90 protein-coding genes, 1 tRNA gene, 6 rRNA genes, 1 other RNA gene, 3 riboswitches and 1 other annotated feature (2 of these 102 cut by a window edge) are annotated in these 115343 nt (G+C 36.1%); of the genes, 18 read left to right on the top strand and 80 right to left on the bottom strand.

Annotated elements, in window-relative coordinates; genetic code table 11:
• The 13 genes from OL234_RS08360 to thmT all read right to left on the bottom strand — a co-directional run.
• Positions 1 to 848 carry the 5' portion of a YfcC family protein gene (locus OL234_RS08360; protein WP_275468780.1) on the bottom strand. Its footprint begins 598 nt before the window's first position, so the window shows 848 of its 1446 coding nt (coding positions 1–848); the start codon lies at positions 846 to 848; the stop codon falls past the left edge of the window.
• A gap of 71 nt (positions 849 to 919) precedes the next feature.
• Positions 920 to 1627 (bottom strand): Crp/Fnr family transcriptional regulator, encoded by a 708-nt coding sequence (locus OL234_RS08365; RefSeq protein WP_275468781.1) that lies wholly within the window; start codon positions 1625 to 1627, stop codon positions 920 to 922.
• A 48-nt stretch (positions 1628 to 1675) separates the two neighbouring features.
• Positions 1676 to 2614 (bottom strand): carbamate kinase, encoded by a 939-nt coding sequence (arcC, locus tag OL234_RS08370; RefSeq protein WP_437184440.1) that lies wholly within the window; start codon positions 2612 to 2614, stop codon positions 1676 to 1678.
• An 89-nt stretch (positions 2615 to 2703) separates the two neighbouring features.
• The gene (argF, locus tag OL234_RS08375; RefSeq protein WP_275468783.1) at positions 2704 to 3723 is read right to left on the bottom strand and encodes an ornithine carbamoyltransferase; all 1020 of its coding nucleotides are present in this window, start codon (positions 3721 to 3723) and stop codon (positions 2704 to 2706) included.
• A gap of 116 nt (positions 3724 to 3839) precedes the next feature.
• Complete coding sequence (gene arcA / locus OL234_RS08380) at positions 3840 to 5066, bottom strand: arginine deiminase (RefSeq protein WP_275468784.1); 1227 nt, start codon at positions 5064 to 5066, stop codon at positions 3840 to 3842.
• Positions 5067 to 5383: 317 nt separating this feature from the next.
• Positions 5384 to 6565, bottom strand: coding sequence for a cation:proton antiporter (locus tag OL234_RS08385; protein ID WP_275468785.1), 1182 nt, complete (start codon positions 6563 to 6565; stop codon positions 5384 to 5386).
• A 50-nt stretch (positions 6566 to 6615) separates the two neighbouring features.
• Positions 6616 to 6664: a sequence feature (sodium ion sensor (DUF1646 type); this cis-regulatory element may regulate processes involved in with the transportation of sodium ions), on the bottom strand.
• Between the two features lie 128 nt (positions 6665 to 6792).
• A complete protein-coding gene (locus tag OL234_RS08390) occupies positions 6793 to 7530 on the bottom strand; it encodes a rhomboid family intramembrane serine protease (protein WP_275468786.1) in 738 nt (245 codons plus the stop codon).
• Position 7531: 1 nt separating this feature from the next.
• Positions 7532 to 8098, bottom strand: a complete 567-nt coding sequence (locus tag OL234_RS08395) for a 5-formyltetrahydrofolate cyclo-ligase (protein WP_275468787.1) — start codon at positions 8096 to 8098, stop codon at positions 7532 to 7534.
• Between the two features lie 176 nt (positions 8099 to 8274).
• Positions 8275 to 8472, bottom strand: coding sequence for an ATP synthase F0 subunit C (atpE, locus tag OL234_RS08400; protein ID WP_275468788.1), 198 nt, complete (start codon positions 8470 to 8472; stop codon positions 8275 to 8277).
• Positions 8473 to 8991: 519 nt separating this feature from the next.
• Positions 8992 to 9141, bottom strand: coding sequence for a 50S ribosomal protein L33 (gene rpmG / locus OL234_RS08405; protein ID WP_023606847.1), 150 nt, complete (start codon positions 9139 to 9141; stop codon positions 8992 to 8994).
• Positions 9142 to 9275: 134 nt separating this feature from the next.
• Complete coding sequence (locus tag OL234_RS08410) at positions 9276 to 11495, bottom strand: penicillin-binding transpeptidase domain-containing protein (RefSeq protein ID WP_275468789.1); 2220 nt, start codon at positions 11493 to 11495, stop codon at positions 9276 to 9278.
• 314 nt (positions 11496 to 11809) lie between these two features.
• Positions 11810 to 13759 (bottom strand): threonine--tRNA ligase, encoded by a 1950-nt coding sequence (gene thrS, locus OL234_RS08415; RefSeq protein ID WP_275468790.1) that lies wholly within the window; start codon positions 13757 to 13759, stop codon positions 11810 to 11812.
• A 403-nt stretch (positions 13760 to 14162) separates the two neighbouring features.
• Positions 14163 to 14351 (bottom strand): 2-hydroxymuconate tautomerase, encoded by a 189-nt coding sequence (thmT, locus tag OL234_RS08420; RefSeq protein WP_275468791.1) that lies wholly within the window; start codon positions 14349 to 14351, stop codon positions 14163 to 14165.
• Positions 14352 to 14532: 181 nt separating this feature from the next.
• On the opposite strand from thmT, the gene OL234_RS08425 reads away from it, so the two are divergent.
• Both OL234_RS08425 and OL234_RS08430 read left to right on the top strand, forming a co-directional pair.
• Positions 14533 to 15108 carry a YdcF family protein gene (locus tag OL234_RS08425; RefSeq protein WP_275468792.1) on the top strand — a complete coding sequence of 192 codons (576 nt, stop codon included), beginning with the start codon at positions 14533 to 14535 and terminating at the stop codon, positions 15106 to 15108.
• A gap of 155 nt (positions 15109 to 15263) precedes the next feature.
• Positions 15264 to 15860, top strand: a complete 597-nt coding sequence (locus OL234_RS08430) for a nitroreductase family protein (protein WP_275468793.1) — start codon at positions 15264 to 15266, stop codon at positions 15858 to 15860.
• 28 nt (positions 15861 to 15888) lie between these two features.
• Here the strand turns inward: OL234_RS08430 and OL234_RS08435 are convergent, their stop codons facing one another.
• From OL234_RS08435 to OL234_RS08445, 3 genes are all read right to left on the bottom strand, one after another.
• Positions 15889 to 16065 (bottom strand): hypothetical protein, encoded by a 177-nt coding sequence (locus OL234_RS08435; protein WP_275468794.1) that lies wholly within the window; start codon positions 16063 to 16065, stop codon positions 15889 to 15891.
• 15 nt (positions 16066 to 16080) lie between these two features.
• Positions 16081 to 16758 (bottom strand): NAD(P)H-dependent oxidoreductase, encoded by a 678-nt coding sequence (locus tag OL234_RS08440; RefSeq protein ID WP_275468795.1) that lies wholly within the window; start codon positions 16756 to 16758, stop codon positions 16081 to 16083.
• Positions 16759 to 16827: 69 nt separating this feature from the next.
• On the bottom strand, positions 16828 to 17361 hold the full coding sequence (locus OL234_RS08445; RefSeq protein ID WP_275468796.1) for a TetR/AcrR family transcriptional regulator: 534 nt from the start codon (positions 17359 to 17361) through the stop codon (positions 16828 to 16830).
• 113 nt (positions 17362 to 17474) lie between these two features.
• On the opposite strand from OL234_RS08445, the gene OL234_RS08450 reads away from it, so the two are divergent.
• Positions 17475 to 18002: a dihydrofolate reductase family protein gene (locus OL234_RS08450; RefSeq protein ID WP_275468797.1), complete on the top strand. Its 528-nt coding sequence runs from the start codon at positions 17475 to 17477 to the stop codon at positions 18000 to 18002.
• 31 nt (positions 18003 to 18033) lie between these two features.
• Here OL234_RS08450 and OL234_RS08455 read toward each other — a convergent pair whose 3' ends face one another.
• Together OL234_RS08455 and gdhA are read right to left on the bottom strand one after the other, a co-directional pair.
• A complete protein-coding gene (locus OL234_RS08455; protein WP_275468798.1) occupies positions 18034 to 19380 on the bottom strand; it encodes a glucose-6-phosphate isomerase in 1347 nt (448 codons plus the stop codon).
• 146 nt (positions 19381 to 19526) lie between these two features.
• Positions 19527 to 20876: an NADP-specific glutamate dehydrogenase gene (gene gdhA, locus OL234_RS08460; protein WP_275468799.1), complete on the bottom strand. Its 1350-nt coding sequence runs from the start codon at positions 20874 to 20876 to the stop codon at positions 19527 to 19529.
• A gap of 176 nt (positions 20877 to 21052) precedes the next feature.
• Here gdhA and OL234_RS08465 point away from each other — a divergent pair, with 176 nt between their 5' ends.
• Together OL234_RS08465 and OL234_RS08470 are read left to right on the top strand one after the other, a co-directional pair.
• A complete protein-coding gene (locus OL234_RS08465; protein WP_275468800.1) occupies positions 21053 to 22321 on the top strand; it encodes a BaiN/RdsA family NAD(P)/FAD-dependent oxidoreductase in 1269 nt (422 codons plus the stop codon).
• A gap of 116 nt (positions 22322 to 22437) precedes the next feature.
• Positions 22438 to 22977 carry a hypothetical protein gene (locus tag OL234_RS08470; RefSeq protein WP_275468801.1) on the top strand — a complete coding sequence of 180 codons (540 nt, stop codon included), beginning with the start codon at positions 22438 to 22440 and terminating at the stop codon, positions 22975 to 22977.
• 36 nt (positions 22978 to 23013) lie between these two features.
• Here the strand turns inward: OL234_RS08470 and ybaK are convergent, their stop codons facing one another.
• Genes ybaK through OL234_RS08485 form a run of 3 tightly spaced genes read right to left on the bottom strand, consistent with a single transcriptional unit; the run spans position 23014 to position 25547 of the window.
• Entirely contained in the window at positions 23014 to 23511 is a 498-nt protein-coding gene (gene ybaK / locus OL234_RS08475) for a Cys-tRNA(Pro) deacylase (protein ID WP_275468802.1), read from the bottom strand.
• Positions 23483 to 24310, bottom strand: a complete 828-nt coding sequence (gene aroD, locus OL234_RS08480; protein ID WP_275468803.1) for a type I 3-dehydroquinate dehydratase — start codon at positions 24308 to 24310, stop codon at positions 23483 to 23485. The genes ybaK and aroD overlap by 29 nt, the downstream gene beginning before the upstream one ends.
• A 22-nt stretch (positions 24311 to 24332) precedes the next feature.
• A complete protein-coding gene (locus tag OL234_RS08485) occupies positions 24333 to 25547 on the bottom strand; it encodes a class I SAM-dependent rRNA methyltransferase (RefSeq protein ID WP_302471689.1) in 1215 nt (404 codons plus the stop codon).
• Between the two features lie 218 nt (positions 25548 to 25765).
• Between OL234_RS08485 and OL234_RS08490 the strand changes: the two genes are divergently transcribed.
• The 3 genes from OL234_RS08490 (at position 25766) to OL234_RS08500 (ending at position 29332) form a co-directional block, all read left to right on the top strand.
• Positions 25766 to 27976, top strand: coding sequence for an LTA synthase family protein (locus OL234_RS08490; RefSeq protein ID WP_437184423.1), 2211 nt, complete (start codon positions 25766 to 25768; stop codon positions 27974 to 27976).
• Between the two features lie 259 nt (positions 27977 to 28235).
• On the top strand, positions 28236 to 28856 hold the full coding sequence (locus OL234_RS08495; RefSeq protein WP_275468804.1) for an FtsX-like permease family protein: 621 nt from the start codon (positions 28236 to 28238) through the stop codon (positions 28854 to 28856).
• Between the two features lie 14 nt (positions 28857 to 28870).
• On the top strand, positions 28871 to 29332 hold the full coding sequence (locus OL234_RS08500; RefSeq protein ID WP_275468805.1) for a hypothetical protein: 462 nt from the start codon (positions 28871 to 28873) through the stop codon (positions 29330 to 29332).
• Positions 29333 to 29363: 31 nt separating this feature from the next.
• Here OL234_RS08500 and rlmD read toward each other — a convergent pair whose 3' ends face one another.
• From rlmD to OL234_RS08590, 18 genes are all read right to left on the bottom strand, one after another.
• On the bottom strand, positions 29364 to 30734 hold the full coding sequence (rlmD, locus tag OL234_RS08505) for a 23S rRNA (uracil(1939)-C(5))-methyltransferase RlmD (protein WP_275468806.1): 1371 nt from the start codon (positions 30732 to 30734) through the stop codon (positions 29364 to 29366).
• Positions 30735 to 30861: 127 nt separating this feature from the next.
• Entirely contained in the window at positions 30862 to 31884 is a 1023-nt protein-coding gene (locus OL234_RS08510) for a diacylglycerol kinase (protein ID WP_275468807.1), read from the bottom strand.
• 84 nt (positions 31885 to 31968) lie between these two features.
• Complete coding sequence (gatB, locus tag OL234_RS08515; RefSeq protein WP_275468808.1) at positions 31969 to 33399, bottom strand: Asp-tRNA(Asn)/Glu-tRNA(Gln) amidotransferase subunit GatB; 1431 nt, start codon at positions 33397 to 33399, stop codon at positions 31969 to 31971.
• The gene (gene gatA / locus OL234_RS08520; RefSeq protein ID WP_275468809.1) at positions 33399 to 34865 is read right to left on the bottom strand and encodes an Asp-tRNA(Asn)/Glu-tRNA(Gln) amidotransferase subunit GatA; all 1467 of its coding nucleotides are present in this window, start codon (positions 34863 to 34865) and stop codon (positions 33399 to 33401) included. The genes gatB and gatA overlap by 1 nt, the downstream gene beginning before the upstream one ends.
• Positions 34865 to 35170: an Asp-tRNA(Asn)/Glu-tRNA(Gln) amidotransferase subunit GatC gene (gatC, locus tag OL234_RS08525; protein ID WP_275468810.1), complete on the bottom strand. Its 306-nt coding sequence runs from the start codon at positions 35168 to 35170 to the stop codon at positions 34865 to 34867. The genes gatA and gatC overlap by 1 nt, the downstream gene beginning before the upstream one ends.
• Before the next feature lie 82 nt (positions 35171 to 35252).
• A complete protein-coding gene (locus tag OL234_RS08530; protein ID WP_275468811.1) occupies positions 35253 to 36341 on the bottom strand; it encodes a CamS family sex pheromone protein in 1089 nt (362 codons plus the stop codon).
• Entirely contained in the window at positions 36331 to 38355 is a 2025-nt protein-coding gene (gene ligA / locus OL234_RS08535) for an NAD-dependent DNA ligase LigA (RefSeq protein WP_275468812.1), read from the bottom strand. The genes OL234_RS08530 and ligA overlap by 11 nt, the downstream gene beginning before the upstream one ends.
• Positions 38356 to 38373: 18 nt before the next feature.
• The gene (gene pcrA / locus OL234_RS08540; RefSeq protein ID WP_275468813.1) at positions 38374 to 40626 is read right to left on the bottom strand and encodes a DNA helicase PcrA; all 2253 of its coding nucleotides are present in this window, start codon (positions 40624 to 40626) and stop codon (positions 38374 to 38376) included.
• Positions 40627 to 40831: 205 nt separating this feature from the next.
• Positions 40832 to 41032, bottom strand: coding sequence for a cold-shock protein (locus OL234_RS08545; protein ID WP_275468814.1), 201 nt, complete (start codon positions 41030 to 41032; stop codon positions 40832 to 40834).
• A 207-nt stretch (positions 41033 to 41239) separates the two neighbouring features.
• On the bottom strand, positions 41240 to 42022 hold the full coding sequence (locus tag OL234_RS08550) for an ABC transporter ATP-binding protein (protein ID WP_275468815.1): 783 nt from the start codon (positions 42020 to 42022) through the stop codon (positions 41240 to 41242).
• Positions 42022 to 43083, bottom strand: coding sequence for a FecCD family ABC transporter permease (locus OL234_RS08555; protein WP_275468816.1), 1062 nt, complete (start codon positions 43081 to 43083; stop codon positions 42022 to 42024). Before OL234_RS08555 ends, OL234_RS08550 begins: the two co-directional genes overlap by 1 nt.
• Position 43084: 1 nt before the next feature.
• Positions 43085 to 44086 carry an ABC transporter substrate-binding protein gene (locus tag OL234_RS08560; protein ID WP_275468817.1) on the bottom strand — a complete coding sequence of 334 codons (1002 nt, stop codon included), beginning with the start codon at positions 44084 to 44086 and terminating at the stop codon, positions 43085 to 43087.
• 5 nt (positions 44087 to 44091) lie between these two features.
• Positions 44092 to 45042: a methyltransferase domain-containing protein gene (locus OL234_RS08565; RefSeq protein WP_275468818.1), complete on the bottom strand. Its 951-nt coding sequence runs from the start codon at positions 45040 to 45042 to the stop codon at positions 44092 to 44094.
• A 124-nt stretch (positions 45043 to 45166) separates the two neighbouring features.
• A riboswitch (cobalamin riboswitch) is annotated at positions 45167 to 45337 on the bottom strand.
• A 229-nt stretch (positions 45338 to 45566) separates the two neighbouring features.
• Complete coding sequence (gene typA / locus OL234_RS08570; RefSeq protein WP_275468819.1) at positions 45567 to 47405, bottom strand: translational GTPase TypA; 1839 nt, start codon at positions 47403 to 47405, stop codon at positions 45567 to 45569.
• A 157-nt stretch (positions 47406 to 47562) separates the two neighbouring features.
• Positions 47563 to 48324 carry an inositol monophosphatase family protein gene (locus OL234_RS08575; RefSeq protein WP_275468820.1) on the bottom strand — a complete coding sequence of 254 codons (762 nt, stop codon included), beginning with the start codon at positions 48322 to 48324 and terminating at the stop codon, positions 47563 to 47565.
• A gap of 1 nt (position 48325) precedes the next feature.
• Positions 48326 to 48607: a UPF0223 family protein gene (locus OL234_RS08580; RefSeq protein ID WP_275468821.1), complete on the bottom strand. Its 282-nt coding sequence runs from the start codon at positions 48605 to 48607 to the stop codon at positions 48326 to 48328.
• Positions 48608 to 48740: 133 nt separating this feature from the next.
• Positions 48741 to 50219 carry an ATP-binding protein gene (locus OL234_RS08585; protein WP_275468822.1) on the bottom strand — a complete coding sequence of 493 codons (1479 nt, stop codon included), beginning with the start codon at positions 50217 to 50219 and terminating at the stop codon, positions 48741 to 48743.
• Complete coding sequence (locus tag OL234_RS08590) at positions 50219 to 50938, bottom strand: winged helix-turn-helix domain-containing protein (RefSeq protein WP_275468823.1); 720 nt, start codon at positions 50936 to 50938, stop codon at positions 50219 to 50221. Before OL234_RS08590 ends, OL234_RS08585 begins: the two co-directional genes overlap by 1 nt.
• Positions 50939 to 51193: 255 nt before the next feature.
• Between OL234_RS08590 and OL234_RS08595 the strand changes: the two genes are divergently transcribed.
• Together OL234_RS08595 and ssrA are read left to right on the top strand one after the other, a co-directional pair.
• A complete protein-coding gene (locus tag OL234_RS08595) occupies positions 51194 to 51970 on the top strand; it encodes a Cof-type HAD-IIB family hydrolase (RefSeq protein WP_275468824.1) in 777 nt (258 codons plus the stop codon).
• Positions 51971 to 52085: 115 nt separating this feature from the next.
• Positions 52086 to 52449, top strand: a transfer-messenger RNA (tmRNA) gene (gene ssrA, locus OL234_RS08600).
• Positions 52450 to 52566: 117 nt separating this feature from the next.
• Here ssrA and OL234_RS08605 read toward each other — a convergent pair.
• Positions 52567 to 53850, bottom strand: a complete 1284-nt coding sequence (locus OL234_RS08605) for a hypothetical protein (RefSeq protein ID WP_275468825.1) — start codon at positions 53848 to 53850, stop codon at positions 52567 to 52569.
• A 183-nt stretch (positions 53851 to 54033) separates the two neighbouring features.
• Here OL234_RS08605 and OL234_RS08610 point away from each other — a divergent pair, with 183 nt between their 5' ends.
• Positions 54034 to 55170, top strand: a complete 1137-nt coding sequence (locus OL234_RS08610; RefSeq protein ID WP_275468826.1) for a GTP pyrophosphokinase — start codon at positions 54034 to 54036, stop codon at positions 55168 to 55170.
• Between the two features lie 141 nt (positions 55171 to 55311).
• Positions 55312 to 56775 (top strand): DUF3114 domain-containing protein, encoded by a 1464-nt coding sequence (locus OL234_RS08615; RefSeq protein WP_275468827.1) that lies wholly within the window; start codon positions 55312 to 55314, stop codon positions 56773 to 56775.
• 34 nt (positions 56776 to 56809) lie between these two features.
• On the opposite strand, the gene OL234_RS08620 is transcribed toward OL234_RS08615, so the two are convergent.
• Entirely contained in the window at positions 56810 to 58144 is a 1335-nt protein-coding gene (locus tag OL234_RS08620) for a M20 family metallopeptidase (RefSeq protein WP_275468828.1), read from the bottom strand.
• Positions 58145 to 58749: 605 nt separating this feature from the next.
• Between OL234_RS08620 and OL234_RS08625 the strand changes: the two genes are divergently transcribed.
• Positions 58750 to 59127, top strand: coding sequence for a helix-turn-helix domain-containing protein (locus tag OL234_RS08625; protein WP_275468829.1), 378 nt, complete (start codon positions 58750 to 58752; stop codon positions 59125 to 59127).
• 36 nt (positions 59128 to 59163) lie between these two features.
• Here OL234_RS08625 and pcp read toward each other — a convergent pair whose 3' ends face one another.
• The 7 genes from pcp to OL234_RS08660 all read right to left on the bottom strand — a co-directional run bounded on the left by pcp (position 59164) and on the right by OL234_RS08660 (position 69001).
• Entirely contained in the window at positions 59164 to 59814 is a 651-nt protein-coding gene (gene pcp / locus OL234_RS08630) for a pyroglutamyl-peptidase I (protein WP_275468830.1), read from the bottom strand.
• 86 nt (positions 59815 to 59900) lie between these two features.
• The gene (locus tag OL234_RS08635; RefSeq protein WP_275468831.1) at positions 59901 to 61376 is read right to left on the bottom strand and encodes a DEAD/DEAH box helicase; all 1476 of its coding nucleotides are present in this window, start codon (positions 61374 to 61376) and stop codon (positions 59901 to 59903) included.
• 71 nt (positions 61377 to 61447) lie between these two features.
• The gene (locus OL234_RS08640) at positions 61448 to 63316 is read right to left on the bottom strand and encodes a leucine-rich repeat domain-containing protein (protein ID WP_275468832.1); all 1869 of its coding nucleotides are present in this window, start codon (positions 63314 to 63316) and stop codon (positions 61448 to 61450) included.
• A gap of 226 nt (positions 63317 to 63542) precedes the next feature.
• Positions 63543 to 63658 (bottom strand): 5S ribosomal RNA (gene rrf, locus OL234_RS08645).
• 91 nt (positions 63659 to 63749) lie between these two features.
• Positions 63750 to 66662: ribosomal RNA gene (locus OL234_RS08650) — 23S ribosomal RNA — on the bottom strand.
• A 262-nt stretch (positions 66663 to 66924) separates the two neighbouring features.
• Positions 66925 to 68481 (bottom strand): 16S ribosomal RNA (locus OL234_RS08655).
• Positions 68482 to 68818: 337 nt separating this feature from the next.
• Positions 68819 to 69001, bottom strand: coding sequence for a hypothetical protein (locus OL234_RS08660; protein WP_275468833.1), 183 nt, complete (start codon positions 68999 to 69001; stop codon positions 68819 to 68821).
• Positions 69002 to 69289: 288 nt separating this feature from the next.
• Between OL234_RS08660 and OL234_RS08665 the strand changes: the two genes are divergently transcribed.
• The gene (locus OL234_RS08665) at positions 69290 to 69547 is read left to right on the top strand and encodes a transposase (RefSeq protein WP_437184449.1); all 258 of its coding nucleotides are present in this window, start codon (positions 69290 to 69292) and stop codon (positions 69545 to 69547) included.
• Positions 69548 to 69644: 97 nt separating this feature from the next.
• On the opposite strand, the gene OL234_RS08670 is transcribed toward OL234_RS08665, so the two are convergent.
• From OL234_RS08670 to OL234_RS08715, 10 genes are all read right to left on the bottom strand, one after another.
• Positions 69645 to 69718 (bottom strand) — tRNA-Asn (locus OL234_RS08670).
• A 47-nt stretch (positions 69719 to 69765) separates the two neighbouring features.
• Positions 69766 to 69881 (bottom strand): 5S ribosomal RNA (gene rrf, locus OL234_RS08675).
• A 91-nt stretch (positions 69882 to 69972) separates the two neighbouring features.
• Positions 69973 to 72885, bottom strand: a 23S ribosomal RNA gene (locus OL234_RS08680).
• Between the two features lie 262 nt (positions 72886 to 73147).
• A 16S ribosomal RNA gene (locus tag OL234_RS08685) occupies positions 73148 to 74704 on the bottom strand.
• Together the 16S, 23S and 5S rRNA genes with 1 tRNA gene alongside form the textbook arrangement of a ribosomal RNA operon.
• Positions 74705 to 75151: 447 nt before the next feature.
• Positions 75152 to 75997, bottom strand: a complete 846-nt coding sequence (locus OL234_RS08690; protein ID WP_275468835.1) for a TIGR03943 family putative permease subunit — start codon at positions 75995 to 75997, stop codon at positions 75152 to 75154.
• Between the two features lie 12 nt (positions 75998 to 76009).
• On the bottom strand, positions 76010 to 76921 hold the full coding sequence (locus tag OL234_RS08695; protein WP_275468836.1) for a permease: 912 nt from the start codon (positions 76919 to 76921) through the stop codon (positions 76010 to 76012).
• 147 nt (positions 76922 to 77068) lie between these two features.
• Positions 77069 to 78613, bottom strand: a complete 1545-nt coding sequence (locus OL234_RS08700) for an AMP-binding protein (protein ID WP_275468837.1) — start codon at positions 78611 to 78613, stop codon at positions 77069 to 77071.
• Between the two features lie 174 nt (positions 78614 to 78787).
• Positions 78788 to 79582 carry a hypothetical protein gene (locus OL234_RS08705; RefSeq protein ID WP_275468838.1) on the bottom strand — a complete coding sequence of 265 codons (795 nt, stop codon included), beginning with the start codon at positions 79580 to 79582 and terminating at the stop codon, positions 78788 to 78790.
• Complete coding sequence (locus OL234_RS08710) at positions 79583 to 79906, bottom strand: PadR family transcriptional regulator (protein ID WP_275468839.1); 324 nt, start codon at positions 79904 to 79906, stop codon at positions 79583 to 79585.
• A 136-nt stretch (positions 79907 to 80042) separates the two neighbouring features.
• A complete protein-coding gene (locus tag OL234_RS08715) occupies positions 80043 to 80525 on the bottom strand; it encodes a nucleoside 2-deoxyribosyltransferase (protein ID WP_275468840.1) in 483 nt (160 codons plus the stop codon).
• A 182-nt stretch (positions 80526 to 80707) separates the two neighbouring features.
• On the opposite strand from OL234_RS08715, the gene OL234_RS08720 reads away from it, so the two are divergent.
• The gene (locus OL234_RS08720; RefSeq protein WP_275468841.1) at positions 80708 to 81682 is read left to right on the top strand and encodes an ornithine cyclodeaminase family protein; all 975 of its coding nucleotides are present in this window, start codon (positions 80708 to 80710) and stop codon (positions 81680 to 81682) included.
• 33 nt (positions 81683 to 81715) lie between these two features.
• Here the strand turns inward: OL234_RS08720 and OL234_RS08725 are convergent, their stop codons facing one another.
• The 7 genes from OL234_RS08725 to ald form a co-directional block, all read right to left on the bottom strand.
• Positions 81716 to 82090: a PqqD family protein gene (locus OL234_RS08725; RefSeq protein WP_275468842.1), complete on the bottom strand. Its 375-nt coding sequence runs from the start codon at positions 82088 to 82090 to the stop codon at positions 81716 to 81718.
• A gap of 5 nt (positions 82091 to 82095) precedes the next feature.
• Complete coding sequence (locus OL234_RS08730; RefSeq protein WP_275468843.1) at positions 82096 to 84027, bottom strand: OPT family oligopeptide transporter; 1932 nt, start codon at positions 84025 to 84027, stop codon at positions 82096 to 82098.
• A 129-nt stretch (positions 84028 to 84156) separates the two neighbouring features.
• A complete protein-coding gene (pepV, locus tag OL234_RS08735; protein ID WP_275468844.1) occupies positions 84157 to 85560 on the bottom strand; it encodes a dipeptidase PepV in 1404 nt (467 codons plus the stop codon).
• A 965-nt stretch (positions 85561 to 86525) separates the two neighbouring features.
• Positions 86526 to 87281 (bottom strand): DeoR/GlpR family DNA-binding transcription regulator, encoded by a 756-nt coding sequence (locus OL234_RS08740; protein ID WP_275468845.1) that lies wholly within the window; start codon positions 87279 to 87281, stop codon positions 86526 to 86528.
• Positions 87282 to 87392: 111 nt separating this feature from the next.
• Positions 87393 to 88832, bottom strand: a complete 1440-nt coding sequence (locus OL234_RS08745; RefSeq protein ID WP_275468846.1) for an amino acid permease — start codon at positions 88830 to 88832, stop codon at positions 87393 to 87395.
• A 100-nt stretch (positions 88833 to 88932) separates the two neighbouring features.
• A riboswitch (Lysine riboswitch) is annotated at positions 88933 to 89110 on the bottom strand.
• A 244-nt stretch (positions 89111 to 89354) separates the two neighbouring features.
• A complete protein-coding gene (gene tdcB / locus OL234_RS08750; RefSeq protein ID WP_275468847.1) occupies positions 89355 to 90359 on the bottom strand; it encodes a bifunctional threonine ammonia-lyase/L-serine ammonia-lyase TdcB in 1005 nt (334 codons plus the stop codon).
• Positions 90352 to 91467 (bottom strand): alanine dehydrogenase, encoded by a 1116-nt coding sequence (gene ald, locus OL234_RS08755; RefSeq protein WP_275470142.1) that lies wholly within the window; start codon positions 91465 to 91467, stop codon positions 90352 to 90354. Before ald ends, tdcB begins: the two co-directional genes overlap by 8 nt.
• A 494-nt stretch (positions 91468 to 91961) precedes the next feature.
• Here ald and OL234_RS08760 point away from each other — a divergent pair, with 494 nt between their 5' ends.
• Positions 91962 to 93011, top strand: coding sequence for a 2,3-butanediol dehydrogenase (locus OL234_RS08760; protein WP_275468848.1), 1050 nt, complete (start codon positions 91962 to 91964; stop codon positions 93009 to 93011).
• A gap of 32 nt (positions 93012 to 93043) precedes the next feature.
• Here the strand turns inward: OL234_RS08760 and OL234_RS08765 are convergent, their stop codons facing one another.
• The 3 genes from OL234_RS08765 to OL234_RS08775 all read right to left on the bottom strand — a co-directional run bounded on the left by OL234_RS08765 (position 93044) and on the right by OL234_RS08775 (position 95931).
• Positions 93044 to 94348: a nucleobase:cation symporter-2 family protein gene (locus OL234_RS08765; RefSeq protein WP_275468849.1), complete on the bottom strand. Its 1305-nt coding sequence runs from the start codon at positions 94346 to 94348 to the stop codon at positions 93044 to 93046.
• Positions 94341 to 94931, bottom strand: a complete 591-nt coding sequence (locus tag OL234_RS08770) for a xanthine phosphoribosyltransferase (protein WP_275468850.1) — start codon at positions 94929 to 94931, stop codon at positions 94341 to 94343. Before OL234_RS08770 ends, OL234_RS08765 begins: the two co-directional genes overlap by 8 nt.
• Before the next feature lie 124 nt (positions 94932 to 95055).
• Positions 95056 to 95153, bottom strand: a riboswitch (purine riboswitch).
• Between the two features lie 103 nt (positions 95154 to 95256).
• The gene (locus OL234_RS08775) at positions 95257 to 95931 is read right to left on the bottom strand and encodes a beta/alpha barrel domain-containing protein (RefSeq protein WP_275468851.1); all 675 of its coding nucleotides are present in this window, start codon (positions 95929 to 95931) and stop codon (positions 95257 to 95259) included.
• Between the two features lie 282 nt (positions 95932 to 96213).
• Between OL234_RS08775 and OL234_RS08780 the strand changes: the two genes are divergently transcribed.
• Positions 96214 to 97158: a helix-turn-helix transcriptional regulator gene (locus OL234_RS08780; protein WP_275468852.1), complete on the top strand. Its 945-nt coding sequence runs from the start codon at positions 96214 to 96216 to the stop codon at positions 97156 to 97158.
• A gap of 29 nt (positions 97159 to 97187) precedes the next feature.
• On the opposite strand, the gene OL234_RS08785 is transcribed toward OL234_RS08780, so the two are convergent.
• From OL234_RS08785 to OL234_RS08795, 3 genes are all read right to left on the bottom strand, one after another.
• Entirely contained in the window at positions 97188 to 99725 is a 2538-nt protein-coding gene (locus OL234_RS08785; RefSeq protein ID WP_275468853.1) for an amidase family protein, read from the bottom strand.
• A gap of 244 nt (positions 99726 to 99969) precedes the next feature.
• Positions 99970 to 100164: a hypothetical protein gene (locus OL234_RS08790; protein ID WP_275468854.1), complete on the bottom strand. Its 195-nt coding sequence runs from the start codon at positions 100162 to 100164 to the stop codon at positions 99970 to 99972.
• Positions 100165 to 100244: 80 nt separating this feature from the next.
• The gene (locus tag OL234_RS08795) at positions 100245 to 101975 is read right to left on the bottom strand and encodes a choline/carnitine O-acyltransferase (RefSeq protein WP_275468855.1); all 1731 of its coding nucleotides are present in this window, start codon (positions 101973 to 101975) and stop codon (positions 100245 to 100247) included.
• A 285-nt stretch (positions 101976 to 102260) separates the two neighbouring features.
• On the opposite strand from OL234_RS08795, the gene OL234_RS11040 reads away from it, so the two are divergent.
• Complete coding sequence (locus tag OL234_RS11040; RefSeq protein ID WP_302471690.1) at positions 102261 to 103865, top strand: DNA/RNA non-specific endonuclease; 1605 nt, start codon at positions 102261 to 102263, stop codon at positions 103863 to 103865.
• Between the two features lie 35 nt (positions 103866 to 103900).
• Here the strand turns inward: OL234_RS11040 and OL234_RS08805 are convergent, their stop codons facing one another.
• The 9 genes from OL234_RS08805 to OL234_RS08845 form a co-directional block, all read right to left on the bottom strand.
• Positions 103901 to 105226, bottom strand: a complete 1326-nt coding sequence (locus tag OL234_RS08805) for a 6-phospho-alpha-glucosidase (RefSeq protein WP_275468856.1) — start codon at positions 105224 to 105226, stop codon at positions 103901 to 103903.
• A gap of 20 nt (positions 105227 to 105246) precedes the next feature.
• Positions 105247 to 106827: a PTS transporter subunit EIIC gene (locus OL234_RS08810; protein WP_275468857.1), complete on the bottom strand. Its 1581-nt coding sequence runs from the start codon at positions 106825 to 106827 to the stop codon at positions 105247 to 105249.
• A gap of 188 nt (positions 106828 to 107015) precedes the next feature.
• Positions 107016 to 107756, bottom strand: a complete 741-nt coding sequence (locus OL234_RS08815) for a MurR/RpiR family transcriptional regulator (protein ID WP_275468858.1) — start codon at positions 107754 to 107756, stop codon at positions 107016 to 107018.
• Between the two features lie 239 nt (positions 107757 to 107995).
• Positions 107996 to 109744: an ABC transporter ATP-binding protein gene (locus tag OL234_RS08820; RefSeq protein WP_275468859.1), complete on the bottom strand. Its 1749-nt coding sequence runs from the start codon at positions 109742 to 109744 to the stop codon at positions 107996 to 107998.
• 135 nt (positions 109745 to 109879) lie between these two features.
• Positions 109880 to 111328: a glycoside hydrolase family 1 protein gene (locus tag OL234_RS08825; RefSeq protein ID WP_275468860.1), complete on the bottom strand. Its 1449-nt coding sequence runs from the start codon at positions 111326 to 111328 to the stop codon at positions 109880 to 109882.
• Positions 111329 to 111361: 33 nt separating this feature from the next.
• Positions 111362 to 113239 (bottom strand): beta-glucoside-specific PTS transporter subunit IIABC, encoded by a 1878-nt coding sequence (locus tag OL234_RS08830; protein ID WP_275468861.1) that lies wholly within the window; start codon positions 113237 to 113239, stop codon positions 111362 to 111364.
• A gap of 34 nt (positions 113240 to 113273) precedes the next feature.
• Entirely contained in the window at positions 113274 to 114116 is an 843-nt protein-coding gene (licT, locus tag OL234_RS08835) for a BglG family transcription antiterminator LicT (RefSeq protein WP_275468862.1), read from the bottom strand.
• A gap of 250 nt (positions 114117 to 114366) precedes the next feature.
• Entirely contained in the window at positions 114367 to 115299 is a 933-nt protein-coding gene (locus tag OL234_RS08840; protein ID WP_275468863.1) for an alpha/beta fold hydrolase, read from the bottom strand.
• Between the two features lie 14 nt (positions 115300 to 115313).
• A protein-coding gene (locus tag OL234_RS08845) for an alpha/beta fold hydrolase (RefSeq protein WP_275468864.1) crosses the window boundary here: on the bottom strand, positions 115314 to 115343 show its 3' end. 885 nt of this gene lie beyond the right edge of the window; 30 of the gene's 915 nt are visible here — the last part of the coding sequence; the start codon falls outside the window, past its right edge; it ends in the stop codon at positions 115314 to 115316.

A 115343-nucleotide genomic window follows, 5' to 3' on the forward strand; every position in this document is an offset into this window, starting at 1 on the left:
GAGAAGATTGTGACATTAAATGAATCCCAAGGGATTAGAGACGTCACCATCACGATGAAACAAATCGCAAAAACGCTTAGGATAATTTTATGTTTTTTAGTAAATTCTAAACTAGCATTTTCGTCTTTACCAAATGTGTCCATCATATCTTGTTGCTCTTGGAGTGACAAGATAGTCGAACCTTTGTCAGCTTTAACTTTCTTAGCATAACGCATGACATAGAAAATACAAAAGGCAGTTGTTGTAAACCATAGACACATGCCGCCTAATAGAATGATTCCGGTATTCGGTTGGATATCAATTCCTTTTAAGGCATCCATCGCAACCCCTGTTGCAAATGGGTTAACCGTCGAACCTATAACCCCAGCACCGGAACCTAGTAGAATAGTCCCGACAGATACGATCGTATCAAAGCCTGCGGCAACCATTGTGGCAGTGATTAATAAATAAAAAGGTAATGTTTCTTCTGACATACCATATGTTGAGCCACCAATTGAAAATAGCACCATTAGGATTGGAATAATGATAAGCTCATTTCCTTTTAGTTTTTTTACAACATTTTTAATCCCAGCTTCTAAGGCACCAGTCATTGTAACAATATTTAAAAAGCCACCTAAAACTAAAATAAAGACACAGATATCAATTGCATCACGGAAACCATTAAATGGTGACATGACAATATCAGATATTTTAGCACCAATAACATGATCCACAGTTTCAGTTCCACCTGCTGGAACAGTTGGGGTAAACGTCTTTCCTGATACAATCCATGTCACAATACCTAAAGCAATAATAATAATAAATAAAATGCTAAATGAGGATAGAGTTTTCTTTTCTTTTTTCATCATGTTTGGTAGTATATTCTCTTTAGAATATACGCTTCCTTTCTATCAAAAGTCAACGACTACCTATTCTGATACTAAAAGTCACAACTAAAATCCAAATCGAAAAAAGCCAAGTCATGATAGGTTAAATACTTATGTTTGTAACTGATTTTCTTTTCATCTACTAATTTTTTAATAACATGACTCGTTGTTTCCCTTGTAGCGCCACTGCTTCTAGAAATATCATTTAATAAAATGGGATAGGGTACTTCCACCTCACCATAATAATTTTTCTCACCTAAACGTACCATTAATAGCGCTAAACTATATCTAATGCGATCAGCTGCCGAAGAAGTGACACAACATTGGATTTTTAGTATATGTTGTTTCAATATCTCAGATAGTGTTGTGATTAAATACATCATTTCGTCATTATTCTGTTTCGCAACCTTTTCAAAGACTTCCGTTGGAAAATAATACACTTCGATATCGGTTAAAGCCTGCACGGTATAATCATAAGCATAGTCAGAAAATAAACCAACATAAGGAAAGAATGCTTCCTGTTTATGAAAATTCAAATAAAAATAATCACCTGAAGGATCAATTCTTTCACATTTAACAGCTCCCTCTACAAGATGATATAGCCGGTTGCGCTTGTCACCACAGTCAAATAATACTTGCCCTTTTTTATAGGTTCGCTTATAAAAATGTTGAGATAACTCATAAAATTCTGAATCAGTTAAATTTTTGAATTCTGGTTGTTTTCTTACTTTTTCAAGTTCTGTATTATTTTTGTCTACCATGTAATCTTCCCCAAGTCTTTTTATGTCTTATATAGTAGTTGCTACTAATTAATCTGCAACAATCACAGTTCCTACTTCTTTTTTACCAAAATCAGCTAAGCACTCTAGTGATGTAATGATCGCTTTACCTTTTGGTTTATTTTCTAAGAATGTTAAAACAGCTTCTACCTTAGGTAACATACTCCCTGCAGCAAAATGGCCAGCCTCTTTATATTCTTTTAACTCACTTACTGTGATGGTTTCCAATTTTTGTTCATCTGCTGTACCATAATTAATTGCGACATTATCAACACCTGTTAAGATGATGAATAAGTCAGCTTCCACTAATTCTGCTAATTTTTCTGAGGCAAAATCCTTATCGATAACAGCTTCTACACCTGTCATACTCGGTGCAACAACTGGAATTCCTCCACCACCTGCTGATATTGTGATTATATCATTATCTAACAACGTATTTATAGTTTTGTGTCCGATAATATCGATAGGTTTCGGACTTGCTACAACTTTTCGCCAACCTCGTCCAGCATCCTCTTTAAATGTTACTTCTGATTTAGCCATTTCTTCTTTAGCTTGATCTTCAGTTAAGAATGGACCAATTGGTTTTGTTGGATTTTTAAAGGCCGGATCATTTTGATCAACCACTACTTCTGTTACTAATGTTGCGACTTCTTTTTCTATCCCTGTTGCTTTAAGTTCTCTTACTAAAGCATTTTCTAACCAATAACCAATACTACCTTGCGTCATAGCAACACATGAATCTAGCGGCATTGCTGGATTTTTTTCACTATCAGCTGCTTGCTGTTGTAATAATAAATTACCAACTTGTGGACCGTTACCATGAGAAATAGTTAATTTATGGCCCCCTTCAATTAAGTTTACCATATATTTTGCTGTTGTTTGTAAGGCTTTTTGTTGTGCTTCTGCACTTGCATCATCAGATAAAATGGCATTGCCACCTAATGCTAAAACGATTTTATTTGACATAATTTATTCCCCATCTCCATTTTTTTAATAAAAAAGCAGCACCCTAGCTATGTAGCGATGCTGCTTCTTTGACAAACGATATTTAACTATTCCTAAACTCTAGGAATAAATAAATTGCCTAGGGTTGCAGCCATAATTGCTTTGATTGAATGCATTCTGTTTTCTGCTTCTTCAAAATGACGGCCATATTTACTTCTAAAGACTTCATCTGTAATTTCCATTTCGCTAATACCGAATTTTTCTTCTACCATTTTACCGTATTCAGTTTCTGTATCATGGAAGGCTGGTAAACAGTGTAAGACAATCAAGTCTCCATCCATATTGCCTGTTTTTTCTAACATATCCATATTAATTTGGTAAGGTTTTAATAAATTAACACGTTCTTCAAATTTATCTTCTTCACCCATTGATACCCACACATCTGTATATAATACGTTAGCATCAGCAACACCTTTGGCAACATCATCTGTAATCATTAATTGACTACCAGATACTTTTGCAAATTCCTCAGCGTATTCGATAACTTCTGCTGTTGGGAATAATTCAGTTGGCGCACAGATACGTACGTTAACTCCTAAAATAGCACCTGTTACTAATAAACTGTTGGCCATATTGTTACGACCATCTCCAACGTATACTAAGTTAATTCCTTCTAAACGACCAAAGTTTTCTTTTACTGTCATAAAGTCAGCGATCATTTGCGTTGGGTGCCATTCATCTGTTAAACCGTTCCATACTGGCACGCCTGAATGTTCTGCTAAACCTTCAACAACTTCTTGGCTAAAGCCACGGAATTCAATCCCATCAAACATACTACCTAACACTTTAGCTGTATCTTCAACAGATTCTTTTTTACCTAATTGGATGTCATTTTTACCTAAAAATTCTGGGTGAGCCCCCAAGTCAATTGATGCTGTTGTAAAAGCTGAACGAGTTCTTGTTGATGTTTTTTCAAATAATAGCGCAATATTTTTTCCTTCTAAATAATGATGTGGAATGCCACGTTTTTTAAGATCTTTCACATGAATAGAGAAATCGATTAAATATTCTAATTCTTCTCTACTGAAGTCTTTTTCTGCTAATAAGCTACGTCCTTGAAATACTGATGTCATCTTGCTCTCTCCTCTTAATTGACTCTACTGTGGTCTTTACCACAGTAGAGAATTTTCTTTTTAGTTGTGTCATTTTTATTTATAAATAATATAATGGCATATCTTGATAGTCTAACTTAGATATCTTCACGAACTAATGGCATACTCATGCAACGAGGGCCGCCACGACCACGAACTAATTCACTACCTGGAATATAGTTTAATTTAACACCCGCTTCTTCTAATTTTTTATTAGTAATTGGGTTACGATCATAAACAACTACCTCACCTGGAGCGATTGTTAAGGTATTTGACCCATCATTCCATTGTTCACGAGCTGCTGCTGTTAAGTTGTTACCACCACAACGGATTAATTGAACATTATTAATTCCTAAATATTTATTTAAAATATTTTCTAATGTTTCATGTTCTTCTTTAATATCAAGTTCACCATTTTCGCCTTGAGAAATTGAATAAACAGTTAAGTCTCCTTCAATTTCTGGATGGATAGTAAATTTATCATAGTCAACCATCGTAAAGACTGTATCTAAATGCATAAATTTACGTTCGCTACCGATATCAAATGCTAATACACGTTTGAAACCTAAGTTTTTATCGAAAATATTTTTAGCAAGTTTTTCAATAGAAGCGGCATCCGTTCTTTGAGAAATACCTACAGCTAATAAATCTTTAGAAAGGATTAATTCATCTCCACCTTCAATACGTGTTGTTTCTGTACGGTCGTATACCAATGGTACATCTGCATCTTTAAATCTTGGGTGATATTTAAAGATATATTTACCATATAGTGTTTCACGTCTTCTTGTAACTGAATACATTTTATTTAATGATACCCCATGTCCCATTGTAGCAAATGGATCACGTGTGAAATATAAGTTTGGCATTGGATCAATCGCAAATGGATAATCTGATTCAATCATATCAGCTAAACCTTTGTTTTTTAATTCAGGTAATTCAACTTTTTGAATTCCAGCCATTGTTTTGTCAATTAACTCACGCATATCTGTCATGCTAGATAACATATCATGAATTAATGCTTTTAATTCAGTTCCACGAATATTCGCTTCATCTAAATACTCTTCAATAAATGCTGCTTTGACTTCTGGATCAGCAATTGCCTCAGCTGCCAAATCTTCTAAATAAAGGACTTCAATCTCTTTGTCTCTTAACAGTTGTGCAAACCGATCATGTTCGACCTGTGCTTGTTCTAGAAATGGAATATCATCAAATAATAGCTCATCTAAGTAATCTGGCATTAAATTTTCTAGTTCTTTACCTGGTCGATGTAATAACACCGTTTTCAATTTTCCAATCTCTGATGTAATATGAATTGGTTTGTTCATTTGTAAAGCCTCCCTTTAGTCATTTATGTTACACCCATAGATTACCAAATCTTCTAAAGTTTACTGTGAGGTTTTTAGCATCCTGTTTGCCCAATTTTTCACATTATTCAAATAGTTTGTATAAAGTTTCATCTTTTTTTTTCTTACTCGATAGTAAGCGCTTTCTGTTTTTATAGATATTCTACTTTTTTTACGAATATTCATCATTTTTTTGCATATTTTTTTTAAATAAAAGTAAAATTAACAAAAATAGCTTACAAAATGTTTGTTTTATAACAAATAAAAAAGCCTATGACTAACATAGGCTTTCCATTTAATTAGCCTTTTACAGCTAACTCTTTGTCTCCACGTTCAATGAAGAATTTAATTAGTAAGGGTGATACTAATGTTGCAATAATAATTGCAACCACAATAGCTGAATAAATACTACCTGTTACTAGATCTAAAGATTTCCCCATCTGTACAATGATTAGCGCCATTTCACCACGTGAAACCATTCCTGCTCCAACTAACCAAGCATTATTTTTATTAATATGTGAGGCTCTAGCACTAATATAACCGCCGACCAACTTAGAAATAACTGCAGCTAATGATAATAGTACGATAAACATGGCATGTTCTTTAAAGGCTGAAAACCTAATATCCAGACCAATTGACACGAAAAATACTGGAATAAATAAAGCATAACCAATCGTAACTACTTTATTTTCAATACGTTCTTTTGAACTATGATTAGATAAAATCAGACCCATAAAGAAAGCCCCAATTACATCACTCATACCTAATACTTCTGATAAAACAGCAAAAGTAAAACATAAAACTAAGGCAATGGATGTTTCTCCTTCTGTTGCAACAATTCTTTTAGTCCATTTCAACAGTGGTTTTACCATATATTTTGCAAATACATAAGTTAACCCAAAGAATAATAATTTTTTACCTAAAAGATCCCAAAAGAAAGCGCCATTCAAGGCAAAATCACCTTCCATATTGATAAATGTTGCAAAAATACTCACCAACAAGACTACTACAATATCATCCACTACTGCTGCCCCTAAAATAATTGAACCTTCTTCAGAATCGAGACGGCGATAATCTCTCAAAACTTGGACTGAAATACTAACAGAGGTTGCACTAAAGACAATTCCTAAGAATAAAGAGCTTAGCCAAGATAAATTAAAGAGTGATCCAACAATCGCACATAAAATTAAAGGAAAAATAATTCCTGTTACGGCAACTGATACTGAGGGTTTCATATATTTTTTCAGCAAGCCTAAATCACTTTCAAGTCCTGCTAAGAACATTAATAAAATGACTCCTATCTGTGAAAACATATGAATTAAATCTGTTGGCTGAACGATACTCAACATTGCAGGCCCTAAGATAATCCCTACTAATAATTCTCCTATTACAGCTGGTATTCCGATTAAATTACAAAGATGTCCAGCCAATTTCGTCCCTATTAAGATTGCAATCAACGCAATCAATAATTCTTCTAACATACATTCATTCCTTTCAAAAGACAAAAAAATAGACCACTACACTTTCCTCTTTCTTCCCGCCCTTTGAAGAAAAAACCTTGAAAGCATAATTGCCCAACCGATAATGATATCTATTTGCCTTATTCAATTTTATAACTTCATTATGACATAAAAATCAGAAGAACTCAAAGTTTAAGCCTTTATACAGTATAAAAACAACAGTCATTTTCAAAATGACTGTTGCTCGTCTAATAATATTGACGATAAACATAAATAAAACACATCAGAATAAAAAAGAAGAATGCAATAACTGCCCTGATAGTTCGATGAATATCTTGATTTTCTTTTGCGAATTCACTACCTTTTAATGCAGGTATCGTGACAATAAAACCCAATAAAAATCCGCCAATTGCGCCACCCACATGCCCCCACATATCAATTTGACTACTAAATAAATTAAAAATCAGATTAACTAGGATCAGGGTTCCCATTTGTTTTGCCATAAAGCGAATAGCTGGTTGGTGACGATACACACGACCATAGGCTACAAAAAAAGCAAATAGACCAAATAGCGCGGTACTAGCACCTGCTGAAATCGAATTTGGTTGACTCATTGCTAAACTTAAAAGATTCCCTGTCAGACCCGATAATAGATAAATTACTAAAAAGCGAGTATGACCAATTAAGGCTTCCAGTTGGCTTCCTAAAAAATATAAAGTCACTGAATTGACTAAAAGGTGCATTAGTCCTATATGAACAAAGATTGGTGACAGTAATCGCCAATACTCGTGATGAACCATCACCAGTTCCTTGTTTAAAGCGCCAAATTCAATTAAAATACCTGATACATAAGATCCATCAAATCCAGCCCCTATTTGCCACCCTTTTATTAACATGCCTAAGAACACTAAAAATTGGACTGCTAACAATCCCCATACTATCCAGGGTTGGTTCTTTAATGATCCCTTAACTTTCAAACTCTCCATACTATTCTCCTAACTCTATTCTATTATCTGTTACTAAAAATAACTTATCTACTGGCTTATCATAGCTTTCAGGTACCCAGTCTTTAATAAGCTGTTCAGGTAAAATCAAACTACACGATCTCCCCGGATAGCGTTCAAGGTATCGATCATAAAATCCTCCACCAAAACCTATTCGATAACCCTCACTATTAAAAGCAACCCCTGGTACTATGAGCAGATCTATCTCACTCGGCTCTAAGAGGTTACTTGAAGTAGGTTCTAACACACCAAATTTCGTCCTAACAAACTGAGTATCTTCTTTGATTTCAAAAAAATCCATCTGTCCATCTGAAAAAGTCTTCGGAACAGCTACGCGTTTTTTAGCATCTCTCGCCGTTGCAATAATTTCCTGAGTATCAAGCTCTAACGGCATACTGATAGTTACACCAATCACTTGTGAATCTTGCCATTCAATAGATTGATATAGTTTCTTTTTTAGAATAGACTCTAAGGCTATTTTTCTTAACGGATTATTTGCTAATCCTTTCAATTTTGTCAAAGATTCTTTTCGCTTTTCCTTTTTTAGCATGGTACAACCACCTTTGAACCATAATAAGATTACTTTTCCATTATACCTCATAGCATGCTATTAAACAGCTTATTTGCTGTATAAAATTCGTATGACTTTACTCTAACTAATCACTTAATAAATAAAAAGTCAGCATAACCAGTATGCTGACTTTTTATTTATTAAATGATTAGCTACTACATAATCATAAATGAGATCACAATTGAAATAATGGCTAACGCTTCAGCCAGTCCAATACCAATAAACATCAAACTTTTAATTTCTTTTGTTCGCTCAGGTTGACGTGAAATATTATTCATTGCGGCTGCCACAATCAAACCATCACCAATTCCTGCTCCTAAAGCCGCTAAACCTGCTGCAATTCCTGCTCCCATTGTTTAACCTCCTCTCTTATAAATTTCTAATGAGACATTAAAAACTAAAATATAATATGTTAATCTCAATACCCATCGCAAGATATCGTTATTATTAACATATGAATAATAACAACAAATTATTAAAATTCTTATAATTATATAAGTTTTTTTATTTGTTTTATGATCGTTTTACGAACAACTTTTTGCCTATTCCTCGATTTATTTGTGAATCCTGTAATTTTTTTATGATCTGAAAAAAAAAGACTAGAATCGTGTCAAATTAATCATGCATTTTTTTGTTAAACAGTCCTAAATCACTTTTTTTCCAACCTATTATGATTCTTATGCTATCACAAAATAAATAACATATGTATTTGACAAACTTTATATACATCTATCACCTAAAAAGTCGAAAATTATGTTTTATTCTATTCTGCTTAACTATTAATTTTAACAGCCTGATTAATTTTTTATTTTTATAAAAAAAACGTGCCAAAACCTTTATTAATAAGGTTTCTAGCACATCTTTGTAAGTTATTATTTTGTTTCGCGGTGTAAAGTAACTTTACGCTCACGTGGACAATATTTTTTAACTTCTAAACGATCAGGATTGTTACGTTTGTTTTTGTTTGATAAATAGTTACGTTCTTTACATTCTGTACATTCTAAAGTGATATGAACTCGCATGTTATTCCCTCCAAGCAATTATATGTGTATGAGGTTTTACCTCACTTGCCATATAATATCATTTTTTTTGGGGAATTTCTACCCTTTAGATCAATTTTGTTAAGTAGTTCTACTTTACAAAACTGACCTCAAGGTTAGTTTTGCTCTTGTGACTCTGATTCCTCTTCAGCTGGTTCTCCTTCATTATCGGAATCAGCTTTCTCATCATCATCATCACCTTGATTCCCTTCTTCATAGAAATCATAATAAGCGTCTAATATTTGAGCGGTAATAAACGAATTTTCATGACCCTGATCATCTGAAATATGAGGTAAAACAACTGAAACGGTCACTTTTGGATCATCTGATGGGGCATAAGCTATCATCGTACTGTTGTACAGCTCAATTGGATTTTCTTTATCATCTGGATTATCTCGTGGTACTTCGGCAGTACCTGTCTTAGCAGAAGCAACATATTTAGTTCCAGCCATCCAATGTCCTGAACCATTCGCATTTACTACTTGATACATCCCCTCATGAATAATATCATATTGTTCTTGCGTACCTATTTGAGCTAAGACCCGTGGTTCAATTTTCTTAACTAAATCACCACTACCATCTTCACCATTATTCTCATAAATACCTTCCACAATATGGGGCGCTAGTTTTTTACCATTATTAGCAATGGTATTGACATATTGAGTCAACTGCATTGGCGTGTACGTATCAAAGTTCCCATAAGATAAATCAAGTAAGTTACCCATTCGACCATTGATCATAGTCCCATCATTTTCATAATGATTTTTAGGGGACAAACCATAACTTTCACCGGCAATATCAATTCCAGTTGGCGCTCCTAAACCAAAATCTTGGTAAGTTTTTCTTAGAATATCAAATACTTCTGTGTGATCGCCTAAGACCATATTAGGTACGTAATCAATCCCCATCATTTTAAACGCAATCTTCATCATATAAACGTTTGAAGATTCACGTAAAGCATCCACTGCTGTCATTGGTCGTGGTCCGAAGGTAAAGACTGATTTTTTAACTGGGTCACCTTGCAACTCGATAAATTCATCCACTAAGGTCTCATTCCCTGAAATAACACCACTTTGATAGCCTGCCATAATGGTTGCCGGTTTAACAATAGAACCGGGAGTGAAAGCTTTATTGATTGTACCTAGAGTATCGGTCTTTAATTTTTTCTCATCATGATCCAACTCAAGTCCCGCCATTGCTTTAATTGCTCCAGTCTTTGGATCACTAACAACAGCATACGCACCTTCTGAATAAACTGTTTTCCCTTGAGAAATCATCGCTTCATAATTTTCACGTAAAATCTCTTCAACTTTTTGTTGGAATTTCATATCAACCGTTAATTTTAAGTTTTTCCCTTTTTCACCTGGATAAACTTGTTTTTCACTCTTAATTTTATTTGTCTGACTATCCATCACAATCTTAGATTGCGCCTTAGTCCCTTTAAGTACTGTTTCATATTGTTTTTCTAAATTGCTCAATCCAACACGGTCATTTCGTGAATAACCATTTGCAACATACTTGTCACTCATCTCTTGTGGTAGACCATTCTTTTCAGAAGACACTGTTCCTAAAATACTATTCATAAAATCATTTTGTGGATACTCGCGATCCCAATCCATTCCCGTTGATAAACCTGGTAAACTTGATCGACTTTCACCAACACTTGCAACTTCTTCCATTGTCACATCTTTATTCTTAATTGTGACAGGTGCCATTGTATAAGCTCCACTGATTTTTTTAAATATAGCAATCGCCTTTAATTCGCTATCATCAAAATCAATCTCACTTTTTTTGACTTTTGTCACAGTATTTTGATACACAATATCAGGTTCTAGTGCTTCACCTTTAGCATTGACTGTTTCATTTTTTTTCAAACGTTCTTGAGCTTTTTCCAAATTAGGTTTATCCGCTAACCAATAATCTTTTTTATCACGTTCAGTAATATTCTCAACTGGTACATCAATTAATTTGGCTATTTTTTGAGACACCTCTTTTGTTTCAGCAGAACTCATAGATTTTTTCTTAGTATATATAATCGCTTGCTCTGCTTTATTCCCAACTAAAACATTATCCTTCGCATCATAGATGGACCCACGTGGGGCATTCTCTTTTAAGACAAGTTGTTGAGACCATTTTATTTTACTATTAAAAAAGCTCCCATTTGCAATTTGTAAATAAGCCAATTGTACCAACAAGGCTACAAACAGAGCAAAAACAATGAAAAATAAAAAATTCAAACGAAATGGAATTTCACTTGTATGATTTGTCTCATTTGTAGGTTGTTTTTTTGATTTCTTTAGTAACTCTTTATATTTCTCTAGTTGTTTCTTTATCATCCAGCATACCCTTCCAATCAGGTTTTTTAAACCATATTTCTATTACTACTATTTTACCTAACTTTTGAGTCGATAAAAAGCCTTTGTTCAAAAATTTAAAAACATTTTAAACAAAAGTTAGAAACTTTCTTATGAAGTATCTCATTTATTAAACATTTAGGCAATCCATTTGAACAAAGAATCGCTGGTTTTTTAGTAAAATCAACTAAATAAAACAGATAAGTCTTTGTAAAAAAATATCCTACGATTTTTTTACAAAATAACTTATCTGTTTTAGTCCTAACTAGTATAAAATAACACGAATAACGTTATTATTATTTTTGTGGACGACTGTATGACGCTACTTCATTTGTCACTACTGCTACATATTCTTCGAGAGTCATTGAGACTGTTTCTTTGCTACCATAACGGCGAACATTCACTTCTCCTGCTTCAACTTCTTTATCCCCTACAACTAATTGATATGGGATTTTTTGTGTTTGTGAGGCACGGATCTTATAACCCATTTTTTCGTTACGTTCATCTACTTCAAAACGTAAACCTAATTTTTCCAATTGTCCCTTAATCTCAAAAGCATAGTCCATATGATGATCATTACTTACAGGAATAATTGTTCCTTGAACAGGCGCTAACCAAGTTGGGAAAGCTCCTTTATACACTTCAGTCAAGTAAGCAACAAAACGTTCCATCGTTGAGACGATACCACGGTGAATAACTACTGGACGATGATTATTTTCACCATCTTCACCCACATATGTTAAATCAAAACGTTGTGGTAATAAGAAGTCCAGTTGAATTGTTGATAATGTTTCTTCAATTCCCATTGCTGTTTTAACTTGAACATCTAGTTTAGGTCCATAAAAGGCTGCTTCACCTTCTGCTTCAACATACTCTAAGCCCATTTCATCAACAGCTTCTTTAAGCATTTTTTGAGCTTTTTCCCACATCTCGTCATCATCAAAATATTTTTCAGTATTTTCTGGATCACGATAACTTAAACGGAATTTATAATCTGTAATATTAAAATCTTCGTAAACAGCTACCATTAATTCTAAGGTACGTTTAAACTCATCTTTAATTTGATCTGGTCGGACAAATGTATGCCCATCATTTAAAGTCATTTCCCGAACACGTTGTAATCCTGATAACGCACCACTCTTTTCATAACGATGCATCATACCAAGTTCAGCAATACGGATCGGAAGTTCACGGTAACTATGAACCTCATTCTTATAAACCATCATGTGGTGTGGACAGTTCATAGGACGCAACACTAACATTTCCCCATCACCCATATCCATTGGTGGGAACATATCTTCATGATAGTGATCCCAATGTCCTGACGTCTTATAGAATTCTACGTTGGCCATAATAGGTGTGTAAACATGTTGATAACCTAAGCTAATTTCTTTATCAGTGATATAACGATCAATTGTTCGACGAATTGTAGCGCCATTTGGCAACCAGAATGGTAAGCCCAAACCAACATCGGCATTAGTCATAAATAGACCTAACTCTTTACCTAATTTACGGTGATCACGCTCTTTCATTTCCTCACGGAATTTAAGATAATCTTTTAAATCCTTTTTATCAAAAAAGGCTGTTCCATAAATACGTTGCATCATTTTATTATCAGAATTTCCTCTCCAATAAGCCCCAGCTACTGATAAGAGTTTGAAAACTTGGATACGACCTGTTGATGGCACATGAACTCCACGGCATAAATCAACAAAATCACCTTGATCGTAAACCGTAATTTGTTCATCTTCAGGTAAATCTGTAATTAGTTCTACTTTATAAGGATCTTCTTTAAATAATTCCAAAGCTTCTGCTTTAGTCACTTCTTTTCTGACGATTGGGTTGTTTTCTTTAACAATCTTCATCATTTCTTCTTCAATTTTTGGTAGGTCTTCTTCTGAAATTGGATTTTCACCATTATCAGTATCATAATAGAAACCATTTTCAATAGCTGGTCCTACGCCAAAATGAATTGATGGGTATAAGCGACGAACTGCGTTCGCCATCAAATGTGCTGACGAATGACGTAAAATTTGTAAGGCATCTTCATGATCTGCTGTAATAATTTCAATTTCTCCATCTATTTCCAAGGGACGAATTAAGTCAACTAACTCACCATTAAATTTACCTGCTAATGCTTTTTTTGCTAAACTTTTACTAATACTTTCAGCCACATCTTTTGTTGAAATACCTGCCTCAAATTCTTTGATGGCACCATCTGGAAATGTAATTTTGATTTCTGACATATTATTTCCTCCTAATTTAACTTATCTTTATTTTTTGAAGATCTTCAAAAAGCCACGACCAGCCAAATAAAAAAAGTCCTAATACTTTGTTATTCAACAAAGTATTAGGACGACATTATCGTGGTTCCACCTAAAATTCAGTGTTACTTATAGTAACTACATTACCATAAATAACCCTCTTCAATACGCGATAACGGAGCGACCGACTTAGTTTCGGACTAAATTCTTGAAAGTGGTCAATCATTGGGCTTATCTGGGAAAATTTCAGACTAGTTTTCCCTCTCTGATAGATAGCAAAACAATGAAAGGTGTCTTTCTCATTGATCTTCAAATATATAACTTCATTTAACCATGAAATTACTATTTTAGCAAGCATTAACCACCTAGTAATTCTGTTTAAATATTAATCTTGAAAAGCTAAACTCTTTCCTGCTAAACCATAATTTTCTTTTTTCATATCATTGACAATAATGCTAACATTTTCACGCTTAGCACCAGTTGTTTTAACAATTGCCTCAGTAATTTCTTTTATCATGGCTGCTTTTTGTTCAGGTGTTCGACCTTCCATTAATTGGACAGTTACAATTGGCATCTTGATTCCTCCTTATAATAAAGTTAAACTTATTATAAGTGAAAGTTCAAATTGACGACATAGTTTTTTCATAATTAATCTGAATATTGTGTATTTTTTAACAAAATTACTCAAATAATAACTATTTCATCATACTTTAACTAACTTTAATAAGTAAACTATTAATCAAAGGAGTGAGTCTATGAAAAAAAGAACAAAACTATTATTATCAGTAGCAATTATTGGACTAATTTATTCAGGGGTAACGGTTAGTTTAATCAATCGTTCACACCATGATTTAACATATAAAAATGCCGATTCTTTAATTATTTTAAATACCACTCACGAAGAAACTATTGGTAACAAAAAAAGTTTATTAACTGAGCAACTTGATACATCTATCACCTATCTTAAAAACAATCCCAAAACACAAGTTATTTCTTGTGGTGGGAAAAAAACTTCCAACAGTTCTATTACAGAAGCTCAGGCTATCAAAAATTATCTCACCGATCATGGTATTTCACCTGATCGTATTAAGCTAGAAGATAATGCAACTGGTAAAATGGAAAATCTTATGAATGCGAAGTATCACTATGACTTAGGAAAAACCGTCATTGCTGCAAATGATTTTCAAATGTATCGAACCAAACTACTAGCTAATCGAATTGGTATTAAACCCGTTAGTGGTCTAAGTGCCCCTTCTACCAGTCAGCCCACTTTTAAAAAATATACCTCTGAGGTTGTAACACTTGGCTATAGTGTTATTTTTGATTGGTAAGTCTTAAAAACTCGTTTTATTGCTAATCTTATATATATTCTAAAACTAATTTTTTGTAAGCATTACTCTTTACTTATTTTTAGTAAGGTAATATACTAAGTAATGTAATCAAGTCACTTACTTAAACTAAAAAATAAAAGGAGTTTTAAATTATTATGACAACCTACATTTCACAACTCAAAAAAAGACGTTCAATCTACCATATTGGAACAAATGTTAACTTAAACGAAGAGGAATTAGAAACATTAATACAATCCGCTATTAAAGAAAGTCCCTCAGCATTCAATGCACAATCATCTCGTGCAGTCATCCTCTTTGGTGAGGCCCATACTAAATTATGGAACCTAGTTGAAAAAAATTTAAAACCTGTAACACCTACTGAAGCCTTTCCTAATACTCAAACTAAATTAGCTAGCTTTGCAGCTGGAAAGGGTACTATTTTATTTTTTGAAGATGTCGATGTTACAACCGCTCTTCAACAACAATTTGCTTTATACGCAGATAATTTTCCTTTGTGGGCTGAACAATCTACAGGTATCGCGCAACATTCTGTTTGGACAGCGCTAGCTGAACAACAGATAGGTGCGACTATCCAACACTATAATCCATTAATTGACTTAGATGTTCAAAAAGAATGGGACTTACCAACTAACTGGCGCTTAACTGGTCAAATGCCTTTTGGCTCAATCGAGACTCCTGCTGGTGAAAAAGAATATATGGCAGATAATCTTCGTTTCCGTACCTATAAATAAAAAAACCGTCCCTTAAAGGGACGGTTTTTTAACGCCATTGACGTGGACTCCACAACGTACCATCTAATTCGCCTTCCATTTTCTCTTGACGAAAAGCTTGTTCTTTCACCAAATCTAGAGTAGCTACTAGCAACGCTTTTTGCTTATAATCATTGCTTTGTGTTAATAGTAAACTTAATTCTTTTTCTAACCATTGTTTTTCCACTCTTATCACCTTCTTTTAAAATTCATCAAGTGTTTGTTTTAAATCCTCTAACAAATCAGCTTTTTCACCAACTGTCTCTATGATACTTTCTAACCTAGTAACTAGTTCTCCTGATTTTAAATGGGTCTGACTCTTAGATAATTCATGCAATAACCATTCTGTTCGTTTGGATAAACTTGTATCAGAATCTCCTGTAATATAGTAAAGGTAATCAACTAAACAACGCTGTTTATCTTTCTCAGATAAGTACATAAATTGATGAATACTAAATATCGGCAAATAGCGCATTTCAAAATGATTGGCCACCGCTTGATAAGGTCTCATTAATTCGTCTAAGGTAAAGCCAACTTTACCACCTGCTAAATAGTCTATTTGCCGAACTCCTACGGTTGTCACAATACCAAATTCCTTATCTTTTAATAAATTAGAACCAGTAAATTCAGTCAAGACCTGATCTTGCCATTCTTTCAATAAGGCCGGGGAACTGTACCAATACAAAGGAAATTGAAAAATCAGGCGGTCATGCTCTCTTACTAACTGACACTCACTTACTTTATCAATCTTTCCTTCTGGATACGCTCTTTCTAAATGTCTGATTGTTACTTCTTCCCGATTATCTAATCCTGCCAAAAAAAATTGTTGACTAGTTGACTCTGCTATATTTGGATGGGAAATAATGATTAATGTTTTCATGATATTACTCCTCCTACTCAAAACTTGAACTATTATCTCGATTATAACGGATGAGACATTTCTCGCCCATTAATTAGCTTCACACGGGAGTAAATGTCCGACTAAAAGTAGGTAGAAATGATCAAGTTCTGACATTTGATACTTTTTATCTTCTTGCCACCGACTAATAACAAAAATAGTTTCCACCAACTGACGCGCAATCAACTCATATTCTAGAGAAACTGCTAATTTATCGCTATTATTTATCAAATATCTTTTACCATCATGAATCATTCTTTCTTTGGCACAGTTAGTAATCAATAGCGTTCCTTCTATATCGTACTTCTGTGCCTCAATTAAATTTATCAAGGATGACTTTTGGTAAAAACTATCTGATAGCGTAAAAGGTGATTTAAATCGGTCGGCAGCTGTAATTTTAAAATAATCTTTTAATAATAAATCTAACCCATACTCAAATAACTGTTGTTTGTCTTGAAAATGATAATAGAAGCTTGTATGATGAATCCCTAATTTTTGGCATATCCCTCTAACACTGATTTCTTTATATTTATTACCTGTGATTAACAAGTCGTAAAAACCTTGCCAAATCAAGTTTTTTGACATACTGTTTCGCCCTCATTTCTCCACCGACACACGTATGAGATTGTCGGATGCTATTGCTCCATTTTTTTATTATACTTAACTTAACAACAATTAGAAAGAAAGAAGGAATGAAGTTGAGACGTATTAAATTATTTATTGCAATGAGCTTAGACGGTTATATAGCCGATGAGGATGGAAATATTAATTTTTTAAATAACTTACCTCAAGCTGAACCAGATCATACTTACGAAAATTTCATAAAAGAAATCGATACCGTGATTTTAGGGAGTACAACCTATCTTCAAATTATCAATGAGCTGTCTCCTAATGATTATCCTTATAAAAACATGACCTCTTATGTCTTAACCAGTCAAAAAAATCTCTTAGCTAAGGAAAAAGTAACCTTTATCAATCAAGAGGTGACCAGCTTAATTTCAGAATTGAAAGAGCAAGAAGGCGATGATATTTGGTTAGTCGGTGGGAGTAGTATCATCAATCCTTTAATTACAGCAGACTTAATTGATGACTACTATATTAGTATTGCGCCTGTATTATTAGGGGAAGGAATCTCATTATTTACTGAAAAAAAACAGCTAACCAACTTACATCTAGTCAGACAAGTGACACTCAATAGCATGATTCACACTCACTATCAAAAATAAAAAAACTGTCCCTAATTGAGGACAGTTTTTTTTATAAACGAGCTTCTAATTCTTTTTGTAACTCTTCAAAACCTGGTTTACCTAGTAGAGCAAACATATTTTTCTTATACGCTTCTACACCTGGTTGATCAAAAGGATTTACACCATTTAAATAACCAGATATTCCTACTGCTATTTCAAAGAAATACATCAAATAACCTAGGGTATAAGCATCCGTTTGCGGAATTGTTAATACAAAATTTGGTACATCCCCATCTGTATGAGCCAGCAACGTTCCTTCAAATGCTTTGGTATTAACAAAATCAATATCCTTACCTTGCAAATAACCTAAACCATCTAAATCTTTCGCCATCTCAGGAATAGCTAGTTCATGACGCGCTTTATCTACTTTAATCACCGTTTCAAAAATATTACGACGGCCTTCTTGAATATATTGACCTAATGAATGTAAATCAGTTGAGAAATTGGCACTTGATGGATAAATACCTTTTTGATCTTTCCCTTCAGACTCACCAAACAATTGTTTCCACCACTCTGAGAAATATTGTAAACTTGGTTCATAATTGATTAATAATTCTGTCACTTTACCTTTACGGTATAAAATATTTCTTAGGGCAGCATATTGATACGCTGCATTTTCCTCTAATTTATCACTGCTATAAGCAAGTCGTGCGTCAGCAGCCCCTTGCATTAAACCATCAATATCAGCACCACTTGCTGCAATCGGTAAAAGTCCAACTGCTGTTAATACTGAAAATCTTCCACCCACATCATCTGGAATAACAAACGTTTCCCAATCTTGTGCGTCTGCTTCAACTTTCACTGCACCACGCGCTTTATCTGTTGTGGCATAGATGCGTTTATTAGCTTCTTCTTGGCCATATTTCTTAACTAATAATTCCTTGAAAATACGGAATGCGATAGCTGGTTCTGTCGTTGTACCTGATTTTGAAATAACATTCACAGAAAAGTCACGATCCCCAATAACTTGAATCAAATCAGCTAAATAAGATGAACTGATACTATTTCCTGCAAAGAAAATTTGCGGTGCTTTGCGTTCAGACTTATCTAGTAAGTTATAAAATGAATGGTTTAAGAAATCTAATGCTGCTTTAGCTCCTAAATACGAGCCACCTATACCAATAACAACTAACACTTCTGAATCAGATTGAATTTTTTCTGCTGCCTTTTTGATACGTGTAAATTCATCTTTATCATAATTAGCTGGTAAATCAATCCAGCCCAAGAAATCACTTCCAGCACCTGTTCCCTCACGTAACTCATTGTGAGCAGCAGTTACTTGACTTTGCATATAGCCTAACTCTTGTTCACCAATAAATGAACTTACTTTAGAATAATCAAATTGAATATGTGACATGTTGTTGCCTCCTTCAAGTTTTTCAAAAAATATGCATTTAGCACTCTCTACTTTACGTTTTTTCTTGAATGATTTCAAGTAAACTACACTAAAATATGAAAATTTGTGCAATTATTCTCAAAATTCCTCGAGTTGTAAAAATACATCTATACCAATCCTTGGCTAACCATTGCGTCAGCTACTTTTGCAAAACCTGCAATATTAGCACCTGATAGCAAATCATCTTTTTGAGCATAACGCGCAGCTGTATCACGGCATGTTTCATAGATCTGTTTCATAATATCATTTAGTTCATTATCCACTTTTTCAAACGTCCATGGGACGCGTTGAGAATTTTGTGCCATCTCCAAAGCTGAAACAGCCACTCCACCTGCATTAGCAGCTTTACCTGGACAATAAATAATTTGATTTTCTTCGTACACAACAACAGCCTCTAAGTCACTTGGCATATTTGCCCCTTCGGCTACGATTTTAACGCCAGATTTAACTAAAGCTTTAGCTAATTCTTGATTAATTTCATTTTGTGTCGCACATGGTAACGCAATATCGTACTCTCCTTCATAAGACCAAACGGACTCACCTGGAATATAAGTTGCTGTAGGTTTAGAAATTATATAAGCTGACAAACGTTCACGTTTAACTTCTTTGATTTCTTTTAGCAATGCCACATCAATCCCGTCCGGATCAATAAGATAACCGCTAGAATCTGAACAACTTATCACCTTAGCACCTAAAGCTTGGGCTTTTTGAATGGCATAGATTGCTACATTTCCACTACCTGATACCATAACACGTTTTTCTGAAAATGAATCGCCCTTATCTTGTAGAAGATGCTTTACAAAATAAACAACACCGTAACCTGTTGCTTCTGTTCTAGCTAAGCTTCCCCAATATGTAAGCGGCTTACCAGTTAGGACACCGCCTTGATGACCATTTAAACGTTTATATTGACCAAATAAATAACCAATTTCACGTCCACCTACTCCAATGTCACCAGCAGGTACATCCATACTTGGACCAATATACTTTTGCAATTCAGTCATTAAACTTTGACAAAAACGCATGATTTCTGCGTCTGATTTTCCTTTAGGATCGAAATCACTTCCACCTTTTCCGCCTCCAATTGGCAAACCAGTTAAACTATTTTTAAATATTTGTTCAAATGATAAAAATTTCATGACACTTTCATTTACGGTTGGATGAAAACGCATGCCTCCTTTATAAGGACCAATAGCAGAGTTGTACTGAACTCGGAAGCCTCGATTCACTTGCCAGTTTCCATTATCATCTTGCCATGGAATTCTAAATTGAATCAAGCGTTCAGGTTCCAATAACAATTCTAAAACATTGCTTGCAATTAATTCCGGGTGCTTGTCTAAGTATGGGGCAATGGTTGGTAAAAATTCATGAATAGCTTGTAAAAATTCAGATTGACCAGGATTTTTACTCTCCAGTTTTTCTGTTAGCTTCGCTAAGTAATCAGTCGTTTGTGTCATTATGTTACCTCCAAGTTTTTATGGTTTTAAGTATAGCCGATTTTTTTTCAAAAAAAAAGAATTATCTCATTTAACTTTTTTATATTTTAATTTTTTGCCTAGTACGTCACAAATAACTTTTCATTTCCTTCATTATAGGGATATGGTAAACTATTTGGGAAATGGAGGTCATCACGATGACAAAAGATGTAATTGTAATAGGTGCCGGTACTAGTGGAATGATGGCGGCAATCTCTGCTGCTGAAAATGGTGCACGGACCTTACTTATTGAAAAAAATAAAAAAGTAGGAAAAAAACTACTATTAACTGGTGGTGGACGCTGTAACGTCACTAACAATCGACCAGCTGAGGATATTATTCAACATATCCCAGGTAATGGCAAATTTTTATATAGCGCTTTCTCTCAATTTGATAACCAACATATTATGGCTTTTTTTGAAGAGAATGGCGTTTCTTTAAAAGAAGAAGATCACGGTCGAATGTTTCCTGTAACAGACCGTTCAAAATCAATCGTTGATTGTCTGCACAATAAGATGCTAGAACTCGGGGTAGAAGTACTAACACAAGAAAGTGTCAAACGTTTATTAATTGAAGACACACGTGTTGTAGGGGTTCAGTTAGAATCTGGTCAACGCTATGTCGCGCCTTGCGTCATTGTATCAACTGGGGGGAAAACCTATCAACATACCGGATCCACTGGGGATGGCTACCGTTTTGCTAAAAAAGCTGGGCATACCGTTACTCATCTCTTCCCAACAGAATCACCTTTATTATCTAATGAACACTTTGTCTCTAAAAAGACACTGCAAGGATTAGCCTTACAAGATGTCACCTTGAGCGTTTTAAATCAAAAAGGAAAAGCTATTGTGAGTCATGAAATGGATTTATTATTCACTCATTTTGGCATCTCTGGACCAGCCGCTTTACGTTGTAGCATGTTTGTCAACCAAGAGCTAGAAAAATACAAAGATGTGCCAGTGTCACTTGATGCCTTGCCTCACCTGTCTCATGATGAAATTTTACAAGATATGCAAAAACGTCGACAAGAACATGAACAAAAATCAGTGAAGAATGCTTTGAAGAATTTATTACCTGAACGTTACCTAGACTATCTTTTACAAAAAGCTGGGATTGACCACAGTCTTCCAATCAAACAACTAGAGGACAAAGATCGAACTATTTTTATTAATCTCATCAAAGATTTCCGATTTACAGTGAATGGCACTTGGCCCGTCGAAAAATCTTTTGTAACAGGTGGTGGGATTTCACTAAAAGAAGTACAACCAAAATCACTTGAAAGTAAATTGGTCGACGGTTTATTCTTTACAGGAGAAGTTTTAGATGTTAATGGGTATACGGGCGGTTATAATATTACAGCTGCCTTTGTAACCGGACACGTCGCAGGAAAACATGCTGCTGAAATTTCCAGCTATTATAATTATTAAAAAGCGTTGATTAAACTTTGTAAGCCCCATCATTTTAAGCTATAATAGTCTTATAATAGAAGTAAATTTTATCTTTATTATTGAATTATTGACACTTACTTATAGGAGGGCTTTAGATGTTCAAACAAAAAAAGATTTACAAAACACTAGAAAATAGAAATTTCACCCCTGACAGTCTGTTATCAGAATTAGAAGAGATGAAAAAATACGATTTTGATAATGTTTCTTACACAGGCTTAAATTTAAATTTAGATATGCTGATGACACAACACATTCGCGATGAAAAATTTCAATTAATTGAAGTCCAAAATGGTTTAGCTAAAAAACCTTATACTACTTGGCAAAATGATTTAACGTTAGCTATCAATGTTTTCAATCATTTTATTGATTACACAAAGGAACACTTCAATACTTACTTAGCAGAAGCAAAAATCTATCAAGAAGAAACTGGGCATAGTCAAAGTTCTAGTGAGTTCAAAAATTATTTTGAACAAGGGAATGGCATGTATTTCCATGATGTGTTACATAGTGTTTTTGACATCTCACGTCGCTTAGATTTATCAATTGAAGATTTTGAAGAATCTCTTACTAGTGATGGTGAAGACTTAAATAATTATCCTTTACCTGAAAAACGCGCCTTCGAAGGCAAACGCTAAAAAAACTCTCCTAAAAGTACTTTTAGGAGAGTTTTTTTAGTTGGTCGTTAACGTTAAATCAGTAAAAGTTGCTCTAACAAGCTCACCTATTGATTTAGCAGAAACACTCATCTGTAGACCACGTTTACCGGCGGAAAGATGAATTTGATCATAATGAAGTGCGGTTTCATCGATATAAGTTGGATATAATTTCTTCATTCCAACTGGTGAACAGCCTCCACGAATATAGCCTGTTGTTGCTTCTAATTCTTTGAGAGGTAACATTTCTATTTTTTTGTTCCCACTACTTTTAGCAAGCTTCTTCAAATCAAGTTCACTATCTCCCGGAATAACTGCCACAACCGGACCAGTCTTATTACCAATAGTGACCAGCGTCTTAAACAACTCTCTAGGAGACTCCCCTAGATAATTAGCAACAGATATAGCATCTGCATGCTCTCCTTCTATAATTGGAAACTCACGCTCACTATATGCTATTTTTTTTTGCTCCAATAACCTAATGGCGTTAGTTTTTTGAATTTTTTTCTTCGCCATTATCTTCACTTCCTTGTTCTGCTAATTTTATTTTGGCTAAACTAAATAACCAATGTACTTCTTCAAATTTTAATTGCCCTGGAGCTGATACCTTAGAAAAACTAGTAAACGTTAAGTAAGAGCCGGTTATGCCCCCCACTAAACGACTAATCTTGCCTAATTCGCCCATCGCAATTGCAATTATTTTTATTTGACCTAGACATTGAAGTGTTTGCTGATTCCAATGTAATAAACGCCAGACATCTTCTTCAAACTCTGGCATCACTGCAATTTTTATCACATCAGGATTTATCTTCATAAAATCCAAAACTAACTTTTCTAAATAACTATTGGAAGGCGTTTCTAAAAAGTTATGATAGGAGGCAATAATTTGACAGTGTTGTTTGTTTGCTTCGACCAATACCTCATTAAACCACTCTAAAGGTCGTTTTGCCTCAATGTCTAACCAATCAACTAGCCCCGTCTTTAATAATCCAAGATAAGTCTGACGGTAACACTCCTTGCTTACACGAACACTACCACCTTCAAGATGGGTCCTAAGGGTGACTAATAGTTCTTTTTCAGCTAATATGACACGAATTTTTTGGAATAATCTTAATAATTCTTCTATGTCCATTTCGTTAACCACATAATCTAAGCGCCACTCCACCATGTCTACATCTGACTCTGCCATCTCTCGAGCTATCCTCAAAATTAAAGTTGGGTCCTTTTCAATAAGAGAGACACAAATTTTAGGAAACAATACGTTTTTATTTCTATTTTTTTGATCGGTCAGTTGCCCTAATGAAGACTGTGTCATCTATTTTTCATCCTTCCACGTATTAAAAGACTTGGTAGATCAAAACTTTTAAATAATTGCCTTCTTTAAACTTAGATGTTACGGCAAAATCAATTGGCAATCGATGGGTTTCAAGTCGTTTAAATCGACGGCCTTTTTGTTTCAGTGCACCTTCAACCATCGTCACATATTTATCAAAACTAACGTTAGCTGCATTTGTAGATGCAATTAATAACCCCTCTTCTGTTAGTAAGTCACTAACCTCTGCTACTAGGTCACCATAATTTTTTGCCACAGAGAATGTCCGTTTTTTATTACGTGCAAAACTAGGTGGGTCTAAGATAATCATATCAAAGTTAAACCCTTTGCGTCTAGCGTAATTAAAGTACTCAAATACATCCATGACAACGATTTTATTATTTTCAAGTGACAAGCCATTAACTTCAAACATTTCTTGCGTTTTTGGTAAACTTCTCTTTGCTAAGTCTACACTAACCGTTTCTGTAGCGCCGCCCATCGCAGCTGCTACAGAAAAAGCACCTGTATAGCTAAAGGTATTTAACACTTTTTTACCTAAGGCTAACCCATCTACTAATTTTCCTCTCACATCCTTTTGGTCTAAGAAAATACCTGTCATCATTCCCTCGTTTAGATAGGTAGCGTAAGAAATACCATTTTCTAAAACGAGTAAGGGCTCGGGTGCTTCCTGTCCAAAAATAATTTGCGATTCTGGCAGTCCTTTTTGCTCAAATCTAATTTTTTCATAGGCACCTTTTACAAAGTTGGCAACTTCTTGAAAAGCTAAAACCAAAAGGTCACGTTGTTTATAAATACTTTGGTTGTACCATGAAAAAACAGCAAACTCATCATATAAATCAATAGTCAAACCACCTAAACCGTCTCCCTCACCATTAAATAGACGATAGGCTGTAGTTAAATCATTATTTTTCAATGATTTTCTTTTAGCAAAAGCTTCTGTAAATAACTCGACAAAAAAGCAGTGATCTAAAATCTTAGTAGCATTATGGCTAACAACCCAACCCGCTCCTTTATTTTGTTCTCCTAAATAACCAGTCCCTAAATAATCATTTTTAGGCGAGACAAAAGTCACCCACTCACCAATGTTGGTAATGTCGCTGGCCTGTTGTAAATCTTCTTTCTGAATTAAGGGATACCCTTGTTGAATTTTTGAACTATTTTTAGCTGTCAATTTAATTTTCTTCATTATTATTCCCATTTCTAATAAAATTTTCTTCATACTTTTTTCGTATGATAGTGATGGTTCTATCTTACCATATTTCGTTGTCTTCGATAATAAGCACGTCTCATCTCCTTAAAGAAAACTATTGAAAAAAATATGAAAATTGACATTTCACTACTATTATTGGTAAAATAGAGGTTAAAGCATTGCTTAAAAATAAAATAAAATTCTTATACTAATACTATCAATTTTAATCATGAAAGGAAGTTATTTACTTGAAAAAATCTTATTATCCTAATTGGCTGAACACACGTCTGGGATTCTTCTCGCTGCTAGTTGTTCTCTTTTGGATAAAATCTATCTTTGCTTATCTAGTAGACTTCAATTTGGGAATTGAGAATAGTTTCCAATACTTTATACTATTTATCAACCCTTTTGCCACAACTATTTTTTTATTTGCAATTGCCTTGTATATAAAAAATCCTAAGATAGCTTATATTGTTCAACTCATCATTTACACACTGACAACTGCCTTATTAGTGGCTAATGTCATGTATTACCGGGAATTCACTGACTTTATTACTATTAACACGATGCTTGGTGCCGGGAAAGTTGCTAGCGGACTAGGAGAAAGTACCCTAAGATTATTTAGACCTTATGATTTTATTTACATTCTAGATATCTTTATTTTAATCGGGCTACTTGCTACTAAGAAAATAAAAATACAAGCAAAACCCGTACGTGCTCGTTTTGCTTTAGCGCTAACTACTTGTTCTATTTTCTTATTTTTAGGAAACTTATCCTTAGCTGAAACCAGTCGTCCTGAATTACTAAAAAGAACTTTTTCACGTGATCATATTGTAAAATATCTAGGTATCAATGTTTTTACTGCTTATGATGGCTTTCAAACTTATAAAGCTAACCAAACGCGGGCTCAAGCAAGTGAAAATGATGTCGTAACAATTGAAAACTATGTTAACCAACACCAAGTAAAACCGAATAAAGAGATGTTTGGTATTGCCAAAGGACGTAATGTCATTTATATCCACTTAGAAAGTCTTCAACAATTTATGATTGATTATAAATTGAAAGATGAAAATGGGGTAGAACATGAAGTCACGCCTTTCCTAAATAAACTCTATCATGGCCAAGACACATTTAGTTTTGAAAACTTCTTCCATCAAGTAAAATCAGGTAAAACAAGTGATGCGGAAACCTTGTTGGAAAACTCGTTCTTTGGTTTGAATCAGGGGCCTTTATTTACACAATTAGGTGATAAAAATACTTTCCAAGCAGCTCCTGCCATTTTAAAACAAGAAGCAGGCTATACTAGCTCAGTCTTCCACGGAAATACTGGAACATTTTGGAATCGTAACGAAACTTATAAACACTTAGGATACAATTATTTCTTTGATGCTAGCTATTACGATGTCAATGAAAATAATTCTTTCCAATATGGCTTACATGACAAGCCTTTCTTTAATCAATCTGTACAATATTTAGAACATTTACAACAACCTTTCTATACAAAAATGATTGCTGTATCCAACCACTATCCTTATTCAGAATTTAAAGGGGATGAAGCTGGATTCCCTATTCCAAACACGAAAGATACAACAATTAATGGGTATTTTGCAACAGCTAACTACCTTGATAAATCTGTTGAAGAATTTTTCAATTATTTAAAAGCCAGTGGGATTTATGATAACTCAATGATTGTCTTATATGGCGATCACTATGGCATATCAGACTCACGAAATCCTGATCTTGCTGAATTGGTTGGGAAAACCTCAGCGGACTGGAATGATTTTGACAATGCTCAGATGCAACGTGTCCCACTAATGTTCCATATTCCTGGCCGCAATGATGGTAGTATTCAATCAACTTATGGTGGACAAGTTGATGTTTTACCGACACTACTTAGTCTATTAGGTATCGACAATTCAAAATATTTATTGTTAGGACAAGATTTGTTCTCTAAAGATCACGAACAACTTGTTGCTTTCCGTAATGGAAGTTATGTCGCTCCGGACTACACTTCCGTGCATGATAAAGTTTATGACAATAAAACAGAAGAACGGGTAACTGAACCAACTGAAGAAATTAAAGCCAAACTAGATACTTACCGTGATAAAGTTAAAGAACAGTTAAGTATCTCAGATAGTTTGACCAATGGTGATCTCCTTCGTTACTATAACAAAGGATTAAAAAAAGAAGTTGTGCCGACTGATTATAATTATAAAGGTCAATTAGAGCAACTCGAGGCGATTGAAAAAGATAAAGGTAAAAAATCTACAAGTATCTTTAGCCAACATGGTAATAAATCCACAACTGATCTATATGAAACTAAGACATATAAAGAGTACCATCCAGAAGCGGTTGACAATTCAACACCTGATGAAAAGGTCCCGGTTGAAGAAAAAGAGACTGAAACAGTCCCTGATGAAAATCTACCTGCTCAAGAAGAGATTCAGACACAAGAATAAAAAAAGCAACGTTACGTTAGTAACGTTGCTTTTTCTTTTGACTAAAGATAGCCAGTTTATCTGATTTTTTTCATATATTTTTCACAACTCCACATTATACTAAGATTACTGAGGTGATTATTAAATGAACTCCTTTAAAATTGCATATTCAAGTCTACGTTATTATCGTAAATATAATGCTTTATACTGTCTACTTCTTTCTTGTGCACTCATTCTTTTCAGTGGAATACTCACATTAATTGAGGTACAGCAGTTTAATATGAAACAAATTAATCAAAGATTACAGTTAGCTGATCAAGATAAAGGGTTGCAAACAGTTACCCTTCTCCAACAAATAGATCAACAGCTCACTGCCAACTATCAATTGATAGTGACACTTATACTCCTAGTAGTTGTCACTATCTTTACTATTTTAACTAGTGTCTTTTTTTATCATCGACGTTATGAGCTGGCAACACTACTCAACATCGGCGTAAAAAAACTAACCATTCTAGGACAATTTCTTATAGAATATTGTGTCACGCTGAGTATTTGTTTACTAGCGATTAGTACCTTATTTTTCTTGACTCATACACCTGTCAAAAATAAATTAGTCCACATTAACCAAGTGGCTTTTTCCAAACAGTTGCCAAATGAACTGACACTACCTACTAGCCCTGAAAATCCTAGTATATCGGAATTGACTGAGGAAGACGATAATTATTTACTACCTTTTAACGCCGCTTCCTTTTCTGCCATTGATACAGAAAATACTGTCTGCACTCTCTTTAGTCCCAAACTGGCAATTGCTAAAGCAACTTCCTTAGTCATACTTAGTAGTCTTATTCCTTTAATAATCTGTGGCTATCTTTCTCTCATTATTATTAAAAATACTAACTGATCGGAGGCTCTTTTATGGATGGACAACCAATCTGGGAGACTTATTTTAGAAAGGGAGACACGGTTACTATACTAAGGTGCTCACTATTACATCAAACTGATTTTGATTCTTTACTGAAAGAACCTGATACTTTTTATATTGGAAAAAAGACTTGCCTACTCCCATTTTTAACAATCCGTGACAATTTAATGATTGGCTTACCAAAAGAAAAACAGGCAGCTTCTCTAGCTGAAATAAAGAAGTTACAACATTTTTTTAAACTCCCTAATACAATCAAAAGTCAACATCCTGACGTCTTGTCGCCTGAACAGCTCTTTTTAATTCATCTCATTCGTTCATTAATTTTAGATAATCGTCTTATTATTGTCAATTGTGTTGAGTTAAAGTTACCACGTTTTTTTGTTTCAGCACTACAGCCTGCTTTAGAGCTATTAGCAGAACAACATCCCTTTAAACTAATCTTTTTAATAAAATAAAAAGAAGCTAACAAATTGTTAGCTTCTTTTTTTATTTCACTTTGACTAACTCAACAACTGCTTCCACATGTGGTGTTTGTGGGAACATATCAACTGGTTGAACTTGTCTCACTTCATAGCCTGACTCAGCAAATAACTGACAGTCACGTGCTAAACTTGCTGGATTACATGATACATAAATAACCTTTTTAGGTGCCATTTCAACAGCTGTTTTAATAAAACTTTCTGCCAAGCCTTTGCGTGGTGGATCGACGATTAAAACATCCGCTTGAACACCTTTTTCTAACCAAGTAGGCATAATATATTCTGCTTTACCAATTTCAAACGTTACATTTGATAAACCATTCATTTTAGCATTGATCTTAGCATCTGAAATCGCATCAGGATTAATTTCTAATCCATAGACATGTTTCACTTTATCCGCTAATGACAAACCAATTGTTCCGATACCACAGTAAGCATCAATAACTGTATCACTTGAACGTAACCCTGCAAATTCGATTGCTTTGCGATACAAAGTCTCCGCTTGAACTGAGTTTACTTGGTAAAATGACTGAGCCGAAATACGATATTCTTTTCCTAATAATTCATCTGTAATATAATTTTGACCAAATAATGTTTTATTTGTTTTACCTAAAATCACATTAGTAGCATCTGGATTGATGTTTTGAACAATTGACACAACTTCTGGTAATTGTTGATGAATTTCTTGAACCATTTTCTCGTAGTTAAATAATTTAGGTGTACGAGTAACTAGAACAATCATCATTTGTTTTGAATAGTGACCACGGCGCACAATAATATGACGTAAATTCCCATTATTTTCAGCTTCAATATAAGCTTTTACTCCATATTTTTCTAATACATCACGAACAACAATAATCGCTTCGTCAATTTTTTCATCTTGAATATAATAATTTTCCAATGGTACCAAATCGTGGCTATTTTTACGGAAGAAACCTGTTGACAATTGACCTTCAACTTTACGAACTGGAACTTGTGCTTTATTACGATAAGCCAAAGGATTTTCCATACCTAAAATCGGGTGAATTTTAACTTCTGGCATTTTAGCAATACGTTGAAACACATTTTTTACTTGTTGCTCTTTAAAAGCTAATTGTGCCTCATAGGTCATATGATGAAGAGGCGCAATACCTGTACGAATCAAGGTTTCATTAACATCAGAAACGCGATCCTTGCTCTCGGTTACTAACGTCACAACTTTAGCAAATCCAAATTTTTTACCTACTTTTAACACAAGAACTTCTGCTTGTTCGCCTGGTAAAGTATTTTCAATAAATAATGGGTAGCCATCAACTTTGGCAACCCCTAACCCTTCATGGGATAAATCTATAATGTCCACTGTTAGTGTTTCATTTTTTGTTACTGGTAAGTTTGTCATATCATTTCTCTTTTCTTTTATCAGATTTGTTAATCATACGCTACTAGCGATAGGTTTGTCTAGTCATTCAACATTATTTTTGCTAACCCCTGCATCTTAAACTAGTTCTTTAATACGCACATATTGCTTAGGAAATTTTCCCGTCACCATTTATATCTTCTTCGGTTAAACTTTCAACTTCCTTTACAAAAGCATCTGACATTTCTAATTCTTCTGGACTAGTTCCCATCACTGCTTTATCAGAAATCTCATCTAGGTTGGCATACATTTCAATATGTTGATGTAAGTTAGTAAAGGTCATAGGAGCATCTCCTCCGTATTCACCATCTAAATTAATCATCATTTTAACGCCTTCATCCAATGTTTCAGCCTCTAATTTGGTTGTTTTGGTATAGAGAATCCGCTTATCGTCAATATGTTTTCCTCCATGCATCATTAAGGCTACTAAATGTAAAATCTCTACAATATTGGCTGTTTTAACAACAATTAAAGAAAAATTACCATCATCTAATTGGGCGTTGGGCGCTATTTTTTCAAATCCTCCAACCGAGTTAGTTAGACCTAAAAAAAACATCGAGGCTTTGCCGACATACTCACCATCATCATATTTCAAACGCATATTGATTGGTTTAACTCTTGGTAACATTTCGGCACCTTTTATTAAATAAGCCAGATAGCCAAACACACTTTTTAATTGTGAGGGAACCTCATAGGTTAACTCTGTCAAGTAACCCCCTGCTCCAATATTCATAAAATACGTATCATTGGCTTGTCCAATATCCATATGAACTGTTTGATTTTTTAAAATAACTTTTGCTGCTTCCACAATATTATCACGAGGAACTTTTAACGCTCGCGCATAATCATTGGTGGTACCTCCTGGTAAAATTGCCATTTTAGGACGATTTTCTAAGGGTGCAATACCATTAATAACTTGATTAATCGTCCCATCTCCTCCAGCAGCAACAATTAATTCAAAACCATCAAGAGCGGCACGGCGTGCTTCATTTTGTGCGGAATTCGGATCAGGTGTGGTGGCATAGGCACTCGCTTCATAACCAGCACTTTCTAAAATATTTAAAACATCTGGTAAATTTTTTTTCATCAATTCTTTACCTGAGGTTGGGTTATAAATTACTCTTGCTCTCATAGAACATGACTCCTTATCTTTTCTACCCTGGATGCTAAAAAGAGAGCGACATCACTCGCTCTTTTTAGCACACTTCTTATTTCTTTAACGCTTACTCAATTCTTCTTGTAACAATTTATTAACAACACCTGGATTTGCTTGACCTTTAGTAGCTTTCATAATTTGACCTACTAAGAAGCCAACAGCTCGATCCTTACCATTTTTAAAGTCTTCAATTGATTGCTCATTTTTACTTAAAATATCATTGATGATTGGTAATAATTGCGTAGGATCTGATAACTGTATCAAACCTTTTGCTTCAACAACATCACGAGCATTGCCGCCATTTTCAATTAATTCTTTAAAAACTTTTTTTGCAATTTTTGAACTAATCGTCCCATCAGCAATCAAATTAATCATACCTGCTAAGTTTTGAGGCGTTAATTTTGTTTCATGCAACTCTACTTGTTTACTATTTAGATGAGCTGATACTTCACCCATTAACCAGTTTGAGGCTTGTTTAGCATCTGCCCCTTCAGTCAAGGTTTGTTCGAAGAAATCTGACATTTCTTTTGATAAAGTCAAAACCATCGCATCGTATTCTGGTAAACCTAATTCGGTTGTGTAACGAGCACGGCGAGCGTCAGGTAATTCAGGTAAACTAGCACGGACTTCTGAAATCCACTCATCTGAAATTTCTAAAACTGGTAGATCTGGTTCTGGGAAGTAACGATAATCACTCGCCCCTTCCTTGACACGCATCAAAATAGTTTCACCTGTTGCATCATCATAGCGACGCGTTTCTTGCATAATTTGACCACCAGACATTAAAACTTTAGCTTGGCGTTTTTCTTCAAAAATTAAGCCTTTACGGACATAGTTTAGTGAGTTTAAATTTTTCAATTCTGCTTTTGTTCCAAATGCTTCTTGACCATAAGGGCGTAGTGAGATATTGGCATCACAACGCATAGAACCTTCTTCCATCTTCACATCACTTACTCCTGAGAACTGGATGATTGAACGAATCGCATCTAAATAAGCATAAGCTTCCTCAGGAGAACGCATATCAGCTTCTGAGACAATTTCAATTAAAGGTGTTCCTTGACGGTTTAAATCAACATATGAATAACCATCTGTTCCATGAATATTTTTCCCGGCATCTTCTTCTAAATGAACTCGTTCAATTCGAATTCTTTTTGTTTGACCCTCGACTTCAATATCAATCCAACCATCATAACCAATCGGTTGATCATCTTGAGAGATTTGATAAGCTTTTGGATTATCTGGATAGAAATAATTTTTCCGATCAAAATGTGAGTGTTGAGAAATTTTACAATTCAGCGCCATTGCTGCACGCATACCGTATTCAATTGCTGTTTTATTTGCAACCGGTAAGACACCTGGATAGCTCCAGTCAATCACATTTGTATTAGTATTTTGTTCCGCACCAAAATGAGCAGGAGTTGGTGAAAATATTTTAGAATTGGTTTTTAATTCGACATGGACTTCCAAGCCAATAACTGTTTCAAAGTTCATTAGTTGCTCCCTCCTAGAATGGTTGGTAATTTTTTATGATGGTCTGTTGCTGTTTCAAAAGCTTGAGCAGCACGATACATCGTACGTTCATCAAAAGCTTTCCCAATAATTTGTAGACCTACTGGCATCTCATCTGAGAAACCACATGGAATTGACATTCCTGGTAAGCCAGCTAAATTGACTGGGATAGTTAAAATATCGCCCATGTACATAGTGATTGGGTCTGTAATATTTTCCCCTAAACCATATGCTATTGTTGGTGTCGTTGGCGCAATAATTAAATCATACTCTTCAAAGACTTTATCAAAATCATTTTTTATCAATGTTCTAACTTGTCCTGCTTTACGGAAGTAAGCATCATAAAAGCCCGCACTTAATGAGAAAGTACCTAACATAATACGACGTTTTACTTCTGAACCAAATCCTTCAGAACGAGAATTGACATAAATATCTTCTAAATCTTTCACATTTTCAGAACGGTAGCCATAACGGATTCCATCAAAGCGTTGTAAGTTTGATGATGCTTCCGATGAGGCAACAATATAATAAACTTCTACACCATATTTAGAGTGTGGTAAGCTAACTTCTTCAACGACAGCCCCTAATTCTTTATACTTATTAATAGCTTCTTCAACAGCTTTACGAACTCCTGGTGCAATTCCTTCACCCATGTATTCTTTAGGGACTGCAATACGCATTCCTTTTACGCCATCATTAATCCCTTCAGTGAAATTAGGAACTTCTAATTGAGCACTTGTGCTATCTTTTTTATCCCAACCACTAATTGCTTCTAGTAAAATAGCATTGTCTTCCACATTACGAGTCATTGGACCAATTTGATCTAAGCTTGATGAAAAAGCAATTAGACCATAACGAGAAATACGACCATATGTTGGCTTCATTCCAACTATTCCATTAAAAGCGGCTGGTTGGCGAATACTCCCACCTGTATCACTACCTAATGAGGCTACTACTTGACCAGATGCTACAGCTGCAGCTGAACCACCTGACGAGCCACCAGGTACCTTTGTTTGATTCCAAGCATTTTTGGTTTTCTTAAAATAAGATGTTTCAGTACTTCCACCCATGGCAAACTCATCCATGTTTAACTTTCCGACTGGAATCATTTCGGCATCGTATAGCTTTTCCATAACAGTAGCATCATAGATTGGATCAAAATTATAGAGCATTTTGCTCGCTGCTGTTGTTAACAAATTTTTAGTTACAATATTATCTTTAATACCGATCGGAATTCCAGCTAGACTACCTGCTTCAATTCCATTCTCATCTATTTTAGCAGCTTGGGCTAACGCTTTTTCTTCATTTAAGGTAATAAACGCATCAATTGTTGGTTCTGTTTCTTTAATGCGCTCAAACGTTGCTTTGGTTAAATCAAGAGCTGTAATTTCTTTTTTCCCTAATAGTTCTTGCAATTCTTTTAAACTTTTACTGTATAATTCTGTCATTATGCTCCTGCCTCCCCATTATCTAACATCGCCGGAACTTTAATATAGCCATCCCCAGAAGTTGGGACATTGCGCATTAATAAGTCACGATCCGTCCCCTCCACTGCTACATCTTCTCGCATCACATTAATATCATGAATCACATTAGTCGTAACAGCTACACCTGTTGTATCTACCTCACCTAGACGTTCTACCATTGTGATAATTTCACTTAATTTATCCGTTAATCCTACGACTTCTTCTTCTGAAAAGGATAATTTTGATAGTTTTGCTACATGTTTAACTTGTTCTTGATTAATTGACATCCTCTTTCATCTCTCCTTTATCTTTAGTACATTTGTTAATTTATTAAGTTACTCTCTTAGGGAATTATGGTGCTAGCCGATTTTAATCAAAGGCATGGGCATTAAATTCATCAGAATTTAACGCTTTAGTAATAGTCCCTTTCGTTCCTTCAAGAGTATTAATTTGAATTTCCAATTCAGCTGGTAAATTAAAGACTGATTGAGCGGTTTTCCCAACAAACTGAGTAAAGTTAAATAATTCAGTTTCACCAAAATACTTCGTTTCAATTTTAATTGTCAACTTCTGTAACTCATCATCACGATAGCAAGCAACAGCTGACATCCCACTATTATTTGGAAAGAAATCATCCACACTATTTTTAAAATCACCATACTTATTGACTAAACCATCTTTACTAGCGATTGAATCATCTTCTGTCCCTGGAATAAGTGCCACATACTCTTCACTAATATCTGACCATTCGCCCAATTTATCGCCTTTTTCACTTGTAGCTTTTGCAAAATAATCGCCACCAGCAATATCACTGGCTTTAGCTTGTTTAAATAAACCAATCGTTACAGGGATTTTTTCCATTCCTTTATAGCTCCGTAGACGCTCTAAGACACCTTGGGCTATTCTTTTCCCTTCATTGACAATTGTTTCATCATCAATATTTTTAGTTTCACCATCCGTTTTAGTCTCACTATTTAGAGCAATACCTAAACTGATACCTGCCAAACGCTCTTTTTTCTTGTCCCAAAAATCTTGTTCTAAGACTTGCTCAAAAATAATTGGCCCCTCGCCTGGATTTAACCCATTGGGAGCCTCTTCACTGTGTTGTGTTAGCATAGCAATAATATCTTCACGCTTTAAGATTTGACCTTCTTGGAATAAATAGTTATCTACTGGATAGCTATCTTTAGATAATTCTACTAGACCATTTTCTAAATTTGAAGCATTATACGGACTACTCAGCACACTGGCTGTCAAGCCCCGAACAGCGTTAGGTTTGTATTTACCATCAACTAATACAGCCTGATAAGATTGACGGTCAATACGCCCCGTTGTGTCAACTTTGCCTGAATCTGATTCACTGGGATCAACATGTGAGGTCCCTTTTTCTAATTTGCCACAACCAGCTAATAAAGCCATACTAGCTACTGCTAGAGTAATTAATTTTTTATTTATCATTTACTAAACTCCCTTCAATCGCAACGATCATCTCTTTTTCATTCCATACTGTCACGCCTAGCTCTTGAGCTTTAAGTAACTTGCTACCTGCCTCGTCACCTGCTACAACGATGTCAGTCTTCTTAGAAACACTCCCAGTTACTTTGCCACCTAAGGCTTCTATCTTACTTTTAGCTTCAGTTCGCTTATAGTGGTGTAGTGTGCCAGTCAGCACAATTGTTTTCCCCATAAAAATAGAGTCAACCATTGATAAATCAGTTGCTGTAAGGCCTTTATAAGTTAAATTAACACCATTTTTTCTTAATTCTTCAATCAACAAATGAACTTCTTTATTATCAAAATACGTAACGACACTATCAGCAATAGTCCCACCTAACGAATTAATACCAATTATTTCTTCATATTTAGCCGACATCAACCCATCCATTGTTTGATAGTGAGCGGCTAAAATTTGAGCAGCTTTAGCACCGACATGACGGATACCTAAACCAAAGACTAATTTTTCTAAAGAATTTTCCTTGCTGTTTTGAATAGCTTGTAACAAATTATTAGCTGATTTTTCTTTGACCTTATCTAAACTTAAAAAATCCGTTTCTGTTAACGTATATAAATCAGCAACATCTTTAACAAGCCCACGATCATAGAGCTGTTCTAAAACACGAGGTCCTAACCCATCAATATTCATTGCTTGGCGTGACACAAAATGACTCAACCCTTCTTTAATTTGAGCTGGACACATTGGATTAATACAACGTAGTGCCACTTCTTCGTCAAGATGAACTAACTCACTTTCACAAATTGGACAGTAAGTAGGCGCCTTGTAAGGTTGACTATCAGCTGACCGTTTACTTAGTACTACTCGTGACACTTCAGGAATAATATCGCCTGCTTTATGAATCATGACCGTATCATTTAAACGAATATCACGTTCACGAATCAAGTCAATATTATGCAGACTCGCACGCCCAACAACAGTCCCAGCAACTTTAACCGGGGTCATAATGGCTGTAGGTGTAATCACACCCGTTCTACCAATTGTCCATTCAATATCATTAATGACCGTTTCAGCTTCTTCAGCTGGAAATTTATAAGCAATTGCCCAACGAGGTGCTTTAACGGTATAGCCTATTTCTTCTTGTTGATCAAAGTCATTCACTTTAATCACAATCCCGTCTATTTCATAAGCTAAAGTTGGTCGTTTTTCTTGAAACTCTTGAACATAGGCCCAAACTTCTTCAATTGTCTGACAGAGACGCCGTTCATGATTTGTCACTAATCCCAAGTCATCTAAAGCGTCTAACGCCTCGGCTTGAGTCTCTGCTTCTAACTCACCTAACTCAGCTACTGAATATAGAAAAGTGCTTAATTGACGTTCTGCTACGACGCTTGAATCTAACTGACGCAAACTTCCTGCTGCCGCATTACGTGGATTAGCAAAAATCGCCTGCCCGTTTGCTTCCCTTGCTTCATTTAGTTGTGCAAAAGAAGTCTTTGGCATGTAGCACTCTCCTCTAACTTCTAATGAAACAGTTTGTGATAGGCTCTTTGGAATTGACTTTATCATTTTGAGATTAGCCGTAATGTCTTCGCCTGTTTTCCCGTCACCACGAGTCGCGCCTTGAACAAATTTTCCATTAACATATTTTAAAGAAACCGCTAAGCCATCGATTTTCAATTCACACATATAGCTAAGATTGCCATGTACTTGTTTTTTTATCCGAGCATCAAAGGCCTTTAAATCCTCTTCGTTAAAAGCATTTCCAAGACTCAACATTGGCAAATCATGACTAACTTTAGTGAATCCCTGACTCACTGTCCCCCCAACTTTTTGGGTAATTGATTCAGCTGTGACTAACTCTGGAAATTCAGCTTCTAAGGCAACTAATTCTTGATAAAGTTCATCATAAACGTGATCCTCTACCTCAGGTTGATCAGCCACATAATAAGCTTGAGCTAAATGATTTAGTTCTGAACGTAATGCCTTGATACGCTGTTGTGCGTTTATTTTTTTCAACTATCTTTCCTCCTGCAACTAAATCTTTTCAATTGGGGCAAAGGCAGCTAATAATCGTTTGATACCTTGGCCATTAAAGGCAATATCTAATTCCGTTTCCTTGCCTGAGCCACCGACTTTTACAACAGTTCCCGCTCCCCACATCTTATGTTTTACTTTATCACCAGGTTGCCAGCCAGCGGATTCTCCCCCTGTTTCAACCTTTGCACTAACTTTTTTCTGAGTTGGTTGAACATAGCCTGTCTTACGGTAATTATTAGACATACTTGCACCTGTCTGTGTTGATGTTCGCTGTTGAACCGCGCTAGCTGAACCAACAGGTTCCAATAAAGTCTGATTAATCTCTTCAATAAAACGCGAAGGACGATTATATTTTGTCTGGCCATACAACATTCTTGAAAAAGCATTCGAAATAACTAATTTTTCTTCAGCACGTGTGATCCCAACATAAGCTAATCGACGTTCTTCTTCCATATCACTGGCTTCATCACTTTGGCGGATTAAGGGGAATATCCCCTCTTCCATTCCTAGTAAGAAAACGATTGGGAACTCTAATCCTTTAGCGGCATGTAAGGTCATAAGCGTGACTTGTGCGCCTTCTTCCTCTAAAGAATCAATATCCGATACAAGCGCTAAATCATTTAAAAATTGCGTCAATTTATCTATTGGGTCATCCTCTTCAGTTACCGTTTCAGCAAATTGTTTATCAAAAGCCTGGGTAACAGATAAAAACTCTTCCAAATTTTCTAACCTATTTTGGGCCTCAATCGTATCTTGTCGCTTAAGATCATCTTCGTAACCAGTTCGTTCCAATACTTCTTTTACTAAATCAGTCACTGATAAAAATGGTATCATCTGTTGCAGATCTTGGATCATTTCACCAAATTGAGCAAGCTCCTTGCTTGCCTTACCAGATATGTTAGCAAGCTCTACATTTATAGCCGCTTCTAATAAAGACCAGTCATGCAAGACTGAAAATTGACGTAATTTTTCTAAAGAAGTATTCCCGATACCTCGTTTAGGTTCGTTGACAATTCTTGCCATACTTAGAGAGTCACTTGGATTAGCAATCAAATTAAGATAAGCTAAGATATCCCGGATTTCTTTACGTTCATAGAATTTATGACCACCGACCATCTTATAGGGAATATTCGCTTTCAGTAACATCTCTTCCATAACTCGTGATTGTGCATTTGTTCGATACAACACTGCAAAATCGCCAAAGCTTTTTTTAGACTCCTGCATTTCCTTCTGAATAACAGATACGATATAACGCGTTTCGTCTCGTTCTGTTTCACCCCGATAATAACTAATTTTTTCCCCAGCATCATTATCTGTCCACAAGCGTTTTTCTTTACGTAGTTGATTATTTTGAATAACATGATTGGCTGCAGCTAAAATTGTTTTAGTTGAACGATAATTTTGTTCCAATAAAACAACCTTAGCATCTGGATAATCTTTTTCAAAATCTAAAATATTTTGCATATCGGCACCACGCCAACCATAAATACTTTGGTCAGCATCCCCAACGACACATAAATTTTTAAAACGAGCTGATAATAAATTAACTAATGTATATTGGGCATGGTTAGTATCTTGATATTCGTCTACATGAATATATTGAAATTTTTGTTGATAATATTCTAAGGTTTCAGGTGATTCTTTAAATAAACGAATCGTTAGCATGATTAAATCATCAAAATCTAGACATTGATTTTTACGAAGTTCTTTTTGATAATGTTTGTAACACTTCGCTGCTACCTGCTCATAAAAATTGCCTTGTTCAGCCTCATATTGTTCAGGTGTTTTTAATTCATTTTTAGCATTACTTACAGAACCTAGAATTTTCCTAGGATCATGCTGTTTTGGATCTAAATTTAATTCTTTTACAACTCGCTTCATTAGCGTCAGTTGTTCTGAACTATCAATGATAGTAAAATTGCTATTATAGCCAATCTTATCAATATCACGGCGTAACATCCTCACACACATTGAGTGGAAGGTTGACACCCACACATCTTCGCCACCGAATTCTAAAAGACTAGTTACTCGTTCTTTCATTTCACGAGCAGCTTTATTAGTAAAGGTAATCGCTAGAATATTCCATGGATTGACGTTCTTTTCAGTAATTAAATACGCAATACGATGCGTTAAAACACGTGTCTTCCCACTTCCTGCTCCTGCCATAATTAAAAGCGGTCCATCCGTCTTCAATACCGCCTCTTTTTGTTTTGGATTCATCCCATTCAGTAAGGAATTTGTAGTTGTCATGACTAATTTCCCCTCTTCACTAGTCACTAGTCACTAATTGTGTGAAAAGTCAGACTAGTAACATTATTTCAATCTTTTCTATTATAGCAAATTTTGGGCAAAACTTCTTTAAAAAAAAGGCGAATCTCTTGAATTAATCCAAAAAGAAAAGCACCTTATTCTATGAATAAGATGCTGTAAGTAATTATTTAGGTTTAAGATAATCTTAAAGTTTTGTTACTTCTGCTGCTTGAGGACCTCTATCGCCTTCAACAACTGTAAATTCAACTTCTTGACCTTCTTCTAATGATTTGAATCCGTCACCTTGAATCGCTGAAAAGTGTACGAATACGTCATCTTGGCCATCGATTTCGATGAATCCAAAACCTTTTTCATTGTTAAACCATTTCACTTTACCTTGTTCCATTAAATAGAACCTCCATTAATCTTTACTTATAATCATGTTTCTGAAAATCTGTAAGCTCCAACCAACAATCTGTTACCTAAGCAAATTTCTTCTTCAAAACCATCATTACATCTATCATTATACTGTACTAGAAACATAACTGCAATGCCTATTTAACCGTTTTCTTAATTTTCAAATTTCTAGTCGGTTTTACTTTTAATTACTCATCTATTGTAGTGTTATATTATCTACTTCTTCTAATAGATAAACAATTTGCAACTGTTCTCTAATCTGGCAAACATCGACGGACACATCAAATATAGTCTTAATATTGTCTACAGTAAAAACACTATCTGGTTTGCCTGATGTTATCAAACGCCCCGATTTTAAGGCATAAATATAATCGCAATAATTTGCCGCCAAGTTCAAATCATGAATCACTGCTATCACAGTTAGCGGTAAACGTCTGACTAGATTCATAAACGAAATTTGATTCGCCACATCAAGGTGATTGGTAGGCTCATCTAAAATTAGACAATCAGCTTCTTGGGCTAAGGCACGTGCCAATAACACCCGTTGCTTTTCACCACCTGATAAACGGGAAAATTTTTTATCTGCATAACCCTCTAATAACACATTTTTTAAAGCACCCATTGCAATCCTTGCATCGTCTTCTGTTTCACTTTGCCACCACTCTTTATGCGGCTCACGTCCCATTAAAACCATCTCAAGAACCGTAAAATCAAACTGCATATCATTTACTTGAGAAACAACTGCATTTTCTTTCGCAATGTCCCGAACACGCCATTCCTGTAACTCTTTACCATTAAAGTAAATTGTTCCCTCTTTATATGGAAGCGACTTACACATCGCTTTCAAAAGCGTACTTTTACCGCTTCCATTCGCCCCAACTATCCCGACAAATTGTCCTTTAGAAACAGTTAAGTTAATGTCTGTTAAGATTTTTTTTTTGTCAATCGATACATTAAGTTCCTTGACATTATAGATCACTACCCTCGCCTCCTTAAAGCGTTTTGAATCACTAAGTATAAGAAGAACGGTCCACCTACACTAGAAACTATAATTCCAATTGGAATTTCTGAACCGGGTATAATTAATCTTGCTAACACATCTGACCACAATAAAAATAACGCACCTACTAATAAACTAACCGGTAACATTTTTCGATGATTAGCACCTACCAATAGGCGTGCAATATGCGGAATAACTAAACCGACAAAACCGATAATCCCACAACTATAGACAACAAAACCGATTAATAAAGCGACTATCACAATATAAAGAATACGATATAGTTGTAAATTTCTACCCAAATTACTGGCCGTCTCGTCTCCAACTACCATCAAATTAAGGATACGCGCCTGAATAATAAACAAGACCATCGCAAGTGTTACTAAAGGAAATAACAACTTAATATTTTCCCAATTTGCACCTGACAGACTTCCCATTAACCAAAAATTCAAGGTCTGCATTCCTTCACGATTTTTAGACATAAATACAATAAAGCTTGAGGCCGCCGAACAAATGGCACTAATAGCAACTCCCACCAATAACAACTGAGCAATATCAGTTCTACGACCAATATTCCCAATAAATAAGACTAAAAATGATGAAATGAGTGCCCCAATAAAAGCTGACATCCCAACAAAATTAGAACCAAATGTTGTACCAACTCCTAGCATAATCGCTAAAGTAGCACCTAATGAAGCTCCAGACGAAATCCCTAAAATATAAGGATCAGCTAAAGGATTTTTGACTAGGGCCTGCATAACTGTCCCAGCTAGTGCTAGAGAGGCACCTACCAGCATTGCTAAAATCACTCTAGGCAAACGAATCAGCCACACAATATCAATATGGCTCACATCAACATTTCCACTTAAGTCACTTGTTCCTGATAGTTTATGCCAAATAATTTGATACACATCACGCCAGTCAATTCCAACAGAGCCTAAAGTAACAGAATAGATAGCAGACAAAACTAAAATTATAATTAAGATTAACAAAACCAAACTAAAGCTTAATCTCGAATACCATTTTTTTCGAACTGTCATTCTACTCGTTTCCTAAATCCGGATAAAGTCCTTGCGATATTGTTTTAATCCCATCTAGTGTACGAATTCCCGTTGCATATACTTCACTTAAAACAACTGGTTCAACACGTTTATTTTTAATTGCAGCTAAGCTTGCTAAACTGGTATCATCCATAATAGATTTTTCTGCTTGTTCACGTTCAATATTTTCACCGTAATAAACTGAGAAAATGACATCTGGGTTTAATTTTATTAAATCTTCTTTCCCAATACTTTGTTCATCAGCTGCGACTAGTTCAGCTCCTAATTGTGAGGCCATATCGCCACCAATTGTATCTTTACCATACACACGGTACATTCCATCTTTTGAGACTTCCACAATAATGGCTTTAACTGGTTTTGTCCCTTCTACTGCTTTTTTAGCTTTTTTAATTTCATCTTTCATCTCTTTGACAATCGCTTCTGCTTTTGGTTCAACTTTAAAGATTTTCCCAATATTTAAAATATCATCGTATTCATTTTGAAGAGTATCTGGTTTGACAGCACCACTATTTTGCATCATATATGTATTTGTACCACGGTCAATCCAATCAGTTACTTCACCTAATTTTTCTGGACCGAAATATGAATACCAACTATAAATTAAATCAGGTTTCAATCCCATCACTTCTTCTTTTGAAGGGGCTTCATCATAATACTTTATTTTTTCAAAAGCTTTTTCAAATTCAGGTTTAACATCACTATCTAATTGTGAAGCTGCCACAACTTTATCTTCTAATCCTAACGCCAACATAATTTCTAAAGGACTTTGATAAACAGTAACCACACGTTCTGGCACTTTTTCAAAGGTTAGATCAATTTTATCTTTTGCATAATTATAATTACTAACTGTAACAACTTCTGTTTTTGTATCTTTAGATGTCTCCTGAGTTGCTTCCTTGGTTCCTGTACTCCCACAACCTGCCATTAAGACTAAGGTTGCTGCTGCCATCACTAAGCTTGTACTGAATTTTTTTAATGTCATTTGTTTTACCTCTTCTTTTTTAATCGCAGAAAAAGACTGCGTTGATTTTGATTACTTGAGGGTAAAGGATAACCACCATCTACCCAAGTTTTACTTTCCGATGTTACAACGACGCCAGTTTTTGGAAGCTCCCTTGCTTCAAGCAATTCATAGTCATCTTTTGTGAGATACTCAATATCGCGTTGAAAAACTAACGCCAAATCACGTTCTTGACGATAACGCTCTACAAAGCGCCCATTACAATACTCATCAAACATTGATGTATAATGGATAGTTTGGTCGAACAAATTAACTTGGCCACTGTTACTGTAATACAGTGTCCTTTCAGGTGTTAACATTTTCCGACGATTATACTGCCATGTGTGTTCAATTGGAATAGCAAGTTCTAACCACATATGTCCACCCTTATTTAAAAACTTTGATGCTTGAGTCAAAACTGCAGTTAAGCTTTGTTGCTGCACTAGCTCTTGAAAAGTAGTATCACTAAAATAAACCAACTCATAAGTGACTGGTGACTCATAATTAAAATAATTCTCGACAACTGTCTTACAATTGTCCCTTTGACTCCATCCTTGTTTCACTAAATACATCATCATTTCTTCACTTTCATCTAAAGCCGTTACTTGATAATTAGCTTTTACCAGCGCCTGAGTTACTCGACCTGTTCCGCTTCCTACTTCCAAAATATTATGACCAGCTAGCGAGCAAATTTCTTGTAACTCTTGCTCATAAAAACTAAAATTATATTTACCACAAATATAAGAATAAGACTGAGCTTCTAAGTCACGATACACTTGCTGCATCTTGACATAGCGTTTTGGACTATTCATCCAACAGGCACTGCAAAGAGACCCTTTTAAATCATTCAAAGAGGTTCCTTTGACAATGCCATTTTTACTATCCCCTTCTCGCTCACTGTACAGAAACTTGCAACGGCGACAACTATAGTCTGACACTTTCATACCTCCTTTCTTTTTATACGACAAATAAGACATCCCTAATTAAGGAATGCCTTGTAGATTTCTGAACAATCACCATTGACCACTCTTAGCTACAAGACAATTTTCCCGATCCAATTGTCGAATGTTTCACATAAGAATAAGTATCCTGGCTTCACTTCATCCTACTCTCTCGTCTTCCCTAAAAGTGACTTTGTGAGATTTCGTCCGTGTTACAGTAGAAAGGGACTGCTGAGGATTTACACCTCATTCCTTCTTCTTGTGCTCGCTATTCCTTGTAAGTATACCGAAAGCCTTTTCTTTTATCAAGTCTATTAGTTAAAAAAATCACTAAGGTGACTTCAGCATAGCTTCTTGTTTTATTAAATGAGTTAATATTTTTAGAAATCTTATTTTTATTCTGCTTTCTAAGTAGAGAGATTCAGTTATTTATTTTATTAACTTAGAATCATTCACAAAAAAAAAGACTGCCTCTCTATTTAAAAGGGCAGTCTTTTTTTATTTTAGTAACAGGTATGAAATTAATCAGCTTTTTTGTTTTTCTTTTGAGCTTTTTCACGTTCTGCTTTATTTAAGATTTGTTTACGTAAACGAATGTTTTCAGGCGTTACTTCACAATACTCATCATCATTCAAGAATTCTAATGATTCTTCTAAAGACATCTCTTTAGGTTTTTTAATCACGTTAGTTTGGTCTTTATTAGCTGAGCGGACGTTTGTTTGTTGCTTAGCTTTTGTGATATTAACTGTTAAGTCATTTTCACGTGAGTTTTCCCCAATAACCATACCTTCGTATACTTCAGTTGTTGGCTCAACAAAGACTGTTCCACGCTCTTCAATACTCATGATTGAATACGTTGTCGCTTTACCAGTGTCAATTGAAACTAAGGCTCCGTTACGACGGCCACCAATTGTTCCTTGTATCATTGGTAAGTATTGATCGAAGGTATGATGCATAATACCGTAACCACGAGTCATTGACATGAATTCAGTTGTATATCCGATTAAACCACGTGCTGGAGCTAAGAAAATCAAACGAATTTGACCGTTACCAGTATGGATCATATCTTGCATTTCACCTTTACGTTGGCTTAATGATTCGATAATTGAACCCATATATTCTTCTGGTGTATCAATTTGAACACGTTCAAACGGTTCACATTTTACACCATCAAATTCTTTAACGATAACTTGTGGACGAGATACTTGTAACTCGAATCCTTCACGACGCATGTTTTCAATTAAGATTGATAAATGTAATTCACCACGACCTGAAACTGTCCAAGCATCTGGTGAATCTGTATTTTCAACTTTTAATGACACATCTGTTTGTAATTGACTTACTAAACGTTCTTCAATTTTACGAGACGTTACATATTTACCTTCACGTCCAGCAAATGGTGAATTGTTTACTAAGAATGTCATTTGTAAAGTAGGTTCATCAATATGTAAAATTGGTAAAGCATCTTGGTGGTCAACTGGCGTAACTGTTTCCCCAACGAAGATATCTTCCATACCAGAAACAGCGATTAAATCGCCAGCTTTAGCTTCTTGAATTTCAACACGGTCTAAACCAAAGAAACCAAAGATTTTAGTAACACGGAAGTTTTTAGCTGTTCCATCTAATTTCATAAGAGATACGCTATCTCCTACTTTGATTGTTCCACGGAAAACACGGCCAATCCCGATACGTCCAACATAATCATTGTAATCTAATAATGATACTTGGAATTGTAATGGCTCATCGCTATTATCAATCGGTGCTGGGATGTGATCTAAAATCGTTTCAAATACAGGATTCATTGTTTCCTCTTGATCAGCTGGATTATCTGATAAGCTTGATGTTCCATTTAAAGCTGATGCATAAATAACTGGGAAATCTAATTGGTCGTCATCTGCTCCTAATTCGATAAGTAATTCTAATACTTCATCCACAACTTCTGCAGGACGCGCTGAAGGTTTATCAATTTTATTAACTAACACGATTGGTGTTAATTTTTGCTCTAACGCTTTTTTAAGTACAAAACGTGTTTGAGGCATTGTTCCTTCATAGGCATCAACTACTAAGATAACACCATCAACCATTTTCATGATACGTTCCACTTCTCCACCGAAATCGGCATGTCCTGGTGTATCTAGGATATTGATTTGTTTGTCTTTATATTTGATAGCTGTATTTTTAGCTAAAATTGTAATACCACGTTCTTTTTCAATATCATTTGAATCCATTGCGCGCTCATCTAATGATGTGTGCCCATCTAATGTTTGAGATTGTTTTAACATCTCATCAACTACTGTTGTTTTACCATGATCGACGTGGGCGATGATGGCAACGTTACGAATATCTTCTCTTAATTTCACTTTTATATTCTCCTCACTATTTCTAAAACATCTGTTGCATGTTTAAATCTGTTCATTCTAAATTACTCGACTGTTCATTATAACAAAAAAAGCAAGTGAAAAACAACAAAAATTTTTCAGAAAAAACAGACTTTTAAAAATTTAATTATTTTTTAATCTATTTTACCGTTATTTTTTCTGCAACTATCGGGGTTGATCCAATAATTGGCACTTTTTTAGTTAAATCTAAACTTTCACCATTTAAGGTTTGGAGAGATAAACCTAAGCACTCAAAAATGACTTTTGCGGGTGCATAATCCCACGGTTGTAAATAACTTACATATGCCTGATGATGCCCTTTAACGACTTCTTTAAAAGCAATACCCGCACATCCCAACATTCTAACAGCAAGAGCTTCCATGGCTAGTTCTTGCATGCCAAAATGATTGTTTAAAAAAATTGATGTGTTAATATTAATCAAACCTTCTTCCAAAGGCTTATTAGGCACTTCAATAATTTCTTTCTCATTTAAATAAACACCTAATTCTTTGCTTCCCCATAATAATTCATCTGTCATAATTTCATAAATAAAACCTAATTGTCCTACTCCATCTTCATAAACAGCTAACATGGTACAAAAATTTTCTTGCTGTTTAATAAAGTTAAGAGTACCATCAATCGGGTCAATGACCCACACTCTGTTTTTGAAATCAGTCACCTGATCACCTAGGCCTTCTTCACCTAAAATTTGATCATTGGGATAGTTATCACGTATTTTTTTTATAAAAAAAGCTTCTATCTCCTGATCGACATTTGTCACTAAGTCTGACCGATTCTCTTTTTCAGCAACTTCAAGGGGCATTGCCAATTTAGCTTTGATGACTTCTGAAGCTTCATAAATCCAACCTTTTATCTCCTCAACCATCTCACGTTGTACCATCTTAAGCCCCCTTCATTTTCAACAACTTATCTGGTGCTTTCTTAGCAGATTGTAATGCATGATACAGTGAATATCCTGACACACCTTCGAACTCCCTACCGAGCTGGCGCTCTTCTCCAATGCTTTTAATCACTTGTTTAAATTGGCGGTGAGTTTCTAAAAAATCACTTGCCGGTATTCCCTGTTCATAAGCCGCTTCAACTGCTTGCCACATATCCATGACAATAACCATCTCTTCTGGCTTCCAATCGATGTCTAATGGATAACTATAATTTTCTTCCACATAATCACCTTTTACTTTATATTTTATTTTAAGTGTATCAAAAAAAAAGAACTTCGTATAGGGAATGAACTTCTTAAATAGAATTTATAAAAAAGAAGAAACCCACTACAAAGCGAGTTTCTTATCTTTAAATTTAGGACTCATTTTGGGTTAGAGCTGTTTCTTGCTCATGTTTAGGTAACTCTTTATCAGGAAAAACTATTTTAAACGTTGTCCCAACTCCCTTTTCACTCATTACCTCAATATGACCTTTATGGAGTTTGACAAGTTGATGCACGATTGCTAGACCTAAACCTGACTCGCCATACTTAGTATTTTTACGTGACGGGTCAACTTTATAGTAACGCTCCCAAATATTTTTTACCTCATCCTGACTCATACCAATTCCTGTATCACTAATTTCAACGATTGTCTCTAAATAACTTTTTGTAAGACTCAATTCAATTTTACCATCTGTTGTAAACTGAATCGCATTCTGAGTAATATTAACAATCACTTGGACAAAACGATCATAATCAGCATAGACCATCACTGCGTCGGTAGTGAGTAAACATAACGTATTTCCTGAGGCTTCTGCTTTCCCTTGTAATTGCTGGACGATTTGGGACAAGGCTTCGGTCCCGTTAAAAGTTTGTTTGACCATTTTAATTTGATTGCTACGAATTTTTTCATAATCAAGATTTTCATTGACTAGACGTATCAAACGTGTTGTTTCATTTCGCATCAACTTGATACACTTCTCCTCTTGATCCTTTGGAATAGCATTATAAGCAATTCCTTCAAGTAAGCCATTAATAGTCGTGAGTGGCGTTCTCATCTCGTGAGCAGCATCTGCCATGAATTGCCGCCGTCGATTTTCTTGGCGCTCAATTTCCTCATTAGACTCTTTCAGCGCTTCCGCCATTCGATTAAAATCTTGAGCCAACTCATCAAGTTCATCATTGCCTTTTATTTCAAGATCAACATCAAAATTACCTTCCGCTATTTGTCTAGTAGCTTTTTTCATACGATTGATCCGATTCACTTGAAATCTAGCAATACCATAACTGAAGAATAATGCAATTACACTTGATATTAGAAAACCTTTAAATAAGTTTTCAATTAAAGCCTTCATACTCTGTTCCATATATTTAATTGGCTGTAAGACAGCTATTGCTCCATAAAATTTCGTCTCATGACCATTACTAATATACAAAGGTTTTAAAATCATCGCAGCTAATTCTTTCCGATGACTCCCAACAGGTGCTTCCAAAGTTGTTCTAACAGCCGTACCATCACCTTTTTGAACATTTTTCCAAGATTCGTCACTAATAAAACTTGGGCTGCTTCCTTCCACTTCATCTGGGTGCTGAACCACTTTTTGAGCATCGATATACATAAACACAACTTGTTGATGTTGTAAAGCTACCTCTGTCAAACGAATATTCGATAACAGTTCCCCCGGCTCATCCATACTATTCTCACGAATTGAATCTGCATATCCTTCCATTTGTTGATAGGTTGTTGTCATCATCGTTTGTCTTGTAAATTGTGTAAAAGATACGCCTACTATAATCAAGATGGTTAAAATAATCGCCCAGAAAGCAATCATCTGTTGAAACAGGTATTTCATTAAACTATGACTCCAGAATCATCAAATTTATAACCTACGCCCCAAACAGTCTGAATCACTTGTGGGCCAACTTTTTCAATTTTTTGGCGCAATTTTTTAATATGTGCATCAACTGTTCGTTCATCACCGAAATACTGATAATCCCAAACCATTTCCAATAACTGCTCTCTAGAAAAAACTTGACGTGGTTTTTTAGCCAAAGTGTATAATAAATCAAACTCTTTTGGGGTCAAGCCTGCTATTAACTGGTCTGATAAATAAGCCTCTCTTGTTTTAGTATTCATTTTAAAGTGCTCTGTCATCACATCAAAGCCCGTTTCACTATCTGCTAATACAAGATTCGCTTCCGCTAACTCTGCTCGGCGGTGAAGCGCCTTAATTCTAGCAATTAGAGTCAATGGGCTAAATGGTTTGGTAACATAATCATCGGCTCCCATTTCTAGACCAATGACTTGATCACTTTCTGAGTCACGTGCTGTCAACATAATAATCGGTACAGTATTGGACACTTTGCGAATTTCACGACAAACAGCAACCCCGTCCATCGTTGGTAAGTTTAAATCAAGTGTTATCATATCCCACTCATTTGGACTAGCTAAAAAAGTCTCCAAACCTTCTTTGCCATCGTATTTAAACGTTGCCTCCCATTTTTCATTTAAGAAGAACATCTGCATCATTTCGGATACCGATTCATTATCTTCAATCATCAGTACTCTCATACCTAAAACCCCTTTTCTCTACATTCTTTACCTCATTATACTACAATTAGTTACACTGATGACAACTTTGCTTTTTTATTCTAAAATCATTCACTTTATTCATCATTCATTCATATTTACGACCCTTTAGGTGAATCCTTCCCACTAAAATTCACACATTTCTAGCCTTAATAGATGATTTTTGTTACACTCTTAAGTATCACTTGGTTACTTAGGTATCTTCTTAAGGACCGATCTTAAAGGAGTTTTTTTACTATGACAACAGTTAATGGATTAGCATTTTTTGATTTAGATGGTACGCTTTTAGATGGCAACTCACAAATCACGCCAGAAATTAGCGCAGCAATGAAAGCGTTACAAGACAATAAGATTATTCCAGTTATTGCAACCGGTCGAACTAATTTGGAAGTAACTGATTTTGCAGAAAAAACTGGTATCAACTCATTCATTACAATGAATGGGCAACATGTTTTATTTGAAGGCGAGATTGTTTATAGTCAAATTATTCCGAAAGATGTTTGTCGACGTTTGCATCATAAAACACAAGAATTAAATCATGAAATTGGTTACTATACGCCAGAATCAATTCGTGTCTCAGCACATACTCCTATGGTAAAAAAAGCTTATGACTTCATTAATTCACCCCTACCAAGACTTGATTCTACGTTTTATGAAGAAAATAACGTTAATATGTTTTTAGCATTTTGCGAAGAAGATGATACCTTATATCATGAAGCATTTCCGGAGCTAACTTTCTTTAGAAATGGTCCCCATGCTATTGATATTATTAGCAAAGGCGGTTCTAAAGGAAACGGCGTGCGTGAACTAGTGAAAGCATTGAATTTGGAAGGCGTACCGACTTATGGTTTTGGTGATGGGACTAATGACATCGATCTCCTAAAAGCTTGTGATAACCGAATTGCTATGGGAAATGCTATTCCTGCCTTGAAAGAACTTGCGACCTATATTACTGCTAAAAATACAGAAGGTGGCATTGTTCAAGCTTTGCGTCATTTTAATTTAATCGATTAGCCCAAGTAGAATCAAAGAACCAGTTACTGATAGCTTGTTCTTTGATTTTTTTTTTAGGTATGTTATACTACTTTTAGTAAAGTTTATTTCCGACACACCCTTATTATTTTATTAAGGGGGCGTTACGGATTCGACAGGTTCAGTTCGAGCTTGGATTGCGTTCCGTAGGTTACGTCTACGTAAAAACGTTACAGTTAAATATAACTGCTAAAAACGAAAACACTTTCGCTTTAGCTGCGTAAAACCAGCGGGTGAAGATCCTTCCGGCATCACCCATGTGCTCGGGTAAGGGTCTCAAATTAAGTGGGATACGCTAAATGTTTCCGTCTGGAATGTTTAGAAGAGATCATCAGACTAGCGAAGAAGTATGTTTGTTTTATGTCAGAACTCTAAGCGAAACTTCAAACATAAAACTATGAGCGTAGATATTTAAGTGCCGATGTGCTTGGACGCGGGTTCGACTCCCGCCGCCTCCATTATTGGAGTAAAAACAATCAGTTAAAACTGATTGTTTTTTATTTTACTTATTTCTCTAGCAATAGTTATCTTTATTTAAACCAAAAAGACTCGCTATAGCTAACTATAGCGAGTCTTTTTTATCTTTCGATGGCATCAATAACCGTCACGCCATCAGCTTTCTTAGAATCTAACTCAAATTCTTTTGAGTCTGATGTTGTTTCTGTAATAATATAATAAAATTCTTCTGCCTCTTCATCACTTAAATCATCTATAGTCAAATAACCACTATACAATTTATCTGATAATTTTTCATTAAGCAACGTATCATTAAAGGATATTAGCCCGGTCTTTTGGATTGCTTCTGGTTTTAACTGCCCTTTTTCATCATAATCTTCTGGAATAGAAGATAATTGATTATAGTCTGTAAAAAGAATCTCCTCATTACGCACAATTTTACCTGATTTGTTTAATTCAACCGTAATTTCAGGTTTTTGCCAGTCTACAGTCTGGTACTCTTTTTCTTTTGACAAGTAGTCAACTATATTTTCTAATTCCTTAATTTCTGCTTGATTTAGCTCTGTCTCCCCATTTTCTAACTGGTTCTCTTCCTGTTCCTCTTTTAATTCCTTAATTTGATTAGTCAAATCATTGACCATTAAATCTTTAGAACGTTCAAATTGAGCTTTATTCGACTTTTCTAATTCTGAGACAAGTTCATCAGCCGTTTTATTTTCTAACTTTTTCAAAGTAGAACCGGTTCCTGCCGTATCATAAACTTTTATTTTGCCATTCTTTGAAATCATCACTTGTTCGATAATATTATCAGCATTAATACTTGCCTTATCTTTAGTATAGCCAATAAACCAGACACGTTCTTTTTCATTTTTTAATTGTTGTTGAATCGTATTAGCTTCTTTCGCTTCTTTCTCAATTTTTTTACGTTTTTTCTTATCTTGCGCCACTACTTTTTCTTTTTCAGCTTTTTCTACTTTTTCAGCTGGAGCTTTTGGGTCTTGATTTTTTTTCTTCGGCAAGTCTTTCTTTCCACCTATTCGCTTAGACTTTTCTTTTTCCTCACCTTTAATTTCTTTAGTTTTTTTAACATTACCGCTCTCTTCTACCTTACTTTCCTGTTTATCTTTCGGTTTTTCTCGTTGTCTGGCTTCTTTTTCAGCTTTTAATTTTTTAATCAGTTGACGATCTTTGATACGTTTAGCTTCTTCTTGCTCTTTTTTTGAAACTTCTGATAGACTTTCTTTTTTATCGCTATCGTTGGTCACTTTTTTAGCTTTCTTTTCCTCTTTTACCACCGTTTTTTTATCACTATTTGATGCTGAATCAGACGGTCTAGGATCTGGCTTACAACCTGTTAAAGCCAAGCTAGCTAGTATTAGTACACTTACTATTTTAATTTTTTTCATTTTGACACTCCTTTATATCGCAACAGTTCTTACCAAAATAGTATCATTCTCTTTCTCAAAAAACTACTATTTAACACCCTTTTTTAACTATTTAGCTATTGTCAGTTCTAACTTTTACCTTTATGATACATTAGTAAGTACTCTAATACTTAACATAATAACCTGAATATAGGATGGAAAATAATGCTAACAAAACATTCTGCTACATCTCACTATAAAGAACTCCTATTGTCGCAATACGATGATAACAAACCATTGTATGACCAATTTACAACTACTGTTCGCTCAATCATTCGCTCGCTAGTCGAGTCTGAATCGATTGCTACTCACACAATTGATACACGTATTAAAGAGCGTGATAGCCTGGATAAAAAAATCGAAAAAAAAGATAAATATACGGATATTTCTGAAATTACAGATATTTGTGGTTTGCGCATCGTAACTTATTATTCAGACGATGTTGATAAAATAGCTGCACTAATCAATCATGAATTTGAAGTTGACCATCAAAATTCTATCGACAAACGAGCTATTATGGAGCCCGATCGTTTTGGTTACCTTTCTTTACACTATGTTGTCAGCTTAAGCGACAACCGCTTGGAGTTACCTGAAAATCAAAAATTTGAGCAATTAAAAATTGAAATTCAAATTAGAACTATTTTACAACATACCTGGGCTGAAATCGAACATGACCTCGGTTATAAAAGCAAAAGTGAAATCCCCAAAAATATTCGTCGTAATTTTTCTCGCCTAGCTGGTTTATTTGAAATTGCAGATGATGAATTTTTAAATATTCGTAACAATTTAACCCGCTATGAAGAAAAAGTCAGTCATAATTTAGAGGATGACACACCGCTACAAGAAATTGATATTGACTCTATTACCTTAAAATTATTTATTATGAAAGATCCAGATTATCGTCAGCTACTCACACAATTAAAAGAAAATTTCTTACAAAAAGGACTTAACTTAGATTTTTATACCAAAAATTCATTAAACCCTAAAATAATTTCAATTTTTGATACGATTGGCATTGATACAATTGAGGAACTTAAACAATTATTGCAAAAAAGCCAACATTTTTGTGAGGAAATGATGTTAGATGTCGCTATAAATAACCCTAAACAAACTGCTTATACTTATGCTAAAGGCACGCCGTTACTCTATGCTGGATACTATTATATGATTTTACACAATTATTCAGAAAAAAAAATAATGACCATTCTCTCCGATTCAGACATCACACCTCGGAAGGAATTAGATCCCTCTTTTTATGAACATGTCACACGACTCTATCATAAAATAAAGGATCCCCTTTAAAAGAGTCGGTACTTACCGCTCTTTTTTTATCTTACTATTCTCAATAAAGGAGCTGATTAGTATATGGTACCCACTATTCTTACAAAAAAAAAGTTGAATAAAGCCTTTATTAACCAACTCTGTTACCATGAAATACAAGTTATGACACAATATAAACACAGCCTTTTACTCAAAACTGATGCTACTTCTAGTGCCATACTTATTAAAGTCGAAATTTGTAACGGATTCATTTTAGCTTTTGAACAACTCATACTCGGTCACTATTACTATACCCAAAACAAACAGCTATTTAGAGTCTTGCCCTTACAGCATAAATTACAACAACTGCTAACATTATCACAAGCCTTTAAGCCACATGAAATCAAAAAAACTAAGCCGTTACTTTTTACTAGTATTAAGCAAATCCTGATCCAGATATTTACCCGAGTCAGTAAAAGACCGAACGTCTTTTTTTTCAATCAGTCGCAATATGAGCCTCTTAAACAACTAGATACATTAATTAACTTACTACAAAAAATTATAAAAAAACAAGACGTTGATATTGAAGACCTAGCATGCTTTACCAACTCTCTAAACATGCTGACTAAACTTCACCTCTGGCAAACTTGGTCAATACGTTACGCACCTCCTTATCCTCAAAAGTTATCTATCCGTACTAAAAGACGAATAGAAGGTTTAGCGCCAACGATCTTTAATACGCTTTATTTTGACTATTGCTGGGATAATACGGCCATTACTACTTTTTTTTCTCATTTATATTTTCAACTTAATTCACAATCTAAACAATCGGTCGATGTTCTTATTTTCAAACTCTTGTTGCATGATACTCAATTAGTTGGCTCAACACTTTATACAAAAATGTTTCGAACGAGTCGACTCACATCCTTAGAAAAGACAGAATTAGTATTAACGCAATTAGGCGCAGAACTGGATTCGTTCGACTTCCTACAATTGACCGGTTGTCATAGTCTCGATCCTAAGATGGCGCCACACAGTGATTTTATTGAACTTTATTGCTACTGTGTGCGGGATGCTTATAAAAAGCAAGAATTAGAAAATTCCCAAATTCATCAATTAAGAATGTATTTCGACAAACAAAACATCAATTATATCAGAACACAATTTCCTAGGAACACTGATGAAGCATCTCTAGAAGCTTATAGAAAAGCGCCCTATCCTTTAGGTCTCGGTAAGAAGAAACTTTTGCGTGAGCCTGCTAGGTTTCATAATAAATACCCAAAAAATTGCGACTATAACTCTTACCAAGCTTCTTACTTACACCGAAAAAGATTAACCCCTAACTTTCACTCAGAATTTATCTTAAATCAACATGGGATGTTTGTTAGCCAGTGGAATGTCCTTAAACAACTTTCCCCTAAAGAAATCATCAGTAATCCTCAAAATTATCAGTTTACTGACGACTTTAAACGAGAATTATTAAATGGGGAGTCACTTAATTATGCCACTAAAAATAATCAAGAGCATCGTCGTCTAGATAGTGAGCCACCTATAAAATATGATCATTTCATTCGTAAACTTTGCAAAAAAGGTTGGAAAAGTCCCTCACTTGTCGACTATGACTTCAATAAAGTAGATAAAAAATAAACACGCCCATAATAAATGAGGGCGTGTTTATTTTTTATTTACCACACAAACGATAAATCGCTTCGGCGTAAATTTCTAAGGTTTGATACATTTCATCTAACTGCCAAGTTTCATTCGCTTGATGCATCGTATCCACTGTATTTTCAAACATAGCGCCAAATGCTACGCAATTGTCCATTGTTCTAGCAAAGGTAGCGCCTCCTGAAATCATCGGCTCACGCATATCACCAGTAACATCACGATAGGCACCTAGTAATGTCTTAACTAACTCTGAATCAACTGGAACATACAATGACGCTAAGAAGTCATGTTCCTCGTATTTAAATCCATATTCTTTGGCAAGTTCTTGAAGCTTGTCTTCAACTTGTTCTTTCTCAAAGGTAACGGGAATACGAATATCAATGCCAATTTTTGTTTCCTGATCATTAATCTCAACAGTTGCTACGTTAAATGTTAGGTTGCCTGAAGCCTCATCCTTAAACTCGCCTATAGCACTAATTCCTTTGGCATCCTCTTTAATTAACTTGCCTAATAAGTCAATTCCTTGATGGTCATAATGATTAACCATGGCTTCAGCTAGCCGTGTATTAGCATTGATCCCTTCGGGAGCATCTTTAGAATGGATGGCTTTCCCTTTGACATGGAGTGCTCCTGATACCTCTTCAAAAGAGTAGCCTAATTTTTGTAAGTCAGATGCTATCTCTTCGGCTTTATTCCCACGATAAATAGCCGTATCTGGTACAACATTTAGGGCTGCCCCACCTGAGACTTCGAACTCAGCTGAACCTTCTCCAGTCAAATAAACTTGTAATAGTCCTTTTTCTGCATAAATAACAGGGAAATTCGCATCAGGAGCAATTCCCATAGATACACCTTGTTCTTTTTCATGATACTTTTCCATACAACGCCATAAGTTTTCTTCGTCCGTCCCAAAAATAAAACGAATTTTCTTATCAAATTCTACCCCAGCATCTTTAAGTGCTTTAACTGCATATAAGGCCGCCACTGTTGGGCCTTTATCATCTTGAACACCACGCCCAACTAAAGCTTCTCCTTTTAGTGTTGCTTCAAAAGCAGGGCTATTCCAAAAACTTAGGTCTCCAGCTGGGACTACATCTAAATGACATAAAACTCCAAAAACTTCCTCGCCTTCACCTAGTTCTGCATAACCATAATAACCTTCTGGGTCAATAAAAGTTGAAAAGCCTTCTTCTTCAAAGATTGTTAAGCATTCTTTTAAACTATTTAAAATATCTTGACCAAAAGGCGCTCCTGGTACAGCATCTTGTAAATAAGATGGAACCTTCACTAACCGTTGTAACGTACTAATTGCACCTTTCTTATGTTCCTCTGTAATAAATTTTTTCATCCTTCTCCAACACCTTTCGATTTTCAGCTTTAACTACACTACAACAAAACTAATCATTGATTAACTCAACTAATAATACTATTATCCGTAACTATCATACCACTTTTTAATTTCTCTGCAAAATTAGAGCTATTTAAAAAGTCTAAAGTAACCTCTACCACAACAAAGAAAACCCTTACATTTTATAACTATAGAATAGCACGCTATCTAATTTATTGGTAGTAAAAAAATAAATTTGGGTATATATAACTGATTCAACCTAAAAAGGAAAGTCGATGTAACCAAAGCTTCAGAACCTCCGCTTAGATAATCGACTTCCTAACCATATTGATCTTACCATACCAAGAATTATTAGATAACAATTTTTTTGACGAGATAATCTCATCTCTCAGCGCTCCAATTGTAAATAATAAATCTCTATGATATTATAAGCATGTTAATGAAAGCAAATTGCCAATTTAGCTAGTCGAAAATCGTCGGCCAAGACTTTTCATTTGATGACAAATACTTACACATCCTGCTTACAATTTGAGTATAGTTGCTTTTTATCCTAAAGTCAATTGTTTTCGGGATTATTTTCCTAATACGAACAGGAAGGTGATTTAATGGAAATTTATTCAAAAATCAAACAATTGGTTGATCAAAAACAAGGTTGCAGTATTTCTAAACTGGAAAAGGAACTGGGTTTTGGAAGTGGTACTATACGCAAATGGCAAAAACAAATGCCCTCAATTGATAAAGTCTACAAAGTGTCACAATATTTTAACGTCCCTATTGGTACTTTTGTTGATGAAGATGAAGGGGATCCCTCAGTTTTAAACAGTGATATCATTACGTACAAGTTTAATGAACGGATGGCCTCACTTGATTTAAATGAACAAGATCGCCAATACTTGCTAGATGAGTTTATTTCGTATATTGATTTCAAAGCACAATTTTTAGAAAATAGACAAGACGATCATAAAAGAAAAATAAAAACTTAGGATTAATTTCCTAAGTTTTTTTCTTTTTATTTATAATTAATGCTCGCTTCCGCCTAACAAAATTTCGCCAGATTTTTCTCCTTTTAATTCAATCAATCTTTCTAAACCTACTACTAGGGCTTGACTCATATCATGATTACTCATCGAAGGAACATCCCTTTTTTCATCTACTTGTTGGTGATTGTAAGGAACATGAATAAAGCCGGCTTTCATCTGGTTGTATTGTTTATCTATTAAATAATGAACATCATACATTATTTGATTGCAAACAAAAGTTCCGGCTGTATTAGAAATACCAACTAAATAACCAGCTTGACTCATTTTTAAAGCCATTTCTTTAAGAGGTAACGTTGAAAAATAAGCAGGTGCCCCATCAGCTCTAATGGGTTCATCAATGGGCTGATTGCCTTCATTATCCGGTATTCGAGCATCTGCAATATTAATCGCAACACGTTCCAATGAGAGACCTGCTCTCCCACCAGCTTGACCAAGATTGAGAACAATATCAGGATGTTCTGACTCTATAGTTTGGTAGAGTACTTCCGTAGCTTTTCCAAAAACAGTAGGTAACTCTAATTTGATAATAGATGCTCCTGATAAACTTTCTGGTACTAATTTAACTGCTTCCCAAGAGGGATTGCAGGACTCATTGCCAAAAGGTTTGAAGCCAGTTAATAAAATTTTCATTTATCATTCTCCTCTAACTACTTAAGATTCCTATACTGTACCATAGGGCTTCATAAATAGACACTAAAAAACAGCTAGTCAGAAGACTAACTGTTTTTTATATCCTTCTCATAATTACTTTCATTTGCTTTACTAACTCGACGCGTTCTGCCTTTAACTGGAACATGTTGTAAAGATTTTAAAACGTGTTCGCCCTTACCATTTAATATTTCAACAAAAGTAGAAACATCAGCAATGCTAATGACGCCAATATCTTCTCCAGTCATCCCATCAATACTACACAGAGCTCCAACAACATCTCCTGCACGCATCTTAGTTTTCTTACCAGCATTAATATGTAACTTCATAATCTCGTCTTTAAAAACTAATTCTTTTGTTTTCTTTAATTTAGGTGCACGTTCTTGTTTTGCAGTAAATGATGACATTTTATCCATCACTAACTTTTCTTTAGGTGCTTTTAACTCGGTTAATTGTTGTTCTTGATTTTCCGAAATAGAATCAAAACGGCGATCATCAAATTCATTTACAAAAGAGATTGCTTTCCCTAATTTTTCAAAACGAGCGGTTCTACCAATCCGGTGTGTGTAGTTTTCATTACTATTCGGTAAGTCAAAATTAATTACCATATCTACATCGGCAATATCTAACCCTCTTGCAGCTACATCGGTTGCAACTAAATAACGAAAATAACCTTGTTTATATTCTTTAATAATTCTAGTTCGATCACGCTGTTCCATACCACCATGTAGCATTTCAGGTTTTGCGCCTAAAGCGGTTAAACTCTCTGCTACTTCCTCAACAGCCAACTTAGTATTACAAAAAACAATACAGGTTGTTGGATTATCCACTACCACAACGTCTAGTAGTAATTGAACTTTTTCCTCTTCTTTTATTCGATAAAAATATTGTGCGATACGGTCTTGTACCTTATTTTCAACTTGAACTTCAATAAACTGTGGGGCTACTAAATATTCCTCTACTAAGTGTTTAATTGCAGGCGGCATAGTAGCTGAAAAAAGAGCTTTTGTTGCACTACTAGGTACGTGATCTAAGACTTTTTCTATTTGTTCAATAAATCCCATATCTAGCATTTCATCGGCTTCATCAATAACTAGCGTTTCGATTTTACTTAAATCAACTGTGCCACGTTCTAAGTGATCTAATAGTCTACCTGGTGTTGCTACCACAATGTGCGTCCGTTGCTTTAGTTGACGCTCTTGAGCAGCAAAAGGACTACGGCCAAAAACAGCTTCCACTTTCAAACGTTTAAATCTTCCAATATGAAATAAATCATTTTGGATTTGTAAGGCCAACTCCCTTGTTGGGGTTAAAACTAATGCTTGCGGAGCGCGCTCTTCCCACTCAATACTCTCACATAACGGAATCCCAAAAGCAGCTGTTTTTCCACTACCAGTTTGTGATTTTACAATAATATCTTTTTTTGCAAGTAAAAATGGAATGGCTTCAGACTGTACCTGAGTAGGTTTTTCGTAGCCTAATAAACTAATAGCCCTGCAAATATCACTACTAATTTTTAATTCTGAAAATTGATTCTTTGTCATTTTTGTTTCTCCTCTGAAGTTTTGTCTTGATTACTTTGTCTTTAAAACTGTTAAAGCTATCCTTAAATCTATTAATCAACTACGATTACTTTAGAGTCAACTGAGTTACTATCTTTTATATCATTACCTGTGATAATAATTTTTTTTAATTTAGGCGCTAATGACATATCACTAATTGATGATAAAGTATTAAAACTAATGTCTAAACTTTCTAAATTAGGGAAAGAACTTAAATCTGGTATGCGATCTAATTTATCTTCCACTAGTTTTAAATTTTTAATTTCAGGCATACATGCCAAAACATCACTTACCTTAATCTTATCAATATGACTGCGGCTAATTTCCAAGTCTGTCACATGCGATTTTTTAGTTACTTTATGCTGATTAAAATTCTCAATATAAGAATCTGTAATTGATAATTTTTTTAAACCATTCACTGCTAAAATACTTTCTAATTTTCCATCGTATAAACGACTTGCCCTAATGTTTAATTCTTCTAAATCAGGATTACTATCGTTTGCTAACCACTTATTTATCTTTAAATCTGTCACTGTCAATTTTTTTAAATTAGGAAAATTTTTAATTAAATCATCGTTATTATCTCCCTGACCTTCAACTACTAAATTATTGACTGTCTTACTATCTAATTCATTGAGTGGTTGTGATAAGGTAAGATTAGTTAAAAATTCTAACTTTTTCAACAATGGTAACTCAATCTCCTCACTGTTTCCAGAAATATTCAAATTTAAATCAACGAGATTAGAAATCGTTTCAATAAAGCTAATATCTTTGACACTATCTCCTAAAGTTAACTCCAATGATGATAACGTATCACTATCTTTTAAAACATCAAAATTTTTAACTTTTTTTGTATGTAGAGAAACGTGTGTCAACATTGGCATGTTATTGATAAAATCAATATCATCTAAATGATTGTCGGTAATATTTAGCGTCGTTAATTTAGGCATTTTATATAAAAAAGTATAATCATGACCTTTTGGATGTTTTATCTGTAGCTTTTTTAATGGTTTAACATCTTTTAACCAGCTTAAGTCAGTAATTTGTGCCGAGTCAATCATAATATCCGTAGTATTAATTTCTGAAAAATCAATTTTGCCCTCTAACTTTTCAGAAATATAGCGAATATCTAAAAATTTCAATTGAGGAAATTCTTTTAACCCTTCATTATCACTCTTACTAATTAAGTGTAAACCTAGGCCTAATATTTCATCAGGATTATCAAATATGGTCGTAACATCGGCTACTGTCTGATTTAAACTCCCAACATAAAACTTTAAATTTTTTAAACCATGGAAAGGTTTATCTTTACTACTAGCTTCTATTTCAGAAGAATTGGCTAAGTCTAAGGATTCTAAATTAGGAAACAATTGAAATTCCTCTTCCTTGATCTTATCTGAAGAGTGTATAACCACATCATTGCTAGTTTTTATATAAGAATTAGGTGATTCTTTGTTACCATTTAATGAATAAGAAAACAACCAGCCATCATCTTGGTAACTTACTTTTAAAAATTTAATATCTCTGATATCATAAAATGGTTCTAACTCTGAGAATCTTTTCGTAAATAACTTCATAGGTTGAGTAATCGGATTTTTAATTATTGAACTATCCTCTACCATATCCCCAATTTCATTCAACAATTTATTATCTAACGTTTTTTTTAATGTCGGTGACTGATTAAATTCATTAACTGCAAAAAAAATAGTGCCAATCAATAAGAAACATGCTCCAGTTATAACCATTAATCGTTGACTGCTTGACATTATTTTTGCTTTTTCAGGCATTGCAACATAGTTAATTTCTTGCAATTTAGTATCAATAATTTTGTATTGTTGACCACATTTTGTACATGTGTAGACATCTGTATTTAAAGTTAATTTATTTTGACATAATTTACACTTTTTTTTAGTACGCCACATTACTCATGACCCTTTCTAAAAAATAATAACTGCTAGTTATTATTTTATCCCGTTATCCTTACTTTCAATCTTAAATATCCATCTAAATTAATTATATCCTTCTTTAAAATTAATACAATAACACTTTTTAGACAGTTTTTATTATATTTCATATCTTGGCGTAAAACTTAAATAAAAAAAGACAAAAAAAATAAACTCACTTGAGTTTAGTCTTAATAATATCTAAGCGTGGCGACGTCCTACTCTCACAGGGGGAAACCCCCAACTACCATCGGCGCTAAGAAGCTTAACTTCTGTGTTCGGCATGGGAACAGGTGTATCCTTCTTGCCATCATCGCCACACTCTTAGATATCTATTAAATTGAGTAATTGCTCACTCAAAACTGGATGTTAAAGCTTAATCAAAACATTCCTTGATCCTACGTTTAAATTCTTGGTTAAGTCCTCGACCGATTAGTACTAGTCCGCTCCATACATCACTGTACTTCCACTTCTAGCCTATCTACCTGATCGTCTCTCAGGGGTCTTACTTTCCGAAGAAATGGGAAATCTCATCTTGAGGGGGGCTTCACGCTTAGATGCTTTCAGCGTTTATCCCGTCCACACGTAGCTACCCAGCAATGCCCTTGGCAGAACAACTGGTACACCAGCGGTGTGTCCATCCCGGTCCTCTCGTACTAAGGACAGCTCCTCTCAAATTTCCTACGCCCGCGACGGATAGGGACCGAACTGTCTCACGACGTTCTGAACCCAGCTCGCGTGCCGCTTTAATGGGCGAACAGCCCAACCCTTGGGACCGACTACAGCCCCAGGATGCGACGAGCCGACATCGAGGTGCCAAACCTCCCCGTCGATGTGGACTCTTGGGGGAGATAAGCCTGTTATCCCCAGGGTAGCTTTTATCCGTTGAGCGATGGCCCTTCCATGCGGAACCACCGGATCACTAAGTCCGTCTTTCGACCCTGCTCGACTTGTAGGTCTCGCAGTCAAGCTCCCTTATGCCTTTGCACTCTGCGAATGATTTCCAACCATTCTGAGGGAACCTTTGAGCGCCTCCGTTACTCTTTAGGAGGCGACCGCCCCAGTCAAACTGCCCATCTGACACTGTCTCCCGCCACGATAAGTGGCGCGGGTTAGAATGGTCATAACACAAGGGTAGTATCCCACCAACGCCTCCTTCGATACTAGCGTACCGAGCTCTACGGCTCCTACCTATCCTGTACATGTGTCACAAACATTCAATATCAAACTACAGTAAAGCTCCATGGGGTCTTTCCGTCCTGTCGCGGGTAACCTGCATCTTCACAGGTACTAAAATTTCACCGAGTCTCTCGTTGAGACAGTGCCCAAATCGTTACGCCTTTCGTGCGGGTCGGAACTTACCCGACAAGGAATTTCGCTACCTTAGGACCGTTATAGTTACGGCCGCCGTTTACTGGGGCTTCAATTCTGAGCTTCGCATAAAGCTAACCCATCCTCTTAACCTTCCAGCACCGGGCAGGCGTCAGCCCCTATACGTCATCTTTCGATTTTGCAGAGACCTGTGTTTTTGATAAACAGTCGCTTGGGCCTATTCACTGCGGCTGGTCCGGAGACCAGCACCCCTTCTCCCGAAGTTACGGGGTCATTTTGCCGAGTTCCTTAACGAGAGTTCGCTCGCTCACCTTAGGCTACTCGCCTCGACTACCTGTGTCGGTTTGCGGTACGGGCAGTTGTATTCTAACTAGAAGCTTTTCTTGGCAGTGTGACATCAGAAACTTCGGTACTTTATTTCCCTCCCCATCACAACTTGTCCTTGAAGACGTAAGCATTTTACTCACATCAAGACTTGTTGCTTGGCCACACACTTCCAGTCGTGTGGATTTCTTAGCCTACTGCGTCCCTCCATTGGTCAAACAAATACTACTGGTACAGGAATATCAACCTGTTGTCCATCGCCTACGCCTATCGGCCTCGGCTTAGGTCCCGACTAACCCTGGGAGGACGAGCCTTCCCCAGGAAACCTTAGTCATACGGTGGACAGGATTCTCACCTGTCTTTCGCTACTCATACCGGCATTCTCACTTCTAAGCGCTCCAGTAGTCCTCACGATCTACCTTCGACGCCCTTAGAACGCTCTCCTACCAATGTACAAAAGTACATTCCACAGCTTCGGTAATATGTTTAGCCCCGGTACATTTTCGGCGCAGGGTCACTCGACTAGTGAGCTATTACGCACTCTTTAAATGGTGGCTGCTTCTAAGCCAACATCCTAGTTGTCTGTGCAACCCCACATCCTTTTCCACTTAACATATATTTTGGGACCTTAGCTGGTGGTCTGGGCTGTTTCCCTTTCGACTACGGATCTTATCACTCGCAGTCTGACTCCCGGATATGAATGGATGGCATTCGGAGTTTATCTGAATTCGGTAACCCGAGATGGGCCCCTAGTCCAAACAGTGGCTCTACCTCCATCATTCTTAATCCGAGGCTAGCCCTAAAGCTATTTCGGAGAGAACCAGCTATCTCCAAGTTCGATTGGAATTTCTCCGCTACCCACAGCTCATCCCCGCACTTTTCAACGTACGTGGGTTCGGTCCTCCAGTGCGTTTTACCGCACCTTCAACCTGGCCATGGGTAGATCACATGGTTTCGGGTCTACGACAACATACTCAAGCGCCCTGTTCAGACTCGCTTTCGCTACGGCTCCGACTCTTCATCTTAACCTCGCATGCTATCGTAACTCGCCGGTTCATTCTACAAAAGGCACGCCATCACCCATTAACGGGCTTTGACTTGTTGTAGGCACACGGTTTCAGGATCTATTTCACTCCCCTCCCGGGGTGCTTTTCACCTTTCCCTCACGGTACTGGTTCACTATCGGTCACTAGAGAGTATTTAGCCTTGCGGGATGGTCCCCGCGGATTCCGACGGAATTTCTCGTGTTCCGCCGTACTCAGGATACTCATAGGTGTGTGATCAATTTCGCCTACGGGGCTTTTACCCACTACGGCTGACCTTTCCAGGTCGATTCGACTATCCATCACAACTACCATATTTGAGTCCTACAACCCCAAGAAGCAAGCTTCTTGGTTTGGGCTCTTACCGTTTCGCTCGCCGCTACTAAGGTAATCGAATTTTCTTTCTCTTCCTGCAGGTACTTAGATGTTTCAGTTCTCTGCGTCTCACCTCATATACCTATGTATTCAGTATATGATGACAGCCTATGACAGCTGCCGGGTTTCCCCATTCGGAAATCTCTGGATCATAGCTTACTTACAGCTCCCCAAAGCATATCGGAGTTAGTCCCGTCCTTCATCGTCTTCTAGTGCCAAGGCATCCACCGTGCGCCCTTATTAACTTAACCTAATTTACTAACATTAATGTTAGATTTTTGATTTCCACATGTAGCGATACATGCTCCATCAATCCTTTAAACAGCGTTTTGAACTTTGTTTAAAAACTCTTATGAATAGTACTAATGTACTTATCATCAACGCGGTGTTCTCGGTTTGTTTTGATTAATTATATCTTTAACTATCCAGTTTTCAATGAACAATAAGTTTGAGAGTAGACCTCTCAAAACTGAACAAAGTGACTTACCTGTAGGATTCCGTTATATTCCTTAGAAAGGAGGTGATCCAGCCGCACCTTCCGATACGGCTACCTTGTTACGACTTCACCCCAATCATCTATCCCACCTTAGGCGGCTGGCTCCAAAAGGTTACCTCACCGACTTCGGGTGTTACAAACTCTCGTGGTGTGACGGGCGGTGTGTACAAGGCCCGGGAACGTATTCACCGCGGCGTTCTGATCCGCGATTACTAGCGATTCCGGCTTCATGTAGGCGAGTTGCAGCCTACAATCCGAACTGAGAATGGCTTTAAGAGATTAGCTTGGCCTCGCGACATTGCGACTCGTTGTACCATCCATTGTAGCACGTGTGTAGCCCAGGTCATAAGGGGCATGATGATTTGACGTCATCCCCACCTTCCTCCGGTTTATCACCGGCAGTCTCGCTAGAGTGCCCAACTTAATGATGGCAACTAACAATAGGGGTTGCGCTCGTTGCGGGACTTAACCCAACATCTCACGACACGAGCTGACGACAACCATGCACCACCTGTCACTTTGTCCCCGAAGGGAAAGCTCTATCTCTAGAGTGGTCAAAGGATGTCAAGACCTGGTAAGGTTCTTCGCGTTGCTTCGAATTAAACCACATGCTCCACCGCTTGTGCGGGCCCCCGTCAATTCCTTTGAGTTTCAGTCTTGCGACCGTACTCCCCAGGCGGAGTGCTTAATGCGTTAACTGCAGCACTGAAGGGCGGAAACCCTCCAACACTTAGCACTCATCGTTTACGGCGTGGACTACCAGGGTATCTAATCCTGTTTGCTCCCCACGCTTTCGAGCCTCAGTGTCAGTTACAGACCAGAGAGTCGCCTTCGCCACTGGTGTTCCTCCATATATCTACGCATTTCACCGCTACACATGGAATTCCACTCTCCTCTTCTGCACTCAAGTTCTCCAGTTTCCAATGACCCTCCCCGGTTGAGCCGGGGGCTTTCACATCAGACTTAAAGAACCACCTGCGCTCGCTTTACGCCCAATAAATCCGGACAACGCTTGCCACCTACGTATTACCGCGGCTGCTGGCACGTAGTTAGCCGTGGCTTTCTGGTTAGATACCGTCAAGGTGGGAACAGTTACTCTCCCACTTGTTCTTCTCTAACAACAGAGTTTTACGATCCGAAAACCTTCTTCACTCACGCGGCGTTGCTCGGTCAGACTTTCGTCCATTGCCGAAGATTCCCTACTGCTGCCTCCCGTAGGAGTCTGGGCCGTGTCTCAGTCCCAGTGTGGCCGATCACCCTCTCAGGTCGGCTACGCATCATCGTCTTGGTGAGCCATTACCTCACCAACTAACTAATGCGGCGCGGGTCCATCCTTCAGTGACACCCGAAAGCGTCTTTCATAGTTTTGCCATGCGGCAAAACCAATTATGCGGTATTAGCACCTGTTTCCAAGTGTTATCCCCCGCTGAAGGGTAGGTTACCCACGTGTTACTCACCCGTCCGCCACTCTTCTTATATGAAAGGTGCAAGCACCTTTCGAAGAAGCGTTCGACTTGCATGTATTAGGCACGCCGCCAGCGTTCGTCCTGAGCCAGGATCAAACTCTCAATAAAAGTTATGATTAAGACCGAAGTCTTTAGCTCATTAATGATTGCTAGCGAATTACTTCACTATACAGTTTTGATATAAAACTGATAAAAATTTTTGTGTTGTTATCTTACTAAAAGATAACATCCTACACGTTTGGTTCGTCTTACTTTGTTCAGTTTTCAAAGGTCTAAATCTTGTCGCTTTAGCAACTCATTTATAATATCATGTTTAGTTGTCATTGTCAACAACTTTTTGAAATATTTTTTTGAGTTGTTTCAACGAAGCCTTGCGACTTGTTTTAGCAACTTAATCATAATATCATGCTTAGTTGTTGTTGTCAACAACTTTGTGACATTCTTTTTAAAATTCTGTTACAAAAACATTTCGTTGTTGTTTTAGCAACCTAATTAGAATAACACCTAGCTGATTAACTGTCAATACTTTTTTTACATTTAATTCTAAAACAGCCCAATTAGCTCTCTTTAATGCTATTCCTAATAAAAATAAATTACAATTTGTTAGTTTACCTAGTAAACTCATCATAATATTCCTGGTATTTAGTGATTTAGTCGCTCTCTAGATTGTACTACTTCTAACTCTTCTCCTATCCAATTACTTAATAGATAATAAAAGATACAGAATACTATCGCCAAAGAATAAGTTTAATATTTTTAGAAATGACTCTATAATATATAGTGTTGATGGAAATCAAAAAAATTTCTACCAGCACTTTTTTGAGCATTTAAACACAAAAAAGCAACAACTAACTGATAAAATGAAATCGACAAAAACCACAAATCCTCTTTTTTGAGTATCTTCAACAGTTAGATAATCAGCTGCCACACTGGTTCAAAAAGAAATTACTCTTATTTAAAAAATATAAAGAAGGGATTAAAAATGCTTTTCGCTTCTCGTATTCTAAATGGTGTCACTAAAGGGCTAAACAATAAAATTAAGGTGATCAAACGGGTAGCCTATGGCTATCGAAATTTTTATCATTTTCATTCCCGTATTTACATTATTCAGGTCTTACTTTTTCACAACAATAAAAAAGGCCTGATAAGAATTTTCTATCCTTACCAGACCTAAATTTCTATTCAGTTTTTCAGCTCACCAACACAATTTGACGTAGAAACTTAGAAATCTAGATAAATAAAAAAAGACACTATATATAGTGTCTTCTCAGCTCCGGCAGTAGGACTCGAACCTACGACATCATGATTAACAGTCATGCGCTACTACCAACTGAGCTATGCCGGAATAATATAAAAATAAACCCACTTGAGTTTAGTCTTAATAATATCTAAGCGTGGCGACGTCCTACTCTCACAGGGGGAAACCCCCAACTACCATCGGCGCTAAGAAGCTTAACTTCTGTGTTCGGCATGGGAACAGGTGTATCCTTCTTGCCATCATCACCACACTCTTAGATATTTATTAAATTGAGTAATTGCTCACTCAAAACTGGATGTTAAAGCTTAATCAAAACATTCCTTGATCCTACGTTTAAATTCTTGGTTAAGTCCTCGACCGATTAGTACTAGTCCGCTCCATACATCACTGTACTTCCACTTCTAGCCTATCTACCTGATCGTCTCTCAGGGGTCTTACTTTCCGAAGAAATGGGAAATCTCATCTTGAGGGGGGCTTCACGCTTAGATGCTTTCAGCGTTTATCCCGTCCACACGTAGCTACCCAGCAATGCCCTTGGCAGAACAACTGGTACACCAGCGGTGTGTCCATCCCGGTCCTCTCGTACTAAGGACAGCTCCTCTCAAATTTCCTACGCCCGCGACGGATAGGGACCGAACTGTCTCACGACGTTCTGAACCCAGCTCGCGTGCCGCTTTAATGGGCGAACAGCCCAACCCTTGGGACCGACTACAGCCCCAGGATGCGACGAGCCGACATCGAGGTGCCAAACCTCCCCGTCGATGTGGACTCTTGGGGGAGATAAGCCTGTTATCCCCAGGGTAGCTTTTATCCGTTGAGCGATGGCCCTTCCATGCGGAACCACCGGATCACTAAGTCCGTCTTTCGACCCTGCTCGACTTGTAGGTCTCGCAGTCAAGCTCCCTTATGCCTTTGCACTCTACGAATGATTTCCAACCATTCTGAGGGAACCTTTGAGCGCCTCCGTTACTCTTTAGGAGGCGACCGCCCCAGTCAAACTGCCCATCTGACACTGTCTCCCGCCACGATAAGTGGCGCGGGTTAGAATGGTCATAACACAAGGGTAGTATCCCACCAACGCCTCCTTCGATACTAGCGTACCGAGCTCTACGGCTCCTACCTATCCTGTACATGTGTCACAAACATTCAATATCAAACTACAGTAAAGCTCCATGGGGTCTTTCCGTCCTGTCGCGGGTAACCTGCATCTTCACAGGTACTAAAATTTCACCGAGTCTCTCGTTGAGACAGTGCCCAAATCGTTACGCCTTTCGTGCGGGTCGGAACTTACCCGACAAGGAATTTCGCTACCTTAGGACCGTTATAGTTACGGCCGCCGTTTACTGGGGCTTCAATTCTGAGCTTCGCATAAAGCTAACCCATCCTCTTAACCTTCCAGCACCGGGCAGGCGTCAGCCCCTATACGTCATCTTTCGATTTTGCAGAGACCTGTGTTTTTGATAAACAGTCGCTTGGGCCTATTCACTGCGGCTGGTCCGGAGACCAGCACCCCTTCTCCCGAAGTTACGGGGTCATTTTGCCGAGTTCCTTAACGAGAGTTCGCTCGCTCACCTTAGGCTACTCGCCTCGACTACCTGTGTCGGTTTGCGGTACGGGCAGTTGTATTCTAACTAGAAGCTTTTCTTGGCAGTGTGACATCAGAAACTTCGGTACTTTATTTCCCTCCCCATCACAACTTGTCCTTGAAGACGTAAGCATTTTACTCACATCAAGACTTGTTGCTTGGCCACACACTTCCAGTCGTGTGGATTTCTTAGCCTACTGCGTCCCTCCATTGGTCAAACAAATACTACTGGTACAGGAATATCAACCTGTTGTCCATCGCCTACGCCTATCGGCCTCGGCTTAGGTCCCGACTAACCCTGGGAGGACGAGCCTTCCCCAGGAAACCTTAGTCATACGGTGGACAGGATTCTCACCTGTCTTTCGCTACTCATACCGGCATTCTCACTTCTAAGCGCTCCAGTAGTCCTCACGATCTACCTTCGACGCCCTTAGAACGCTCTCCTACCAATGTACAAAAGTACATTCCACAGCTTCGGTAATATGTTTAGCCCCGGTACATTTTCGGCGCAGGGTCACTCGACTAGTGAGCTATTACGCACTCTTTAAATGGTGGCTGCTTCTAAGCCAACATCCTAGTTGTCTGTGCAACCCCACATCCTTTTCCACTTAACATATATTTTGGGACCTTAGCTGGTGGTCTGGGCTGTTTCCCTTTCGACTACGGATCTTATCACTCGCAGTCTGACTCCCGGATATGAATGGATGGCATTCGGAGTTTATCTGAATTCGGTAACCCGAGATGGGCCCCTAGTCCAAACAGTGGCTCTACCTCCATCATTCTTAATCCGAGGCTAGCCCTAAAGCTATTTCGGAGAGAACCAGCTATCTCCAAGTTCGATTGGAATTTCTCCGCTACCCACAGCTCATCCCCGCACTTTTCAACGTACGTGGGTTCGGTCCTCCAGTGCGTTTTACCGCACCTTCAACCTGGCCATGGGTAGATCACATGGTTTCGGGTCTACGACAACATACTCAAACGCCCTATTCAGACTCGCTTTCGCTACGGCTCCGACTCTTCATCTTAACCTCGCATGCTATCGTAACTCGCCGGTTCATTCTACAAAAGGCACGCCATCACCCATTAACGGGCTTTGACTTGTTGTAGGCACACGGTTTCAGGATCTATTTCACTCCCCTCCCGGGGTGCTTTTCACCTTTCCCTCACGGTACTGGTTCACTATCGGTCACTAGAGAGTATTTAGCCTTGCGGGATGGTCCCCGCGGATTCCGACGGAATTTCTCGTGTTCCGCCGTACTCAGGATACTCATAGGTGTGTGATCAATTTCGCCTACGGGGCTTTTACCCACTACGGCTGACCTTTCCAGGTCGATTCGACTATCCATCACAACTACCATATTTGAGTCCTACAACCCCAAGAAGCAAGCTTCTTGGTTTGGGCTCTTACCGTTTCGCTCGCCGCTACTAAGGTAATCGAATTTTCTTTCTCTTCCTGCAGGTACTTAGATGTTTCAGTTCTCTGCGTCTCACCTCATATACCTATGTATTCAGTATATGATGACAGCCTATAACAGCTGCCGGGTTTCCCCATTCGGAAATCTCTGGATCATAGCTTACTTACAGCTCCCCAAAGCATATCGGAGTTAGTCCCGTCCTTCATCGTCTTCTAGTGCCAAGGCATCCACCGTGCGCCCTTATTAACTTAACCTAATTTACTAACAATGTTGTTAGATTTTTGATTTCCACATGTAGCGATACATGCTCCATCAATCCTTTAAACAGCGTTTTGAACTTTGTTTAAAAACTCTTATGAATAGTACTAATGTACTTATCATCAACGCGGTGTTCTCGGTTTGTTTTGATTAATTATATCTTTAACTATCCAGTTTTCAATGAACAATAAGTTTGAGAGTAGACCTCTCAAAACTGAACAAAGTGACTTACCTGTAGGATTCCGTTATATTCCTTAGAAAGGAGGTGATCCAGCCGCACCTTCCGATACGGCTACCTTGTTACGACTTCACCCCAATCATCTATCCCACCTTAGGCGGCTGGCTCCAAAAGGTTACCTCACCGACTTCGGGTGTTACAAACTCTCGTGGTGTGACGGGCGGTGTGTACAAGGCCCGGGAACGTATTCACCGCGGCGTTCTGATCCGCGATTACTAGCGATTCCGGCTTCATGTAGGCGAGTTGCAGCCTACAATCCGAACTGAGAATGGCTTTAAGAGATTAGCTTGGCCTCGCGACCTTGCGACTCGTTGTACCATCCATTGTAGCACGTGTGTAGCCCAGGTCATAAGGGGCATGATGATTTGACGTCATCCCCACCTTCCTCCGGTTTATCACCGGCAGTCTCGCTAGAGTGCCCAACTTAATGATGGCAACTAACAATAGGGGTTGCGCTCGTTGCGGGACTTAACCCAACATCTCACGACACGAGCTGACGACAACCATGCACCACCTGTCACTTTGTCCCCGAAGGGAAAGCTCTATCTCTAGAGTGGTCAAAGGATGTCAAGACCTGGTAAGGTTCTTCGCGTTGCTTCGAATTAAACCACATGCTCCACCGCTTGTGCGGGCCCCCGTCAATTCCTTTGAGTTTCAGTCTTGCGACCGTACTCCCCAGGCGGAGTGCTTAATGCGTTAACTGCAGCACTGAAGGGCGGAAACCCTCCAACACTTAGCACTCATCGTTTACGGCGTGGACTACCAGGGTATCTAATCCTGTTTGCTCCCCACGCTTTCGAGCCTCAGTGTCAGTTACAGACCAGAGAGTCGCCTTCGCCACTGGTGTTCCTCCATATATCTACGCATTTCACCGCTACACATGGAATTCCACTCTCCTCTTCTGCACTCAAGTTCTCCAGTTTCCAATGACCCTCCCCGGTTGAGCCGGGGGCTTTCACATCAGACTTAAAGAACCACCTGCGCTCGCTTTACGCCCAATAAATCCGGACAACGCTTGCCACCTACGTATTACCGCGGCTGCTGGCACGTAGTTAGCCGTGGCTTTCTGGTTAGATACCGTCAAGGTGGGAACAGTTACTCTCCCACTTGTTCTTCTCTAACAACAGAGTTTTACGATCCGAAAACCTTCTTCACTCACGCGGCGTTGCTCGGTCAGACTTTCGTCCATTGCCGAAGATTCCCTACTGCTGCCTCCCGTAGGAGTCTGGGCCGTGTCTCAGTCCCAGTGTGGCCGATCACCCTCTCAGGTCGGCTACGCATCATCGTCTTGGTGAGCCATTACCTCACCAACTAACTAATGCGGCGCGGGTCCATCCTTCAGTGACACCCGAAAGCGTCTTTCATAGTTCTGCCATGCGGCAAAACCAATTATGCGGTATTAGCACCTGTTTCCAAGTGTTATCCCCCGCTGAAGGGTAGGTTACCCACGTGTTACTCACCCGTCCGCCACTCTTCTTATATGAAAGGTGCAAGCACCTTTCGAAGAAGCGTTCGACTTGCATGTATTAGGCACGCCGCCAGCGTTCGTCCTGAGCCAGGATCAAACTCTCAATAAAAGTTATGATTAAGACCGAAGTCTTTAGCTCATTAATGATTGCTAGCGAATTACTTCACTATACAGTTTTAATATAAAACTGATAAAAATTTTTGTGTTGTTATCTTACTAAAAGATAACATCCTACACGTTTGGTTCGTCTTACTTTGTTCAGTTTTCAAAGGTCTAAATCTTGTCGCTTTAGCAACTCATTTATAATATCATGTTTAGTTGTCATTGTCAACAACTTTTTAAAATATTTTTTGAGTTGTTTCAACGAAGCCTTGTGACTTGTTTTAGCAACTTAATCATAATATCACGCTTAGTTGTTGTTGTCAACAACTTTGTGACATTCTTTTTATTTTTTTTAGCTACTTAATTAAGCAACTTCTATAATATACCAGTTGTTTAACTAATATGCAAGTTTTTTTAAAAATAAAGACCATTACCTCAGTAATGGTCTTTATTTTTAAAAAATTCTATAGACATATTCATTACTTGGATTACTAGTAACTGTCACTTTATCAGCTTTTACCATCGGTATTACTTGACTAAAGGGCTCATAATACTTTGTATCGATTGTTCCTCTAATCGTCAACCAAGTATTAGCTTTATATTCCTTATCCAACCCATTTCGATCAATCATCAATCCGTATACTCCAGAGTCAGCCACACAATGCAAAATACCAAATCTAAATAAAAAGAATGTTTCTTTAGTTGGATCATTATAAACAAAACCTTTAAACTCTATTTTTTTACCAACAAATTTTTGCGGATAATTATAGATTAATTCCATAACTTTCAAATAATTATTATCCGTTACTTCTATTGTATCTTGATTAATATATTCCTTTAGATCATGCTGCATTAATTTATCGTAATCTTCATCGTTAAAAAAGATATGAGTATTCGGTTTTAAATATTGTTGCTCAATATCTCCAAAACTAGTACTATCTTTACTTATAGGAAAATTAAACCCCTTGGCTTCAACAATACTCGCATCTAAATTTACCGTTGGTAATAAAAATACCACTAATACCGGTAAAGAGACTAAAAAATACATGCCAATGCGGCTGATTTTGGATTCAGCTCCATGATGATGTTCATCACACCCTTCATGACTATGACTTTCAGTATCTTTTTGTCCTTCTTTCACCCATTTAATCAACTGAATAATCGCCAAAAACATCGCAAAACACATTGTCATTTTTGTTAAATATTGATATTTAGGGTTAATATACTGATTAATTTTCCCTGATGTTTGCAAGTAACTCATCATCATAAAATAACCTGCTAATATCCATGTTCGTAACAATACATTCACCTCCTAAATAATTAATGTATAGATAAATACAACTCCTGTTACAATCCCAATTAATTGCAACATAAATTTTCGATTGAAATGACGACTCATCATCAGCAGATTCTTTATATCGACCATTGGACCATAGACAAGAAACCCAATAACTGGTGTTAACCCAAATAAATTTGCCATAGATGACCCGATAAAGGCATCTGCCTCAGAACACAGCGATAAGATAAAAGCAAAAGCCATCATAACAATTACTGCAGTAAAGTGATTAGATGCTAATGGGTACAGGATTGATGTTTTTAAATAAGTTTGCATTATAGCTGCTAAAACTGCACCGATAACTAAGTAACGCCCTGTATCAAAAAACTCATCTATACTATGATAAAATGCCCCCATTACTTTTTTGAAAAACGTTTTGTTGTCGACATTTTCTGCAGTGTAAGTGTCACTTTCACACGAACAATCACCTAAATCAACTGGTATGTCTTTTAAAATAGCTAATTTATTAAAGTACGCTAGCCATATCCCAACTACTAAAGCAACTACTAAACTACCCATTACACGTAAAAAAACAGGATAGCTATTATTATTAAACGCAATATAGGTTGAAAACAACACCACAGGATTGATAATCGGTGCAGTTAACATAAAGGTCAAAGCGACGTATGAGGGAACCCCTTTTTTTATTAACTCCTTTACCACTGGGATAATCCCACATTCACATGAAGGAAAAAAGAAACCTAACACCATCCCCGACAAAATGGCTAAAAATTTATTTTTTGGTAAAAACTTACTAACTTTAGCCGGGTTTAAAAAACTTTGAATAAAACCTGTAATGACGCAGCCAAATAAAACAAACGGTACAGCCTCAATAATAATTGAAACAAAAATCGTACTCGCTTGTAAAACTGAATTAGGTAAAGACATCTCTCTACAACACTTCCTTCTATCTTAAACTAGTTCACACGCTAGTGTTTACTGCCTAACCTACAACACTTCAAAGCAATCATATGACTATTCAAAAAACATGTTAAACTATCTTCAGTTTAACATGTTTTTTTGAAATTTCTATGTCTATAATTTACCTTCTTTAAAGCGACCTTCTAAAACCAAACGTTGGACTTTCATTGTCGCTGTCCTAGGAATATCATCATATGACATTATCATAGGTTTATTTAAAAACGGCATATGACTGACTAACTCCCACCAAAGATCCCAGTTAGGTGTTTCACCTGCAACAATCGAAACAATTGGTTGCGGTTTTCCTTGAGCATCTCGAACAATAATTACTTCATCTAAGAATGGTAAACGATCTAATAACATATCTTCAATTGCTAAGTTGCTTTCAATTGATTCTATCAAATCAATTTGACGATCAAACAACAATAGATTCCCCGCGTCATTCTTTTGACCATAATCACCACTATCCCACCATTTATCGTAAACATTATCAGCAAAGCGTTGATTTTCTTTATAATAAGTCAACGCACGTCCCTTAGAAAGCATTTGAATATTACCACTTTCTCCGGTCGCTACCTCTTTACCCGCCTCATTTACAATTCTAACCTCTGTCAATCCAGGCATGCCTACTCCCATATCTCGTGAATCTAATGCAACAATCGAGTCACGTGTATGAAATTTGTAAATCATTGGACCACACTCACTTTGACCATAAACCTGCATAAACACAGGGCGCTTATCACTTGAAGCTTCTAAGAACCTAGCCATCGTCCCTTTATTGATAGCATCAAATGTCGAGTGGTAATACTTAACTGATGCAAAAATAGATGGCTTCATTTTAGCAAGTGATGACCAACGAACAAAATTATTCGGATGGGTTTCCAAGGCATACGGTTGAAACTTCTCTAAAGTTCTCTCAACAGATACCTCGCTAGTGTCAGAAATATTCAACAACGGAAACCCTTTAGCCATCGCCGAACTAATACCAATATTAAACCTAGAATGTACTGGTGAAATGTGAAATGCCATTAACTTCTTTTTTTCAATTAAGTCAAAAACATTTTTTTGCCATTTAGTTCTCCATCCCATAGAATTCGCGGAATGGGCAATTAATTTAGGAATTCCCGTAGTACCTGATGTATGTGTTATATAAGAAATATCATCTACGTCCAAAAAGTCTTGTGGATAGTTTTGGTTAGCCTTTAACGCCTTCTCTACTAATCGGCTTAGTTCAATTAACTTAACTCTTGACGATACTACCTCTGCCAATGCCACACTAGCTGTCGCCTCATCAAAGATCAACCATGGCATCTCCAAACGATCACTTAAAACTGAGATAATATGAGCATCTAGGTGATGTGATACCATGACAGGAATCGCCCCAACATAAGAAACGGCAACTGCTAATAAGTAGGTATCGAAGCGCGATGTTTTAAAAATGACAACCTTATCACCTTTAACAACTCCCAATTCAATTAATTGAAAGGCCCTTTTTCGGATACTTTCGACCGCCTCAACATAGGTCGTCTCTTTTCCAAATTCAGGAAACCCTGGTAGTAATGAATCCGAATAAATTTTAACATCAGGATTAGATTCCGCCGCCTTCGTAAAATTCGTATATAAATTTAATGGCACATAATGATTATCTGGAAATTCCATTGTGACAACTCCTTTAATTCATCTTATTTTTATTTGTTAATATTATCACAAAAAAAGACTTAAGACATCTCATTTTTTTAGTTCTCCCTTGAAATAACCCCAACAAATAATAAACTAAGGCTAATCACTTATTGTAATTAGCCTCAGTTTCTCTAAATTATATTTTAAATAACTTTAAAAATACCCTAGTGGAAACAACGCCATCGGACTTACAACGACAATCCCTTCTTCTGTCCCCAAATATTCAGTTAAATGATTTTTTATTTCTACCTCATTTGTATTGGCGTGTACATAAAAATAAGATTGGTTTTTATCACTCATTCGATACTGCCACTTCCCTAAATATGTCATGGCTATTTTCAACTCATCACACTCTTTTTCTGTTAGTCGAGGAACTTTGACAATAAAACGTAAGGTCAATTGATCACTATAATCATCGCTTAACATTCGGTACTCCTTAATTTTTCCCTTTGTTTTATGACTAATTATAAAGTAACCCACCACTATCGTTAAAAGTAAAATAATTGCCAATTGGTTCAATAGAGACGTTCTTTTTTCAACAATTGTTCCCCAATAACTAATCAAAACAATTAAAGGTATCACACATCCATACATAATAAAAGTCTGACGATCACGTAGCCAAATATAATAATCTAAGTATTGATGAGGTTCACGAGATAATTTTCTTAACTCAACAACAATAGGATCCGCTTTGATAAGATAGTAAACCAATGTCATCCCTTTATTTTTTATAACTCTACTTGTAATAATCTCAACATTTTCTTGCAATAATGGCATATCAGCTGTTTGAACTACTTCAATTCTAATTAATTGATTGACTGTGTCATTCTTTTTAAATTGATAGAAACCACCAACTCTTTTGACAAAAAGCCAACCTTTTGTCAAAGCCTCATTTAAAAACATTTCTTCCTTTTCAATATCTCGATAAGAAAATGATAATCTTAGCATTTATTCTCCCTCCATTATAATTTGATTTAATTCTTTCAACCGACGTGACTCAGCATTCAATACTATTTGCCCTAACTCTGTTATTTGATAAATTTTACGCTGTTCCTCTTCATGAACCAACTTAATAACACCATCTTTTTGCATTTTGGCTAAGTTACCATATAGTGTTCCATTCCCCAAATTGACACGTTGATTAGTTAACTCTTTAATCCTAGTCATAATAGCATAGCCGTGTCTTGGCTCTTGCAAAGAAAAAAGTGTCAAAAACATGGTTTCCGTCATTGGTAAATATTTTCCTAACAACGCTTCTTGCTTTTCTAACATATTATTCCCTTCTCTCTCCTTTTACTTATCCTCATTATACATGACACGACAAGACCCGTCAAGATTCGTCATGTCTAGTCATGTCATGATCTTTTAATAAAAAAAAGGAGAAATCTAATGATTTCTCCTTTTCGACTTATTTTTTTAAACGTTCACCAATTTCTGACACTAACTCTTCTTCACTTGCAACAACTATCCCATTCAATTTCACTAGCCCTATTGTATAAAGATTAACATAATGGAATTGATTTTCGCCAATCTCTCTTAACGCTTCTACCTTTTTAAGGTTGTCGCCCCCTAGCTGGCGGGTATCTGTATAAACACCAATAACAGGTATTCCCTTAGCATAAGCAACACCTATTTCACTTGCAACACCAGCATCGATCGTACTACCATCTAAAATAGCAATAACCAGATCACTTGCTATTAAAGCCTCAGTATCAAAATTAGCAATCATTTTTGAATCAGCATAAGCTTGCTTATCATTAATCTCTAGCTGTTCTTGTGGCACATAAATATCTAAAGATGGATAATTCCCCCTCAATCCTGATACAATGTGAGCATTGTAGCGGCGCTCCATCTCAGAAAATAAAGGTGATGCAAAATAAACTTTTTTCATAACTTAACCCAACTCCTCATTAATTAATCAACCCGTTTTATTGTAGCATAAGCTTGTTTAAATCGTTCATTTAGAACCTACTTTTTCTACAAGATCATTATAACAAAACAACCCTTTCTTAGTTGTTTCTCTTTAGTCATGATACACTTGAAATAATCACTATAAGATAGGAGAATATTATTATGTTGATTTTAAATAAACAAGATATTACAACATGTTACACGATGCTAGATGCTATTAAGGATTCAAAAAAAGCCCTAACTAATTATAGTCAAGGTTTAACTACTGTCCCTTTAAGAACTGCCATTACAGCCAAAAATGGTCAAAATTTATTTATGCCGGCCTACAACCAAGAAGATCAAGCAACAGGTATCAAGATTGTATCAGTTTTCCCTAATAATCCTAAAATAGGAAAACCAGCTGTCCCAGCTCATATGTTATTACTAGATGGTCAAACAGGTGAAATTAGCTGTTTAATGGATGGAACTTATCTCACTCAACTACGAACTGGTGCTGTTCAAGGCTTAGCAACAGACTTACTCGCTAAAAAAAATGCTAAAACAGCTCTTCTAATCGGGACTGGCGGGCAAGCTGCCGCTCAACTTGAAGCGATGTTAACCGTAAGACCTCTAACTAAAATTTATGTATCAAGTATCAATTTAGCCGAAGCTCAAGAGTTTGCTATAACGATGGCGCAAAAATTTAAAGAGACTACTGTTTCCATCGAAGCTGTTTCAAATCCAAATCAGGTAGTTCCCTCGGCTGACATTATAACATGTGTGACAACCTCCAAACTACCTGTTTTTGACGGGAGATTGATTCAACCTGGTACTCATATCAATGGAGTTGGAGCTTATACACCTAGTATGTTAGAATTGCCAGTAGAAGCTATTACCAAAGCGACGATCAGAACAGTCGATACCTTAGACGGCGTAATGTCTGAAGCTGGCGATATTCTCGAAGCTATCAACCAGACCACGCTAACTCTAAAAGATTTTAGCGAAATAGGTCAACTAGATACAACCACTCTACGCCAAACCGATCAAGATATCACATTATTTAAAACTGTCGGCTCAGCTATCTTAGATGTTGTGACCGCTCAAACTATTTACACCCTTGCTCTCTCTAAAAAAATCGGACAAAAAGTTCAATTATAACAAAAAAAGGAACGACTAAGTCGTTCCTTTTTTTTAGTTATCTTCAACTTTATCTTGCAATCTTGCAATCGGTTGAATCCATCCTTCTCGGACCTCTAAGTGATTAATATAAAGCTGTAGACGTTCATACAAATGTACGCCTGCTTCTTCATATTCTGACTCTAAACGTTTCCCTATTTCTTCAATTGACGTTTTACCGTCAATCTGCTTCATAACAAAGCTACCATAGGCATCCATTGTTACCATTGTTTCCATAGGAATTTTGACATATAGTTTTCTAAAAAAACGTTGAATCCAATGATTTTGCGGTTTAACAATAACAAACATTCCTTGATCATCTAAACGATGCTCAATTTCAGGATTGATTTGATAAACAATCGTCAGAAAGTCTTCTAATTCTTCTGTCATATCACTTATTCAGCAGCTTTTTTAGATTTTTTCGCCATCATCGGAATGATTGAGAATACCACTAAGACAGCTAGTAAGACATATGCCCCACCATTGCCACCTAAGAAGCCTGAAGGAGAACCTGGTGTGATAACACCAGAAACTTGTAAAATAATACCTAATAAACCAATGATTGATCCTCCGGCAATCAAACCAGAAGACATTGAAATACCAGTATTAATACGTTCTTCTTTAAGATCTTCATCTTTACTACTCATCATTTCAACAAAGACACGAACTAACGCACCCAACACGATGATAGAAGTAGTTGCCATTGGTAAGTAAGCACCTACTGCAACACTCATAACAGGTAATCCTAATAAGAAGAAAGTAACACCTAAAGCAAAACCAACGGCAATTAATAACCATGGTAATTGTTGACTCATAATACCATCCGTTAATGTTGCAATTAGGTTAGCTTGTGGTGCTGAAAATTCAGCAATTCCATCAGCACCTGGAAGTAATTTATCAGCAAGTAATTGGATGATACCAGTTACGACAACAACTCCGACGATACCAGCGATCATGAAATAATTACGAACCTCGGCTGAGTTACCACCCATAACCATTGTTACTTTTTGTGATTGCATGTAGCTACCTGCAACCGAGATAATTGTAACAACAATTGTACCGAACATTAATAATGAAACATTAGCAGCTTGATCTGTCCAACCCATTAGGAAGAATACAGCTGTCATAATAACTAATGAAGCGATTGTCATACCAGATACTGGTAAGTTAGAAGTACCTAAGGTACCAGCTAAACGACCGGCAACAATTGCGAATAAGAAACCTAACACTAAAGTTAAGATTGCTCCGATAATTGCCATAGCAAAGTTATCAGAAATAATAACACCCATAATAAATGTCATTGCAGTACCGGCTAACAAAGCAATCATGCCGATTGGGCTTGATTTATCCCCCGTTTCGCCTTCACCTTTAGCAGCCATTGTTGCTTTGATTGATGTTATGATTGTAGGAATTAGTTGAATAGCACCAATTAACCCACCTGAAATCATCATACCAGCACCAATATACTTAGTATATGAACCAGCAATCACGTCAACACTTACTTGGTTAACTAATGTTGCCGCATCATTCCAAACAAATGATGAATCACTTGCCATTTCAGCAAAATAGCTAATTAATGGAATAACAGCAAAGTTTGTAAATACAGACCCTGCAAATAACGTCATTGCAACTTTGATCCCTACAATAAATCCGATACCTGAAAGCATTGGATTAGCTTCTACAGAAACTTTGGTTTTGTAGAAACCTGTTGTTGCATAGTTGATTGTATTGTTTACAACACCAAAAACTTGACCTGTTAAAGCAGTTAACACACCACCGATACCAAAACCGATACCCATGCTTTTAAGTGAGTCACCACCTACTTCAGAAGCAACTAATGATTCTGAAATCGCCATAGCTTCAGGATAAACAATATTACCATGCTCTTGAACTAATAAATAATCTTCTACTAAGCCAATACCACCTACTGAAAACAGTACAGCAGCGATCCCAACAAGGATTCCTTGCCAAAAATTGATTTGACCACCAATAATAACAATGGCTGGTAAAACGAAGATCATCCCTGAGGCAATTGTTTCCCCACCAGCTGACATACCAGCTAAGATATTTTTACCTAATACACTTTTGTTCTTTACAAATAATGCCACTAAACCTGAACCCAAGATTGAACCTGGAATCCCCGCAGCTACTGTCAATCCAACTTTCATTCCTGAATAAGCAGTTGAAGCAGCAAATAATGTTGCTAAAATAATACCAAAAATTAGGATTAAAGTGCCACCACTTTTTTTCTTTTTGCCATCGGTTACGTACGGTACATATTCTTTACCTGGTACACCACCATAAGCGCTTTTAGAAAGCTTTTTCATGCGTAATTCTCCTATTTAATATTTATTTTTTACAAAAGTAAAGACTGTCTTATGACACCAAGGTCGCAACCTCTTGTCACAAAACAGCACAATACTTCAAGTAACATAATTTAATTAATCAAATGTTTCCTATTTAATTAATTGATAAATAGAATCAGCATAGATTACTGCTGCACGGTAAATATCTTCTTCAACCATATATTCGTTTGCTTGGTGCATCACGTTTTCACGTCCTGGGAATAATGCCCCAAATGCACAACCACGTTCGAATAAACGACCATAAGTACCGCCACCAATTGTTTGTTCAAACCCTTCAAGACCTGTATATTTTTCATAAGTCTCTAAGAAAGTTTTCACCATTGGATCTTCTTTTGATGTATAGTGAGGCTCTTTAACACCAGCTTCAACAATTACTTTGGCATCAACAATTACCGCTTGCATTTGTTCGGCAATTTTAGCTGAATCTGTCCCTTTAGGGTAGCGGATGTTGATTGAAATTGTTTTATCGCCCTCTTTAGTGTAACGGAAAATGTTAGCACTTGATGTTAATTCACCCATGATGTCATCTTTATGAGCCACGCCTGTCAAGTTACCTTGAGGGTCTGCATGTAAGAATTTAGCTGTTGCTTGGATATAAGCTTGGCCTTGTCCATCGAATTTATAAGCTGATAAGAAGTTAGCTAAATGCGTCGCAGCATTTACACCGTCAGTTGGAGTCTGAGCGTGACATTGTTTACCATAAAGTTTGATAGTAACAGTTTCACCGTTGGCAGTAAAATCAGCACGAACGCCATTTTCAGCAACATAGCTTTCTAAGGCAGCTTTCATTTCATCCGTATTTAATCCTGTTGTCATTTCAACAGTTGCATCTCCTGGAACCATGTTTGAAGCAATTCCTGCAGTAAAGGTATTTAATGTTACATCACCTTCTGAGGCATCATTATTAAACTCTAATGTATAAGATGCAATTCCTTTTTCACCATTGATGATAGGGAACATAGCATCTGGAGAGAAACCAAAGTCTGGCATCGTTTCATTAGCCATGTAACGATCCATACAAGCCCAACCGCTCTCTTCATCAGTTCCGATAATGAAACGAACTTTTTTAGAAACAGGTAATTCTAATTCTTTGATGATTTTAAGTGCATAGTATGCAGCCATCATAGGACCTTTATCATCACTAGAACCACGAGCATATAATTTTCCATCAATGATTGTTGGTTCAAATGGATCTGTGTTCCAACCATCACCTACAGGAACAACGTCAACGTGTCCTAAGATCCCGAAGGTTTCATCGCCTTCACCATATTCAATATGACCAGCCATGTTTTCGATGTTTTTAGTAACGAAGCCATCACGTTCACCAAATTCTAAAGCTTTGTGTAAAGCCATAGCAGGACCTTTACCTACTGGAAATTCTTCAGTAGCATTCTCCATATCTTTCACACTGTCAATACGGATAAGTGTTTTTAAATCTTCCATTAAGTCAGATTTACGTGAGTCAACTTCTTTTTGCCAATCAATTGTTGTCATAAAAATTCCCTCTTCCTAAAAATTATTTAGACGAACCTATCTAGTCAGCCTCAGCATTCTAAATAGCCCCTATTACTTCTTTAGTATAGCCTTGAACAACCCTATTTAGTAAGCGATTTCTTGGTTTTTTTAGTGTTTTCTCATACTAAAGCGCTTATATAAGAATTTTATCCGACTTAAAATAACCATTTCGAACTTTCTCACTTCATTTGTTCATCTATAGCATGATATCTCTAGGCTTCTTTATCCTACTTCATCATTTTATAAATTAGACTATTCTAACTTTTATTATTTTAAATGAAAATTGCCCTAGTTTCAACTCACTATTTTTATTTATTACAAAAAAAAAAAAGCTGATAAGACCGCTTATTCTTTTACTATCTAAAACATCTAATAGATTCTTTAATAAACTCAAGAGATTTTACTATCATTATAATTCTATTAAAATAATCTTATTATAGTTAAAATTAATTACTATCAAAATAAATTCACTTAAAACGACTAATTATTATATAATGACACCGCTTAATAAATACAACTTTGGATTTTATTTAAAAAATCGTAGCCACTACCCTATAATAATCAAAACAAGTCTTAGTTTGTTTCTTTCTTGTGCGTTAATTGATGTTCAAGGTAAGCTATCCAAACTAAAATAAGCTATTCGGCTTATTTCAATACGCTCTAAAATCGTTCTTTTCAGCACCTCACACAAAAATTGATTGATAACTTTGTAATTGTAATATAATGAGGCAAAATATTTTTTGGATTACTGTTATTGGTACAGCTATCCTAAGTAAACGGTTGACTTCTACTTCCTATCTGATCTCTTCTCTCAGCTCTTTTTTATAATAGCCGTTGCTAATCCCGGAAATTCTATCTAGTAAAGACCCTTCACCATTACGCTAATCTTGAACTATAAAAACTTTTCTTTCCTTAAAAACAGTATCTTTAATATCACTCTTTTCTTAAGGTAACAGTATCTTGACATTATGCTGTTTCAACTTTGCCATAATATTACTAGGCAAAGAACGATTGGCGATCACTAAATCAATATCTTCAAAACCAAAAACTTTAAAGTTATGATTATTGTCAAATTTTGAGTCATCTACTAATAACACTAGTTTTTTACTTTGTTTTCTTAATAATTTTTTAAAGTAAAAATCGTCTGGATAGGCATAAAAAATGCCATCTTCTGAAATAGAAGGTGCACTAATTAGACAATAGTCAAATTGAACCATTTGCATATCTAATGATATATCGGTTGTTTGGATATAACGTGACTGAGTATTTAGCTTCCCACCAAACGTATACGTTTGAATTTGCTCTTTGGTCACCAACTCATTAATTACATCAAGGCTATTGGTAAAAACGTTGAGTGGCATATCAGTCAATTGTTCGGCGAGTGTTGCAATTGTCGTTGACACATCCAAATAAATAGTCTGCTGTTGCTTTAAGAGAGACTTAGCTAACTTTGCCAAAATTAACTTACTTTCTGTAGCAGCAACTAACCGGCGATTGTAAGTTTCTAATTTTTTATAATTTGCAGCCAACTTAATATAACCGTGAGTTCGCTCAATTACACCTAATTCTGCCAAATAAATAATATCTCGCCTAATGGTATCTCGTGAGGCCTCCACTCTTTCAGGAAGTAAACTTACTTTGACTTCCTTTTCTTTCTCAACTATCGCTACTATTTTTTCGATTCTTTTTGACCGATTCATTCAACACTCCCCCTTTAAGCTTTTATAAGTATTTACTTAATTATCATACCATATGTTATTCAGTCTACTAAAAAACTGATGAAAAGTTAATTAACTTTTCATCAGTTTTTTTTATTTTTTATCTTTTAATTTAATTTCTTTTAACGGAATCAATTTTGTTTTATTTTTTATTTTATAACCTAAGTATAAGCTTACAACCAAAGGGATACTCATATAGGTAATTAAAATAGCTGACCAGTCCCCTTCAACAAAGGCTGGAATGTCTTGACCGATAATAACCATCAAACATAATAATAAGGCAATAATTGGACCAAATGGAAACCATCTTGCTTTATATTTTAATTCAGATGTATCACGATTTTGCGCTTTAAAAGCACTACGGAATCGTAAATGACTGATTCCAATACCTAGCCACGCAATAAATCCTGTTAAACCTGAAGCCGCTAATAATAACCCATAAAAACCATCACCCACGATTGAACTTAAAAAGGCAAAACCGCCAACAATAGTCGTCGCAATAACTGCATTTAATGGAACACCACGTTTGTTAACGCGACCTAGAAAAGCAGGTGCTTGACCACTGACAGCCATTGAATGCAACATACGAGATGAGGCATACAACCCTGAATTTCCTGCTGATAAAACAGCTGTTAAAATAACTGCATTTAAAATACTGGCAGCTGTCGCTAGACCAGCACGTTGAAATACTAACGTAAAGGGACTAGTTGACACATCTGAAACTTCTCCACCTAATAAGTAAGGAGACGTATAGGGAATCAACATTGCAATAATAAAAATCGAAATAATATAGAATAAAATAATTCTCCAAAAAACTTGTTTGATTGCTTTTGGAATAGACTCTTCAGGATTTTCAGACTCTCCAGCTGTTAGACCAATTAATTCTGTCCCTTGGAATGAAAAACCAGCAACAACAAAAACACTCAGTAAGGCAGGAATACCGCCAACAAAAGGTGCTTCGCCAGTTGTAAAGTTTTCAAATCCGACTGGACCACGTCCACCCATAATTCCAAAAATTGTTAATAATCCAATAACAATAAAGATAATCACGGTTACTACTTTAATCATTGAAAACCAATACTCCGCCTCAGCAAAAGAACGACCACTTGTGGCATTGATTGCAAAAATCAACCCTAAAAATATTAAACTAAAAATCCAACTCGGAACGTCTGGTAGCCAATATGCCATGATAATTGCAGCTGTATTAACTTCCACGGCCAAAGTGATTGCCCAGTTAAACCAGTAATTCCATCCTAAAGCAAAACCAAAGGCCGGATCAACAAATTTTGTTGCATAAGTACTAAATGAACCAGATACTGGCATGTATGTTGCCATCTCTCCTAATGAGGTCATTAAAAAATAAACCATACATCCCATTAGGGCATAAGCAACAAGTGCTCCACCTGGTCCTGCTTGAGAGATTGCCGAACCACTTGCCAAGAACAAGCCGGTTCCGATTGATCCCCCGATCGCAATCATCGAAAGATGACGCGTTTGTAACGAACGTTTCATTTCTGTGTTCTCTTGTGACATAACTTCCTCCATCAACCTATATTTTAAAAAAAGCAAAACCCACCCTTTATGCAGAGTCTATCTGACATAAAGAGTGGGTATTATTTATACGGCACACTTTTGTTCTGATAGCTCATCATGGTTAGACCACAACAGTCATACACTTATTCAATGTATGCCCAGATAAAAATAACGAACAAGTTATTTTTCCTTCGGCAAAACACCTTTTCTAACAATGTCACTGGAATTGTTCTTCCTCAACCATTATACTTATGAGTTTTGCAGCCTCTATCTCTTCTAAAGAGTATTTAATTATTTAACGTCTCTCATTATAGACTAAGCTTTCACTAAATTCAACTCGATTACTACTTTTTTAAAATTTTATTCATAACAAGTACTGTTATTTTAATGTCGTTCAAGTGCATTAATCACCAACTAAAAACGTTTTCTAACGTCACTAAATGTTTAATATCATAAAACAACTATTTTATATTCAATTTATTGAATACACTAATTAATGAAGACTAGTCATATTCTTAAACACTAAGCTAACTCAGTCGCTACCATAAAATGTCCCGCAATATCTGAGATTCGAGATAAATCAACATTACCACCTGAGACTACAGCAACGGTTTTTTTCCCTCTAACATATTTCTCTACTTTACCACTTAAAATAGCAGCTGTTGCTAGGGCACCAGCTCCTTCAACAACAACTTTTGCTCGTTGAATTAAATCTTTGATTGCAAATTCAATCTCATCTTCTGTGACTAAAATCATGTCTGTCACTAAATTATTTACCACCTCAAATGTTAACTCACCAGGATACTCCACTGCGCACCCATCAGCTAATGTCGTGCCTTCTTTATGAGGGGTAATTTGACGAGCTCTAAATGATTCTGTCATACCATGAATCCTTTCAGCTTGAACCCCAATAATATTAATAGACGGATTGAAAGCCTTTAACGCCACTGCTAATCCAGCGATTAGACCACCACCTCCAACAGGAACAATCACCGTTTCAACATCCCAAAGCTCATCCAATATCTCTAAGCCAATGCTTCCTTGCCCTGCCATAACTAAGCTATCATCATATGGAGGAATAAAGGTTTCCCCCGTTTCTTTTTGGACGGCTTGACAGTAAGCTTTCGCCTCATCAAAATTATCTCCATGTAAAACAACTGTTGACCCATATCCTTCTGTTGCTGCAACTTTAGCAATGGGTGCACCTATGGGCATCACAATTTTACTTTTAATTCCTAATAGCTTACAAGACAACGCTACTCCTTGGGCATGATTACCAGCTGAACAGGCGATAACGCCTTTAGCTTTTTCTTCATCCGTCAAATGAGCAATTTTATTGAACGCCCCACGAAATTTAAAAGAGCCTGTTAACTGCATATTTTCTAATTTTAAGTAAACATCTCCACCACTCTTACTACTTAAATAATAAGACTGTAACAACGGTGTTTGTCGAGCATATTGAGAAATAACATGTTTGGCCTCTCGTATTTGTTCAATTTTTACTGGCAAATTAGTTGTATTAATCATGAATAAGCTCCTCCAATGACACATAGTCATGATCGGTTGCTTCTGCTAAAGCATTTTGGACAACCTGTCCTCGATAGATACTCATCCCACTTCTGAGAGCAGGGGTTTCTCTAACAGCTTTTTCTAAGCCTTTATTTGCTATTTCTAACAAATAAGAAATATTCCCCTGAGCTAAAGCAAGTGTTGCCGTACGTGGTGTAGCACCTGGCATATTAGGCACAGCATAATGAACGACATCATGTTTAATAAAAATGGGCTCAGCATGGCTTGTTGCCTTTTCAATTGTTTCAACTGTGCCACCTTGATCAATAGCAATATCAACAATCACACTACCTGGTTTCATTGATTTCACCATATATTCTTTGACAAGTTTAGGTGGTTTAGCTCCTGGTATCAAAATAGTCGAAATAAAGACATCAGCTTGACAGATATACTTTTCTAAATTTTCAGTAGTCGATTTAATAATCTCAACTGTTTGATCAGCATATTTAGTGGTTAATTCTTTTAGACGTCCCTCATTTAATTCAATAATAATGACACGACAACCTAAACCAAGTGCCATATCAGCAGCATTTTCTGCTGAATTTCCTCCACCTAAAATAACAACTGTCCCTGCTCCTATGCCTTCAATTCCTGGTAATAAAATTCCTGAACCACCGTGTTGTTTTTCTAAATAAAACTGTCCCATCGCTACTGCTCTCCGGCCAGCAATAGCACTCATTGGTTTTAATAATTCCAAGACTCCTTCAATCTCAATGTTTTCACCTGAAATAGCTGTAACCCCTGCCTGACACATTGCATCCGTACATTCTTTCGAAGCAGCTAAGTGAAGAAATCCCCAAATAATTTGATTTTTTTTAAAGTAACCGTATTCTTGGGACATTGGTTCTTTTACTTTAACAATTAGATCCGCTGACCAAGCTACCTCAGTTTCAACTATTTTTCCCCCAAATGCTTCATACTGATCATCAGTAAAACCACACCCCACACCTGCCTGACTATCTACTAAGACTGTATGACCAGCTTCAACTAGTTTCCCAACGTTTTCAGGTGTCATGCCAACTCGGGCCTCTCCTTGTTTAGGATCTTTAATGATACCGACTTTAATCATCTCTACTCTCTCCTTTGTGATTGTTTTCACTTATTAATATAACATTCAAAAATACGACCCACAACCTTTTTAATGTTTTTTTCACAAATTCTCATGTTCATTTTTTTATTCCTTGTTTTTTTAAGCATGTCAGCTTCCTATCAGGTTTTAAACTATTAAATTGTTCTCATTTTATGACTATTTTTAGTTTTGAGTGGCTTCTTTTTTCACTAAAATACTTCCTAATTACTTGAGTCGTTATCTCAATAAATCATCATTCTTTGTGTAAAAATTAACCATCTATATAAGACTGTATAAGACCTCATCCTTTTTTTTCACAAAAATACTCATATTGTATTTCTAAACGAACAAAACAACAAAATAAGACTATTAACCCCTCGTTTGTTAGACTTATTAATTATTACGACTAGACTTAGATCAAAAGCAGTCCTATAGTTTAGACAAACATTATTTAATGTGTTTAGTTTGCAATTTAATGGAGGAATTAGTTTATGAAAGCAGCAGTATGGTATAACGAAAAAGATATCCGTATCGAAGAAACTGAATTAAAAGAATTAAAAGCAAATGAAGTAACTGTAAAAGTTGCTTGGGCTGGTATTTGTGGTAGTGATTTACATGAATATGTTGAAGGGCCTGTCTTTATCCCCGTTGAAGAAAATGATGAATTAACTGGTCAAAAAGCGCCACTAACAATGGGACATGAATTTTCAGGTGTCATTGAAAAAGTTGGAACTGATGTGACTGATTTTAAAATTGGTGACCGTGTTTCAATTAATCCAACTCTAACTTATGGTAATAAACCTGAATCAGTAGACGTTTATGATGGTTTTAGCTTTGTTGGTCTACATGGCGATGGAGGCTTTGCTGAGTATGCAAATGTTCCTGTTTCGACTTTATATAAATTACCTGAGACAATGAGCTTAAAACAAGCTGCGCTAATTGAACCAACTGCCGTTGCCGTACAAGCTATCAAAGAAACTGGTATGCGTTTTGGTGATAACATTGCTATCTTTGGTGCTGGACCGATTGGTCTTTTAACAGTTGCTGCAGCTAAAGCAGCCGGTGCTAGTAATATTATTGTCGCTGACTTATCACAAGTTCGCTTGGATAAAGCAATCGAAATGGGAGCTACTCACACTATCAATTCTGGTAAAGTTAACGCTGTTGAAGCGATTCGTGCTATTGTACCTGTTGGTGTTGACGTTGCTATTGAAGTTGCTGGTGTAGAAATCACTGTCAAACAAGCGATTGATGTGACACGTCCTCGTGGAACAATGGTAATTACTTCAATCTTCGCCAATCCAATCTCATGGCACCCAATGCAATTAATTAACTCTGGTGTAAAAGTATCCTCTTCTATTGCTTATTCACCAACTACTTTCCAACAAACAATTAATTTAATGGGCACTAATCAATTGGTAAATAATTCTGTTATTACTAAAGAAATTGAATTAGATGATATTGTTATAGAAGGTTTTGAGACACTGGTCAATGATAAATCGCAAGCCAAAATCTTAGTAAAACTAAGTGGCGCAGAATAAAAAAAAGGAGTAGATTTTATCTACTCCTTTTTTTATTTTTGAATTACCACAGCTCTTTTTTGTTCTTGCGTCAAGCCATGGCAAAGTAAATTCAAAATAATTGCCGTTAAACTACTAATCACAATCCCATTTCCTGTAAACATTTGCACTGTTTCTGGTAATTGATTAAATAAACCTGGTAACATATTGAATCCTAACCCAAAACCGATTGAAACAGTAATGATTAATAAATTTTTTTCATCAGCTAGATCAGCTTGAGATAACATCTTCATTCCTTGAACTGCTACCATTCCAAACATCACTAACATGCCACCACCCAGAACTGACTCAGGTATAACTTGAGCCATTGCCCCTACTTTAGGAAATAACCCCAACAAAATTAAGAAAAAAGCTGAAAAATAAATAGGTTGTCGGGTTTTAATACCTGACAATTGAACAAGTCCAACGTTTTGAGAAAAACCAGTATAAGGGAAAGTATTAAAGATACCACCTAAAATTACTGCCAATCCCTCAGCCCGATAGCCTCGTTTCAAGTCATCCTCAGTGACTGGTTTCTCTACAATATCCCCCAAGGCAAAGTAAACCCCTGTTGATTCTACCAAACTAACAATTGAGATAATAATAATCAATAAAATAGACCAGATATCAAAAGTTGGTTTCCCAAAATAAAAAGGCTGTGGTACATGAAAAGTCGGAGCTGCACTAATAGCAGATAAATCAACCTGACCTAAAACAGCTGCAATCAACGTTCCACCAATTAACCCAATCAAGACACCAACTGATTTCATAAAACCTCTAGCAAAAATTTGTGTGCCTATGATCAAGAAAATAGTAATAAAAGCTAAGCCTAAATTGATCAAATCCCCAAAATTACTAGCACTTGGGTCGCCTCCTCCCATCTTGCCTACAGCCACCGGAATCAGCGTCAAACCAATTACTGTAATAACCGTTCCTGTGACAATTGGTGGAAATAGTTTCTTTATTTTAGAAAAGAAACCGGCAATAAGTACGATAAATATCCCCGATGCGATAATAGCCCCATAGATAGCTCCAATGCCGTTTTTATTACCAATTAAAATAAGAGGTGCCACAGCTTGAATAGCACAACCTAACACGACCGGTAAGCCAATACCAAAAAAACGATTGACTGTTAATTGTAAAAGTGTTGCCACCCCACACATAAAAATATCAATTGAAATTAAATAAGTCATTTGTTCTTGATTAAAATTTAGACCTGTTCCAATTAATAAAGGCACCGCCACTGCCCCAGCATACATAGCTAGTAAATGTTGTAACCCTAATACCGCACTTTTACCTGTTTGATTTGACTTACTCACCTTGAGATTCCTCCTTTAAAAACGTTACGTCGCCTTCTGATAATGTTGCAACTCTTGCTAGAGATAGAACAGATAAATTCAATTCTTCTAATAACTGTCGTCCTTCTTGAAAAGATTTTTCAATAACAATCCCTATCCCACAAACTTGACTCCCAGCTTGTTGACATAATTCAACAAGTCCTTTGGCTGCTTGGCCGTTTGCTAGAAAATCATCAATAATTAATACCTTATCTTGAGATGTTAAAAATTTTCGAGAGATTGAAACTTGACTGGTTACTTGTTTGGTAAAGGAATGAACACTTGCACTCAATAATTCTTCATTCATTGTTAAACTTTTAGATTTTCGGGCAAAAATCATAGGAACCCTTAAGCTCTGAGCTGCAAAAATAGCAGGTGCTATACCAGAAGCCTCAATCGTCACTACTTTGGTAATGCCTTGCTCTTTAAATGCTGTAGCAAATGTTTCACCTATTTTTGCCATTAACTGGGGATCGACTTGATGAGTTAAGAAACTATCAACTTTTAAAACACCTTCATCTAAAACTTGCCCGTCTATTTGAATACGTGTGATTAATTCTTCCATATTAACACTCCTCAACCTTTTATTTATCATTAAAATAATAAGTTATGTCTGCAATCTCAAAGACTACACTACAAAGTTTAAATACGTAAAAAAACACCTTCTTTGCATAAGCAAAAAAGGTGTCATCAACACGTTTTTTACTTATAGTCCAACATTTACGGTATTGGGTAGAGACTGTCGACCATATTTCGACGATATATAAGCATAACAGCTATTTAAATGATAGCTCCATTATCAATGGAAATCATAAAAAAAGCAAGGGTAGAAAACGTTTTAAGTTGTTATTTCTTAATTATTTTTGGTTTAATTTTATAATCGTTCGTTTTTACAGCTTTTCTTGTTGGCGATATTTTTCCATTTTTTTACTAAAAAGCTCGCCATTACTAGGTGGGGTATAAGTTATAGCGTTGGCTCCTGCTTCAATTGTTTCTTCAATACTTTTAATAGTTGGACCACCGGTAGCTATGATCGGCAGTTCAGGAAATTTTTCTCTAAAATATTTAACTGTCGCCGCCGTTTCTTTCCCTGCACTAATGTTAATGATGGAAATGCCAGCTTTTAGTTTTTCTGCAACAGGCGTATATTTGGACGTTACAGTCCCTACCACAGGTATATCAACAACACTACACACACGCTCAACTGTCGGGATCGGTGTAGGTGCATTGAGTACAACACCAATTGAACCTTGAGCTTCTGCAAACATACTCATGTAGGCCGAACGCTCACCTTGAGTCAAACCACCACCGACTCCAGAAAATACTGGGATATCTGCAACTTCAATAATACTCTTCGTAATAGCTGGGTGAGGGGTAAATGGGTAAACAGCAATAACTGCATCTGCATCTGTATTGCGAATAATCGCAATATCTGTTGTAAAAATAACTGAACGAATTTTCTTCCCGAATATTTTAATCCCACTAGCCTTATGAATAACTTCTGGAACACGAATCGTATCTTGACGCAATTCAGTCATAATCTCTGGTATAAATTTTTCTGACATTTTCTTCGCTTCCTTTCTATTTGCTTACACTGACTAACTTCAACTAAAATAACACCCTAACTTAATAATTCTCATACTACTTACGAAAAGCATAAGATATTTAAACTAATATAACAAGTAATAATAACTGAAAAAGCCTTTTAAAATAGAGACGATTTTTATAAAAATCGTTTTATTATAATCAACGTGAGCAGACTCAGATAAAGATTGCGCTCTTTCTTAAAAGCCTTTATACTAAAGAATAAAAGACATAATTTGACACCTTTAAAAGGAGCTATTTCTATGACAAAATCAGAACGACTAAATGATATGATGCGCTATTTAAATGACTTTGATTACTTTAACTTAGCAGATATTATGACACGCTATAATATCTCAAAACGAACAGCTTTACGTGATATTCAAGCATTAGAGGAACTGGGTATGCCAATCAAAGTCGAACTTGGACGCTATGGGCGTTATGCCATTTCACGTAACAGCCTACTCTCACCAATTATTTTTACACTTGATGAAGTTCACGCCTTATATATTGCCATGTTAATGTTCGAAAATTATCCTACAACACCTTTTCATTTAAATCAAACTCATTTACATGAAAAATTTGCAGCCTGTTTATCTGAAAAACAGCTCTCATCTATTGAAAATCTAAAAAAAGTAATAGCACCCACAGCTATTAGCCCTTCATCAGATAAACATTCAGTCTTGGTACCAATTTTGAGAAGTTGTCTCAACGAACAAGTTTGTAGCTGTCACTATTCAGAAACAGACGAAGAGTTTGATATCCAATTTTTCAACCTCACTGTTTCCAATCAAGAGTGGGTGGCAAGTGGCTTTGATTTTCGTGAACAACAAGTTAAACAACTAGTCTGTGAAAAAATAACTAACATCACACTGTTAGAAACAGAACGAGTTCACTCTTTAAAAGAGCTCATTACCTTGGCAAATAATAAAGAAGCCACGAACCAAGAACTGGGGATTTATTTTGAAATAAGTATTACCTCAACTGCAGCTAACGCCTTTAAAAAAGAAGCAGCTACACATAAGATGACACTGATTGAAGGCGCTCGTCCAATCATTAAAGGTCATTATCAAGAAAGTGAAGAAGATTATCTAATAAACCTTTTACTTTCCTTTGGTCCTGGCCTTCTAAGTGTCCAACCCGCTCGTTTACGTCAAAAATTACAACAACACACTGCTAATTTATTAAAACATTATCAAAAATTATAAAAAAACAGCGACTAGCGCTGTTTTTTTTATTAGAAACGATGTCTTTTTATGATCATAAAACTACCTCCCAATAAGCTAATCCCTACTAAATAAGGTATAAGTGATAATAGTTCACCTGTTTGAGGCAGTCTTTTTTCTCTTTCATCCACTTTGGTAACCGACTTTATAACACGATCATGTTTACTTAGATTTTTGTTATTTTCTCGTTCTTTTTCTTCAATAATAGCCATCTGTGTTGGTAATTTAAAGATAGGCTCTTTTTCGTTAGCTTTAATGTTTATTGATAAATCTGCTTGATTATCTTTTATTTTCTCTCGACTCTTTAGTGCTCTTTTTTTAGTATCAATTTCTTTCGATTCAACTTTACCAGTCTTTAATTTTTTCATATTCCCTTCTAATTCACTTGAACTAACCTGGGTTTCTTCCTCGCTTATTTCCGAATTACTTGGATCAGTTTGAGTCCCTTCCTCGCTTATTTCTGGCTCACTTGAATCAGTTTGAATCCCTTCCTCACTTATTTCTGGCTCACTTGGATCAGTTTGAGTCCCTTCCTCGCTTATTTCTGGCTCACTTGGATCAGTTTGAGTCCCTTCCTCGCTTATTTCTGGCTCACTTGGATCAGTTTGAGTCCCTTCCTCGCTTATTTCTGGCTCACTTGGATCAGTTTGAGTCCCTTCCTCACTTATTTCTGGCTCATTTGGATCAGTTTGAGTCCCTTCCTCGCTTATTTCTGGCTCACTTGGATCAGTTTGAGTCCCTTCCTCGCTTATTTCTGGCTCACTTGGATCAGTTTGAGTCCCTTCCTCGCTTATTTCTGACTCACTTGGATCAGTTTGAGTCCCTTCCTCGCTTATTTCTGACTCACTTGGATCAGTTTGAGTCCCTTCCTCGCTTATTTCTGGCTCACTTGGATCAGTTTGAGTCCCTTCCTCGCTTATTTCTGGCTCACTTGAATTTGTATGGAGTAATCTAAATTGATCGTTAACTTCGAATAATTCGCCAATTTTCAATAAGAGTTTGTCCTGCCCTCTTGCTGCATTAAATTGAATTCCCATAGGTAAGCCTGTTTCACTGATGTGTGTCGGTAAACTAATCGCTGGCTCTCCTGTTAAATTAGCTTGTTGCGTAAAAGGTGTCAAGGTCAAGGATTCTAACCACTGATTATAAATTAAAGGTAGTTTTTTTTCAGCTGGTAAGTCATCTATATGAGCTAATTGTTCGGCATATTCTGGACTTAGTAGCGGATCATCAACTTTGGAAGCTGGATATGCTGTAGTTGGTGTTAAAAAAAGTGGATACTTAGTGTGAAAATCTGCCATCTCTATAGCTGCTTCTTGATTAAATTCCCATGCCTGATTAACCTCTTCTTTTGTAACAGTTTTACTGGTCTGTGCCAAAGCCCACGTCACAATATCCACATCTTCTAAGGTAATGGGGCGATGTAATTTCTGACTAGCTAAAAAGTTAACGATGCCAGCTGAAGCTGCTCCAATCGTATAATAACTCTCCATCAATTTAACCCCATCTATCGGATTTTCAACCTCTACTAAATTAAAACCTTGTTCTTTTAAAAAAGTAACGGCTTTTTCAACCGCTTTGACAGCTTCAGGACTAACGGGTGTTCCAATAGGTGATTTGCTAGAATATGCAACCGTCATACCTGTTAAATCAGGTGCTTCCTGTAAGGGTTCTTTTTCTAACTTTCTAAAAAGGCTCTCACTATCCGCTATCGTACGAGTCAAGGCAAAGTGAACTGCCTGTCCTTTTTCAGAAGGACTGTTGCCAATTAGCACACCACGGCTTGGTTTCAATCCAATGGTTCCCGTCCATGCAGCAGGAATTCGAATCGAACCTCCAGCATCACTACCTGACGCAACTGGGACCATCCCAGCAGCTAAACTCGCTCCTGCTCCACCAGAAGATCCACCAGCTTGATAATCAAGGTTCCAAGGATTACGTGTTGGGCCATATAATTTAGAGTCTGTAATATTTTTCAATCCTAATTCTGGAAAATTAGTTTGACCAATAATAATAAAACCTGCATCTTGTAATCCCTTAACAAAAGCACTAGTTCCACCTGAAACTTGATCTTTTGAAAAGACAAATCCATTAGTATTAGACTCTCCTTTTAAAGTCTGTCCTAATCCTTTTAACAATAAAGGAACGCCTAGAAAAGGTTGGCCTGTATCGATCAAGCTATCGGCTTCTTTTAGAGCGGCCTCTGCACGCAAAGTAATAACTGCATTTAATTGCGGATTTTGTTCCGAAATTTGAGTCAAAGCAAGCTCGACTAATTCACGACTTGTAATCTTTCCTTCTCTTACTAATTTAGCCTGTTCCAAACCAGATGTCTTTTGATAGGTCAAGCCGTCTAAAATATTACTCTCCATTATCTCTTGCGTCTTTTTACTATCCTCAATTTGTTCACTACTCTGACTAGTTTGTAAAGTTGCCACTGCTAAACTAGTGGGCAATGGCACGCTACTGCTACATAAAAAAATGAAGATACTAATCATACTAAATTTCTTGAAAAATTTGATCCCTTGTTGTTTACTAAGTAACCTCACACTTACGCACTCCTTATCTTCTTATATTCCCTCACCTAATGTATCATTACACTTAAAGACTACTCAATTATTCTTATACCTATTCTCCATATCGCTAAAATAACCCCAGTATATTAATACAAAACCATAGTAATCCTATCTTTTTCACAAACAATTTTGTTTTTATATTCTTAACTGATTCTAATTTAATCAGTAAATTATCCACAAAAAAAGACCAGCTAGTAAAAGCTGGTCTTTTTTTTTATTATTTTTCGTTTAGTCTAATTTTCACATTCTTAGTTGTACGTTTTGAATATAGCTGTTTTGAACAGGCTGGGCAATTATACGCCACTCGTTCTGGTTTTTCAAAATCTTCACCATAAACTTTTATAAGCATGCTATAACAGTGACGACACTGAAAATCTTCTCTCAGTTCATTCATTTGGTTCATTCTTGCCATTTGATTCACTCCTTTTTGTCTTAGTATAACAAAAGCAGTGCTTAAACTAAATACCAATTTCTCTATTAATTTAATCCTATTTAAGAAAACCTCTTAATCAACTGAGCTATTTTTTCTAAATAGCTTCTCACTAATAGACTATATTCCTTCACCAATACAAAATCTGTTTGGTTACCAGTAATAGCAACTTGTAAACCTGTAGTTAGTAGGCCATAGCCAATCCCTAAACCATTATCAACAACTGGTGAAAAAATAAATTGTGATATCAAGGGAGAGGACAAACTACTTGTTGAAATACTATTTTTAACAGCACGTAAAAAAGTACTATTTTTCATAATTTTTAGATACATTGATTCCTCTAAGTTAGTGATAACAAACGATAAACCTAACAAATGACGTTCTGCTCCTTGACCAATTTGATTTTGCTTCAACATTTTATTATGTGAAGCTATTGCTTTTAGTAATAATTCATAGATCGTAATATCTGAATTTTTATTTCCAACAAAAGCTGAAATAAAATAATGAGCCTCATTGGTCATGGGACGTGCTACTTCTGTCCGCCCTTCATAAAAATGTCTCATTGAAACTGATTCATATATAGAAGGAAACCGATGCCTTTGATGATAGTAAGCCGCCATAAACGCCAACTGCAGACAAGCATCTGGGCTTATCTGTTCCCCTTTAAACAATTGTCGACACAAGGTGTCATCCTTCACTAATACTGTATAATGTTTCTTACTTTCGTTGATAAAATCAACGTTACTTTGCCTGACAATCTCATGATCGCTCGCATCGAGTTGCCACTTTAATGGCAAAATACTTAAATCCGAAAAAGAAATCAAATCACTTTGAACCGGCTCATTCATTGTTAATTGACTTAATAAATAAACCCAATTACTCCCGTCACAGCCTGCATGTTCAAAATTAAGCCCAATCTCTCCTGTTACTGATTGAATTAACTGTAAAGATTTGAAAAACCAACGATTACTAGCTTCACCAAATAAAAATTGATTCTGGCCCTCTTTAACCTCATCTTCATCTAAACTAACAGTAAAAAGTGTCTCTTCAAGGTTCTTTAAACTTAAACGATTAATTTGTTTTTTTTGTAATTGATTTCTAAATTGACTTGCTTCTGAGGCTGTCATAGTTGTCATAGCACCAATCAAACTTTTTGTAGCTCCTTTTACATTACCTTTTCTGATACTTGTCAAACAGGTCGCTAAACTATTTGGCGAAACCAGACGATGTTTAGCATCGGCTACCGTAATCAAATACCATGCGCCTTGATGGACCACACCAATCCTAATTTCCCCCTTTAGAAGACTGCGTTGAAGCAAACTCTGTTGTTCCCCTGGAACTCTTGTATAAAATATGTGATGAAACATCTCCATGGAAAGAAATTGGTCACCTATTTTTTCTGGTAGTAATTCGTTTTCTTCAATACTAAGTGCCAAGTTAACTATACCTAAAATCAAATATTCTAATGGCTGCTGTTCTTTTAAACTCGCCTTATTTAACTGAAAGGCATAATTTGAAACCCCTGCGATCTTTTTGTGGTTTGACGTATAGGTATCATCCCAAAAAGGTCGTAACCAACTTCTATTACCACCCAATTGCTGTTGCAGTGTGTGCAATTTTTTTTGTAACACCTTACCATTTTTTACTAATATTTCTAAATCGCTCACTAATTCTTTGTGTTCTTCTACATTTTCTACAAAAGGAACTGTCATTTCACGAATTATGTCACAAGTTTTTGTAATAGTCGGAATGGGTAAACTGTCTAAGTTACTATCTTGCCAAAATGTTTGCATCTATCCTCTACCTTCTTTCTTATAAATACACACTATTTTCAACATTTGGCTGACTGATCTTCACTTACCATAAGTACTTTTACCTTATTATATCAGAGAGTTGCTTGCTAAAAATTATAGCCTATCACTCACTACTTGAGAAGATTAACAGTTAAAAATAAGTTAGTGTTCATTAAATAAACTTTTAACAGATGAATTAAAACACTTTCAACCCATTAACTATATTAGTATAAAGATTTAAGGTACACTATTAGTGGTATAACTATTTATTATGGAGGCGTTAATATGGGGGCATTAGGAACATTGCTGATTGTTTTAGGCGGATTTTTGACTTTCTTTTTTATTAAAAAGAAAAAAAATGTCAAATTACGTAATTATTCAATTGGTCTACTTATTTTAGGCGTTATTACAATGGGGGCATTTGGTGGTAATGACACCTCACCAGATAAGCTCGCAACAACTAACTTAACGAGCAAGCAGACCAACACCAAACAGAACGAAAAAGAAAAATCAGCCAAGATTGAGGCTGACAAAAAAGAAAAAGATGAAAAAGAAAAATTAGCTAAGATTGAAGCTGATAAAAAAGAAAAAGATGAAAAAGAAAAGTTAGCTAAGATTGAAGCTGATAAAAAAGAAAAAGATGAAAAAGAAAAGTTAGCTAAGATTGAGGCTGACAAAAAAGAAAAAGATGAAAAACAAAAATTAGCTAAGATTGAAGCTGACAAAAAAGAAAAAGATGAAAAAGAAAAATTAGCTAAGATTGAAGCTGATAAAAAAGAAAAAGATGAAAAACAAAAATTAGCTAAGATTGAAGCTGATAAAAAAGAAAAAGATGAAAAACAAAAATTAGCTAAGATTGAAGCTGATAAAAAAGAAAAAGATGAAAAAGAAAAATTAGCTAAGATTGAAGCTGATAAAAAAGAAAAAGATGAAAAAGAAAAATTAGCTAAGATTGAAGCTGATAAAAAAGAAAAAGATGAAAAAGCGATAATCTCAGATAGGCAAGTTAGCAATCAAGAGTTGGCTGAATTGCCAATTAGCGATGTTCAAACAATCGATGTTAATGATGGAAAACCACAATTTACCACTGCAGAACTATCACTTGAAAATGGGGCTTGGGAACAATATGGGGATCTTGATCAGTTTAACCGTCCAACTTATGCTGAAGCTATGCTAAACCAAAGTCAGATGCCCGCTTCAGACCGAGAATCACTACATGTCAATCCGACTGGTTGGCGCAATAAAAAAATTAAAAGTGGTTATTTATATAACCGCTCGCATTTAATCGGATTCCAATTTACAGGTCAAAACAACAACCTAAAAAATCTCATAACAGGAACTCGAGAATTAAACAGCCCTGAAATGTTACGTTTTGAAATGGATGTAGCTCATTACTTAAAACAGTCAGCCGATAACTATGTTCGTTATTCTGTTATCCCTGTTTTCAGAGGCGACGAGTTAGTTGCACGTGGCGTTCACATGCAAGCCCAGTCTATTGACAGTGACGGGATTAGTTTTAATGTCTTTATTGCGAATACACAGCACGGTGTTGACATTAACTACCAAGATGGTACGAGTCAAGTCTTACCAGAACAAGAAATTACGAATAAGACCAGTACTGAAAATGAAACCTATCATGAAGTCAAAGAAGATGCAGCAACCCAAAGTAATGCACCTCCTACTGAAGAAACAACACCTATCGTTGAAGAACAAGTAACAGAAGTCCCTGTCCCAGAAGATAATACCGGACAAACAGTTTATATCACCGCTACAGGTAAAAAATATCACTTGAATTCAAATTGCCGTGGGTTAAATAATGCCAATGGAACAACTGAAACAACACTTGCTAATGCCCAATCCATGGGTCTAGATAAATGTGGATTTGAATAAAAAAACAGCGACGCACTTTCGGCGTCGCTGTTTTTTTATTTTAATTGTGGCCAAAATGTTTTATTTGCTTCTATCAAGTCATCTAAAATAGTCTTAGCAACTGAAGCACTTGGTACTGTTTTTGATAATGTTATAGCTTGCCATAATTTTTGATAACTCTCTTCGATATAGGCTTCTACAACAAGTTTTTCAACCGCTACTTGCTGCTCCATTAACCCTTTTTGGAAAGTTGGAATGCTACCTATACTTAACGGCTCTGGTCCATCATTTCCGACCAAACATGGAATCTCAACCATTGCCTCTGAGTCAAAATTATCAATCGCACCATTATTTGGAACAATTAATAGCATTCTTTCTTTTGTATTAAAGGCAATTGCACAAGCCAAATCAATAATAAATGTAGCATGTGCCCCTGCGTGAAATGATGTCCCTTCAGCCGTTCCATTATCAATAATCTTATGAGCTATTTCAAACACTTCTTTTTCTCTTGTCTCCATAACTTCATTTGCTCTAGTAAAATCAGGATTAGAATTAGCTACTTCGTAGTCAGGATATAAGTAATATTTTAAATAAGTATTTGGTAAAGTTGTAGGATCTAGTGCATATATATCTTTTGCCTTTTTAAAAGTAGCTTTCCAACTAGGATGCTTATGCTGAAAATCTTCTGTTTCAAAAGCATAACCGTCTTTAGCAACAAAACGTTGTAACTGTGGAAGTAAATCATGCCCTGATTTATCAGTAACACTTGTCCACCAACCAAAATGGTTTAGTCCATAATAACGGACAGTCAATTCTTTCCTAGACTCCAGTCCCAAAATGTCAGCAAAAATATTTTCGATAGCGATTGGCATATCACAAATATTTATTATTTTTGAATTGGGACGTAAACGACGCGTCGCTTCAGCAACAATAGCTGCTGGATTAGAATAGTTTAACATCCAAGCATTTGGTGAATATTTTTCCATATAATCTAATATTTCAAGTACGCCAGGAATTGAGCGCATACCATACGCTATCCCACCAGGTCCACACGTTTCTTGACCTACTACACCATATTTCAGTGGGATTTTTTCATCTTTTTCTCTCATAGCATATAAACCAACACGGATATGAGCCATACAAAAGTCAATATTTGTAAAGGCTTCTTCAGGATCTGTTGTATATGAAAATTTAATATCGGAATTTTTTTCCCGTAGTAGTATCTCACACGCTGCCCCAATTGGTTCTTGTCTTTCTGCTAAATCATCATACAGTTTAATTTCCTCAATAGGGAAACGATCAATATTGTCTGCTAACATTGCAACAATTCCTGGCGTATAAGTACTTCCTCCACCTGCAATTAAAATTTTTTGTTTTTTCATTATATAAACCCTCCACTTAATTATTCACTAATATTTAATTCTTCATCTACTAATGTTCTAATACTATTAATTTTCATACCATATACTACCTGAACATGATTAGGTTTTAGAACAACACCTGCTGCTCCCGTTTTCATTAATTTTCCCTCATCAATCACACTGTCATCGACTACATCTACTCTCAGTCGCGTAAAGCAATTTTCTACTGATAATATATTTTGAGGACCTCCTAAAGCATAAATAATTTCTTGTCCTAAATTAATGGGAGCCGAATCACCTTCATTTTTTATATCTGGTGTATCTACTTCCAGATAAGCTTTATCTCCGTCAACTAACTCTGGTACATCGTTTTCTCGACCCGGAGTTTTCATATTAAATTTAGTGATTAGAAATTTAAAAGCGCCATACATGACAAGAATTTCAAGTAATCCTAACCCAACAAAAATTATCCATTTAGTTCGATCGGCTCCAGCTGGTATATTGTATACGATAAAATCAATAATCCCATTAGTTGCACTAATCCTAACTCCTGCTAGGTAAGCAAGCATTTGGAAAAAACCATCGATCACTGAATAAACTAACCATAAAATTGGGGCTGTAAAAATAAACATAAATTCTAATGGTTCTGTGATACCGACTAAAAATGAAGTGATGGCAGATGGTAATATAGTTGTTTTTACTTTTGCTTTATTTTTAGGATAAGCTGTCCTATAAAAAGCTAAAGCGACCCCTAAAATCCCAAATATTTTGACCATACCATATACCAAAAACCTAGCTGACGGATCTAACGTTAAAATAGATGGATCTGCTATCTCTGCTAAAAAGATAGGTTTAGCACCAACATACATATCCCCATTGATTACCATCTGTCCTCCAACTGAAGAGAATACAAATGGTGACCAGATAAGGTGATGCAAACCAGTCGGAACTAAGAAACGATTTAAAAAACCATATAAAAATACCCCAAAAGCACCAGCTGAGTTCATAAATCCTGTCATAGCAGTAATACCATTTTGAATAAATGGCCAAACATATGTGACACCAATTGCTAAAGCTCCGATAATTGGTAATAAGCAAATAAGTACAAATTTACTATTCCCATAAATTGAAAGCGCACCTTCAAATTCTTTATCAATATATTTATTATGAATATACGCTACTATTATTCCGAGTATAATCCCTAAAAAGACTCCCATATCTGTCACTTTGAATCCAAAAACAAAAGTTTGTCCTGTTCCATATAAATCAGCATTTGATAAACCGTCTGCTAATTTATTTGTTAATGTCAACCATGTATTATTTCCACTTAAAAACATAAAGAAAGTCATTGTAGCTACAAAAGCTGCCTCAGCTTTCTTTTTACGAGCCATCCCCATTGCAATACCAACACAAAAAAAGAAACTGAGATTATTCATTACGGCCCAAAGCAAACTGGAAACAAACTTACCTGCAATATAAACAACTGAACCTTCTGTGACAAATGCAGTATTAGTCATGACACTTGTTGCCGCAATTCCCAATCCAATGATTGGTAAAAATAATACAGGACCAATCATTGCCTTAGAAAATTGTTGTAATTTAGTTACTACTTTTTCCTTCATTGCCAACCTCCTCCTATGTAAAGCCTTACATTTCACAAGATATCATAGCTATGTGTTTATCTTTAAAACTAGTCTAGCATTACTTTACTTAAACTAATACACTTTGATAACGTTTACAAACATGTACACTTAAACGTGAACATGTTATTCTACTAAGAAAAAAACTAGGAGATAACTAATCTCCCAGTTTATTTGCCTTTTGACAAAAGATATTCTTTTAATAAAGATTCAATTAAAAATAAACTACCTGAATAAAAATAATTTTGTTGGATATTTTGATCATCTAATTGATTGATATCTTCAATAACTACCGTCATATCTGATAATTCAGAAAGTTTTCCTGTATTACTTGAACTAAATAAAATACTAGATAATTGACTTTCCTTGGCTTTTTCAGCTATTTTAATAATATTACCAGTCTCACCCGATTTTGAAATCATGATAACTAAACCTGCATCGAAAGGGTTATTTTCGTAAGTTGAGAATAAATCTGAAAAAATACTTTTAAATCCCAAAACTTGTAATTTCATACTAAAATACTCAGCAATAGGTTTAGAAAAACCACTGCCACATACGTAAATAACTTTATCCCGATTTAACTGTAACAAGTTAATTATTTTATCTACTGTAGCTTGTGTTACTTTTTTAAATAAATCTTCTAATAAAATAAGACTTAGGTTAGTTTTATCTTCTTTAATATCTCTGTGATAAGAAAAATATAAGCGATAAATCATATCATTGTAACCAGTAAAATTCATTTTCTTAGCCAATTTAATAACAGTAGCTGGAGACGAATAATTTTTTTGTGCCACCTCTCGAACACTCAAACTTAGTGCTGTTTCAATGTTATTCAACAGGTAAGACAAAATCTTATGTTCTGTATCGCTTAACTTATGTTTATTAACTAACTTATAGATATCATGGGTCATTTATTCTGTCACCTTCTAATTTAGTTTAGTTTGAATTATATCATACATCTTGATGACTCATTCTGTCACATCCTTACTACACATAAAAATAATTATGAAGTTAATTACATCATAAAAATAAATCATACATCGTTAACTCTTACTAAAAGTCCCAAAATTATCTTAACTAACAGAGCTCCAAATTAATCACTAACACTTTTGAATAAAAAACAGCGACGCACTTTCGGCGTCGCTGTTTTTTATTTGAATTGGGAATGATATAAACTAGCATAACGTCCATTTTGAGATAATAGTTCTGTATGTGTCCCTTGTTCGATAATTTTACCGTGATCCATGACTAAAATAGTATCCGCATTGTGGATAGTCGATAACCTATGAGCAATCACTAAAGAGGTTTTTCGTTCTAATAGATTGTCTAAAGACATTTGAATATGGCGTTCTGATTCATTGTCTAGTGAGGCGGTTGCTTCATCTAAAATTAAAAGCGGTGCATCTTTCAAGAGAACTCTAGCAATCGCGATTCGTTGTTTTTGTCCACCAGAAAGTTTGATTCCTCGTTCACCAACTTGGGTCTCAACTCCTCGAGGTAATTCTTCAATAAACTCGGTCAATTTAGCTGCTTCAATCGTTTGAATAAGCTGTTCCTCTGTGGCATTAAGAGAACCATACAAAATATTTTCTCTAATACTGCCATCAATTAGTTCAACATCTTGAGAAACAATTCCTATATTATGGCGTAAGGAACTCATCGTATAATTTTTAATATCCTTGCCATCAATCAATACTTGCCCAGATGTTGGGTCATACAATCTTGTCAGTAAACGGGTCACAGTTGTTTTACCTGAACCGGAAGAGCCGACCAAAGCAGTCACTTCCCCTTCAGGTAATTTAAACGACACATCATCTAAAATAACTTGATCCTCTTGATAACCAAAGCTAACACCAGAGAATTCAGCCCCCTCCTTTAAACTTTCTAAAACAAGGCCTTGTTGGGGTTCTATAATAGTTGGTTCAACCTCATACAGCTCCATGATACGTTCATATGACACAACTGATTGCTGAAAACGACTGACCATTTGAGTAAAGGAACGAATTGGATTTTGCAATAATTTTAAGTAAGCAAGATAAGCAATGATATTTCCTACTGTCAATTCTCCTTGAAAAACTTGCAGCGTTCCATAACCTAAAACAATTGCCACCCCTAGATAGTTAACAAAATCAATGGATGGGGCAAACATAGTTTGATAGCCCATGGCCGTCAAATAGTTCTCTTTATTTTCAGTATTAACTTTTTTAAAACGCTCCGTTTCAAAATCCTCAGTAGCAAAGTTTTTAATAAGTAAAATTGACGTCAAACTCGCTTGTAATTGATTATTAATCTTGGAAGTCGATTGACGAACCTTCCGAAATGCTTGGCGTAAATGGCGACTAAAATAAAAGTTTAATAAATATAACATCGGAAATGTCAGCGAGATCAATAAGGTCAAACGCCAATCTTTGACGAGCATAAACCCCATGACAAAGCCGAATGTTAGCATATTACTGACTAACTTTAAGGTATTCGGTGAAATTAAATCTTGAATGGTTTTAATATCACCTGAAAAACGGGTCATCAAATCGCCTGTTTTTTGTGTTTCAAAAAATTGAAAATCTTGTTTTAAGACATGACGGTATAAATCCTCACGCAACTCAACAATCGCTGTTTGACTGATTCGGCTCATAACATAGGTCGAAATATAGCTGAAAATACTTAATAAACTTGCAAATAATAGCAATAAACCGATATTAATACTTAATTGTGAGACAGATTTACTTGGGATCACCTCATCAATAATACGTTGGGTAACTTGTGGAATACTAAACTCCAGTCCTGCAATGATGAGTAACGAACTTAGACTTAATAATAACATTGGCCATTGAGTCCAAACACGCTTGAAGATAAATCTCAACATCTCGATGACTGAACCCTGTGTTTCTTCACTAGTCATTTAGTCACTCCTTTCTAAAAAAACTAACTGATATAACACTACTTTATTATGTTGTGCTTATTTACACAACTGATTACGCTTAATAAAAAATAAAAAGTATTCTGATAATAATTATCAGAATACTTTTTATTCGCTTTATTTATCGCCGGTGATACTGCCACCTTGCGTTTTAATCACTTCTTGGTACCACATGAAGCTATCTTTTTTATAGCGGTTCATCGTACCACCTTCTTCATCGCGATCAACATACACAAAACCATAACGTTTTTGATAGCCATTTAACCAGCTTAATAAATCAGTAAATGACCATGTGCAATACGCCCAAACCTCACATCCTTCATCCACAGCTTTCATCAGCTCATGAATATGAGCATCAAAATAAGCGATACGATAATCATCATGAATTTCGTCACCTTCAGTCTTCGTATCAAAGGCGCCTAGACCATTTTCAGAAATCACAATAGGTAAGTCATAGCGGCTAGTAATTTCTTTACAAGCATAACGTAAGCCAGATGGATCAATTGTCCAATCCCAATCAGTTGTTGCTAAATGTGGATTAGCTGGATTTTTAAATAGACCTGGTATTCCTGTAACTTGATTTGTCCCTTTTTTACCAGTTGTATTCATCTCTGCAAATGGCGTCACACCGTCCAATGGATTGTACTCACAGACACTTGTCTGATAATAATTGACACCCATAAAATCAATCTGGTTGGCTGCTTCTTTAAATACCTGACGATCTTCAGCCGTCACAATTGGGGCTAAGCCCTTCTTCTCTAAGTAGGTAAAGGCATTTTTTGGATAACGGCCATAAGCATACACATCCATCCACCAGAAATTTCTTAAATTGTCAAAATCAACTTTCGACATAGCATTCTGTGGCTCACAGTCTAGCGAATAACTAGGACTATAAGCAAAGCTTGCGCCAATCTTACCTGTAGGCATCAACTCTTTAAACACTAAGACGGTTTTAGCATGAGCTAAAAAGACATGATGGTTGACTTGATAATACATTTTTTCATCATTAAATTTACCTGGTGGGTGCATGGCGGTCATCCAACCCAGTGTTGTAAAAATATTTTGTTCATTCATCGTGATCCAATATTTAACTTTACCTTGAAATCTTTCGAATAAATACGTAGCATAATTAACAAAATCATCCACCACTTTTGGACTTTCCCATCCCCCATATTCAGTCACTAAGGCTTGAGGTAGATCCCAATGATACAAAGTTACCATTGGTTCAATATTATGTTTCAAACATTCATCAATCAGGTTTTCATAAAAGACGACACCGGCCTCATTGACTTCACCTTTACCTTCTGGAAAAATACGTGACCAAGCAATTGAAAAGCGATAAGTTTTTAAGCCCATCTCCGCCATCAATGCCACATCTTCTTTGTAGCGATGATAGTGGTCCACTGCAATTTCACCTGTTGTTTCTTTAAATGTCTTACCTGGAATTTTAACAAAGTCATCCCAATTAGATAACCCTTTACCATCTTCCTGATAAGCACCTTCTATTTGATAAGCTGCCGAAGCACTTCCCCATAAAAAATCACTTGGCATTTTTAAGTTTGTCATTATCTTTTATCCTCCATCTCTTATCTTATTATATTAAACAATAGTTAGTACTTCTTCTAATTCTGTCACTATTTTTTTAGGATGACTGACAACGTCCAGATATTCCTGACTATTTGTCACAATAATCGGCGTAATAAGGTCATACCCAGCTTGACTAATTTTTTCAATATCAAAGCTTAATAGTTTCGTCCCTTTCACAACACGATCACCAGCCTTAGCATGGGCTGTAAAATACTCACCACCTAGATTAACCGTATCAATCCCTACATGAATCAATAATTCGACACCTGTTTCTGAGGTAAATCCAATTGCATGACCTGTTTCAAAAAAAACATCAATTATCCCGTCACATGGTGCTATAACTTCCCCTAAACTTGGTTTGATGGCAAAACCTTTCCCTAGTAACCCATCGGCAAATGTTTTGTCTGGAACTGTTGCTAAACTTACTAACTCACCGGCTAAAGGACTGCCCATTTTAAGTCCTGTATTTAATGGTTTTGTTACAATTGGTTCCACCACTTCGGCTTCTGGATTAGGAATGTCTTCAAAGCCAATCATATAAGAGGCAATAAATGATACACTAATTGTAACAGCTGCTGTTATTAAAATATACATTAATGATGATGGACGACCTTCTTCAATGTATTGAGGAATAGTTACTAAAGCTGGTGTTGCGACACCAAATGACTTTAATTGGAAGAAACCGCCCACTAAACCACCAGCAGTTGCGCCAATACAAGCACCTAGCATTGGTTTTTTTAACCGGACCGTAATCCCATATAAAGCGGGCTCGGTAATACCTGCTACTAAAGCTGAAAAGGCTGATGATCCTGCAGTCTGTTTTAAATCAGTATTTTTTGTTTTAAATGAAACCGCCAAAGCCGATGCTCCTTGTGCCATATTAGAACAAAATTCGGCAATACAGATAAAAGCTTCATAACCAGTTGTAGCAATCATACTTAATTTTATCGGAGTGAAGGCATGATGCATCCCCGCCATCACAATAAATGGGTAGATACCTGCAACTAATCCAATCGCTACAAATCCTAGGTAGTCATGAATGGTATAAATAATAGTCGATAGGCCATCACTTAAGATTGAACCTAATGGTCCTACGATAACCATTACAATTGGAGCTGTAATCAATAAGACTAACATTGGTGACAAGAAATTTTTAGTAATAGCTGGAGTAATCCGATCCACAAAAGGTTCCACATAAGATAGTACCCAAACAGCTAAAATAATTGGAATAACTGAATAGGCATAGACCGCATAGGATACTGGAATAAGACCAAAAAATTTCAACGTTTCATTTGCTTCATGCGCTTTATTAATCATTTCAATAAAGTTAGGATGTAGTAAAATCAATCCTAAACTAGCTGCGTAATAAGGATTCGTTTTGAATTTTTTTGCTGCTGAAATGGCGATTAAGACTGGCATAAAGAAAAAAGCACCATCGCTAATCACATTTAATAATTCAAAGGTTTGACTCTTATTATTTAATAGCCCCATCATTGGTAAGACGGTTAATAATACTTTGATCATAGCTGATCCGATAATCGCAGGAATAACCGGTGCCATACAACCAGAGATAACATCTAAGACTGTCGCAAAAATATTTTGTTTTTTCTTGTCTTTTTTGAAATCAGGATCCGGCGTCCCGTCAAAATTTCCCAACTTACACAATTCCTTATAAACCGCCCCTACGTTATTACCAATAATAATTTGGAACTGCTCCCCTTTTTCCATTACGCCCATGACACCACGAATGGCTTCAACTTCTACCTTGTCAGCAAGGGAGTCATCTTTTAGGGTAAAACGTAAACGAGTCATACAGTGAACTAACCCGATAACATTTTTTTCACCTCCAACTTTTTCCAAAATTTGTTTTGCTAATACTTCATAGTCCATTTTTTTCCTACTTTCTCTGCTTCATCAGATTAATTTAGTGCTCAAGTCTTGCCTTAGTCGAAATTTTTTCAATATGAATCATCAAATATAATTGTTCATCTGAATTTAAATCATAATCATAATGATTTTTAATATGTGCAACAATCTTACATACACACCCATAGCTTTCTAAATATTTAGCTTTAAAGATGTCAAATAAATCTTGGTTCTCATCACTATAGGTTTGATCACTAACAACCCGTTGAGCAAAAAACTTTAAATGTGTGACAAATCGATTATAGTAAATCGATTCTTCATTAAAATTAGTTCGAAAAGTATATTTTATAATATCAATAATTTCTTGCATCAATTTCGTCACATCAGTAATACTTGTCATGTAATCAAGTTGGCCATAAATCAAATGTTGGGCGATATATGCCGCTTCATCTTCACCAAAGGGAATACCAAACTCATTTTCAATATCTTCAATGGCTGATAGACCAATTTCATACTCATCTTTAAACAAGCGCTTGATATCCATCAACATTGGATTAGTCACTTCAATCCCTTTTTTGTGACGCTCAACTGCTCCATGGATATGTTCTGTTAATGAAATATAAACCACATCATTGATTTTTTTATCATATTGCTTCTCTAAAATAAAAATAATTCGTTCGGTGATTTTCATATATTCCTCAGGAATTTCTGCCACAATGGCTTTCAATCGCTCGTTTGTTTCTGAATCTGTATTTGAAAAAATCTTATACCTACCAGTGGGAGTCACCTCCTTTCCAACTTTTTGACCAAAAGCAATGCCATTTCCCATGACAATGACTTCTTTTCCATGACTATCATAAGAAATAAAGGCATTGTTATTCAAAATTTTTAATACTTTCATCGTTTTTCCTCCTTAAAAGTACGCAAAAAAAGCAGACAAAACCTAAACAGACGACTATCTCAAATGAGATACTCCCCGTGTTAAGGTTTTGCCCGCTCTAAACGGTAACAATCCTTTTGTCCTTTAAATCGTAACAAAAAATGAATACGCTGTCAATCTATCCTTTATTTTTTTTAACTTTCCCTAGTAATGTTCTCTAACATACTTGATAAAAAAAGAAAAAACGACCTTAAATAAGGACGTTTTTAAACTAGTTAGCAATAAATTCAGTAAAATCAGCTGCCATTTCTTCGGCCTTAGTATGATGGAGATAATGGCTGCCTTCATAAATTTTAATCTCAGAATATTGACTATTTGCAATCATTTTTTGATGTATCGGTAGCCAATCCTCATCTGGTTCAATACTTTCTGATGCTAAAAAATAAAGAATTGGCAAATCTGGAGGATATATTAAGTTAGACGTTTTTTCGAAATTACGAGCCATCTCACGTCCTTCATTTATCGTTGCCTCAGAACCAATATTTTTCAAAGAGAGATACTTAAATTGGTCTAATGATGGCTGATCCAATTGAGGCGCGTTTAACATTTCTGGAGCGGCTTTAGTAAATAAACGGTAAATACCTGATCGGCTAAGAAATTTAATCATTCCTTCTTGATTATCATCTGCCCCTCCTTGACTAGGTAAGCTACTATCTATACCAACAAAACTTTCAACTTCTTTAGGATACTTTTTGATGTAATCTAACGCATATACACCTGAGATAGAATGAGCCATTAGTGTATAGTGTGTAATTCCTAACTGCTCTAACCCTTGGTGAATCTCACTTGTTAGATTTTCCACAGTTCGCGCCTTATTAGTATCTTCACTTAGACCATAGCCAAAAGGTTCTAGTACAACCACACGATAATCTTTCGCCAATTCTTCCGTTAATGGCTTAAAGTCTAAAACAGGGGTTCCTGTTAGATAGCCTGGTAACAGTACAACGGTTTGTTGCCCTTTTCCACTAATTTCGACTCTCATACTTTTATTGTCAACCGTCACTTTTTGACCATAAGAAACAATTTTTTTGGATTCACGATTTAATTGGATCTTATTATTCAAAAAAGTCCCTACAAAAAACAACAATACGCATATAACTACTATCAACCCAATAATTCCTACAAATTTAATTATTTTTTTCATAATCGACCTTTTTCTTAATCTAAAAATTTCTTGATTTCTTTTGA

This window comes from Vagococcus intermedius (assembly GCF_029144185.1).
GTDB lineage: Bacteria > Bacillota > Bacilli > Lactobacillales > Vagococcaceae > Vagococcus_D > Vagococcus_D intermedius.

Bases quoted from the DNA above. Each gene is read 5' to 3' on its own strand.
- OL234_RS08390 (WP_275468786.1), bottom strand. From the start codon at position 7,530: ATGGAGAGTTTGAAAGTTAAGGGATCATTAAAGAACCAACCCTGGATA.
- OL234_RS08530 (WP_275468811.1), bottom strand. From the start codon at position 36,341: ATGATAAATAAAAAATTAATTACTCTAGCAGTAGCTAGTATGGCTTTA.
- OL234_RS08595 (WP_275468824.1), top strand. From the start codon at position 51,194: ATGACAACAGTTAATGGATTAGCATTTTTTGATTTAGATGGTACGCTT.
- OL234_RS08695 (WP_275468836.1), bottom strand. From the start codon at position 76,921: ATGTCTTTACCTAATTCAGTTTTACAAGCGAGTACGATTTTTGTTTCA.
- OL234_RS08760 (WP_275468848.1), top strand. From the start codon at position 91,962: ATGAAAGCAGCAGTATGGTATAACGAAAAAGATATCCGTATCGAAGAA.
- OL234_RS08740 (WP_275468845.1), bottom strand. From the start codon at position 87,281: ATGAATCGGTCAAAAAGAATCGAAAAAATAGTAGCGATAGTTGAGAAA.
- OL234_RS11040 (WP_302471690.1), top strand. From the start codon at position 102,261: ATGGGGGCATTAGGAACATTGCTGATTGTTTTAGGCGGATTTTTGACT.
- OL234_RS08795 (WP_275468855.1), bottom strand. From the start codon at position 101,975: ATGCAAACATTTTGGCAAGATAGTAACTTAGACAGTTTACCCATTCCG.
- OL234_RS08815 (WP_275468858.1), bottom strand. From the start codon at position 107,756: ATGACCCATGATATCTATAAGTTAGTTAATAAACATAAGTTAAGCGAT.
- OL234_RS08810 (WP_275468857.1), bottom strand. From the start codon at position 106,827: ATGAAGGAAAAAGTAGTAACTAAATTACAACAATTTTCTAAGGCAATG.
- OL234_RS08610 (WP_275468826.1), top strand. From the start codon at position 54,034: ATGCTAACAAAACATTCTGCTACATCTCACTATAAAGAACTCCTATTG.
- OL234_RS08620 (WP_275468828.1), bottom strand. From the start codon at position 58,144: ATGAAAAAATTTATTACAGAGGAACATAAGAAAGGTGCAATTAGTACG.
- gatC (WP_275468810.1), bottom strand. From the start codon at position 35,170: ATGTCAATTAATCAAGAACAAGTTAAACATGTAGCAAAACTATCAAAA.
- OL234_RS08605 (WP_275468825.1), bottom strand. From the start codon at position 53,850: ATGAAAAAAATTAAAATAGTAAGTGTACTAATACTAGCTAGCTTGGCT.
- OL234_RS08660 (WP_275468833.1), bottom strand. From the start codon at position 69,001: ATGATGAGTTTACTAGGTAAACTAACAAATTGTAATTTATTTTTATTA.
- OL234_RS08590 (WP_275468823.1), bottom strand. From the start codon at position 50,938: ATGAGAGTACTGATGATTGAAGATAATGAATCGGTATCCGAAATGATG.
- OL234_RS08720 (WP_275468841.1), top strand. From the start codon at position 80,708: ATGTTGATTTTAAATAAACAAGATATTACAACATGTTACACGATGCTA.
- OL234_RS08625 (WP_275468829.1), top strand. From the start codon at position 58,750: ATGGAAATTTATTCAAAAATCAAACAATTGGTTGATCAAAAACAAGGT.
- pepV (WP_275468844.1), bottom strand. From the start codon at position 85,560: ATGACAACAATTGATTGGCAAAAAGAAGTTGACTCACGTAAATCTGAC.
- OL234_RS08840 (WP_275468863.1), bottom strand. From the start codon at position 115,299: ATGAAAAAAATAATTAAATTTGTAGGAATTATTGGGTTGATAGTAGTT.
- OL234_RS08775 (WP_275468851.1), bottom strand. From the start codon at position 95,931: ATGTCAGAAAAATTTATACCAGAGATTATGACTGAATTGCGTCAAGAT.
- OL234_RS08715 (WP_275468840.1), bottom strand. From the start codon at position 80,525: ATGAAAAAAGTTTATTTTGCATCACCTTTATTTTCTGAGATGGAGCGC.
- OL234_RS08425 (WP_275468792.1), top strand. From the start codon at position 14,533: ATGAAAAAAAGAACAAAACTATTATTATCAGTAGCAATTATTGGACTA.
- OL234_RS08705 (WP_275468838.1), bottom strand. From the start codon at position 79,582: ATGCTAAGATTATCATTTTCTTATCGAGATATTGAAAAGGAAGAAATG.
- OL234_RS08410 (WP_275468789.1), bottom strand. From the start codon at position 11,495: ATGATAAAGAAACAACTAGAGAAATATAAAGAGTTACTAAAGAAATCA.
- gdhA (WP_275468799.1), bottom strand. From the start codon at position 20,876: ATGACACAAACGACTGATTACTTAGCGAAGCTAACAGAAAAACTGGAG.
- OL234_RS08640 (WP_275468832.1), bottom strand. From the start codon at position 63,316: ATGTGGCGTACTAAAAAAAAGTGTAAATTATGTCAAAATAAATTAACT.
- OL234_RS08485 (WP_302471689.1), bottom strand. From the start codon at position 25,547: ATGAAGAAAATTTTATTAGAAATGGGAATAATAATGAAGAAAATTAAA.
- OL234_RS08555 (WP_275468816.1), bottom strand. From the start codon at position 43,083: ATGACAGTTCGAAAAAAATGGTATTCGAGATTAAGCTTTAGTTTGGTT.
- arcA (WP_275468784.1), bottom strand. From the start codon at position 5,066: ATGAACAAACCAATTCATATTACATCAGAGATTGGAAAATTGAAAACG.
- OL234_RS08825 (WP_275468860.1), bottom strand. From the start codon at position 111,328: ATGACAAACTTAAAAATGCCAAGTGATTTTTTATGGGGAAGTGCTTCG.
- OL234_RS08500 (WP_275468805.1), top strand. From the start codon at position 28,871: ATGGATGGACAACCAATCTGGGAGACTTATTTTAGAAAGGGAGACACG.
- OL234_RS08805 (WP_275468856.1), bottom strand. From the start codon at position 105,226: ATGAAAAAACAAAAAATTTTAATTGCAGGTGGAGGAAGTACTTATACG.
- OL234_RS08730 (WP_275468843.1), bottom strand. From the start codon at position 84,027: ATGAAAAAGCTTTCTAAAAGCGCTTATGGTGGTGTACCAGGTAAAGAA.
- licT (WP_275468862.1), bottom strand. From the start codon at position 114,116: ATGAAAGTATTAAAAATTTTGAATAACAATGCCTTTATTTCTTATGAT.
- OL234_RS08790 (WP_275468854.1), bottom strand. From the start codon at position 100,164: ATGGCAAGAATGAACCAAATGAATGAACTGAGAGAAGATTTTCAGTGT.
- OL234_RS08385 (WP_275468785.1), bottom strand. From the start codon at position 6,565: ATGTTAGAAGAATTATTGATTGCGTTGATTGCAATCTTAATAGGGACG.
- OL234_RS08585 (WP_275468822.1), bottom strand. From the start codon at position 50,219: ATGAAATACCTGTTTCAACAGATGATTGCTTTCTGGGCGATTATTTTA.
- OL234_RS08725 (WP_275468842.1), bottom strand. From the start codon at position 82,090: ATGACAGAAGAATTAGAAGACTTTCTGACGATTGTTTATCAAATCAAT.
- rpmG (WP_023606847.1), bottom strand. From the start codon at position 9,141: ATGCGAGTTCATATCACTTTAGAATGTACAGAATGTAAAGAACGTAAC.
- tdcB (WP_275468847.1), bottom strand. From the start codon at position 90,359: ATGATTAATACAACTAATTTGCCAGTAAAAATTGAACAAATACGAGAG.
- argF (WP_275468783.1), bottom strand. From the start codon at position 3,723: ATGACATCAGTATTTCAAGGACGTAGCTTATTAGCAGAAAAAGACTTC.
- OL234_RS08820 (WP_275468859.1), bottom strand. From the start codon at position 109,744: ATGACTAGTGAAGAAACACAGGGTTCAGTCATCGAGATGTTGAGATTT.
- ybaK (WP_275468802.1), bottom strand. From the start codon at position 23,511: ATGGCGAAGAAAAAAATTCAAAAAACTAACGCCATTAGGTTATTGGAG.
- OL234_RS08365 (WP_275468781.1), bottom strand. From the start codon at position 1,627: ATGGTAGACAAAAATAATACAGAACTTGAAAAAGTAAGAAAACAACCA.
- OL234_RS08395 (WP_275468787.1), bottom strand. From the start codon at position 8,098: ATGCTAAAAAAGGAAAAGCGAAAAGAATCTTTGACAAAATTGAAAGGA.
- OL234_RS08770 (WP_275468850.1), bottom strand. From the start codon at position 94,931: ATGGAAGAATTAATCACACGTATTCAAATAGACGGGCAAGTTTTAGAT.
- OL234_RS08700 (WP_275468837.1), bottom strand. From the start codon at position 78,613: ATGGAATTTCCAGATAATCATTATGTGCCATTAAATTTATATACGAAT.
- OL234_RS08830 (WP_275468861.1), bottom strand. From the start codon at position 113,239: ATGGACTATGAAGTATTAGCAAAACAAATTTTGGAAAAAGTTGGAGGT.
- thrS (WP_275468790.1), bottom strand. From the start codon at position 13,759: ATGTCAGAAATCAAAATTACATTTCCAGATGGTGCCATCAAAGAATTT.
- OL234_RS08440 (WP_275468795.1), bottom strand. From the start codon at position 16,758: ATGAAAACATTAATCATTATTTCCCATCCAAATATAGCAGAGTCAACT.
- OL234_RS08560 (WP_275468817.1), bottom strand. From the start codon at position 44,086: ATGACATTAAAAAAATTCAGTACAAGCTTAGTGATGGCAGCAGCAACC.
- gatB (WP_275468808.1), bottom strand. From the start codon at position 33,399: ATGAACTTTGAAACAGTTATTGGCTTGGAAGTCCATGTCGAATTAAAA.
- aroD (WP_275468803.1), bottom strand. From the start codon at position 24,310: ATGACACAGTCTTCATTAGGGCAACTGACCGATCAAAAAAATAGAAAT.
- OL234_RS08495 (WP_275468804.1), top strand. From the start codon at position 28,236: ATGAAACAAATTAATCAAAGATTACAGTTAGCTGATCAAGATAAAGGG.
- OL234_RS08635 (WP_275468831.1), bottom strand. From the start codon at position 61,376: ATGACAAAGAATCAATTTTCAGAATTAAAAATTAGTAGTGATATTTGC.
- pcrA (WP_275468813.1), bottom strand. From the start codon at position 40,626: ATGACAACTACAAATTCCTTACTGAATGGGATGAATCCAAAACAAAAA.
- thmT (WP_275468791.1), bottom strand. From the start codon at position 14,351: ATGCCAATTGTAACTGTCCAATTAATGGAAGGTCGAACACCTGAACAA.
- pcp (WP_275468830.1), bottom strand. From the start codon at position 59,814: ATGAAAATTTTATTAACTGGCTTCAAACCTTTTGGCAATGAGTCCTGC.
- OL234_RS08455 (WP_275468798.1), bottom strand. From the start codon at position 19,380: ATGTCACATATTCAATTTGATTATTCTAAAGTAAGTTCATTTATTGGT.
- OL234_RS08510 (WP_275468807.1), bottom strand. From the start codon at position 31,884: ATGAGAGCAAGAGTAATTTATAACCCAACCTCAGGTAAAGAATTGATG.
- OL234_RS08465 (WP_275468800.1), top strand. From the start codon at position 21,053: ATGACAAAAGATGTAATTGTAATAGGTGCCGGTACTAGTGGAATGATG.
- OL234_RS08780 (WP_275468852.1), top strand. From the start codon at position 96,214: ATGACAAAATCAGAACGACTAAATGATATGATGCGCTATTTAAATGAC.
- OL234_RS08575 (WP_275468820.1), bottom strand. From the start codon at position 48,324: ATGGTACAACGTGAGATGGTTGAGGAGATAAAAGGTTGGATTTATGAA.
- OL234_RS08745 (WP_275468846.1), bottom strand. From the start codon at position 88,832: ATGTCACAAGAGAACACAGAAATGAAACGTTCGTTACAAACGCGTCAT.
- OL234_RS08445 (WP_275468796.1), bottom strand. From the start codon at position 17,361: ATGTCAAAAAACTTGATTTGGCAAGGTTTTTACGACTTGTTAATCACA.
- OL234_RS08430 (WP_275468793.1), top strand. From the start codon at position 15,264: ATGACAACCTACATTTCACAACTCAAAAAAAGACGTTCAATCTACCAT.
- OL234_RS08710 (WP_275468839.1), bottom strand. From the start codon at position 79,906: ATGTTAGAAAAGCAAGAAGCGTTGTTAGGAAAATATTTACCAATGACG.
- OL234_RS08470 (WP_275468801.1), top strand. From the start codon at position 22,438: ATGTTCAAACAAAAAAAGATTTACAAAACACTAGAAAATAGAAATTTC.
- OL234_RS08615 (WP_275468827.1), top strand. From the start codon at position 55,312: ATGACACAATATAAACACAGCCTTTTACTCAAAACTGATGCTACTTCT.
- rlmD (WP_275468806.1), bottom strand. From the start codon at position 30,734: ATGACAAACTTACCAGTAACAAAAAATGAAACACTAACAGTGGACATT.
- gatA (WP_275468809.1), bottom strand. From the start codon at position 34,865: ATGACAGAATTATACAGTAAAAGTTTAAAAGAATTGCAAGAACTATTA.
- OL234_RS08545 (WP_275468814.1), bottom strand. From the start codon at position 41,032: ATGGAACAAGGTAAAGTGAAATGGTTTAACAATGAAAAAGGTTTTGGA.
- atpE (WP_275468788.1), bottom strand. From the start codon at position 8,472: ATGGGAGCAGGAATTGCAGCAGGTTTAGCGGCTTTAGGAGCAGGAATT.